110 protein-coding genes (2 of these 110 cut by a window edge) are annotated in these 114,342 nt (G+C 57.8%); 69 read left to right on the top strand and 41 right to left on the bottom strand.

Annotated elements, in window-relative coordinates; translation table 11 throughout:
* Nucleotides 1–51, top strand: the end of a protein-coding gene (gene crl / locus FJW00_RS06940) for a sigma factor-binding protein Crl (protein ID WP_009091890.1). The gene continues 351 nt to the left of window position 1, outside the view; the window shows 51 of its 402 coding nt (coding positions 352–402); its start codon lies beyond the left edge, outside the window; its stop codon occupies nt 49–51.
* A gap of 301 nt (nt 52–352) precedes the next feature.
* Here the strand turns inward: crl and ompC are convergent, their stop codons facing one another.
* Nucleotides 353–1,465: a porin OmpC gene (gene ompC / locus FJW00_RS06935; RefSeq protein WP_009091888.1), complete on the bottom strand. Its 1,113-nt coding sequence runs from the start codon at nt 1,463–1,465 to the stop codon at nt 353–355.
* Between the two features lie 249 nt (nt 1,466–1,714).
* On the opposite strand from ompC, the gene proB reads away from it, so the two are divergent.
* From proB to ymcF, 11 genes are all read left to right on the top strand, one after another.
* Nucleotides 1,715–2,818 carry a glutamate 5-kinase gene (proB, locus tag FJW00_RS06930; RefSeq protein ID WP_009091886.1) on the top strand — a complete coding sequence of 368 codons (1,104 nt, stop codon included), beginning with the start codon at nt 1,715–1,717 and terminating at the stop codon, nt 2,816–2,818.
* Between the two features lie 10 nt (nt 2,819–2,828).
* On the top strand, nt 2,829–4,082 hold the full coding sequence (gene proA, locus FJW00_RS06925) for a glutamate-5-semialdehyde dehydrogenase (RefSeq protein WP_140923338.1): 1,254 nt from the start codon (nt 2,829–2,831) through the stop codon (nt 4,080–4,082).
* Between the two features lie 361 nt (nt 4,083–4,443).
* A complete protein-coding gene (locus tag FJW00_RS06920; RefSeq protein WP_009091882.1) occupies nt 4,444–5,175 on the top strand; it encodes a S24 family peptidase in 732 nt (243 codons plus the stop codon).
* A 423-nt stretch (nt 5,176–5,598) separates the two neighbouring features.
* Nucleotides 5,599–5,877: a transcriptional antitermination N peptide gene (locus FJW00_RS06915; protein ID WP_046101312.1), complete on the top strand. Its 279-nt coding sequence runs from the start codon at nt 5,599–5,601 to the stop codon at nt 5,875–5,877.
* A 203-nt stretch (nt 5,878–6,080) separates the two neighbouring features.
* Nucleotides 6,081–6,548: a glycoside hydrolase family protein gene (locus FJW00_RS06910; RefSeq protein ID WP_009091877.1), complete on the top strand. Its 468-nt coding sequence runs from the start codon at nt 6,081–6,083 to the stop codon at nt 6,546–6,548.
* On the top strand, nt 6,545–6,892 hold the full coding sequence (locus FJW00_RS06905; RefSeq protein WP_046101313.1) for a DUF7940 domain-containing protein: 348 nt from the start codon (nt 6,545–6,547) through the stop codon (nt 6,890–6,892). Before FJW00_RS06910 ends, FJW00_RS06905 begins: the two co-directional genes overlap by 4 nt.
* Entirely contained in the window at nt 6,889–7,182 is a 294-nt protein-coding gene (locus tag FJW00_RS06900) for a hypothetical protein (protein WP_140923337.1), read from the top strand. Before FJW00_RS06905 ends, FJW00_RS06900 begins: the two co-directional genes overlap by 4 nt.
* A 204-nt stretch (nt 7,183–7,386) precedes the next feature.
* The gene (locus tag FJW00_RS06895) at nt 7,387–9,141 is read left to right on the top strand and encodes a putative phage tail protein (RefSeq protein WP_046101314.1); all 1,755 of its coding nucleotides are present in this window, start codon (nt 7,387–7,389) and stop codon (nt 9,139–9,141) included.
* A gap of 154 nt (nt 9,142–9,295) precedes the next feature.
* Nucleotides 9,296–9,718 carry an Ivy family c-type lysozyme inhibitor gene (locus FJW00_RS06890; RefSeq protein WP_140923336.1) on the top strand — a complete coding sequence of 141 codons (423 nt, stop codon included), beginning with the start codon at nt 9,296–9,298 and terminating at the stop codon, nt 9,716–9,718.
* 316 nt (nt 9,719–10,034) lie between these two features.
* Nucleotides 10,035–10,247, top strand: a complete 213-nt coding sequence (cspE, locus tag FJW00_RS06885; RefSeq protein ID WP_009091867.1) for a transcription antiterminator/RNA stability regulator CspE — start codon at nt 10,035–10,037, stop codon at nt 10,245–10,247.
* Between the two features lie 3 nt (nt 10,248–10,250).
* Nucleotides 10,251–10,421, top strand: coding sequence for a cold shock small protein YmcF (ymcF, locus tag FJW00_RS22545; protein ID WP_140028666.1), 171 nt, complete (start codon nt 10,251–10,253; stop codon nt 10,419–10,421).
* A 124-nt stretch (nt 10,422–10,545) separates the two neighbouring features.
* Here the strand turns inward: ymcF and FJW00_RS06875 are convergent, their stop codons facing one another.
* From FJW00_RS06875 to FJW00_RS06870, 3 genes are all read right to left on the bottom strand, one after another.
* On the bottom strand, nt 10,546–12,123 hold the full coding sequence (locus FJW00_RS06875; protein WP_046101315.1) for a methyl-accepting chemotaxis protein: 1,578 nt from the start codon (nt 12,121–12,123) through the stop codon (nt 10,546–10,548).
* A gap of 299 nt (nt 12,124–12,422) precedes the next feature.
* Nucleotides 12,423–12,557 carry a hypothetical protein gene (locus FJW00_RS22540; protein ID WP_255348909.1) on the bottom strand — a complete coding sequence of 45 codons (135 nt, stop codon included), beginning with the start codon at nt 12,555–12,557 and terminating at the stop codon, nt 12,423–12,425.
* A 54-nt stretch (nt 12,558–12,611) separates the two neighbouring features.
* Complete coding sequence (locus FJW00_RS06870; protein ID WP_009091860.1) at nt 12,612–13,574, bottom strand: chemotaxis protein; 963 nt, start codon at nt 13,572–13,574, stop codon at nt 12,612–12,614.
* Between the two features lie 167 nt (nt 13,575–13,741).
* Here FJW00_RS06870 and FJW00_RS06865 point away from each other — a divergent pair, with 167 nt between their 5' ends.
* The gene (locus tag FJW00_RS06865; protein ID WP_009091859.1) at nt 13,742–14,134 is read left to right on the top strand and encodes a YgiW/YdeI family stress tolerance OB fold protein; all 393 of its coding nucleotides are present in this window, start codon (nt 13,742–13,744) and stop codon (nt 14,132–14,134) included.
* Between the two features lie 33 nt (nt 14,135–14,167).
* Here FJW00_RS06865 and dbpA read toward each other — a convergent pair whose 3' ends face one another.
* The 3 genes from dbpA to FJW00_RS06845 all read right to left on the bottom strand — a co-directional run bounded on the left by dbpA (nt 14,168) and on the right by FJW00_RS06845 (nt 19,206).
* Complete coding sequence (dbpA, locus tag FJW00_RS06860) at nt 14,168–15,550, bottom strand: ATP-dependent RNA helicase DbpA (protein ID WP_046101317.1); 1,383 nt, start codon at nt 15,548–15,550, stop codon at nt 14,168–14,170.
* Nucleotides 15,551–16,867: 1,317 nt separating this feature from the next.
* Nucleotides 16,868–18,256: an amidohydrolase gene (locus FJW00_RS06850; protein ID WP_140923335.1), complete on the bottom strand. Its 1,389-nt coding sequence runs from the start codon at nt 18,254–18,256 to the stop codon at nt 16,868–16,870.
* Nucleotides 18,257–18,345: 89 nt separating this feature from the next.
* Complete coding sequence (locus FJW00_RS06845; RefSeq protein ID WP_009091854.1) at nt 18,346–19,206, bottom strand: LysR family transcriptional regulator; 861 nt, start codon at nt 19,204–19,206, stop codon at nt 18,346–18,348.
* 87 nt (nt 19,207–19,293) lie between these two features.
* On the opposite strand from FJW00_RS06845, the gene FJW00_RS06840 reads away from it, so the two are divergent.
* The 6 genes from FJW00_RS06840 (at nt 19,294) to yniD (ending at nt 25,001) form a co-directional block, all read left to right on the top strand.
* Complete coding sequence (locus FJW00_RS06840; RefSeq protein ID WP_140923334.1) at nt 19,294–20,463, top strand: cyanate transporter; 1,170 nt, start codon at nt 19,294–19,296, stop codon at nt 20,461–20,463.
* A gap of 208 nt (nt 20,464–20,671) precedes the next feature.
* Entirely contained in the window at nt 20,672–22,327 is a 1,656-nt protein-coding gene (gene lldP / locus FJW00_RS06835; RefSeq protein WP_140923333.1) for an L-lactate permease, read from the top strand.
* Nucleotides 22,324–23,097 (top strand): transcriptional regulator LldR, encoded by a 774-nt coding sequence (lldR, locus tag FJW00_RS06830; RefSeq protein WP_009091846.1) that lies wholly within the window; start codon nt 22,324–22,326, stop codon nt 23,095–23,097. The genes lldP and lldR overlap by 4 nt, the downstream gene beginning before the upstream one ends.
* Nucleotides 23,097–24,284: an FMN-dependent L-lactate dehydrogenase LldD gene (lldD, locus tag FJW00_RS06825; RefSeq protein ID WP_009091844.1), complete on the top strand. Its 1,188-nt coding sequence runs from the start codon at nt 23,097–23,099 to the stop codon at nt 24,282–24,284. Before lldR ends, lldD begins: the two co-directional genes overlap by 1 nt.
* Before the next feature lie 58 nt (nt 24,285–24,342).
* Complete coding sequence (locus tag FJW00_RS06820) at nt 24,343–24,771, top strand: OsmC family protein (protein ID WP_009091842.1); 429 nt, start codon at nt 24,343–24,345, stop codon at nt 24,769–24,771.
* Nucleotides 24,772–24,893: 122 nt separating this feature from the next.
* Entirely contained in the window at nt 24,894–25,001 is a 108-nt protein-coding gene (gene yniD / locus FJW00_RS22725; RefSeq protein WP_258317018.1) for a small membrane protein YniD, read from the top strand.
* A 116-nt stretch (nt 25,002–25,117) separates the two neighbouring features.
* Here yniD and FJW00_RS06815 read toward each other — a convergent pair whose 3' ends face one another.
* From FJW00_RS06815 to FJW00_RS06810, 3 genes are all read right to left on the bottom strand, one after another.
* Nucleotides 25,118–25,348: a hypothetical protein gene (locus tag FJW00_RS06815; protein ID WP_033736603.1), complete on the bottom strand. Its 231-nt coding sequence runs from the start codon at nt 25,346–25,348 to the stop codon at nt 25,118–25,120.
* A gap of 99 nt (nt 25,349–25,447) precedes the next feature.
* The gene (locus FJW00_RS22305; RefSeq protein WP_009091837.1) at nt 25,448–25,618 is read right to left on the bottom strand and encodes a hypothetical protein; all 171 of its coding nucleotides are present in this window, start codon (nt 25,616–25,618) and stop codon (nt 25,448–25,450) included.
* Nucleotides 25,619–25,778: 160 nt separating this feature from the next.
* The gene (locus tag FJW00_RS06810; RefSeq protein ID WP_009091835.1) at nt 25,779–26,429 is read right to left on the bottom strand and encodes a CPBP family intramembrane glutamic endopeptidase; all 651 of its coding nucleotides are present in this window, start codon (nt 26,427–26,429) and stop codon (nt 25,779–25,781) included.
* A gap of 207 nt (nt 26,430–26,636) precedes the next feature.
* Between FJW00_RS06810 and FJW00_RS06805 the strand changes: the two genes are divergently transcribed.
* The 3 genes from FJW00_RS06805 (at nt 26,637) to FJW00_RS06795 (ending at nt 30,284) form a co-directional block, all read left to right on the top strand.
* A complete protein-coding gene (locus tag FJW00_RS06805; RefSeq protein ID WP_140923332.1) occupies nt 26,637–29,240 on the top strand; it encodes a bifunctional diguanylate cyclase/phosphodiesterase in 2,604 nt (867 codons plus the stop codon).
* A gap of 274 nt (nt 29,241–29,514) precedes the next feature.
* Entirely contained in the window at nt 29,515–29,811 is a 297-nt protein-coding gene (locus FJW00_RS06800; protein ID WP_009091832.1) for an I78 family peptidase inhibitor, read from the top strand.
* 152 nt (nt 29,812–29,963) lie between these two features.
* A complete protein-coding gene (locus FJW00_RS06795; protein WP_140923331.1) occupies nt 29,964–30,284 on the top strand; it encodes a hypothetical protein in 321 nt (106 codons plus the stop codon).
* 9 nt (nt 30,285–30,293) lie between these two features.
* Here the strand turns inward: FJW00_RS06795 and FJW00_RS06790 are convergent, their stop codons facing one another.
* Nucleotides 30,294–30,545 carry a biofilm development regulator YmgB/AriR family protein gene (locus tag FJW00_RS06790; RefSeq protein WP_009091829.1) on the bottom strand — a complete coding sequence of 84 codons (252 nt, stop codon included), beginning with the start codon at nt 30,543–30,545 and terminating at the stop codon, nt 30,294–30,296.
* Nucleotides 30,546–30,933: 388 nt separating this feature from the next.
* Here FJW00_RS06790 and FJW00_RS06785 point away from each other — a divergent pair, with 388 nt between their 5' ends.
* The gene (locus FJW00_RS06785) at nt 30,934–32,208 is read left to right on the top strand and encodes a multidrug efflux MFS transporter (protein WP_140923330.1); all 1,275 of its coding nucleotides are present in this window, start codon (nt 30,934–30,936) and stop codon (nt 32,206–32,208) included.
* Here FJW00_RS06785 and FJW00_RS06780 read toward each other — a convergent pair.
* A complete protein-coding gene (locus FJW00_RS06780; RefSeq protein WP_140923329.1) occupies nt 32,090–35,227 on the bottom strand; it encodes a beta-galactosidase in 3,138 nt (1,045 codons plus the stop codon). The genes FJW00_RS06785 and FJW00_RS06780 overlap by 119 nt on opposite strands.
* 254 nt (nt 35,228–35,481) lie before the next feature.
* Here FJW00_RS06780 and FJW00_RS22300 point away from each other — a divergent pair, with 254 nt between their 5' ends.
* The 3 genes from FJW00_RS22300 to FJW00_RS06770 all read left to right on the top strand — a co-directional run bounded on the left by FJW00_RS22300 (nt 35,482) and on the right by FJW00_RS06770 (nt 37,778).
* Nucleotides 35,482–35,628, top strand: coding sequence for a hypothetical protein (locus FJW00_RS22300; protein ID WP_162836530.1), 147 nt, complete (start codon nt 35,482–35,484; stop codon nt 35,626–35,628).
* 120 nt (nt 35,629–35,748) lie between these two features.
* A complete protein-coding gene (locus tag FJW00_RS06775) occupies nt 35,749–36,051 on the top strand; it encodes a PsiF family protein (RefSeq protein WP_033736600.1) in 303 nt (100 codons plus the stop codon).
* Between the two features lie 200 nt (nt 36,052–36,251).
* Nucleotides 36,252–37,778, top strand: coding sequence for an FAD-dependent oxidoreductase (locus FJW00_RS06770; RefSeq protein ID WP_058956381.1), 1,527 nt, complete (start codon nt 36,252–36,254; stop codon nt 37,776–37,778).
* A gap of 47 nt (nt 37,779–37,825) precedes the next feature.
* Here FJW00_RS06770 and proC read toward each other — a convergent pair whose 3' ends face one another.
* On the bottom strand, nt 37,826–38,638 hold the full coding sequence (gene proC / locus FJW00_RS06765; RefSeq protein WP_140923328.1) for a pyrroline-5-carboxylate reductase: 813 nt from the start codon (nt 38,636–38,638) through the stop codon (nt 37,826–37,828).
* A 165-nt stretch (nt 38,639–38,803) separates the two neighbouring features.
* Here proC and FJW00_RS06760 point away from each other — a divergent pair, with 165 nt between their 5' ends.
* Complete coding sequence (locus FJW00_RS06760) at nt 38,804–39,253, top strand: YaiI/YqxD family protein (protein ID WP_140923327.1); 450 nt, start codon at nt 38,804–38,806, stop codon at nt 39,251–39,253.
* Between the two features lie 2 nt (nt 39,254–39,255).
* On the opposite strand, the gene FJW00_RS06755 is transcribed toward FJW00_RS06760, so the two are convergent.
* The gene (locus FJW00_RS06755; RefSeq protein WP_009091814.1) at nt 39,256–39,966 is read right to left on the bottom strand and encodes a DUF2076 domain-containing protein; all 711 of its coding nucleotides are present in this window, start codon (nt 39,964–39,966) and stop codon (nt 39,256–39,258) included.
* Between the two features lie 315 nt (nt 39,967–40,281).
* On the opposite strand from FJW00_RS06755, the gene aroL reads away from it, so the two are divergent.
* The 7 genes from aroL to ppnP all read left to right on the top strand — a co-directional run bounded on the left by aroL (nt 40,282) and on the right by ppnP (nt 46,049).
* The gene (gene aroL, locus FJW00_RS06750) at nt 40,282–40,806 is read left to right on the top strand and encodes a shikimate kinase AroL (protein WP_046101332.1); all 525 of its coding nucleotides are present in this window, start codon (nt 40,282–40,284) and stop codon (nt 40,804–40,806) included.
* Between the two features lie 111 nt (nt 40,807–40,917).
* Nucleotides 40,918–41,109, top strand: coding sequence for a YaiA family protein (locus FJW00_RS06745; RefSeq protein WP_009091809.1), 192 nt, complete (start codon nt 40,918–40,920; stop codon nt 41,107–41,109).
* Between the two features lie 343 nt (nt 41,110–41,452).
* Nucleotides 41,453–42,205 carry an IclR family transcriptional regulator gene (locus tag FJW00_RS06740; protein WP_140923326.1) on the top strand — a complete coding sequence of 251 codons (753 nt, stop codon included), beginning with the start codon at nt 41,453–41,455 and terminating at the stop codon, nt 42,203–42,205.
* A 276-nt stretch (nt 42,206–42,481) separates the two neighbouring features.
* Nucleotides 42,482–44,041, top strand: a complete 1,560-nt coding sequence (locus FJW00_RS06735; protein WP_058956379.1) for an OPT/YSL family transporter — start codon at nt 42,482–42,484, stop codon at nt 44,039–44,041.
* 11 nt (nt 44,042–44,052) lie between these two features.
* Nucleotides 44,053–44,985 (top strand): DUF1177 domain-containing protein, encoded by a 933-nt coding sequence (locus tag FJW00_RS06730; RefSeq protein WP_009091804.1) that lies wholly within the window; start codon nt 44,053–44,055, stop codon nt 44,983–44,985.
* Between the two features lies 1 nt (nt 44,986).
* Nucleotides 44,987–45,664 carry an AroM family protein gene (locus FJW00_RS06725; protein WP_140923325.1) on the top strand — a complete coding sequence of 226 codons (678 nt, stop codon included), beginning with the start codon at nt 44,987–44,989 and terminating at the stop codon, nt 45,662–45,664.
* A gap of 94 nt (nt 45,665–45,758) precedes the next feature.
* Nucleotides 45,759–46,049 (top strand): pyrimidine/purine nucleoside phosphorylase, encoded by a 291-nt coding sequence (gene ppnP / locus FJW00_RS06720; protein ID WP_009091800.1) that lies wholly within the window; start codon nt 45,759–45,761, stop codon nt 46,047–46,049.
* A 71-nt stretch (nt 46,050–46,120) separates the two neighbouring features.
* Here ppnP and rdgC read toward each other — a convergent pair whose 3' ends face one another.
* Complete coding sequence (gene rdgC, locus FJW00_RS06715) at nt 46,121–47,032, bottom strand: recombination-associated protein RdgC (RefSeq protein ID WP_009091797.1); 912 nt, start codon at nt 47,030–47,032, stop codon at nt 46,121–46,123.
* Between the two features lie 146 nt (nt 47,033–47,178).
* Between rdgC and mak the strand changes: the two genes are divergently transcribed.
* Entirely contained in the window at nt 47,179–48,090 is a 912-nt protein-coding gene (gene mak / locus FJW00_RS06710; RefSeq protein ID WP_046101338.1) for a fructokinase, read from the top strand.
* A 111-nt stretch (nt 48,091–48,201) separates the two neighbouring features.
* Here mak and eat read toward each other — a convergent pair whose 3' ends face one another.
* Nucleotides 48,202–49,566 carry an ethanolamine permease gene (eat, locus tag FJW00_RS06705; protein WP_140923324.1) on the bottom strand — a complete coding sequence of 455 codons (1,365 nt, stop codon included), beginning with the start codon at nt 49,564–49,566 and terminating at the stop codon, nt 48,202–48,204.
* A 250-nt stretch (nt 49,567–49,816) separates the two neighbouring features.
* Between eat and FJW00_RS06700 the strand changes: the two genes are divergently transcribed.
* Nucleotides 49,817–50,821 carry a phosphotransferase enzyme family protein gene (locus FJW00_RS06700; RefSeq protein WP_009091791.1) on the top strand — a complete coding sequence of 335 codons (1,005 nt, stop codon included), beginning with the start codon at nt 49,817–49,819 and terminating at the stop codon, nt 50,819–50,821.
* Nucleotides 50,822–51,004: 183 nt separating this feature from the next.
* Entirely contained in the window at nt 51,005–52,072 is a 1,068-nt protein-coding gene (gene qhpR, locus FJW00_RS06695; RefSeq protein WP_046101340.1) for an AraC-like transcriptional regulator QhpR, read from the top strand.
* On the opposite strand, the gene FJW00_RS06690 is transcribed toward qhpR, so the two are convergent.
* From FJW00_RS06690 to sbcD, 3 genes are all read right to left on the bottom strand, one after another.
* Nucleotides 52,069–52,458, bottom strand: a complete 390-nt coding sequence (locus tag FJW00_RS06690) for a cell envelope integrity TolA C-terminal domain-containing protein (RefSeq protein ID WP_140923323.1) — start codon at nt 52,456–52,458, stop codon at nt 52,069–52,071. The genes qhpR and FJW00_RS06690 overlap by 4 nt on opposite strands.
* A gap of 309 nt (nt 52,459–52,767) precedes the next feature.
* Complete coding sequence (locus tag FJW00_RS06680) at nt 52,768–56,442, bottom strand: AAA family ATPase (protein WP_140923322.1); 3,675 nt, start codon at nt 56,440–56,442, stop codon at nt 52,768–52,770.
* Complete coding sequence (sbcD, locus tag FJW00_RS06675) at nt 56,439–57,635, bottom strand: exonuclease subunit SbcD (RefSeq protein WP_140923321.1); 1,197 nt, start codon at nt 57,633–57,635, stop codon at nt 56,439–56,441. The genes FJW00_RS06680 and sbcD overlap by 4 nt, the downstream gene beginning before the upstream one ends.
* A 197-nt stretch (nt 57,636–57,832) precedes the next feature.
* Here sbcD and phoB point away from each other — a divergent pair, with 197 nt between their 5' ends.
* The 6 genes from phoB to proY all read left to right on the top strand — a co-directional run bounded on the left by phoB (nt 57,833) and on the right by proY (nt 65,196).
* Complete coding sequence (phoB, locus tag FJW00_RS06670) at nt 57,833–58,522, top strand: phosphate response regulator transcription factor PhoB (RefSeq protein WP_009091780.1); 690 nt, start codon at nt 57,833–57,835, stop codon at nt 58,520–58,522.
* Nucleotides 58,523–58,536: 14 nt separating this feature from the next.
* The gene (gene phoR, locus FJW00_RS06665) at nt 58,537–59,850 is read left to right on the top strand and encodes a phosphate regulon sensor histidine kinase PhoR (RefSeq protein WP_009091779.1); all 1,314 of its coding nucleotides are present in this window, start codon (nt 58,537–58,539) and stop codon (nt 59,848–59,850) included.
* Nucleotides 59,851–59,869: 19 nt separating this feature from the next.
* Nucleotides 59,870–60,790 carry a PstS family phosphate ABC transporter substrate-binding protein gene (locus FJW00_RS06660; RefSeq protein ID WP_140923320.1) on the top strand — a complete coding sequence of 307 codons (921 nt, stop codon included), beginning with the start codon at nt 59,870–59,872 and terminating at the stop codon, nt 60,788–60,790.
* 164 nt (nt 60,791–60,954) lie between these two features.
* Nucleotides 60,955–62,061 (top strand): cobalamin-independent methionine synthase II family protein, encoded by a 1,107-nt coding sequence (locus FJW00_RS06655; RefSeq protein WP_140923319.1) that lies wholly within the window; start codon nt 60,955–60,957, stop codon nt 62,059–62,061.
* Nucleotides 62,062–62,453: 392 nt separating this feature from the next.
* The gene (gene brnQ, locus FJW00_RS06650) at nt 62,454–63,773 is read left to right on the top strand and encodes a branched-chain amino acid transporter carrier protein BrnQ (RefSeq protein ID WP_009091772.1); all 1,320 of its coding nucleotides are present in this window, start codon (nt 62,454–62,456) and stop codon (nt 63,771–63,773) included.
* A gap of 70 nt (nt 63,774–63,843) precedes the next feature.
* Nucleotides 63,844–65,196: a proline-specific permease ProY gene (gene proY, locus FJW00_RS06645; protein WP_009091770.1), complete on the top strand. Its 1,353-nt coding sequence runs from the start codon at nt 63,844–63,846 to the stop codon at nt 65,194–65,196.
* Between the two features lie 392 nt (nt 65,197–65,588).
* Here the strand turns inward: proY and FJW00_RS06640 are convergent, their stop codons facing one another.
* The 3 genes from FJW00_RS06640 to FJW00_RS06630 all read right to left on the bottom strand — a co-directional run bounded on the left by FJW00_RS06640 (nt 65,589) and on the right by FJW00_RS06630 (nt 68,447).
* Complete coding sequence (locus tag FJW00_RS06640) at nt 65,589–66,845, bottom strand: histidine-type phosphatase (protein ID WP_140923318.1); 1,257 nt, start codon at nt 66,843–66,845, stop codon at nt 65,589–65,591.
* A complete protein-coding gene (locus FJW00_RS06635; protein WP_140923317.1) occupies nt 66,846–67,658 on the bottom strand; it encodes an inositol monophosphatase family protein in 813 nt (270 codons plus the stop codon).
* A 207-nt stretch (nt 67,659–67,865) separates the two neighbouring features.
* Nucleotides 67,866–68,447: an acyl carrier protein phosphodiesterase gene (locus FJW00_RS06630; protein WP_111208103.1), complete on the bottom strand. Its 582-nt coding sequence runs from the start codon at nt 68,445–68,447 to the stop codon at nt 67,866–67,868.
* Between the two features lie 103 nt (nt 68,448–68,550).
* On the opposite strand from FJW00_RS06630, the gene queA reads away from it, so the two are divergent.
* The 5 genes from queA (at nt 68,551) to secF (ending at nt 74,033) form a co-directional block, all read left to right on the top strand.
* A complete protein-coding gene (gene queA, locus FJW00_RS06625; protein WP_009091763.1) occupies nt 68,551–69,621 on the top strand; it encodes a tRNA preQ1(34) S-adenosylmethionine ribosyltransferase-isomerase QueA in 1,071 nt (356 codons plus the stop codon).
* Nucleotides 69,622–69,700: 79 nt separating this feature from the next.
* Nucleotides 69,701–70,849: a tRNA guanosine(34) transglycosylase Tgt gene (tgt, locus tag FJW00_RS06620; RefSeq protein ID WP_046101348.1), complete on the top strand. Its 1,149-nt coding sequence runs from the start codon at nt 69,701–69,703 to the stop codon at nt 70,847–70,849.
* Complete coding sequence (gene yajC, locus FJW00_RS06615; protein ID WP_009091760.1) at nt 70,849–71,181, top strand: preprotein translocase subunit YajC; 333 nt, start codon at nt 70,849–70,851, stop codon at nt 71,179–71,181. The genes tgt and yajC overlap by 1 nt, the downstream gene beginning before the upstream one ends.
* 25 nt (nt 71,182–71,206) lie before the next feature.
* Nucleotides 71,207–73,054, top strand: coding sequence for a protein translocase subunit SecD (secD, locus tag FJW00_RS06610; RefSeq protein WP_009091758.1), 1,848 nt, complete (start codon nt 71,207–71,209; stop codon nt 73,052–73,054).
* 10 nt (nt 73,055–73,064) lie between these two features.
* Complete coding sequence (gene secF, locus FJW00_RS06605; protein WP_009091756.1) at nt 73,065–74,033, top strand: protein translocase subunit SecF; 969 nt, start codon at nt 73,065–73,067, stop codon at nt 74,031–74,033.
* A gap of 60 nt (nt 74,034–74,093) precedes the next feature.
* On the opposite strand, the gene FJW00_RS06600 is transcribed toward secF, so the two are convergent.
* Nucleotides 74,094–74,672 carry a SadB/YajI family lipoprotein gene (locus FJW00_RS06600; protein WP_046101349.1) on the bottom strand — a complete coding sequence of 193 codons (579 nt, stop codon included), beginning with the start codon at nt 74,670–74,672 and terminating at the stop codon, nt 74,094–74,096.
* A gap of 16 nt (nt 74,673–74,688) precedes the next feature.
* Nucleotides 74,689–75,126: a peptidoglycan-binding protein LysM gene (gene lysM / locus FJW00_RS06595; RefSeq protein ID WP_009091752.1), complete on the bottom strand. Its 438-nt coding sequence runs from the start codon at nt 75,124–75,126 to the stop codon at nt 74,689–74,691.
* 185 nt (nt 75,127–75,311) lie between these two features.
* On the opposite strand from lysM, the gene nrdR reads away from it, so the two are divergent.
* From nrdR to pgpA, 6 genes are all read left to right on the top strand, one after another.
* Complete coding sequence (gene nrdR, locus FJW00_RS06590) at nt 75,312–75,761, top strand: transcriptional regulator NrdR (protein ID WP_009091750.1); 450 nt, start codon at nt 75,312–75,314, stop codon at nt 75,759–75,761.
* Between the two features lie 3 nt (nt 75,762–75,764).
* Nucleotides 75,765–76,865: a bifunctional diaminohydroxyphosphoribosylaminopyrimidine deaminase/5-amino-6-(5-phosphoribosylamino)uracil reductase RibD gene (gene ribD, locus FJW00_RS06585; RefSeq protein ID WP_140923316.1), complete on the top strand. Its 1,101-nt coding sequence runs from the start codon at nt 75,765–75,767 to the stop codon at nt 76,863–76,865.
* Nucleotides 76,866–76,955: 90 nt separating this feature from the next.
* On the top strand, nt 76,956–77,426 hold the full coding sequence (gene ribH, locus FJW00_RS06580) for a 6,7-dimethyl-8-ribityllumazine synthase (RefSeq protein ID WP_009091746.1): 471 nt from the start codon (nt 76,956–76,958) through the stop codon (nt 77,424–77,426).
* Between the two features lie 19 nt (nt 77,427–77,445).
* Nucleotides 77,446–77,865 carry a transcription antitermination factor NusB gene (nusB, locus tag FJW00_RS06575; RefSeq protein WP_009091744.1) on the top strand — a complete coding sequence of 140 codons (420 nt, stop codon included), beginning with the start codon at nt 77,446–77,448 and terminating at the stop codon, nt 77,863–77,865.
* 55 nt (nt 77,866–77,920) lie between these two features.
* Complete coding sequence (thiL, locus tag FJW00_RS06570; RefSeq protein ID WP_046101351.1) at nt 77,921–78,898, top strand: thiamine-phosphate kinase; 978 nt, start codon at nt 77,921–77,923, stop codon at nt 78,896–78,898.
* On the top strand, nt 78,843–79,382 hold the full coding sequence (gene pgpA / locus FJW00_RS06565; RefSeq protein ID WP_072052699.1) for a phosphatidylglycerophosphatase A: 540 nt from the start codon (nt 78,843–78,845) through the stop codon (nt 79,380–79,382). Before thiL ends, pgpA begins: the two co-directional genes overlap by 56 nt.
* Nucleotides 79,383–79,433: 51 nt before the next feature.
* Here the strand turns inward: pgpA and FJW00_RS06560 are convergent, their stop codons facing one another.
* The 4 genes from FJW00_RS06560 to xseB form a co-directional block, all read right to left on the bottom strand.
* On the bottom strand, nt 79,434–80,408 hold the full coding sequence (locus tag FJW00_RS06560) for an aldo/keto reductase (RefSeq protein ID WP_009091739.1): 975 nt from the start codon (nt 80,406–80,408) through the stop codon (nt 79,434–79,436).
* 80 nt (nt 80,409–80,488) lie between these two features.
* Complete coding sequence (dxs, locus tag FJW00_RS06555; RefSeq protein ID WP_140923315.1) at nt 80,489–82,354, bottom strand: 1-deoxy-D-xylulose-5-phosphate synthase; 1,866 nt, start codon at nt 82,352–82,354, stop codon at nt 80,489–80,491.
* Nucleotides 82,355–82,373: 19 nt separating this feature from the next.
* Nucleotides 82,374–83,273 carry a (2E,6E)-farnesyl diphosphate synthase gene (gene ispA, locus FJW00_RS06550; protein WP_140028171.1) on the bottom strand — a complete coding sequence of 300 codons (900 nt, stop codon included), beginning with the start codon at nt 83,271–83,273 and terminating at the stop codon, nt 82,374–82,376.
* Nucleotides 83,273–83,515: an exodeoxyribonuclease VII small subunit gene (gene xseB / locus FJW00_RS06545; protein ID WP_009091735.1), complete on the bottom strand. Its 243-nt coding sequence runs from the start codon at nt 83,513–83,515 to the stop codon at nt 83,273–83,275. The genes ispA and xseB overlap by 1 nt, the downstream gene beginning before the upstream one ends.
* Nucleotides 83,516–83,747: 232 nt before the next feature.
* On the opposite strand from xseB, the gene thiI reads away from it, so the two are divergent.
* On the top strand, nt 83,748–85,196 hold the full coding sequence (thiI, locus tag FJW00_RS06540; RefSeq protein WP_140923314.1) for a tRNA uracil 4-sulfurtransferase ThiI: 1,449 nt from the start codon (nt 83,748–83,750) through the stop codon (nt 85,194–85,196).
* Nucleotides 85,197–85,247: 51 nt separating this feature from the next.
* Here thiI and yajL read toward each other — a convergent pair whose 3' ends face one another.
* Together yajL and panE are read right to left on the bottom strand one after the other, a co-directional pair.
* Nucleotides 85,248–85,844, bottom strand: coding sequence for a protein deglycase YajL (gene yajL, locus FJW00_RS06535; RefSeq protein WP_009091730.1), 597 nt, complete (start codon nt 85,842–85,844; stop codon nt 85,248–85,250).
* Nucleotides 85,798–86,718: a 2-dehydropantoate 2-reductase gene (gene panE, locus FJW00_RS06530; RefSeq protein ID WP_009091728.1), complete on the bottom strand. Its 921-nt coding sequence runs from the start codon at nt 86,716–86,718 to the stop codon at nt 85,798–85,800. Before panE ends, yajL begins: the two co-directional genes overlap by 47 nt.
* 135 nt (nt 86,719–86,853) lie before the next feature.
* Between panE and FJW00_RS06525 the strand changes: the two genes are divergently transcribed.
* Nucleotides 86,854–87,345: a YajQ family cyclic di-GMP-binding protein gene (locus tag FJW00_RS06525; RefSeq protein WP_009091726.1), complete on the top strand. Its 492-nt coding sequence runs from the start codon at nt 86,854–86,856 to the stop codon at nt 87,343–87,345.
* 240 nt (nt 87,346–87,585) lie between these two features.
* On the opposite strand, the gene FJW00_RS06520 is transcribed toward FJW00_RS06525, so the two are convergent.
* From FJW00_RS06520 to FJW00_RS06485, 8 genes are all read right to left on the bottom strand, one after another.
* On the bottom strand, nt 87,586–88,950 hold the full coding sequence (locus FJW00_RS06520) for an MFS transporter (protein ID WP_140923313.1): 1,365 nt from the start codon (nt 88,948–88,950) through the stop codon (nt 87,586–87,588).
* A gap of 132 nt (nt 88,951–89,082) precedes the next feature.
* The gene (cyoE, locus tag FJW00_RS06515; RefSeq protein WP_009091722.1) at nt 89,083–89,970 is read right to left on the bottom strand and encodes a heme o synthase; all 888 of its coding nucleotides are present in this window, start codon (nt 89,968–89,970) and stop codon (nt 89,083–89,085) included.
* Nucleotides 89,971–89,983: 13 nt separating this feature from the next.
* Nucleotides 89,984–90,313 (bottom strand): cytochrome o ubiquinol oxidase subunit IV, encoded by a 330-nt coding sequence (locus FJW00_RS06510; protein ID WP_008924889.1) that lies wholly within the window; start codon nt 90,311–90,313, stop codon nt 89,984–89,986.
* On the bottom strand, nt 90,313–90,930 hold the full coding sequence (locus FJW00_RS06505; RefSeq protein ID WP_009091720.1) for a cytochrome o ubiquinol oxidase subunit III: 618 nt from the start codon (nt 90,928–90,930) through the stop codon (nt 90,313–90,315). The genes FJW00_RS06510 and FJW00_RS06505 overlap by 1 nt, the downstream gene beginning before the upstream one ends.
* Nucleotides 90,930–92,912, bottom strand: a complete 1,983-nt coding sequence (gene cyoB, locus FJW00_RS06500; RefSeq protein ID WP_009091717.1) for a cytochrome o ubiquinol oxidase subunit I — start codon at nt 92,910–92,912, stop codon at nt 90,930–90,932. Before cyoB ends, FJW00_RS06505 begins: the two co-directional genes overlap by 1 nt.
* A 4-nt stretch (nt 92,913–92,916) precedes the next feature.
* Complete coding sequence (gene cyoA / locus FJW00_RS06495) at nt 92,917–93,843, bottom strand: cytochrome o ubiquinol oxidase subunit II (RefSeq protein ID WP_046101354.1); 927 nt, start codon at nt 93,841–93,843, stop codon at nt 92,917–92,919.
* 444 nt (nt 93,844–94,287) lie between these two features.
* On the bottom strand, nt 94,288–95,778 hold the full coding sequence (ampG, locus tag FJW00_RS06490; protein WP_140923312.1) for a muropeptide MFS transporter AmpG: 1,491 nt from the start codon (nt 95,776–95,778) through the stop codon (nt 94,288–94,290).
* A 61-nt stretch (nt 95,779–95,839) separates the two neighbouring features.
* On the bottom strand, nt 95,840–96,418 hold the full coding sequence (locus FJW00_RS06485; RefSeq protein WP_009091711.1) for a lipoprotein: 579 nt from the start codon (nt 96,416–96,418) through the stop codon (nt 95,840–95,842).
* 286 nt (nt 96,419–96,704) lie between these two features.
* Between FJW00_RS06485 and bolA the strand changes: the two genes are divergently transcribed.
* The 9 genes from bolA (at nt 96,705) to FJW00_RS06440 (ending at nt 107,117) form a co-directional block, all read left to right on the top strand.
* Entirely contained in the window at nt 96,705–97,019 is a 315-nt protein-coding gene (gene bolA / locus FJW00_RS06480) for a transcriptional regulator BolA (RefSeq protein WP_008924895.1), read from the top strand.
* 293 nt (nt 97,020–97,312) lie between these two features.
* Nucleotides 97,313–98,617, top strand: coding sequence for a trigger factor (gene tig / locus FJW00_RS06475; RefSeq protein ID WP_009091709.1), 1,305 nt, complete (start codon nt 97,313–97,315; stop codon nt 98,615–98,617).
* Between the two features lie 335 nt (nt 98,618–98,952).
* On the top strand, nt 98,953–99,576 hold the full coding sequence (gene clpP / locus FJW00_RS06470; protein WP_009091707.1) for an ATP-dependent Clp endopeptidase proteolytic subunit ClpP: 624 nt from the start codon (nt 98,953–98,955) through the stop codon (nt 99,574–99,576).
* 134 nt (nt 99,577–99,710) lie between these two features.
* Nucleotides 99,711–100,982 carry an ATP-dependent protease ATP-binding subunit ClpX gene (clpX, locus tag FJW00_RS06465; protein WP_009091705.1) on the top strand — a complete coding sequence of 424 codons (1,272 nt, stop codon included), beginning with the start codon at nt 99,711–99,713 and terminating at the stop codon, nt 100,980–100,982.
* Nucleotides 100,983–101,168: 186 nt separating this feature from the next.
* A complete protein-coding gene (gene lon / locus FJW00_RS06460) occupies nt 101,169–103,523 on the top strand; it encodes an endopeptidase La (RefSeq protein WP_046101355.1) in 2,355 nt (784 codons plus the stop codon).
* Between the two features lie 215 nt (nt 103,524–103,738).
* A complete protein-coding gene (gene hupB / locus FJW00_RS06455; RefSeq protein ID WP_009091701.1) occupies nt 103,739–104,011 on the top strand; it encodes a nucleoid-associated protein HU-beta in 273 nt (90 codons plus the stop codon).
* 247 nt (nt 104,012–104,258) lie between these two features.
* On the top strand, nt 104,259–106,127 hold the full coding sequence (gene ppiD / locus FJW00_RS06450) for a peptidylprolyl isomerase (protein ID WP_140923311.1): 1,869 nt from the start codon (nt 104,259–104,261) through the stop codon (nt 106,125–106,127).
* A gap of 140 nt (nt 106,128–106,267) precedes the next feature.
* The gene (locus tag FJW00_RS06445) at nt 106,268–106,621 is read left to right on the top strand and encodes a helix-hairpin-helix domain-containing protein (protein ID WP_033736593.1); all 354 of its coding nucleotides are present in this window, start codon (nt 106,268–106,270) and stop codon (nt 106,619–106,621) included.
* A 97-nt stretch (nt 106,622–106,718) separates the two neighbouring features.
* Nucleotides 106,719–107,117, top strand: a complete 399-nt coding sequence (locus FJW00_RS06440; protein ID WP_140923310.1) for an acyl-CoA thioesterase — start codon at nt 106,719–106,721, stop codon at nt 107,115–107,117.
* Between the two features lie 46 nt (nt 107,118–107,163).
* Here FJW00_RS06440 and queC read toward each other — a convergent pair whose 3' ends face one another.
* Together queC and FJW00_RS06430 are read right to left on the bottom strand one after the other, a co-directional pair.
* On the bottom strand, nt 107,164–107,859 hold the full coding sequence (gene queC / locus FJW00_RS06435) for a 7-cyano-7-deazaguanine synthase QueC (RefSeq protein WP_009091692.1): 696 nt from the start codon (nt 107,857–107,859) through the stop codon (nt 107,164–107,166).
* 41 nt (nt 107,860–107,900) lie between these two features.
* Nucleotides 107,901–109,619: an SgrR family transcriptional regulator gene (locus FJW00_RS06430; protein ID WP_140923309.1), complete on the bottom strand. Its 1,719-nt coding sequence runs from the start codon at nt 109,617–109,619 to the stop codon at nt 107,901–107,903.
* A gap of 93 nt (nt 109,620–109,712) precedes the next feature.
* Here FJW00_RS06430 and cof point away from each other — a divergent pair, with 93 nt between their 5' ends.
* The gene (gene cof / locus FJW00_RS06425; RefSeq protein ID WP_140923308.1) at nt 109,713–110,534 is read left to right on the top strand and encodes an HMP-PP phosphatase; all 822 of its coding nucleotides are present in this window, start codon (nt 109,713–109,715) and stop codon (nt 110,532–110,534) included.
* Between the two features lie 34 nt (nt 110,535–110,568).
* On the opposite strand, the gene FJW00_RS06420 is transcribed toward cof, so the two are convergent.
* On the bottom strand, nt 110,569–111,603 hold the full coding sequence (locus tag FJW00_RS06420; protein ID WP_009091687.1) for a PLP-dependent cysteine synthase family protein: 1,035 nt from the start codon (nt 111,601–111,603) through the stop codon (nt 110,569–110,571).
* 116 nt (nt 111,604–111,719) lie between these two features.
* Here FJW00_RS06420 and FJW00_RS06415 point away from each other — a divergent pair, with 116 nt between their 5' ends.
* The 3 genes in view from FJW00_RS06415 to FJW00_RS06405 are tightly spaced (at most 16 nt apart) and all read left to right on the top strand, a layout consistent with a single transcriptional unit that may run on beyond the window.
* Nucleotides 111,720–112,190, top strand: a complete 471-nt coding sequence (locus FJW00_RS06415) for an Lrp/AsnC family transcriptional regulator (protein ID WP_046101361.1) — start codon at nt 111,720–111,722, stop codon at nt 112,188–112,190.
* Between the two features lie 16 nt (nt 112,191–112,206).
* The gene (locus FJW00_RS06410; RefSeq protein ID WP_046102021.1) at nt 112,207–113,976 is read left to right on the top strand and encodes a SmdA family multidrug ABC transporter permease/ATP-binding protein; all 1,770 of its coding nucleotides are present in this window, start codon (nt 112,207–112,209) and stop codon (nt 113,974–113,976) included.
* Nucleotides 113,969–114,342: the 5' end (the start) of a SmdB family multidrug efflux ABC transporter permease/ATP-binding protein gene (locus tag FJW00_RS06405; RefSeq protein ID WP_140923307.1), read on the top strand. It continues 1,402 nt past the right edge of the window; only the first 374 of its 1,776 coding nucleotides appear in the window; its start codon is at nt 113,969–113,971; its stop codon lies beyond the right edge, outside the window. The genes FJW00_RS06410 and FJW00_RS06405 overlap by 8 nt, the downstream gene beginning before the upstream one ends.

The following is a 114,342-nucleotide window of genomic DNA, read 5'->3' as shown; positions in this document are numbered from 1 at the left end:
CTTATTCCGGCCAGCGACTTCGATGAGAAACCGGTGAAGCTGAGCGCCTGAGTCAGCGGAAAAGGGCGGCCTGACCTCGTCGTCAGCGTGCTGAGAAGCCTGAAGCAGAGTGAAACTGGCCGCGATAACGAAACCTGATGCGCAGGGAACCGGGTCAGAAAAGGAAAGCGTCCCGCGCCAGGGACGGCGCGGGCCGAGCGGCCAGGGATTGGCTTAAGCGACTTTCCGTTCTGACCCGGTTCCCTGAGCGGGCTCGATCTCACCGCAGCCTGAGTCAGATTGATTAACAACAAAAGGGCGAGTGAAAACTCGCCCTTTTTTATGCTGTGACCGGCGTGCCGCAACCGCCACATCAGAACTGGTAAGTCATCCCCACCGCGACGATGTCATCGTTGTTGAGCGACAGCGCGTTGTCATCATCCAGCTGGTTGATTTTGTAATCCACGAAGGCCGACATATTTTTGTTGAAGTAATAGGTCGCACCGACGTCGATATATTTCACCAGATCCACATCGCCGATACCGTTTTCGATATCTTTGCCTTTGGTCTGCACATAGCCAATAGACGGACGCAGGCCGAAATCGAACTGATACTGCGCCACCAGTTCGATGTTCTGCGCTTTGTTGGCTGCGCCCGCAACGGAGGCACCCGTGTTGCGGTTGGTGCCGCTGATGGGCGTCATGTTGCGGGTGTCGGTGTAGATCGCCGCCAGGTAGACGCTGTTGGCATCATACTTCACGCCTGCGCCCCAGGAGTCGGCACGGTCACCGCCGCCATAGGCGCGCGCCTGCTGCTGGTTAGTACGGTCGGAGGAGGTGATGGCACTCATCAGGCTCACGCCGCTATCACCCAGCGCATAGCCCAGTGAGGCGCCGTAACCGTCGCCGTTCTGACGGTTAATATCGGTGCGGCTGTTGGCGCTGGTGGCGTCGTTTTTGCCCTGATACTGCAGCGCAAATTTCAGTCCATCCACCAGACCAAAGAAGTTGTTATTACGGTAAGTGGCGACGCCGGTGGCGCGCTGAGTCATGAAGTTATCTGAACGGGCCGTGCCGTCACCGCCAAATTCCGGGAATACGTCGGTCCAGGCCTCAACGTCATACAGCACACCGTAGTTGCGGCCATAGTCCACCGAACCGTACTGCGAAAATTTCAGACCGGCAAAACCGAGGCGGGTTTTGTTGCCATTGTTGGCGTCGCTGCCTTCGGAGTTATTGACGTTGTACTGATATTCCCACTGACCATAACCGGTCATCAGGTCATTAATCTGTGTCTGACCTTTAAAGCCGATACGGGTATAGGACTTGTCACCATCTGCGCTGGCGTTATCGCTGAAGTAATGTTCCGCTTTCACTTTGCCGTATAGGTCCAGCTTGTTGCCATCTTTGTTATAGATTTCGGCAGCCTGCGCGGCAGAAGCCAGCATCAGCGTAGAGAGGAGCATGGCCAGTGTGCTTTTCTTCATTTGCTATCAATCCCAATGTGAGCGCCGTGTGAACGCCGTAAAAAAATGAAAGTTTTTGTAAAGCACCGACTTTTTACCCGTCCGAGATGAACTTTTTATGACGTTTTTCCTGATTTCTTGTTAACGGTGAACTTTTGGTCTACGCCCCTGTCCGCGTAATTTCGTGCTTTTCCCCCGCTGGCTGTTGGCTTCCTTATCGACTCCTGTTAAAACGTCCTTTCGTAAAAATTTTTCACTACGGCAGGAAATATGAGTGGCAGTCAGACCTTAGTGGTCAAGTTGGGTACCAGCGTTCTTACCGGCGGATCGCGCCGGTTAAATCGGGCGCACATGGTGGAACTGGTTCGGCAGTGTGCGCAGCAGCACGCCGCAGGCCACCGCATTGTGATCGTCACCTCCGGCGCAATGGCCGCCGGACGCGAACATCTGGGTTACCCCGAACTGCCGCCGACCATCGCCTCAAAGCAGCTGCTGGCTGCGGTGGGGCAGAGCCGTCTGATTCAGCTGTGGGAACAGCTTTTCTCTATCTACGGAATCCATATCGGCCAGATGCTTCTGACCCGCGCCGACATGGAAGATCGCGAACGCTTCCTCAATGCCCGCGACACGCTGCGTGCGCTGCTGGACAACCACATTGTGCCGGTCATCAACGAGAACGACGCCGTCGCCACCGCGGAAATCAAAGTGGGTGACAACGACAACCTCTCGGCGCTGGCGGCGATGCTTGGCGGAGCCGACAAGCTGCTGCTGCTGACCGATCAGCAGGGACTGTTCACCGCCGATCCGCGCAATAATCCCGACGCTGAGCTGATCAGTGATGTCCATGTGATTGATGACGCGTTACGTTCCTTAGCAGGCGGCAGCGTCTCCGGGCTGGGCACCGGCGGAATGTCAACCAAGCTTCAGGCCGCGGATGTGGCCTGTCGCGCCGGCATCGACGTCATCATCGCGTCAGGCAGCCGCACCGGCGTGATCAGCGATGTGATTGAGGGGAAACCGGTGGGCACGCGCTTCCATGCGCAGCAATCGCCGCTGGAAAACCGCAAGCGCTGGATTTTCGGGGCACCCCCGGCCGGTGAGCTGACCGTCGATGATGGTGCGCTGGCGGCCATCATCGAACGCGGCAGCTCGCTGCTGCCGAAAGGGATCCGCGCCATCCAGGGAAATTTCTCGCGCGGTGAAGTGATCCGCATTCGCAGCCTGCAGGGCAGGGACATCGCCCACGGGGTTTCACGCTACAACAGCGACGCAATGCGGATGATCGCCGGGCATCACAGCCAGCAGATCAGCGACATTCTGGGTTATGAATATGGCCCGGTGGCGGTTCACCGCGACGACATGATCGTCAGTTAAGGAGCGGACAATGCTTGAAGAGATGGGAAAAGCGGCGCGTGCCGCAGCGTATACCGTGGCCGATCTGTCGACGGCGGAAAAGAACCAGGTGCTGATGACCATTGCCGACTACCTGGAGGCGGAAAGCGCCGAGATTCTGGCGGCTAACGCGCTGGACTTAGCCGATGCGCGTCAGAATGGCATGAGCGCCGCGCTGATGGATCGGCTGACGCTCAATCCGGAGCGGCTGAGCAGCATTGCCAGCGATGTGCGCAAAGTCTGCCAGCTCGCCGATCCGGTCGGCCAGCTCATTGATGGCGGGCAGCTCGACAGCGGGTTGCGCATCGAACGTCGTCGTGTGCCGCTGGGTGTGGTGGCCGTGATTTATGAGGCGCGGCCAAACGTCACCGTGGATGTTGCCAGCCTCTGCCTGAAAACCGGTAACGCCGCGATTCTGCGCGGCGGAAAAGAGACCTGGCGCACCAATGCGGCCACCGTGCGGGTGATCCAGAAGGCGCTGCAACAGCACGGACTACCGGCGGCAATTGTTCAGGCCATTGAGAACCCCGATCGTGAACTGGTGAATCAGCTGCTGAAGCTGGATCGCTACGTCGATATGCTGATCCCGCGCGGCGGAGCTGGCCTGCACAAGCTGTGCCGGGAAAACTCCACCATTCCGGTGATCACCGGCGGCATCGGCGTCTGCCATATCTACATTGATGAGACGATGGCGATCGAACCGGCGCTTGATCTGATCGTCAACGCCAAGAAACAGCGTCCCAGCGCCTGTAACTCGCTGGAGACTCTGCTGGTGGATCAGGCTATGGCCGATCGTTTCCTGCCCGCTTTCAGCGCGCGTATGGCGCAGGAGGCGATCGCGCTGCATGCTGACAGCAACGTGCTGGCGCAGCTGCAGCAGGGGCCGGCATCGGTCTCGCTGGTCAATCCGCAGCAGTATGACGACGAGTGGCTGTCGCTGGATCTCAACGTCCGGTTAGTGGCGAATATGGATGAGGCGATTGATCACATCCGCACGCACGGCACGCAGCACTCGGATGCCATTCTGACCCGCGACACCCGCAAGGCAATGCGCTTTGTACGCCAGGTTGACTCGTCAGCCGTCTATGTCAACGCCAGCACCCGCTTCACCGATGGCGGGCAGTTCGGTCTGGGGGCTGAAGTGGCAGTGAGTACGCAGAAACTGCATGCGCGCGGTCCGATGGGATTAGAGGCGCTGACCACCTATAAATGGATAGCCTGGGGCGACGATACGCTCCGCTCATAATTGCGATAATTTTTAACAAAACGGGAGTCTTTTACAGGCTCCCGTTTTTTTTAGCGTCTCTTTTTCGGGCCAGTGAAAGATAGGATTTTCTGCGCTTCAGTTTCAATTCCGTTCCGGTCACCTTATCGCAGGCCAGATTGCTGGCTGAATTTCACGCAATTTCTTACGGAACATTCCTGAAACACAAGGCGCTATGCGGCCTGAGGCAATATTTTTTGTCCCGTCGCAGGCTGAAGCGGATAATGATAATCAGGAACGCTTGATAAAGCGGTTAGGTAGTAAACGAGCGGTAATATAAAATGAACTGGTAGCAATAATGAAAATAACATCCAGTATCTCTTCTATGGCTGATTATTAACTAATGGTTAAAAAAGAAAGTACAAAACAAGCTTTCACCGCCAGGCTGATAGCGGCCTGTGAGAGTGCCGGCATTGCCGGACATGGACGGAACAAACAGGTTGCCAGCGCCCTGCAGAAGCAGGGCTGTAAAATTTCAACGCCGGGAGTGTGGAAGTGGTTTAACGCGCAGTCAGTGCCTGATGATGGCAACTTACTGGCGCTCAGCGAGCTGCTGGGCGTCCGGGTGGAGTGGCTGCAATATGGGATGGATCAACCCGCAGAGCCGGTGACGCTGAACACGTTTGCCGCCCGGAAAAATGTGTTCCGGGTGGACAGTCTGGACATTGGTCAGCGCAGTGCGGCGGGCCTGCCCGCGCGGGACGAGTTTGTCGAAACCATCCAGGCGATTGAATATGGCCCGGATGAGGCGCGGGTGCTGTTCAACGGTCGCCCGGCGGAAAACATCCGGTTAATCGCGATTAACAGCGACTCGATGGCGGACACCTTTGCGCCGCGCGATCAGCTGTTTGTCGATATCAGCGTGCGGATGTTTGATGGCGACGGCATCTACATCTTTACCCTTGACGAGCAGCTCTACCTCAAGCGTCTGCAACTTCAGCATAAGAAAATTGCTGTGATATCAGACAATAAACGTTATGAGACCTGGTATCTCAATCATGATGACGTCACCAGCCTGAAGGTTCTGGCAAAAGTGATCATGAGCCAGGCGCGACAGTATCAAATCCTCGGCTGAGCCCGCCTTTATGGCGTTTCTCAGGCGGGCCGCAAAAAAATAATCGGCATAAATTCATAAATTTAACCAGTGGTAAATAAAAAATTAACCAACAGTGTTTGATAATGCATAAGAACCTGTTAATAATTTGGATATGGATGAACAACGCCGTTCTTTCAGGGATGAGCCGCTCTTAAACAATTGAGGCGCTGCACAAGCGCGAATCATACCACCCAAAAGTCAGTGAACTTTGGGATGGGGTGGATGCGCAAAATGCAGCGTCGTCAGATGCCGTTTATTTCCCCTTCGCTTACTTTCCACCTGGCTGCTAACGCAGCCGGGGGGCGAGCGTGCGATCGTGAATCGCGACATTCGGGCCCGTTCGGTTCGCCGAAAGCTCGCGCCTGCCACCCCATCGCCAAAGACTCATTCACAGGAGGAGTTATGGCGATAATTCACTATGGCAAAAGCGTTTTTGTGGGCAACGCACGTACTCGTCGCCATCGGCGGCGCCAACCTCTCAGCAGCCTGAAACAGAGTATCGACCAGGCCCTGAACTCTCCAGCTGAAACACCTGGCCTGCGGCGCGCAGAACAAATCTGCCAGCGTCAGGTTATCCCGCGCGTGGATCGCGCGATTACTGCACCCCGCATCATCAGCAAAGAAACTCCCGCTTTCGACAACTGCTGTCTGCCTCACGTCCATCTCTACGCCGTGAGCTGAAGCGCAAAAAAACACACCTTTTCGTTCCGGATAACGCTTTGCGTTCTCCAGCTTTCGCTGGGCGTAATCTGCTGAATTACTGTTCAGTTTTGCTGCAGGGTGAGCAGGGCATTCTGCTGCGCCGGACAGGGTAATGATCAGTGGGCGTTATGTATTTCTGTTCACAGGGCTGAATGGGTTTAACCCGCCATTGAGGAGTCGTTATGAGCCAGATAATCGCAGTACTGAACTTTGAAGAAGGGTATGTCGACGCGCCTTACCTCGACACGCTGGGGTTCCCCACGGTGGCCGGTGGCATCCGCATCGGACCCAAGGGCGCTTCGCTGAACAACTATGCGTTCCGGGTGCCACGGCGCGTCGGGGATGTCTGGAAGCAGTGCATTCTCGAAAACAAAATTCAGGAGATGCAGAGCCGGGAACTGCTGCGTAACGCGCTGGCAAAGTGCAATGACGCCCGCACCGATGTGTTGCTGAGCATGGCGTATCAGCTGGGCGTCGACGGGGTCATGCAGTTTAAAAACATGCTCAGCGCCATTGTGGCTGAGAAGTTTGATGAGGCGGCGGACGCGATGATGAACAGCCTGTGGGCCCGTCAGACACCGGGCCGGGCCAGACGTCACGCCGAGATGATGCGCAGCGGAACCTATGCGGTTTACAGGGGGTTGCTATGAGATGGCTCATGTTTCTGGTCGCCGTGCTGACGGCGATCATCATCCTGCTGCTGTTGCAGCGTTTCACCACCCTCCAGTTTGTCTCGCACGCCCGCCTGCTCTTCAGAACCTGGTCAGTCTGGCTGGCGTCGCTGGGATCGATGCTCAGCGCCTGGGCGCAATCCTTTCCTTCTGCCGCCGTTGATGCCTGGAGCGTGCTGCCGGAGGACGTCAAAACGATTCTGCCGCACAACTATCTGGGGCTGGTCGGCGCCTTCATGGTGGCGATGGGCGTCATCGCCCAGTTTGTTCGTCAGAAAAACCTGCTGAACGAGAAGCAGAAGGCCGGAGGAACGCAGCCATGACGCTGATTACAACATTACTGGGCGGCGGCTGGCGCTGGCTTGCCGCGCTGGCCGCCGTTATTGCGGCACTGGGGGCTACTTATTTTGGTGGCAGGAAAGTGGGCAAAGTGCAGCAAAAAGCGCGGAACGACGTCGATAACGCGCAACAGGAGGCGGCCCGCGTGACTGCGGTGGCGCAACAGCAACAACATAACCGCGAGGAGGCTAACCGTGTGGCGACTGATAACCACAGCCTTGATGACGCTGCTGCTCGCGACAAGCTGCAGCAGTCGAAATACCACAAACCCTGAGCCGGTGGCGATCACCGACTCTGCCTGCGTTCTTTTTTCCCCTCTTTATACCTACGGCGATGACGCGCAAAAAATGGACGTTCGTACGGTGCGCGCCATCAACACCCACAACGACATGTGGGACACCCTTTGCGGCCATCCGGCTGCGGCGAAGTAGTGCGCTGATGGTCAGCGCGATATCCCAGTAATCCTGAGGAGGATTCTATGATCGAAGTTAACTCTTTTGCTGAACTGCGTACCACAGTCCCACCAAAATCAGGTGAAGTGGCGAGCCTGAAACGTTATTACGACAAAGATTCCAGCTTCCGTGGCGGCGCTGATTTTGTCGGCTTCCTCAGCACCACCCCGCTGAAGGATGATGGGGGTACGGTGGCGGTGGGGAACGGTTTCTACTGGAAGCGCACCATCAACGATCCCACTGAAGTGAATATCCTGCACTTCGGTGCGAAAGGGGATGGTGTTACCGATGATACCGACGCCTTTATGCGGATGCTGGCATGGACACAGAGCTATAACACCTACGTGAAATCGCTGCCGGTGCGTTTTCCGGGTGGCCGCTTCCTGATTTCACCCATCGATCTCAGCGCGACGGAGACGGCGTTTTTTGGTATCCAGGGTGATGACAGCGATCTCGGATCGTCACCGCGTACCACCATCATTTCCGACAAAAGCGCCAATACGGTATTTAAAGTTAATGCGCGCCGAATCGTTATCAAAGGCATCTGCTGGCATGGACAGGCTAATGCCGGAACCGTCGACACCACTGCTAAAGTCACCGTCACGCCAGAGCAGTGCAGCAACGTTCAGCCGTTCTTTGAAAACACGATTGTGGGCGGCCAGATCGTCAATATCTACTGCTTCAAGGCGCAAAGCACCGGCGGGACCGTCTTTAAGCTGCAGGATACGCTCGACAGTAAGTTTGATCAGGTCTACAGCTCAAGCACCTTCTCACGCGTGTTTGATGTTGGCTGGTCAAACACACCGAAGGGGAACTGGGACCACTCAACTGCGATTGAGTTGTGCAACGCCAACTTCCAGTCGGGCTATGGTGACGCCACGCTCTATATGCCGCGCGTGACCCAGGGGATCATGCGCAACGTCTGGATTGAGCACACCACCAACCCGGGGGATCTGTCGGACGGCGGCTGGACCATCGATACGCTCAACATTGAAGATTGCGGCACGCCGCTCAATCTCAACAATGCGCGCGTTCTGATGCGTCATATCAACCTGCAGGCCGGGGCGAAAATCACCAATGACGTGGCCGGCAATAAGTGGCTGTCGACCTTTGAATATGGCTATCGTCGGGATGAAAACTACGGCTCCTTCCTGACCGGTTCACTGCGCGCTGGCTATTACAGCGGCTATAAAGTGGTGAACAACACCGACACCGATAACTGGTATCGGCTGGGTCAGCTCTATTTCCCGGCGCCTAACCAGCAGTGGGTGATGGAGTTAATCGGGAAAGCGGACGCCACCACGCCCTCCGGCACCGCCGGTTCGCCGGTTAACGTCGTCGGTACGGGTAAGACGCTGATCAACCTGCAGCGTCTGGAGACGGTCTGGGCCGATGCGTACCACATGGGGCAGCCGTCGGTGCTGGACATCCGCTATGGCCGGGTAGGGACTACCTATGCCGTTATCTGGGTCAAGCTGAAAGCCAACAGCGGCGAGACGATGTTCAACCTGAAGACCACCGGGCCGACCCGTTTCGACACCGGCTCCTGTTCGCTGTTCCAGTCCGACATGTCCGTGGTGACAGACGTCACCAAAGTCGGCTCCCTGAAACCCGCGGCACGCTTCGGCATGCACAACGGACTGGCGGGCATCGGGGCCAACGAAAAAGGCGTGGTTACACTCGCTACCGCAGCGGGAACACCCGCCAACAAGACCGCGCCAACGGGGTTTGTGCTGATCAATATCAACGGCGTTGACCGCAAGGTCCCTTACTACGATTGATGATCGGCATGTTTTGGGCGAGGCTCCGGCCTCGCCCTTTTTTGATCGGCCGTCAGAAACCGCAACGGCACCCCGGCGATACTGACAGCGCGCGGTAAAACCGATAAGGTCATGGTCAGCGCAGATAAAACCCAGATATGAGGAGAAAAAGAGGATGAAAAGAGGTGTTATCGCGGCGGTGCTGGCTGCCGTTCCGCTGTTCGCGAGTGCCGCGGCCCCAACCTATCTGTATGATTTTATCCAGAACAAACAGACCGGCCAGGCGTATCACAAGCTCATCGCGGCACACGCTTTTCCGGCATGGGTTAAGCAGGGCGGCACCAGTACCCCGGCCACGGAGGTCACCATTAAGGGGGTGAAGTATCAGGCGCTGTCGGGATGTAAGCCACACAACTGCCCGGCGCAGACGATTGCCATCCTCTACTCGCCGGAGAAGGGCGATATTCATGGCGTCTACTCCGATTATGATGAGAAAAGTCGGCGTCAGACGCTGACCTGGCTGAACCTCGATCCCACTGATGAGGGTGGGATGCGCAATAGCCTGCTGAGCGAGCTGAATGGCGACCTGGCACCCTGAGTCACGCTGGCAGACAGAGCAGAAGAGTGGCATGCGGGACGCATCGCTGAGACGTTTCCCCGCATGCCGGCCCGCTGAAACGGGCGGCCGCACAATTTGAGATTAATTTCAATTGCGGCTTGCGCCACCTGGTTAAGTGTGGCTTAATGAATCGTCGGTTTGATTAACAGACACTATCAAAGTAAGTAACCAAAGCAGTTCTCATCTCTAAGTTTGTCGCGAGACATCCCTTCTTTTTGAGTCTTCTCTTACGTTCTGATTAAAATCTGTTCTCAGGCCATTATGCCGGAAGGCTCGATATATTAAGGATTTAAGCATGTCTAACAAAATTCGCGGTACCGTTAAATGGTTTAACGCAGAGAAAGGCTTCGGTTTCATCTCTCCTCAGGACGGCAGCAAAGATGTATTCGTACACTTCTCTGCAATCCAGGGCACCGATTTCCGTTCATTAGACGAAGGTCAGCAAGTTGAATTCACAGTAGAAAATGGCGCCAAAGGCCCAGCTGCTGCGAACGTTGTTGGTCTCTAAGGACTGAAAATTACTTTTAAATGTCCACACTGTCATGGCTCACAGTTTCGTACATCACATTTTGATGTCACAAGAGCCAACCCGCATGGAGCGAAATGCATTTTCTGCAAATCTGTTGTTGTTCAGGTGAACACGGCAAGGATTGCGATTCAGAGCCAGCCTCGCGCACTCTGACAGGCTAGTGAGCTATATAGCGTTGTTGCATTTACAGTAATAAAAGGCTGCCTCTGGCAGCCTTTTTTGTTTCTGCTGTTGCCCGATTCGGAAACAGGCCCGCCGCAGCAGGCCGCTTCGGGCGTTAACGCAGTACCGGCTGCAGGGAGAGTTTACCGGTGTTAAACACGCTCATGGCCTGTGCCATCCGCTCTGCCTGATCCTGCAGCGCCTGTGACGCGGCTGAGGCTTCCTGTACCAGCGCGGCGTTCTGCTGGGTCACCGCTTCCATCTGGGTAATCGCCTGGTTGATTTCACTGATGCCGCTGCTCTGTTCGCTGCTGGCGATAGTGATTTCGCTCATGATGTTCGCCACGCTCTGCACGCTGTTCACCACCTCCCCGATAGTAGAACCCGCATGCGTGACCAGCTTGCTGCCCTCATCGACTTTCGCGACAGAGTCCTCAATCAGCACTTTGATCTCTTTTGCCGCTGACGCTGAACGCTGCGCCAGATTGCGCACTTCCGTCGCAACCACTGCAAAACCGCGACCCTGTTCGCCCGCACGTGCCGCTTCAACCGCCGCGTTCAGAGAGAGAATGTTCGTCTGGAAAGCGATGGAGTCGATAACGCTGATGATATCGACAATTTTCCGTGAGGAGAGCGCGATCGCTTCCATTTTCTCAATCACCTGCTCCATCACCACGCCGCCTTCACGCGCCACGCTGGAGGTTGCCGACACCAGATGATTGGCTTCACGCGCATTATCGGCGTTGTGCTTCACCGTCGAAGTCATCTGCTCCATGGCCGATGCGGTCTCTTCCAGCGAGCTGGCCTGCTGTTCGGTACGGGTAGAGAGATCGAGGTTGCCGCTGGAGATCTGATTCGAGGCCACCGCGATCGTGTCAGAGCCGGTGCGCACTTCGGTCACAATAGAGAGCAGGTTGTCGTTCATCCGCTGCAGCGCCTGCATCAGAATGCCGGTCTCATCACGCGAGGTGACCTGCATCTGCGAACTCAGATCGCCTGCGGCAACACGTTCAGCCACGTCAACCGCCGCCACCAGCGGACGCACGATAGAGCGTGTCAGGAAGTAGCCCAGCACAATGGAAGCCAGAATCGCCAGGGCGGAGAAAATCAGCGTGACCGTAATAGCCGACTGACCATTATCCATAATGCCCTGACCCTCACTGCGCAGCTGCGCGTCCTGGGAGTTGGCAAAATTAATGGCGTCCTGCAGGAATTTATTCTGTGTGGCGGTCATGGATTGCAGCACATAGGTGCTGGCAGCATCAAAATTACCCGCCTGTACCAGCGCCATCAGCTCGGCTTTCACCTTTTCGAAGGCCAGCGATGACGCGAGAAGACCGGCGATCTTTTTCTTACCCACCGGCGTGACCTGAATGGCCTCGATCTTCTTCATGGCGTTGTTAGTGCGTTGTGTCGCCTCTTCCAGCTGACCAAAGCGTTTCGCATTCTTTTCCGGGTGCAGCGTGTCGATCACCATGCCGCGCAGATATTTAATCTGATCGTTAACGCCGTCGCGCACATCAAAGGCCAGCCGGACCTTCACATAACGATCGTCAACGATCGAGGCGATCGCCGTATTAATACTGTTAATCCTCGTTATCGAGGTTACGCCGATGACGATCAGTAGCGTTACAATAATACCAAAGGCTGCAGCGAGCCGTATTCCCACCTTCATATTACTGATAATGAACATAATCTCTTCCCGTCTTAATTTTAATCAATGAGTTATCAACAATCAGGTGCCTTGCCGTTGTGCGCAGTGCCTTGCTGATGCCTGAGGCCAGGACCGCAGACAAAAAGGGGGTCTCGCGCATACAGTTATCGGAGTGCGCAGATGTACCTTTAATATTTTTTAAGTAATAACGTTGCGTGAATAAATAATCGGGTCTAAGCATCAGAAAAAATGAACAATGATTGAGCGGCGAAATTAAGACAAAAAAAAGGGCTGTCAGCAGAAACACTGACAGCCCGGTTTAAGCAATGGCTTAAACGTCAGAAAATCAAAAAGTAGAGGCCAGCCCAGAATGCGAGGCTCAGGGTGACGGCAGTAATCCATGCCAGCTGGCGTAAACGGCCACGCAGCAGCTTCTGGCGAGCAGGGGTAACGGGTAAGGTTTCAATGTGCATAGTCGGTTCCTTGTCAGGTGAGCCGTAAACGCGGGCGAATGTGCCCGCGTTCGCTTAGCGGGCCGCGTCGAGAACGTTGAAAATCACGTCTGACAGTTCGTTCAGCTCAAACTTCGCCACGTAGCCATCGGCACCGACTTTGCGCACGTGATCTTCGTTGGCGCTGCCGGAGAGGGAGGAGTGAATCACCACCGGCAGATACTTCAGAATCGGGTCACGCTTGATGTTGCGGGTCAGCGTAAAGCCATCCATTTCCGGCATCTCCAGATCGGTCAGCACCAGAGCGATTTTGTCATGGATCGACTCGCCTGCTGCCTGCGCGTCCTGGCTCATCTGCTTAATTTTTTCCCAGGCTTCCAGGCCGGTGTTATACATCAGCGCCGGGATGCCCATACTCTTCAGGCCCTGTTCCAGCAGCTGACGCGCCACTTTGGAATCCTCTGCCACAATCGCAACGGCGCCGGGGCGATAGTTGAACGTGCGTGGTCGCGCCGCTTCCGGCTCAACGCCGCGCACCGACGGAATGATGTCATACAGGATTTGCTCAACGTCCAGCACCATCGCCAGCTCATTGCTCTGCTTGTCACTGTCCAGACAGGCGATACTGGTGATGTTGCGACCGCCGATACCCGCTTCCGCGGTGTGAACCTGACTCCAGTCGAGACGCACGATGTTCTCAACGGACTCAACGGCAAACGCCTGAGTGTTGCGGGCATACTCGGTCACCAGCAGCAGGTTAAGGCCGGTTTCCGGCACACAACCGGCCACAGCAGGCAGGTCGATGACCGGAATGAACTGACCCCGAATACTCGCCATCCCCAGCAGCGGCGACCGCATGCCAGCGGCTTTGGTGATGGCCGGCATCGGCACAATTTCACGCAGCTTGAAGACGTTAATGCCAAACAGCTCGGACTTACCTTTCAGCTGATCGGAACCTAAGCGAAAAAGCAGCAGCTCAAACTTGTTCGATAACGCGAGGTTCGCTCTTTCATCAATCTCTTTTTGAAAATTATCCATGGTTGCCTCTGCGTTAACGCAGCTGGTGAAATAGGGTGTGTAAAGGTTATCGGCAGCAAACGGAAAAAGGTGAGAAGAGAAGGGTGAAATAAAACGATCGCCAATTAATGTGCCAGGCTTAACCCTGAAGGTTCAACATGGACACCTTTCCAATAAAGGAGTGTGAAATGAAAAAAGTGATTTTAGCGTCATTGCTGGTGATGGTGAGCGCGGGCGTTGCAGCGGAAGAGGGTGGATACAAAGCGGGCGAAACGCCACCGCCACAGCACAAGCAGGATGCGGGCTATAAAGGCTCTGAGGATACCGGTCAGACGCATATCGATCAGATCCGCGACTTCCGTCAGGGTGGTTACGTGACGCTGGAAGGCTACATCGTGAAGAAAGAGCAGGGTGAACGTTATCAGTTCCGCGACAACACCGGGACGTTACCGATTATCGCGCCGAAGAAAACCTTTGATGGTAAGACCTACACTGCGGAAGACAAAGTGCGGGTCAGCGGCAAGGTGCAGGGGAAAGGGGATAAGACCACGCTGCACGTGACCCAAATCGAAGAGCCGTAATAAAAACGGGCGAGGTTATCCTCGCCCGTTTTTTCAATCCTTCAGCAGAATCGCCCGGCAGGTTTTGCCTTTGATTTTGCCCTGCTTGAGTTTCACCAGCGCGCCTTTTGCCTGACTGGCTTCAATGGCCACATAGGCATGGGTCGGCGTCAGCACAATCTTCCCAATCTGCTCCGCGCGATACCCCGCCTCACCGGTCAGTGCCCCCAGAATGTCGCCCGGACGAATCTTGGCTTTACGACCGCCATCAATGCAGAGCGTCATCATGGCCGCAGGCAGCGGTTTGCTGCTGCCTTTTTTCAGCGTGCTGGCCGCGATCCACGGCAGTTTCTGCTGCAGGAAATCTTCCAGCGCATGGGCGCGAGCCATCTCATCGGGTGCCACCAGGCTGACCGCAACGCCATGCTCACCGGCGCGTGCCGTGCGCCCGATGCGATGCAGGTGGACTTCAGGGTCCCAGGCGAGCTGATAGTTGACGACCATCGCCAGTGATTTGATGTCGAGTCCGCGTGCGGCGACGTCGGTGGCGACCAGGACGCGGCCGCTGCCGTTAGCGAAGCGGATCAGGACGCGTTCGCGGTCGCGCTGTTCGAGATCGCCATGCAGCGGCAGGGCGCTGATGTCGCGTGCGTTGAGAGCCGCGGCAACATCGTCGCATTCACGTTTGGTGTTACAGAAGACCACACAGGAAGCGGGCTGATGATCGCTGAGCAGGGCAATCAGTAAGCCCAGTTTTTCATTGTGGCTCGCTTCAAAGAACTGCTGGTCAATAGCGGGCAGTTCGCTGACATCTTCCGTCACCACGCTGAGCGCGTCGCGCTGGAAGCGGGTGCTGATAGCCGTGATGCCGTCAGGCCAGGTCGCGGAGAAGAGCAGGGTCTGGCGTGACGCGGGGGTGGCTTCAATGATCGTTTCCATATCATTCAGGAAGCCCATCTCCAGCATCCGATCTGCCTCATCGAGCACCAGCGTGTTGAGCTGGTCGAGCTTGAGGTTTTCACGATGGATGTGATCGAGGATACGGCCTGGCGTGCCGACCACGATATGCGGCGGATGCACCAGGGAGTCGCGCTGTGCGCTCATCGGCTGTCCGCCACACAGGGTGAGGACTTTGATGTTGCGGGTAAAGCGCGCCAGCTGGCGCAGCACGTTGCCTACCTGATCCGCCAGTTCACGGGTCGGACAGAGGATCAGGGCCTGAGTCTGAAAGCGGGTGCTGTCGATATGGTGCAGTAAGCCGATACCAAACGCAGCCGTTTTACCGCTGCCGGTTTTTGCCTGCGCGCGCACGTCGCGTCCCTGCAGAATGGCGGGCAGCGTGGCGGCCTGGACCGGCGTCATGCTGGTGTAGCCCATCTCGCGCAGGTTATCGAGCTGGCTGTCGGGAAGCGAATTGAGGGTAGAAAAAGCGGTCACGGGCGCGGCCTCTGAGGCTGAAAGTGTAGGGCATGATTGCGGGGCAAGTCTGGCAGAAAGCACGCCAGACGGCAACGGGAACCTCGATGGTTAGCAGGGTGAATCTATCCCTGCCGTATCGCTTAGGAATAGACTGAAGTTTGCCTGAAAATGGTGGTTTTTTTTAATTAATTGGCCGGTGCCGAAGGCGACTAATCAAAAAAGGGTATTTCATGAGGCCAGTCATAGGTTTATAAGCTGCCGTTTTTAAAAATTTATTTCATTGTTAATCAGATAAATCCTTTGTCATGACTCCAGTAATAGAATTAATCATTAAAAAATATCACTCCTGGTGCCGATAAAAATCCTGAGCTAATTGCTTTATATTTAGCGCGCCATATTCCTGGTACAACGACCGGTAGAGGGTATTTGCATTGAGTAATAGCATCCAGGGACCACATGAAAATGTGCTTAAAATAGTAGGCCGCGCCGTACTGACACTTCACGTTCATGGAGAGAGCTTATCTGCGGATAAGATCGCTTCGATGATCGGGTGTTATGCGGAAGATGAGCCCTGTGATCAGGAAGATCGTCGCTTATACGCGCTGGCAATGGAATTAATGTCGAATCAACAATGGGCCAAAAGCGCGTAACACGCACTCCGCTCAGGTAAATGCAGAGCCTCCCCTGTGGAGGCTCTGTCGTTTCTGGGAAGCGTATGTCCGGCAGTCGTTTCCCTGAGCAGGCGCGATCCATTTCGAGATACCACTCAGCTTCCTGTCAGAGCAGGCTTCAGGGAGCATACGCCCTCCGCAAAGACGCAAAACCGCCATCCCTGGCAGGCTCAGCGCGGGCCATCCCTGGCCCGCTATGCTTTGCTACAGGCGTATGCTCCCTTCGCTTTATGTCCGGCAGTCGCTTCCCGTTTCAGGACTGTCGCTGCTAATAAACCGTGGGCACCGGAAATCTATCAGCGATAAATAACCTTAAAGCGCAGGGAAGCCAGTCAGAAGAGGAAAGCGTCCCGCGCCAGGGACAAAAACGCCGGGAGCGTTTTTGAACAACGCAATGCGTTGGCCCGTTTACGGGCGCACCTCATGGATGAGGTGCGTAATCGCGCGGGCCGAGCGGCCAGGGATTGGCTTAAGCGCCTTTCCGATCTGACTGGCTTCCCTGAGCAGGCTCGATCCATTTCACGATACCACTCAGCTTCCACTCAGAGCAGGCTTCAGGGAGCATACGCCCTCCGCAAAGACGCAAAACCGCCATCCCTGGCAGGCTCGCTCTCTCCGCTATGACTAAGCAGGCTCAGCGCGAGCCATCCGTAGCCCTAAGATTTCAGGCCGATGACAGCGCAAACACGGGTTTACCGCGCGAGAAGGTCGCGACTACCGGTGAAATCCGTGCCACGGCTTCGGCGGAGCAGCTGGCGGCTACCAGCATCATGCTCGCCTCATCGCCCGGTTGCGGCCACTGTCTCTCACCCTGAGCCGAAAGCGGGAGCCGATCGTCTGTGGCAATCCCCAGCGCCCGCGACAGCGAAAACTCATCCGATCCGCGATAGAGCTGGGCATAGAGATTCGCTTTTTCCAGCATGCTGCCGGTGCCAAAGGGTGACCAGTGATCGATAACGCTGTCGGTGCCGGTCATGACTTTTACGCCCGCCGCCTGCAGCTGCGGAATCGGCATGGTCAGTTTGCCGAGGGGAAGCGTTGAGGCCACGCTGAACTGCTGCTCTGCCAGCCCTTCAATCATTTTGTTCAGGGCGCTCCCCTCCAGCGTCGCCAGCGCAAAACCGTGGCTCAGCGTCACATTGCCTTTCAGCGCCGGGTTCCTGGCGACGGTGTCGATCATGTACTGGATCGCGGCCACGCCAGCCGGGGAGGTTTCATGCAGATGGATGTCAACGCCGCGCTGATAATCGAGTGCAATCCGGAACATCGCATCCAGTGACTTCTCCATCGCGCCATCCACGCTGGTGGGGTCCAGCCCGCCCACCTTTGCGACGCCGTGCTGCATCGCCTCGCGCATCAGGCCATCGACCTGCGAGTGCAGCAGGCCGTGCTGTGGAAACGCCACGATCTCGCAGTGAAAGGCGGGGTGCCGCGCCAGCGCCGCCTGCAGATGTTCCAGACTCTGCAGGCCACTGACCGGATCGATATTGCAGTGGCTGCGGGCGCGGGTGGTGCCTTTGGCGTTCAGCAGGGCGATTAACGCTTCGGCGCGCGCCTGTGAATGCGGCAGCAGTTGCGGAATCAGCACCTGCTCGCGGGCAATCATATCCATGATGGTTTTGCCCTGACGGGGACGGGGCGCCTGCCACGGGCCGCCGTAAAAGGTCTTATCAAGATGGATATGCATATCCCGGGTGGCGGGCAGCAGCAGCGCATCCTGCGCATCCCATGACGGCAGAGTCGTATCGCCCTGACCGGCGGGCGTCAGGCGATCAATGCTGCCGTCGCGCACGCTGATATCGTAACGGCCGGTGCGGGTGGCGACGATCTCATCCTCCTTACGAATAAACCCCTCCTCCAGCCGCACATTACGCAGCAGATAGCGATCCTGCTGAGGCAGCGGGGCGGGGGTGTCAGGATGGGAGACGGAGGGGGCGGAGGTCGTCGCGGCACTGGCCGGGCCGAGACCCGCAGCGAGCAGGCCGCCTGCGGCGGTCCAGCGGACACCGTGTCCGAGAAAGTCACGGCGGCTCGATGAAGAGGAAACAGGCATAAAAACTCCAGTCAGGTGAACAGACCGTTAATCTGACAAAGGCGGGCTTACCCTGCTGCGCTATTTCTCACTGGTGACTATTCGATATTTCACTGCCAGCGCAGCTGACCGAACGCCGCCAGTGATTCCGCCAGCGCGCGCTGCAACGGATCCTGTGGATGACGGCAGAAAAGCGCCAGTTCAAAAGTATCAATCACCGGCAGCCCCTGCTCACGGCCCAGCACCCGATGTCCGGGCAGGCGACAGCTGGCGGGCAGCAACGTCAGCCCCAGCCCCTGCGCACTGGCGGCGGCCAGCGCCACCAGACTGGCGCTGCTGTAACTGATGCGCCAGCTTCGGCCCAGCGCATCGAGCGTCTGACACACCTCATCGCGATAAAGCCCCTGCTGGGGAAAAAGCACCAGCGGTACCGGCGTCTGTTCGAAGCAGGGCCACTCCGCGCTGTCGAGCCATAGCAGCGGTTCCGGCCGCGATGCCAGCGGACGATCGCCATAGGGCTGCTTAATCAGCATGATATCCAGCTCTTCACGCTGCCAGGCGCGCCTCAGCTCCACCTGCATGCCGCTCATCACATCCAGCCGCAGCTGAGGGTGGGCGCGACTGAAGTGCGCCAGCAGACCGGCGGTGGGGGCGGCAAAATCTTCCGGCACTCCCAGCCGCAGCACGCCGTCGCGCCACTGATCGCTCAGGACATCGTGGGCTTCCCCATTCAGCGCAATAATCCGTCGCGCATAGCCTAAAAGTTTTTCGCCCTCTTCGGTGATCTGCACCTGATGCGAGGAGCGGACCAGCAGCGCCTTTCCCACCATCTCCTCAAGCCGCCGCACCTGCTGGCTGACGGTGGACTGCGACAGGTGCACCCGGTCGGCCGCCCGGGTGAAGCTGGTGGTTTCGCACACGGCCACAAAACTGAGCAACTGCTGCGGGGTAAACATCGGCTGACGATTCATTTTTTCACTACCTGGCAGAGTAATATTTCATTTCCCAATAGTATCGGCTGCTGTCAGGCTGACAACTTTTAAACGTATGGATTGCCGATGAAGAGAGATAACGTTCTGCTGCTGGCGGCACTGGTACTGGCCGGGCTGAATATGCGGCCGCTGATGACCTCCGTCAGCCCGCTGCTCGGCCAGTTACGCCAGAGCATTGGCCTGTCACCGCTGGCGGCATCGCTGCTGCCAGCGCTGCCGATGATGATGATGGGCGCGATTGCCCTCGTCAGTGCGCCACTGATGCAGCGCTTTTCCGTGCGCAAACTGCTGCTGGGCGGGCTGCTGCTGTTGCTGCTGGCCCTGGCGAGCCGGCTGTTTGTGACGGAGGGGCGAGGACTGGTGCTGACGACCCTGCCGGGCGGTGCGGGCATCGGCATCGTGCAGATGGCGATGCCGGGAGTGATCCGTCAGCGCTTTGGCCAGCGCAGTGCCGGGGTCACCGGCCTGTGGGCCGCGGCGCTGATGGGCGGCGGCGGCATCGGTGCGGCAATCTCGCCGTGGCTGACCGGGCAGCTTGGCTGGCAGGGCGCGCTGAGCAGCTGGGCGCTGCCGGTGGTGCTGGCTATGCTGCTCTGGTTGTTTATCGCCAGCAGACCGGTCGCCCGCCAGGAGAGGGCAGCGCTGCCTTCCCTCTGGCGTAAACCGCGCGCCTGGACACTGGCGCTGAGTTTCGGCCTGGTGAACGGCGGTTACGCCATCTGTGTCGCCTGGCTGCCCGACTTCTATCATCAGCTCGGCTGGCCTGCGCAGGCGGGCGGCTCACTGCTCGGCATGATGATCGGCTGTCAGGTGACCGGGGCGCTGCTGCTGCCTCTGCTGGCGCGGGGGCGCGATCGCCGTCCGCTGCTGCTGCTGACGCTGGCGATGCAGCTCAGCGGCATGCTTGGCTTCCTGTTTGCCCCGCAGCTGGCTCCCTGGCTCTGGGCGGGAATCGCGGGCGCAGGACTGGGCGGGGCGTTTCCGCTGGCGCTGGTTCTGGCCCTGGATCATCTGGCGCAGCCGCAGGCGGGTGCACGGCTGGTCGCCTTTATGCAGGGCGTCGGCTTTATAATCGCGGGCAGTATGCCGTTTATCGCCGGTCAGTTGCACACGCTTACCGGCCACTTCACCAGCGTGTGGGTTCTGCAGGCGGCGGTTACGCTGCTGCTGATTGCGCTGAATCTGCGTTTCCATCCGCGCAGTTATCCGCACGCCTTTCCCGAAGGAAATTCCTGATTTTGGTCAGACCAATCGGCGCAATATTTTTCCCTGGTTCACACAACCAGAAAAATCGCGCAACTTTTGTTGCCACAAGTTAACAATGCATTAACTATCTCCAGCCATAAGGCCCCGAATGCCGGATGTGGTCTGACCAATCCGGCGGGCTGAGGGAATGCAGCACAGCGACTGTGTTCCACCTCATCTTTCCTCTGGAGATAACGGCATGCAGATCTGGCAACAAAACTACGATCCGCTGGGCAACATCTGGCTTTCGAGCCTGGTCGCACTGATACCGATTCTGTTTTTCTTCTTTGCACTGATTAAACTCAAGATGAAGGGCTATCTGGCGGCCACCCTGACTGTGGTGCTGGCGCTGCTGGTGGCGCTGTTCCTCTATCGGATGCCCGTGGCACAGGCGCTGGCCGCCGTGGTGTATGGTTTTCTCTACGGTCTGTGGCCGATAGCCTGGATCATTGTCGCCGCCGTTTTCGTCTACAAAATTTCGGTTAAAACCGGCCAGTTCGATATTATCCGCGCCTCAATCCTGTCGATTACGCCCGATCAGCGCCTGCAGATGCTGATTGTCGGCTTCTCGTTCGGCGCCTTTCTGGAAGGGGCGGCGGGCTTTGGTGCACCCGTCGCGATTACCGCCGCGCTGCTGGTGGGGCTGGGCTTCAACCCGCTCTATGCCGCCGGGCTCTGCCTGATCGTGAATACCGCGCCGGTCGCCTTTGGCGCGATGGGCATTCCGATTATCGTGGCGGGGCAGGTCACCGGGCTGGATAGCTTCGCCATTGGCCAGATGGCCGGACGTCAGCTGCCGCTGCTGACCCTGATTGTGCTGTTCTGGATTATGGCAATTATGGATGGCTGGCGTGGGGTAAAAGAGACCTGGCCGGCAGTCATGGTGGCGGGCGGTTCCTTTGCTGTCGCCCAGTTTCTCAGCTCCAACTTTCTGGGGCCGGAGCTGCCTGACATTATCTCGTCGCTCGCCTCGCTGATCTCTCTGACGCTGTTTCTGCGGGTCTGGAAGCCGGTGCGCATCTTCCGCTTTGCTGATGCCGGGGCGAAGCAGGGTGACGCCCTGACGCCGCCGCAGACGTACCGGCTGGGCCAGATCGTTCGCGCCTGGATGCCGTTCCTGTTTCTCACCGCCACCGTAACGCTCTGGAGTATTCCGCCATTTAAGGCGCTGTTCACCCAGGGCGGCGCGCTCTATGAGTGGGTACTGAACATACCGGTTCCGCTGCTGAATGGACTGGTGGCGCGGATGCCGCCGGTGGTCAGCAGCGCCACGCCTTATCCGGCCCTCTATAAGCTCGATCTGATCTCCGCCACCGGCACCGCAATTCTGATCGCGGCGATTGCGGCGATGATCTTCCTGCGCATGAAACCCAGGGCCGGATTGCAGACCTTCGCGGCCACGCTGAAGGAGCTGGCGCTGCCCATCTACTCTATCGGGATGGTGCTTGCCTTTGCCTTTATCTCCAACTACTCCGGCCTCTCCGCCACGCTGGCGCTGGCGCTCGCGCACACCGGTCACGCGTTTACCTTCTTCTCGCCGTTTCTGGGCTGGCTGGGCGTCTTCCTGACCGGATCGGACACCTCATCCAATGCGCTCTTCGCCGCCCTGCAGGCCACCACCGCGCAGCAGATTGGCGTCTCCGATGTCCTGCTGGTAGCGGCCAACACCACCGGCGGCGTGACCGGCAAGATGATCTCACCGCAGTCGATCGCCATCGCCTGTGCGGCGGTCGGGCTGGTGGGCAGAGAGTCTGACCTGTTCCGCTTTACCGTGAAACACAGCCTGATTTTCACCTGTATGGTCGGTCTCATTACCACGCTTCAGGCCTACGTTTTCCCCTGGATGATCCCATGACAAACCCGGCAGACCCGCTGGTGACGCGCCTGCGGGCGTACATCACCGACCATCAACTTGAGCCAGGCATGCGCCTGCCCGCCGAGCGACAGCTGTCGGCTGAACTCGGCGTTTCACGCTCCTCGCTGCGTGAGGCGATTCAGCAGCTGATCAGCAGCGGGATGCTGATCAGCCGGCGCGGCGGCGGAACCTGGCTCCGGCAGCAGCTGGCCCCCTGGTCGGAACAGCGCATCGTGGAGCCGATTCGCCAGCTGCTGCATGACGATCCCGACTACCGCTATGACATTCTGGAGGCGCGTCACGCCATTGAGGCCAGCACCGCCTGGCATGCGGCACTGCGCGCCACCGATGCCGACAGAGAGCGGCTGCAATACGCCTTTGATGCCACGCTGAAGCTGAAGGAGAGTGACGATCCCGATCTCGCCGCCCAGGCCGATGTGCGCTTCCATCTGGCGATTGCCGAGGCGTCGCACAACCTGGTGCTGCTGCAGACCATGCGGGGCTTTTTTGAACTGCTGCAATCCTCGGTCATGCAGAGCCGACAGCGGATGTATACCCAGCCTGCGATTTTTGCCCGCCTCACGGAACAGCATCAGGCGCTGCTCGACGCCATTCTCGCGGGCGACGCCGACGCCGCCCGGCAGGCAGCGATGCAGCACCTGGGGTTTGTTCACACCACCATGAAAAGCCTGCATGAAGATGAAGCGCGTCAGGCGCGCATCACCCGCTTACCGGATAACGACACACGCAACCCTAAGGAATCTGACTGATGATTATCTCAGCTGCCAGTGACTATCGCGCCGCCGCGCAACGTATCCTGCCGCCGTTCCTGTTCCACTATCTTGACGGCGGGGCCTATGCCGAACATACCCTGCGTCGCAATGTGGAGGATTTGTCGGACGTGGCGCTGCGCCAGCGTATTCTGAAGAACATGTCAGAACTGAGCCTGGAAACGACCCTTTTTAAGGAAACCCTGTCGATGCCGGTTGCGCTGGCGCCGGTAGGACTGTGTGGCATGTATGCCCGTCGGGGAGAGGTGCAGGCGGCGCGTGCGGCTGCCCTGAAAGGGATTCCGTTTACCCTCTCCACGGTTTCGGTCTGCCCGATTGAAGAGGTGGCACCGGCGATTAACCGCCCGATGTGGTTCCAGCTCTATGTGTTGCGCGACCGCGGCTTTATGCGCAACGCCCTGGAGCGCGCCAAAGCCGCGGGCTGCTCGACTCTGGTCTTTACCGTCGATATGCCGACGCCGGGTGCCCGCTATCGCGATGCGCACTCCGGCATGAGCGGTAAACACGCCGCGCTGCGGCGCTACTGGCAGGCGGTCACGCATCCGCAGTGGGCGCTGGATGTCGGCCTGCAGGGGCGTCCACACGATCTGGGCAATATCTCTGCCTATCTCGGCAAGCCGACCGGACTGGAAGATTATATCGGCTGGCTGGCGAACAACTTCGATCCCTCTATCTCCTGGCGCGATCTGGAGTGGATCCGTGAGTTCTGGGACGGGCCCATGGTGATCAAAGGGATTCTGGACCCGGAAGATGCGCGCGATGCGGTGCGCTTCGGGGCCGACGGGATTGTGGTGTCTAACCACGGCGGCCGTCAGCTGGATGGTGTGCTGTCGTCTGCGCGGGCGTTACCGGCGATTGCCGATGCCGTCAAAGGGGATCTTGCCATTCTGGCAGACAGCGGTATCCGCAACGGGCTGGATGTGGTGCGCATGATTGCGCTGGGCGCAGACAGCGTGCTGCTGGGACGCGCCTTTATCTATGCGCTGGCGACCCACGGTCAGCGCGGCGTGGAAAACCTGCTGAACCTGATTGAGAAGGAGATGCGCGTTGCCATGACCCTGACCGGCGCGAAGTCCATCGCGGATATCACGCGCGATTCGCTGGTGCAGGCCGGGGCGCTGCTGGAACCGCAGAGCGCCTCACCCCGTCCGCGCGCGGTGAGTTAAGCCTGCGAAAATGAATGCATTGTCTATACTTAGCTTCTTTACCCACAGGAGGAATGAGATGACCATTCATAAGAAAGGTTCGGCGCATTGGGAAGGCGATATCAAAGGCAAAGGCACCGTCAGCACTGAGAGCGGCGTACTGAGCCAGCAGCCCTATGGCTTTAACACCCGTTTTGAAGGCGGCAAAGGCACCAACCCGGAAGAGCTGATTGGTGCAGCGCACGCGGCCTGTTTCTCCATGGCCCTGTCGCTGATGCTGGGCAATGCGGGTCACAAGCCGGAAAGCATTGATACCACGGCCGATGTGTCGCTGGACAAGAAAGGCGACGGCTTTGCCATCACCAAAGTGGCGCTGACCAGCACCGTCTCTCTGCCAGGCATTGATGAGTCAGCGTTTGATGAAATCATCAACAATGCCAAGGCGGGCTGCCCGGTTTCTCAGTTACTGAATGCGGAAATCACACTGGATTACACGCTGAATAACTGATGCCGGTAACGGGTCGCCCTCTGGCGACCCTGGCGCGACGCTATGCACAACCGGTCCTGCTGTTGACCGAAACAGATGCGCCTTCAGGCGCATCTTTGCTTTCTGACAGAGAGGAAACCGCGATGGTGAGAGTCCGGGCGGCCAGAAAACAGTGGAAGATGGTGCTGGTGCTGTTATGCATCTGTGGTGCACTGCTGCTGATACGCTGGGCTGCGATGATCTGGGCCTGAACCGATGAAGGGAACAGGTCGCCACACGCTGGGCATCTTACTGATGGTGATTATCGTGCTGGAGGCGATTTACTTCCTGCTGACAGCCTCATGGCTGCCGTGGCGGTAGATTTCGCTCAGACAAAGGCATCTTCGCGCCGTCTGACCCGCACGTCGCTGCGCGCAATGCGATAAGCCTTGCGCGGATCGCCCACCACAAACTCAAAGGTAGGCGTGTAGTAAAACGGCAGCCAGCCGCCATAACTGCTCTCCCACTCCCAGCGGACAGGGCAGGGCCACAGAATGCCATCATACAAAAGATAGTAAACCCAGCGTCCGGCAGGACGACGGGGACGTGATGTTTTCATGGGATTCACAACGATAATGGTGAACAACAGCTTATATTTTGTACGCTAAATCGCCAGCTTGCAATGTTGCAGCGCGGCTTTATTGCGACTGGCCCTGAATCAGCGATGAACCTCACCGCAAAGCAGGACCACGTTCGGTCTGACTTTGTGAATACGGTGCGCCATCGTTTCACAGTCGGCTTTGGTCGGATAGATACGCTCCGAGACGGGTAACGCCTCACAGGCATCATATCCACACGCGCTCACTAACAACACAAATCCTATCAACATCGCTCTTCTCCTTTACACGGTCTGCTGGTCCGGACTGTGACGTTTTTTTTCCCTTTTTATCCACCAGTATAGACAAACGTGCCGGGGCAGCATTGTCAGTGTGAGCGGTGGCCCGCAACACGGCCGGAAAACGGTGCGTCAGCAGAGAGGCGATGAGGCGTCAGCCCGCGAAATACCAGGCGGGCAGCAACGCAATCAGGTTGTTCAGGGTGTGCAGAAAGATAGGCAGGGCAAGACTGTTACTCCGCAGCCGGGCGTAGCAGAGCAGCAGCGAAAAGAGCGTCAGGGCGATCAGGGTCTGCCAGTGAACATACTGCGTGTGCATCACCGCAAACAGCAGCGAGGTCAGCAGCATACAGGCGAAGCGGCTGCGCGGCGCCCACAGCAGAAAGCCCTGCAACAGGAATCCGCGGAACAGCACCTCTTCAAACACCGGAGCCAGCAGCACGGCGGTGAGCAGCAGAATCAGCAGCGAATTGCGTCCCTGCTGGGCCTGCATCACCAGCCAGCCTTCCGGCTGCATAAACTGCATCTGGGCCGCCATCAGGACAAACAGCGCGCCGGTAAAGAGCAGGGTTTGCAGCATGCCGAGTTCACCCAGCGGCAGATCGGCGCGGCGCTGGCAGTAGAAGCGATACAGCGGGTAGATGACCGCAAATTCAAACAGGCAGAGCACCGGCACCAGCAGTCCGTCATTGCGCAGCACGCTGTAGTTGGGAAACAGCGTGATCAGCATGGTAACCAGGTAATAAACCACAAAGCTGCCGACGTAGAACAGCGTCAGGGTCACTCTGTCGGAATTGGTGTTCATAGGCGACTCTGCCAGCGAAGGTTAGCGCATAGTAGCAATGCGCCTGATCGCTGTCGAGTCAGCCCTTGAGACAATATTGCATGCTTATTTTTGCCGCAGACTAAACACCGGAGCTGGCGGGCCGATAACTGAGGAAACTATCTGGTCAGCCCCCGTATTACAGGGCTGACCCGTGACTAAAACCTGGTTGTGTAGTGAGCACTTTCAATGAATTTTAACCCCCCGGCACCGCCCTCACCGCCATTCAGACAGGCTGCTGAAGACCGCACTGTGCGCTTTACGCGCCGCAGTCTGCGTACGCTTTCGCTGCTGCTGTTTGGCGTGCTGCTGCTCTCAATGGTGATGGTGCTGACTATCGCCCAGCGGCAGAACAGCACATCGGCTGAGCACGATCTGCTGCTGGTGCAGCAGGCATGGAAGAGTCGTCAGGAGGCGATGGCCACTGATATCCGGGATTATGCCTTCTGGGGCGAAGCGTGGCGTAATCTTCACGTCAGCGTGAACAAAGCCTGGGCGTATGACGAAGAGAACTTTGGTCCGGGTCTTTATGAAGAGTATCACTATGAAGGCGTGTTCGTGGTGGATGGCAAAGGTCACACCACCTACACGGTGATTGATGGTCAGCTGACGGACACGCCGCTGGAGGCGTGGCTGGGTCAGCAGACGCCCGGCCTGATTGCGGCCGCGCGTCAGCTGAACAACAGGGCCATGACGCAGGATGCAGAGATCAATCATCTGCCCGCTATCGTGGTGGCCGCCCCTATCAGCAGCGGCAGAGTGGATAACATGCCGTCAAAGGCGGGGCCGCCATCCGTGATGGTGTTTGTGAATCTGTTTACCCCCGCCAAACTTCAGGCGCTGGGCGCCTCGCTGGATGTGCGTGAGCTGCGTCTGCCCGACAGTGAAGAGGATGCGCTGCGCGAGCCGCGCATGGTGCAGCCGTTGCCGCACGGCGAACCGATTGTCCTGCGCTGGACACCGAAGATGCCGGGAATGGGCCTGATCCTGTTTCTGCTGCCCCTGCTGACGCTGATGGCGATCATCATTGGTCTGATCACCCGCCGTGTCAGCCGCCATGCGCTTTCGAATGCGATCCTCTCAGACCGGCGCTTCGCCATGCTGGCGATCAGCCAGCAGGAGCTGGCCAGCAGTGAAGCGCGGTTTCGCGATCTCGCTGAGGCGGCGTCAGACTGGATCTGGGAGACGGATGAGAAGGGCCGCCTGATCTACCTGTCCGCGCGCTTTGAAAATGTCACCGGCCACGACATGTCACACTGGCTGGGGCGACACATCGATCAGCTGCTGACCCATCCCAGCCATTCGCTGGTCGCCTGGCTGCTGCGCCAGGAGGAGGAGGGGCAGCAGATGCCGTTGCGCTGCCAGTTTATGTCGGCGCAGGGCAACCGCCGTATTGGTCAGCTGGTGGCGAAAACGATCTGGCATGACACGCGGCGTATCGGATTCCGCGGCACGGTTTCAGACATCACGCAGAGTATGGAAGCGGAGGCGCGTATCCAGTTCCTGTCGCGTCATGACGTCTTAACCGGCCTGTCGAACCGCGTGCAGCTGCAGGAGTTTCTGACACAGCATCTTGAGCAGCCGGAAGGGATCGTGCCGCTGACGCTGATTACGCTCGACCTCGATCAGTTCAGGCCGATCAACGAAACCTGGGGCCATGCGACGGGCGATGAGGTGCTGAGCCAGATCGCGCAGCGTCTGAAGCGCGCCACGGGGCCTCAGGAGCTGGTGGCACGACTGGGCGGGGATGAGTTTGTGCTGGTCCTGCGTGAAACGAACCGCGAGCGGGTCGATCAGCGCTGTGCTCAGCTGGTGCATGAGGTTCAGCAGCCGATCAGCACCGGCCAGCATGTCCACTATCTGACGGTCAGCATGGGCATTGCCTGCGTCCCGCAGGATGCCAGTCACCCGGAAACGCTGCTGCGTATGGCCGATATCGCGCTCACCGAAGCGCGTGAAGCAGGGCGCAATCAGTGGGTCTGGTATGCCAGCGAGATGGCCAGCCAGCGCGAGGATAAGCGTGAAATGGCACGCCGCATTGAGAAAGCGCTGAGGAACAATGAATTTCGCCTGCACTATCAGCCCCGCTATCAGCTGCTGAGCGGCCAGCTGGCGGGAGCCGAGGCGTTGCTTCGCTGGCAGGTTGCGCCGGATCAGTGGATGACACCCGATCACTTTATTCCGCTGGCGGAAGAGAGCGGACTGATTGCCACCATCAGTGACTGGGTGCTGATGCGCGCCTGTGAAGATGCGCTGGGGTGGGGAGGCGACCGCTACGTCTCGGTGAATATCTCGCCGATGGAGTTTCGCACCAGCGACCTGGTGCAGCGGGTGGCGGATGCGCTGGCCCGAAGCGGCCTGCCGGCAACGCGCCTGGAGCTGGAGATCACAGAGAATGTCACCTTTGAACATCCGCAGCGTGCGCTGGAGATGATGCAGGGCTTACGGGCGCTGGGGGTCAGGTTAACCGTGGATGATTTCGGCACCGGTTATGCCGCGCTGGGTTACCTGAAAACCTACCCCTTTAACGGCCTCAAGATCGATCGCTCATGGATGAAAGATTTTCCGGAGTCGGAGCAGGCGCAGTCAGTGGTAGCGGGCATCATTGCGCTGGCACGCGCGTTTGCGCTGACCATTACGGCAGAGGGGATTGAGACAGAAGCGCAGCTGAACCAGTTAAAACAGCTCTCGTGCGAAGAGGGGCAAGGCTACTTCCTCGGTCGTCCGATGCCGCTGGCTGCGTTCAGTACGCTTCTGGAAAGAACGGCGCAGAATCAGGCTGGGTCCGCTTAACGGACTTTGACCGCCACGGCGGTCATCAGCATGGCGCAGACAACAAAAATAATCAGTTCCATTATGGACTCCCAGAGCTAAGAATAATCTTAGTTAATTGTAGCCACCGGGCGTTTCTTTTTTAAGCAGTGCGTGCGATTAATCCTAAATTGTGATCGCCACCGCTTACGGTTTTCGGCGGCTGTAACAACTTTACTTTTTTAGAGTTCAGCCTGGCCGGCACGCTTTGCTACTCTTGGGGACAGGGTTTTACACGTCCAACAGGAGATCAAACGTGAAATTTTATGGAAAAGGGCTGCTGGTAGCGGGTCTGTTTGCCTTAACCGCCTGTCAATCCGCCTCCCACTCTGACACGGCCAGCGTGAAGCCGGATCCTGAGAATGATCGCTGTGGTGCCTCACAGTTTCAGCACTATGTCGGCAAACCGTTAACCGCGTTGCAGGGACAGCATTTCGATCAGCTGGTGCGTCCTATCCCTTATAACTCTGCCGTCACCATGGACTTTAACCTCAACCGGCTTAACTTCCTGGCGGATAAAAACGGCAACATCAGCTCTGTTTATTGCGGCTGACGGCCTGGGTGTCACAGCCTTGTCATAACGGCGGGCGAGAATGGTGCTGCATTTCGATGCGCTTCTCGTCACGCGATTGACAATGCTCGTCTTGTTTATTCCCGCCCCGGCGGGAATTTTTTTAGCGCCTGCGGGCGGTAACAGGAGCGAACATGAAACGGATGAAAGGCGCGCTACTCTCTGTAGCCTTACTCAGCAGCGCAGCGGCGCAGGCCTCCAGTGCCGAAGCCTGGCAACAGAGCCGTCAGGTAATGACCCAGGCCTGCATTAACGCCAGTCACCTGAGCAAAGTCAGGGTGCTGGGCGAGCCGATTGAGTATGACGACAGCACAGGATACAGCGCTCTGTTGCTGGAGGGGCGCTATCCTCAGCGTCATATGAACAATAAGCGTGGACGGGAGCTCTGCCTGTTTCAGCGCAGCAGCGGGCGGGCCAGCATCAGCGAAGCGGATAAGCTGCGCTGGGTGAAATAAGCCACAGCTTCAGGCCCGGGGTGGCGCGTCGATTAACTGAGCCAGCAGGGTACGATAACGTTGCAGCTGCGTTTCGTCCCCTTCGACTTCCAGTTTCTCAATCACCCGCGCAATAATCGCTTTATTGGTGGCGGGCTGACCTGCCTCCATCATCTCGCGCATAATCACCGCCAGCAGATCGGACTCGGGCGGCGTCCGCCAGTTCGGGCCATTGAAATAGTCGGTGATAGCGCGGCTGGCGCTGTTCGGTTGCACTCTCATTTCCCACCTCCGCTAAACCCCAGACCTCTCCCTTACACCCGGGTGCAGGGGCGTTTATCTACTCAATATGCGGGTTCGCCTCAGCATAGCCGGACGGTCTGCACCGTTGTTTGCGGAGGGCGTCACACCGATCGGAACGATCGCCATACCGCCGTGGCTGGCGGTTTTTTAAACATAGAAGCGAAGCAAACGGTTGTCAGTAACACAATGACATATTTTTCCATCCTGCTGAGGGGAGGATGGAGATCGGCAGGCGACAGATCCGCGACCTGTCCGGCGGCGTAAATTGCGCAGAATCAAGATGCTTGCCGTTTTTGCCATGTTCTGGCGGTCACGCGCAGCGGGCCTGGGTTAAACTCAGCCCTCTTTCTCTTCACGCCCTCTGCCCATGCCACGCATCATTGAACCCTGGAAGATAAACCTGATCTCGGTCTGGTTTGGCTGTTTTTTTACCGGACTGGCGATCAGCCAGATTATTCCTTTCCTGCCACTCTATCTTGAGCAACTGGGCGTCACCGGCGGCACCTCACTGAGCCTCTGGTCGGGACTCACGTTCAGCATCACCTTTGTGATCTCAGCGGCCGTTGCGCCACTGTGGGGCAGCCTGGCCGATCGCAAAGGGCGGAAACTGATGCTGCTGCGCGCCGCTGCTGGCATGGGGATCGTGATCCTGCTGCAGGCTTTCGTCACCGAAGCCTGGCAGTTGCTGCTGCTGCGCGCCCTGATGGGGCTGACCTCCGGCTATATCCCCAACGCCATGGCGCTGGTGGCCGCTCAGGTGCCGCGTGAACGCAGCGGCTGGGCGCTGAGCTGTGTCTCCACCGGCCAGATTGGCGGGGTGATTCTGGGACCGGTGCTGGGCGGGCTGCTGGCTGACGGGGTGGGGCTGCGCATGGTCTTCATGGTCACCGCAGCTCTGCTGCTGGTCAGTTTTCTGGTCACACTCTTCCTGATCAAAGAAACCGGCTACACCCCGGTGAGTAAAAAGGAGAAGCTCAGCGGACGCGAGGTGTTCCGCTCGCTGGATAACCCCAGACTGGTGCTCTGCCTGTTCTTTACCACCCTGGTGATTCAGATGTGTAACGGGTCGGTTAACCCCATCCTGACGCTGTTTGTGCGGGAGCTGGCGCCCCATGCGGAGAACATCGCGTTTCTCAGCGGGGTGATCGCCGCGCTGCCCGGCGTGTCCGCTCTGCTGGCCGCACCCCGGCTGGGGCGACTCGGCGATCGCATTGGTACACAGCGTATTCTGCTGGCGACGATGGCGATCTCGCTGCTGCTGTTTATCGCCATGTCGTTTGTGACCAGCGCAACGCAGCTGGGCGTGCTGCGCTTTCTGCTGGGCTTCGCCGATGGTGCGATGATGCCTGCGGTGCAGACCCTGCTGGTGCGCCATTCACGCGACAACATTACGGGGCGGATCTTCGGCTACAACCAGTCGTTTATGTATCTCGGCAACGTTGCCGGTCCGCTGCTGGGCGGGGCGGTGTCGGCGATGGCAGGCTTCCGCTGGGTCTTTTTTGCCACCGCCGTGGTGGTGCTGATTAATGTGCTGTTTCTGAAGCGCGTTTACCGTCGTCCGAAGACCGTGCTGCCCGCGTCGGCTGGCAAATCGTCAGTTCCGTCTGCCAGCGCTGCTGAGTCAGCAGAAACTCAGGACTGACGCTGGGACTCCAGGAGTCATCGCCGCCCACGCCCATGTGGTACGCATCCAGATGCAGCCAGCAGCCCGCTTCCGGGCGCAGGAGGTGGCAGTGTGACGTCTCCCGCAGCTGCTCCAGGCTGAAGCGGCTCAGCGAGAAAGCGAAATCCCCGCTGACCTGCCAGCTGCCGGTATCAAGCTCACGGGTGCCGCCGCGCAGGCCGTTCTCACCCGGGAAAACATAGGGCGTAAAGAGCCGATCCAGCGGTAACTGCCAGCGGGAAAACTGTGCGGCCAGCTGGCGGTCAGGGTAGTTTTCGTGCGGGCCGAGGCCGAGCCAGTTCACCTGCTGCGGGATCGTCGCCAGCGCGCAGCGTAGCCCGATGCGCGCGGGCGGTGGCAAACCGCGGGACTGCTCAACGGAAAGCTGCAGCGTCAGCTCCCCCTGTGCATTGATCAGAAAACGTATCCGGCTGATAAAGGCGAGCTGGCCCCTGGCGTGCCAGCTGTGCAGCGTCTCAATCTGCACCGCCTGGGTCAGCGTTTCGGCCGCAATCGCTATCCGCTGGCTTTGCATCTGGTCATAGCCTGCCGCTTTCCAGCGCTCCGACCAGGCGTTGGGATCGATCCGTTCCGCTTCGCTGGTGCCGATGTCATTATCCAGCGGCGCGCGGATAAAGCACGCCTGAAGCGGCGTCAGCAGCGTCGGCGCGTCATCCACCCACCACTGTTCCAGTTCGCCGCTGTGACGGGAAAATTGCCAGCGCTGCTGCCGGTGGGTGACGACAATCTCACGGCCGTTATCGTGCAGCTGAGGTGCCTCACCGGTTTCCGGCAGGGAAGGCAGTGCCAGCGCGGAGGGGAGCGCCCACTGATCCCAGGCGACACGCCAGCCAGCTTCGCTCCAGCGGGTCGGCTGCACCTGATGCACGGCAACATTCAGCCAGCATTCGCCCTGCAACGGAGGCGGGGAGGGCAGGGTGATCCGCTGCTGGCCCTGCGCGGGGATATCAAGCGGGATATCACCCTGCGCCACGACCTGGCCGGCCTGCTCTATGCACCAGCGCAACACTTCGTTATCACTGTGGCGGAACAGATAGTCGCTGCTGACCGTAAAGCTCAGCGGATCGTCGGGATCGACCGTGAAGTGCCAGAACTGCTGGGCACGCTGCGCCTCATAGAGCGCCGGATGAGGTGTACGGTCGGCAAACACCAGCCCGTTCATACAGAACTGACGATCGTTGGGTGTATCGCCAAAGTCGCCGCCATAGGCCTGCCAGGGCTCTCCCTGATCGTCATAGCGGGTCAGGCTCTGATCCACCCAGTCCCAGACGAAGCCGCCCTGCAGGCGCGGAAACTGACGGAAAGCCTGCCAGTATTTCGCAAAGCCGCCAAAGCTGTTGCCCATCGCATGAGCATATTCACAGAGGATCAGCGGGCGCGTTTCGCCCGGCAGTCCAATCCACTTTTTCAGTGACCATTTCGGCACCGCCGGGAAGGGCTGATCCTGATCCACCCTGGCGTACATCGGGCAGATGATATCGGTCGCGGCGGTATCCGCACCGCCGCCTTCATACTGAACCGGACGGGTCGGATCGCTGCTTTTCACCCAGCGGTAAAGCGCGTCGTGCGTTGCGCCATGGCCGGATTCGTTGCCCAGCGACCAGATAATAATGCAGCAGTGGTTACGGTCACGCTGCACCATGCGCGTGACCCGCTCGCTGTAGGCGGCAAACCAGCGCGGATTGTCAGAGAGCCGGTTCATGGGCTGCATGCCGTGGGTCTCAATGTTGGCCTCATCCACCACATAAAGCCCGTACCGATCGCACAGCCGGTACCAGAGCGGATGATTGGGGTAGTGCGAGCAGCGCACCGCATTAAAATTGTGCTGCTTCATCAGCATGATGTCGCGGCGCATCATCGCCTCATCCACTACCTGACCCCGTTCAGGGTGGTGCTCGTGACGGTTAGTGCCGCGGATCAGTAGCGGTTTACCGTTCAGGCACAGCAGGCCATTGTCGATAGTGACCTGGCGGAAACCGACATCCCAGGCTTCCACTTCGATTAACTGCTGCTGCTCATCCAGCAGGGCCAGCGTGGCGCGGTAGAGGTGAGGCGTCTCCGCGCTCCAGAGGTCAGGCCGCTCCACCGGCAGGCTGAGCAGGGCGCGTTCGGGATAGTGGCCGCGTTCATCGATGATGGCGCTGCCCAGCGGCTGCTGACACTGTGCAATCTGCTGCTCGCCCTGCCACAGCGTCAGACGCAGCTGATAGCGTGAGGTAACGGCGGAAGGCAGCGCGACACGCACCTGCGCGCGCAGATCCGCACGGCAAAATTCCGGGCTGAGTCGGGTTTCCAGCTGAACGTCAGCCAGATGAACCCGGGGTTTATGCAATAGGGTGACGTCGCGAAAAATACCGCTCATGCGCCACATGTCCTGATCTTCCAGATAGCTGCCATCGCTCCAGCGCAGCACCATCACGGCCAGCCGGTTGTTACCGGGACGCAGCACCTCGCTCAGGTCAAATTCGGCGGGCAGGCGACTGTCCTGGGAGTAGCCAATCCAGTGACCGTTGCACCAGAGGTGAAAGGCAGAGTTAACGCCGTCAAAAATAATGCGCGTCTGTCCCGTCTCCAGCCAGTCAGCTTCAATGCTGAATGTGAGCGAGTAACATCCGGTCGGATTTGCTGCCGGTACCCGCGGCGGATCGACCGGGATCGGATACTGCACGTTGGTATAAATGGGCGCGTCATAGCCGTGCATCTGCCAGTTGGCCGGCACCGGAAGCGTACCGGCATCCGGCAGATCCTGCAGTAACCAGCTGGCGGGAATCGCTTCAGGCTGCGCAAAGTAACTGAATCCCCACTCACCGTTGAGACTGCGCAGTGAGGCGGACGGGGCGTCATCACGCGCAGCTTCTTCATCGCGCCAGCTGGCAAAGGGCGGGTGGGCATCCAGCCGATGCAGCGAGGTCACTACCGGGTTTTCCCAGTCACGCCGGGAGAGGATGTCGCTGAGAGCAGCCTGAGAGAGAGTCATGTCGGTATCCTGTAAATGTGATGCGCTCACAATGCGCAAAAAATGCCAGGCTGTAAAGCGTTCGCCCTCCCGTTTTGCACAAATAGTTTCGTCTGCAAATCGGTCGGGATGTTGAGAAGAGAGCAGATTACTGACTGTAAAATGTTAAGTCTGGTCAGCAAAGATGAATAGCGGCAGGATGCAGAGAAATCTCACTTGTCAGTCCCGCTGATGGCTTCATACACTCAGCCCGATTTTTACACCCTGAGGTTGATATGAAACGAATCGTTAAGCTGGCTGCTGTTGTGGCATTAGGTTTTATCCTGAGCGGATGTCTTTTCCCGCCTCCTGGCGGCGGCGGTGGAGGGGGCTGGGGCGGGCCGGGTGGCGGGCCAGGCCATGGATTTGTTGATCCGCGCTAAACGTGCAGTACAGTCCCACTCTGGAATGGGATCTTTCCATCACGCTGACCGGAAACATTTCCCGCTTTGCTTATTCGCTGCCAGAATAAGAAAGAACACATCCACATGGGAGATAACACGATGAAAGTCGGTTTTTTGGCAATGATGATGGCGGGCCTGCTGGTCAGCGGGCTGGCAAATGCGGCGGAGAAGACCCCGCAGCAGGAGAAAATGACGATCTGTAACCAGCATGCCAAATCACAGGATCTCAAGGGAGATGCGCGCAAATCCTTTATGAGTGAATGCCTGAAAAAAGAGAGCAAGCTGTCACAGATGTCTCCGCAGCAGATGAAAATGAAAAGCTGCAATGGCGAAGCTGGCGATAAAAAGCTGGCGGGTGATGCACGTAAAACCTTTATGAGCCAGTGCCTGAAAAAAAGCTGATGTTTCTCCCGGCCACGCAGGTGGCCGTTTCCCTTCCGGCCTGTGTTTAAATTCCCTGCTGTAACAGCCCGTTACGCTTCTGACAAACATTCCGCGTCAGGCTTTTAATTTCCTTTGCCACACTTACTGTTTGTGGGGATTTGCGCTGCGCAGGGTCTGACGGCGCGGCGCCCAACCGGAACAGTCAAAGGAGCCACGTTGTGAACTATCAATTTACCGTCGATCTGAAAGACCTGCCGCAGCGTCAGCCGGTTAAAAAAACGCTGGGTGAGGTGGAAGTGTTACTGATCCGCGAGGGGGAGAGCGTTCGTGCTTACCAGGCGAAATGCCCGCATGCTGGCGCGCCGCTGGAGCAGGGCGCGATCTGTGGCGACCGGCTGGTCTGCCCGTGGCACAAAGCCGCATTTAATCTGGCCGACGGCAAAATGTGTGAACCGCTGGCGCTGGCCGATCTCAAACAGTATCCGCTGCGGATTGAAGAGGGGCGTGTGCTGGTCAATCCTGAGGCGATGTCGCCCGCCGCGCCTATTGGCAGCGGTGCAGACGCACCGGTTTTCGTGGTGCTGGGTGGCGGCGCGGCGGGAAGTGCTGCGCTGTGGCGGTTACGGCATGAGGGCTATAAAGGGCGTCTGGTGCTGGTGGAGCGGGAAGCGGACGCACCCTACGACCGCACTGCACTGACCAAATTTGTGCCATCAGGCAAGATGGATATCAGCGAGGTACCGCAGCTGCTGAAAGCGGATGTGATGGATCACGTCGAGCGCATTCAGGCCAGTGTGAGCCGCCTTGACGCTCAGCAGCAACGGCTGATCTTTGAGGATGGTGAAAGCCTCGCCTTCGACAAACTCCTGATCGCCAGCGGCGCGGCACCTGTTCGTCCCGATATACCCGGCAGCGATCTGGAGGGGGTGCATCTGCTGCGCAGCAAAGCCCAGACCGACCAGCTGCTTCAGGCGGTAGATGCCAGCCATAAAATTGTGATTATCGGCAACAGCTTTATCGGCACCGAACTGGCGTCGGCGCTGCGTAACCGTGACATTGACGTGACGGTGATTGCCCGCCAGACGCTGCCCTTTGCGAAACAGTTTGGCGATCAGATTGGCCGCTATTTCTATCAGCTGCATCAGAAAAATGGCGTGAAATGGGAGCAGGGCGAAATTGAATCCCTGCAGGGCGATCAGCAGGTGAGCAGTGTGCAGCTTAAAGGGGGGCGGCAGTTGCCCGCCACCGTCGTCCTGTTTGCCACCGGCGTGAAACCGGCCACCGACTTTATCCACGATCTGCCGCTGGCAGAGGATGGCAGCCTGCAGGCTGATGCAGAGCTGAAGGTCGCTGAGAACATCTGGGTCGCGGGTGACATCGCGACGTATCCGTCGGCGCAGGGGCCGCTGCGCATCGAGCACTATCGTGTTGCGCATCAGCAGGGACAGACCGTCGCCAGAAATATGCTGGACCAGCACGTCGCCTTTGAACGTGTGCCCTTTTTCTGGACGACCCAGTATGGCACCCGTTATGAGTATCTGGGCCACGCCAGAGAGTGGGATAATTTCCAGCTGCTCGGCTCGCTGGAGGAGAAAAAGTTTATCGCGTGTTATGGACAGCAGGGTGAACTGGCGGCGATCTGCTCGTGCGGGATGTATACGCTGACCGCTGAGCTGGTGGAACGGATGCAGCAACCCATGACCTTTGCCGACGCCGTGGCGTACTGCAAGGCAGCGATGGAGTAGGCCGAACGCAGGGCGGGCCGACGGGCCGCCCTGCTCATCGTGGCTTGCTAGCTGCGGCTCAGTTTCTCTGACTTCGCCATGCACTGCTGCATCGCTTCAATCACCGCCGAACGCATCCCTTTCTCTTCCAGCACCTTCACCGCTTCAATGGTGGTGCCGCCGGGAGAGCAGACCATATCTTTGAGCTCCGCCGGATGTTTGCCGGTGGTCAGCACCATCTGCGCCGCCCCTTTCACCGTCTGCGCGGCAAACTGATAGGCCTGCGCGCGCGGCATGCCGCCAGCGACAGCCGCATCCGCCATTGCTTCGATAAACATGAAGACGTAGGCCGGGGCGGACCCGCTGACGCCCACGACCGAGTGAATCAGATACTCATCCACTACCGCCGCCTTGCCGAAGCTCTCAAAAATCGCGACCACTTCGTCGGTTTCTGCGGACTCCACCAGCGCATTAGGCGTGACCGAGGTCATGCCTTCACTCACCAGCGAGGGGGTATTAGGCATCGCCCGGACAATTTTACGGTCATAACCCAGCACCGAAGAGAGTGAATCAAGCGTCACACCCGCCGCGATTGATACCACCAGCGCCTCTTTCTTCAGGCTGCCTGCCAGCTCTTTTAACACTTTCAGGATGACATTGGGTTTGACCGCGCCAAACAGAATGTCCACCTCGCGCGCCAGCGCGTCAGCACTCTCTGCGGCGTTGATGCCATACTGCTCTGCCAGCGCCTGGTTGGTGTCTGCTTTGCGGTCATAAACGAAAATATCAGACGGGGCGATTTTGCCACTGTTGACCAGTCCGCCGATAATGGCTTTCGCCATATTTCCCCCGCCGATAAACCCGATTTTCTTAGCCAGCATCGCCATCTCCTTAGGACATTATGCGTTTTCTTCCGGCTAGCTTACTTCAGTCAGCCCGAATAACAAGTCAGCCGCGTGCAGCCTGGAAAGCGTGCCGCAAATTAAATTTGCCATTTAAAGGGAACCCGGCAAGATCGCAGACTTCTCTGACTGTAAGGAGTGATGATGTCTATCTGGGTCGATGCCGATGCCTGTCCGAATGTGATCAAAGAGGTGCTGTACCGCGCGGCCGATCGCACCGCCACCACGGTCACCTTTGTGGCAAACCAGTTTCTGCGTGTGCCGCCTTCGCCCTATCTGCGCACCCTGCAGGTGCCTGCCGGGTTTGATGTCGCGGACAATGAAATTGTTAAACGTGTTGAGCCAGGGGATCTGGTGATTACCGCCGATATTCCGCTGGCGGCCGAGGTGATTGATAAGGGGGCGGCGGCGCTGAATCCGCGTGGCGAGCGCTACTCACCGGCGACGATACGGGAACGGCTGACGATGCGCGACTTTATGGATACCCTGCGGTCAAGCGGTGTGCAGACCGGCGGCCCCGCGGCAATGAGTCCGCGTGACCGCCAGCAGTTTGCAAATGAACTGGATAGCTGGCTCAGACAGCAGAAACGCTGACGTTAAACGAAGCTGTCGTCGTCGTAGTCGTCGCCGCCAAAATCGTTGAGGTCGCCGTTGTCGGCAAAATTGTTATCCCAGCCGCTGTTTTGATCCAGGAAGGCGTTGTCATTACCCTCGTTGAAGGTGTTAAGGTTGTCATCGCCGCCGTTAAAGGTGTTGAGATTATCGTTCACCTCCGGCAGCGGTGGCTCATTGATGATGTTCACAATCTCTTCCGGCTGTGAGTGGTGGAACATGCTGGTCAGCATATCGGCCATCACCACACCACCGGCGACACCCACCGCCGTCTGCAGTGCGCCGCCGAGGAAGCCGGTGCCGCGTGACGCCGGGGCTGGCGCATATTGCGGCTGAGCCGGCTGCTGAGGCGCACTGTTCCAGGGTGACGGTTGCTGCTGTTGCTGAGCAGGCTGCTGCTGACGTGAACCGCCGCCAAACAGTCCTGACAGGAATCCGCCACTGCTCTGCGCGGGCTGCTGTTGCTGCTGCTGTGCCAGCTGACTTTCCAGCGCCGATACCCGCTCATTGAGTTTTTTCAGCGCCGCTTCCTGAATCAGGATCGCCTGCGCCATGTAGTAAGGTGCGCCAGGCTGCGCCTGCAGGTGCTGGTTAATCAGTTGTTCGGCAGCGGCATCACGTGCCGCGGTCTGGCTTTCGGCCTGTTTCAGGCGGGTAAACAGCCCTTCGATCAGTTGTTGTTCTTCGCGTTGCATGATGACTCTCCTGTGGCGATGGTGATCAGTATATGTGGGCGGCTGAGAGAAAAGTAAATCTGTGGCGGTAAGCAAATATTGCCAGACCCGTTTTGCCACGCTTTTTCGCCCTTTCTGCCGGGCAGCGCAGACCCTGATGCACAAATCGTGCATGCATTTCCCCTTGAAAAGATAAGACTTATCGCCATTCAGGGCAGTAAAGTGCGTAAAACCTGCCTGACAGGTGGAGGCCATAATAATTTCCAGTTATGATGCGTCGCATTAATCAGCTAACCATGCAGCCGCATCGCGCGGTCAGGCGGAGGAACGGCCCTGATGTCACTACCCATCTTTTTGATTGGCGCTCGCGGTTGCGGCAAAACCACAGTCGGCGTGGCGTTGTCGCAGGCGCTGGGCTACGCCTTCACCGACACCGATCACCATCTGCAACTCAGCACGCAGCGCAGCGTGGCCGAGATTGTGGCGGCAGAAGGGTGGGAGGGATTCCGCGCCCGTGAAACCGAATCACTGCGGGCCGTGACGGCGCCGCGCACCGTGATAGCCACCGGCGGTGGCATGATTCTGGCCGAGGAGAACTGCCGCTTTATGCGGGAGCAGGGACAGGTGATCTGGCTCAGCGCCTCTCCGGAGGTGCTGGCAGAGCGGCTGCAAAGCGAACCAGAGGCGGCCCAGCGTCCGACCTTAACCGGCCGTCCGATTGCCGATGAGATGAGCGATGTCCTGCGCGAACGCGCGCATCTCTATCAGGCCGCCGCCCATCATCAGGTGAATGCCATGCAGTCCCCCGAGCGTGTGGTCGAGGAGATCCTGCTCTCCCTCTCCCTGGCGCGCGCCAGCTAACCCTCAGATTTTTCCCGCTTTGATCCCGCTTCAGTGGGTGTTGTCTATACTTACCTCATGACAGGCAGCGGCCTGTCCTGTGGAATGTTATTGAGAGAAGAGGGACACAGTATGCCGACCAGACCACCGTATCCACGTGAAGCGAAAGTTGTGCCTGTAGAAAAGGGTCCTGAGGGTAAAAAAGTCACGTCCTATGAGTTACGTGCCGACCACCCTAAACCAAATTCCTTAATCAGCGAGCACGAAACGGAAGAAGAAGCGCATGATGCCAAAGCGCGCTATGAAGATGTCGAAAAAGAGTAATTCGTTGCTGCTGGCAGGGACGCCAGCCTGTTCCATCCTGTCATAGCTGGCAACATCCTCTTCTGTCGCCCCTGCGCGATAAAGTTTCCCCTCTCCCCGACCGCATCCGGTCAATTAACACGCAAAATTTACGCAGATTTACTGCGACTGGCTTTTTGTCCGGGCGTCTGTTCTGCGCACTCCCGGTGTCGCCCTATAAAGCCCCGCTAATCAATTTTATCGCCGTATTTTCTCTGCTGCCGATCCTGTCGGCGACAAAATTGTCGCTTGACCCATTCAGCGTCACGTTTTATTTTCGTCGCAACTGCAGAGGAACTTTGTTCCATATAGTGGAACCCGTGACATGACCACACTCGAAAATGCCGCCGCCGTACTCCGGTTATTTCAGCACAAGGGCGTGACGCAGGGGCATGTCGGTCTCTCCTTCAGTGAGGTGGTTGAGGCGCTGGGCCTGCCCAAGAGCACGGTATCGCGTCTGCTCGCCACGATGGAAAGTCAGGGGATGCTGGAGCGCGATGCCGACACGCGCGGTTATCATATTGGCCGCGTTTTGTTAGCCGCCGCCGGACATTATCTGTCCGCACCGCTGGTGGACAGCGTCTCAGCCGCGATGGTCAGGCTGGCCGCAAAAACGGGCTGCATGGGCTACGTGTCAAAGCTGGATGGCCGGGAAATATTAGTGATGCGCATGTTTCATGGCCGTCACTTTACCCAGATGGTCACCCCACCCGGCAGCCGGATGCCGGCTGACGCCACCTCAACCGGCAGGGTACTGCTGGCGCAGTTAAGCGATGACGAGGTGCTGGCGCGCTTTCGTGACCACTGGCAGGCTGGCCCGGCAAACTCGCCGCAAAGCCCGGAGGCGCTTCTTGCCAGTCTGGCGGAAATTCGGCAGCAGGGCTGGTCACTGGCCCGGAATGAGTCTCTGCCTGGCATCAGTTCACTGTCAGTCATCGTGCACAACAAACATCATGGCGAAACGGTCGCGCTCTGCCTGTCGTTTCTGTCGCAGGAGTCGGAACCGGGATACCCGCCCGCGCTCCTTGACGCATTACGCGCAACGGCCACAGAGATGGCCGAAAAGTTTGGCGCGTAACGTCACCACGATTTTATCGGCGTAATACTTTCGCCACACCAGGGAAAACCAGGGCCTTCGGGCCTTTTTCTTTCAATCTGATCGCCATGCTTTACGCAGCAGCCTGGCTGCCTGTGTGCGTCCCTCTCGCGTGTTTGTGCACTATCCGGGTGACGTTCCTGGCAGGAGGGCAGCGCCTGCGCGCATCAGAACCGTAAAAAAGACAAGCGGCGTCAACCCGTCAGCAGGCGGGCAGACATTCTTCTATTTCTTCTGGACAAGGACTGGCGGGGACATATGGAACGGGTAAATCCGATCAGGCACGCTGGCGTGGCACTGGTTTTAATTTTGCTTTCTATCGCGGGTGCCATTATTGGTATCCAGCTGATCACCACCCTTGGCGTAACGCCTAACACGTCGATTATTGGTGCGCTGTTTGCCATGCTGCTGGCACGTATTCCGCTGCAGGCTTTCCGCCGCTATCGTTCGATTGAAATCCAGAATCTGGCGCAGACCGCTATCTCCTCAGCCACCTTCGGGGCAGCCAACAGTCTGCTGATGCCGATTGCGGTGCCTTGGGCGCTGGGAGAGCCACAGCTGGTCCTGCCACTCTTCTGTGGCGTCAGTGCCGCAATGCTGCTTGATGCCTGGCTGCTCTATCGTCTGTTTGATACCCGCGTCTTTCCGGCCAGCAATGCCTGGCCTCCGGGCGTGGCGGCGGCTGAAGCGATCAAAGCAGGGGATAAAGGGGGGCGCCAGGCCTGGCTGCTGGTGGCGGGTATTGTCGGTGGCGTTGTCGGCGCGATGCTGAAGATCCCGATGTCCGCCTTTGGCACCGCGTTTATCGGCAATATCTGGGCGCTGTCGATGCTCGGCATCGGTTTTCTGCTGCGGGCCTACGCGCAGCCGGTGGCCGGTATTGATATCAATGCACTCTACATTCCGCATGGCGTGATGGTCGGTGCCGGCCTGGTGGCGCTGATTCAGGTCATGATGGTGATCCGCAGTCGCAAAAATGATGCGCAGGGGGTGAGCCGCAACGGCAATGAGGTACAGCGGGCACTGGGCTTCGGCAGCGTGGGCTACATCGTGATTTCGGCGCTGCTGGCGCTGGCGGGCGGCCTGTGGAGTGAGATGGGCATCGCGATGCTGCTGCTGTTTGTCCTCTACGCCGCCTTTGCTGCCTTTGCCCATGAACTGATTGTCGGGATTGCCGCGATGCACTCCGGCTGGTTCCCGGCCTTTGCCGTGGCGCTGATTACGCTGATTATCGGCATCCTGCTCGGCTTTCCGCCGCTGGCGCTCTGTCTGCTGTGCGGCTTTACCGCCGCCACCGGGCCGGCGTTCGCCGATATGGGCTATGACCTGAAGGCGGGCTTTATCCTGCGCGGCAACGGTGCCGACCTGCAACAGGAGCTGTGGGGACGGCGCATTCAGTTGATCGCCGCCATGATCGCCTTTGTGGTGTCGATTCCGCTGGTCTGGTACGCCCACACCCTGTTCTTTACCGATAACCTGCTGCCGCCGGTGGCGCGGGTCTATGCCAAAACTATTCAGGCGGGCGCGGAGCCGGGTATTGCCGGAAACCTGCTGCTGTGGGCAATTCCTGGCGCGATGATTCAGCTGATCGGCGGACCGAAACGGCAGCTGGGCGTGCTGCTGGCCACCGGTCTGTTAATCAATAACGCGATGGCGGGCTGGGCTGTGATGGTCGGGATTGCCCTGCGCATCGTCATTATTCGCGTCTGGGGCGAGCGGGGCCGGTCGCCTATGGAAGTCATGGCGGCAGGGTTTATTGCCGGTGATGCCCTCTACAGCTTCTTCCATTCGCTGTTTGCCAGCAGCAGCAAGAAATAAAAGGATTAACGATGAGTTTGCAGCAGACCCTGACGGTTTTTGAATTACTGGACAGCGCCCATATCGACGGGCAGCAGGTGGTGGATCTGTTTGCGCCCTGGCCGGAGATCACGGCCCGTTTCAACCGGGTGACGGGTCCCAAAGGCCGGACCGACTTTGTGCGCATCGATATCCCGGGCGTGCAGGGCAAAGCCGCGGGAGGCCGTGCGCCAACGCTGGGCATTATTGGCCGGCTTGGCGGCATCGGTGCCCGCCCTGGCCGGATCGGGATGGTCTCTGATGCCGATGGCGCCGTCGCGGCGATCGCCTGTGCGCTGAAGCTGGCGCAGATGCAGGGTAAAGGCGACAGGCTGACGGGGGATGTGATCATCACCACCCATATCTGTCCCGATGCGCCCACGCGGCCGCATCTGCCGGTCGATTTTATGGATTCACCGATTGATGATGTCACGATGAATGACAATGAGGTGGTGGCGGGGGTGGATGCGATTCTGTCGATCGACACCACCAAAGGCAATCGCATCATCAACCACAAAGGTTTTGCCCTGTCGCCGACGGTAAAAGAGGGCTACATCCTGCGGGTGTCGGAGGATCTGCTGCGCATCATGGAGATGACAAGCGGTCGTCCGGCGGTGACCTTCCCGATCACGACTCAGGATATTACGCCGTACGGTAACGGGATTTATCACCTCAACAGTATTCTGCAGCCTTCCACCGCCACCGATGTCCCGGTAGTAGGCGTGGCGATCACGGCAGAGTCGGTGGTGCCGGGCTGCGGAACCGGGGCCAGTCATGAAGTGGACATTGCAGCCGCAGCGAAGTTTGCCATTGAGGTCGCCAAGGAGTTTGGTCGTGAAACCTGTCACTTCTACGACGCCGACGAATATGCGCGGCTGATCGCGCTCTATGGCAGCCTGGCGCATCTGCGTCACCGGAACCACTAAGATGACGGCCTCCCTGGTGACGCTGACCATCGGTCAGTCGCCGCGCAGCGACATACTGCCGCTGCTGCGTCAGCATCTGCCGGATGCGCAGACCGATCACGCCGGACTGCTGGATGGGCTGAGCCGCACCGAGATCCAGGCGCATTTTGCGCCGGATGCAGGCGATGCGGTGCTGGTGTCACGGCTGCAAAGCGGCGAACAGGTGCGGCTGGCGGCGTCAAAGGTGGAGCAGGGATTGCAGCGCAAAATCAGTGCGCTGGAACTTGCAGGCTATCAGACCATCCTGCTGCTCTGCACCGGTGAATTCAGCCAGCTTCGCACCCGACAGGCGCTTCTGCTGGAGCCGGACCGTATTATCCCGCCGCTGATCGGCGCCATGGTGCAGCAGCAGCAGATCGGGATCGTGGTGCCGGTTACGGAGCAGATTGTCGAGCAGGCGGGTAAGTGGCAGCATCTGCCCGTTCCCCCCTGTTATGCGGTTGCCAGCCCCTATGAGGGCGATCAGGCGACCTTCACCAGTGCGGCGCGCACGCTGCAAGCGCAGGGGGCGGCGCTGGTGGTAATGGACTGTATGGGGTATCACCAGCAGCATCGGGCTGCGTTACAGCAGCAGCTGGGCGTGCCGGTTCTCCTCTCTAATGAGCTGGTGGCCCGGCTGGCGGCCGCGCTGCTTCCCTGACGAAGGCGATCACAAACGCCTGTGATTTCGCGTGACAGATCAGCGGGTTCCCTTCTACACTGCCAGACACACAACATGTGCTCTGGAGACTATTATGCTCAACGTAAGTGAGTATTTTGACGGAAAAGTTAAATCTATCGGTTTTGACAGTGCGAGCACCGGCCGTGCCAGCGTGGGCGTGATGGCTGAAGGTGAATACACATTCGGTACCGGTCAGCCGGAAGAGATGACCGTGGTCAGCGGCTCGCTGAAGGTGTTACTGCCGGGTGAGACGGAGTGGAAATGGTTTGAAGCGGGTTCGGTGTTTAACGTGCCGGGTCACAGCGAATTTCATCTGCAGGTGGGCGAGCCGAGCTCCTATCTCTGCCGTTACCTGAAAGATTAAAAAAGGGCCGCTTAGCGGCCCTTTTTTTATGGTCAGACACCCCCTGTCAGCATGGGGCTGCCTGCCGATGATTAACGCTGGGCTTCGCCGCCGAGCGCTTCCACCAGATTGCTGGTCAGCGCGGCCAGTTCGCTGGTCATCAGAATAAAGTCAGCATCAAAACGCTGGGCAAAATCTTCGCGGTCAATATCGTCGTTCTGGTCGCGCAGCGTGTCGCTGAACTTCAGACGTTTCACTGAACCATCATCGGCCAGCACAAACTGAATACGCTCCTGCCAGTCGAGCGCCAGTTTGGTCACCAGCTTGCCCGCTTCAATGTGGTTCGCGATCTCATCGCACACCAGATCCTGCTTTTTACAACGGATGACGCCGCCATCTTCCAGCAGCGCTTTCAGCTCCGCTTCATCCATCAGTGCAAAACCGGCCGGCAGATCGCCTGAGCGCACCCATTCGGTCAGCGTCAGCTCAATCGGGCTTTCCAGCGTCAGGGGCACCACCGGCAGTGAACCCAGACTTTTACGCAGCAGCGCCAGCGTATCTTCCGCTTTCTTAGCGCTGGCACAGTCCACCATAATCAGATTGTTAACCGTGTCGATCCAGAGGTAAGTCTGGCTGAAACGGCTGAAGGCGCGCGGCAGCAGGCTGTGCAGCACTTCATCCTTCAGCGAATCTTTTTCAGTCTTCTTCAGCTTGCGGCTCTGCTCAGATTCCAGCTTGTCGATTTTGGCTTCCAGCGCCTGTTTCACCACCGGTGCGGGCAGAATTTTCTCTTCTTTACGGGCGCAAATCACGATCTGGCCGTTGTTCTCGTGGGTCAGCGCATCACTGCGGTTGCCCATCGGCGAGACCCAGCCGGTTTTGCTCAAATCCTGACTGCCACACGGCGAAAACGTGAAGGCGTCGAGCTGTTTTTCCATCTCATCTGCGGACAGCGGAATGTCACGATTCAGACGATAAACCATCATATTTTTAAACCACAACATCGGGATTCCTTACCGTGGCGCGATCGGGCGCACAAGTCTGCTAGAGTCAGCGCGCATGATAGCGAAACATCGGAGTGGTTTCATTGCCTTTCCGGCTGGCGGCTTCTACTGTATCTCTCATCTGAACGAATAATGAGGAATAAACCGTGCGCATAGGTATCGATCTGGGTGGCACCAAGACAGAAGTGATTGCATTGTCGGATGAAGGGCAGGCGCTGTTCCGCCACCGGGTAAATACCCCTCGTGATGACTATCAGGCGACGGTACAGGCAATTGTCGATCTGGTGACGCTGGCTGAAGAGAAAACCGGCCAGAGCGGCACGGTCGGGATTGGTATTCCTGGCTCACTGTCGCCTTACAGCAGGCGGGTGAAGAATGCTAACTCCACCTGGCTCAACGGCCAGCCGCTGGATAAAGATCTGGCACAGGCGCTGAACCGCGAAGTGCGTATCGCCAACGATGCCAACTGTCTGGCGGTGTCGGAAGCGATCGACGGCGCCGGGGCCGGACAGGCGCTGGTGTTTGCGGTGATCATCGGCACCGGCTCGGGAGCAGGCGTGGCGATCAACGGTGAGTCGCGCATTGGCGGCAACGGCAATGCCGGTGAGTGGGGGCACAATCCACTGCCCTGGATGGATGAGGATGAGCTGCGCTACCGCCAGGAAGTGCCCTGCTACTGCGGCCAGCAGGGCTGCATTGAGACGTTTGTCTCTGGCACCGGCTTTGGTATCGACTATCAGCGGCTGAGCGGCGTGCATCGCAAAGGGGCGGAAATCGTCTCGCTGCTGGCGCAGCAGGATCCGATCGCCGAACTGGCGATGAGCCGTTATGAGCTGCGGCTGGCAAAATCGCTGGCACAGGTGGTGAATCTGATCGATCCCGATGTGATCGTGCTGGGCGGCGGGATGAGCAACGTGGATCGCCTCTATCAGACCGTGCCGCTGCTGATGAAGAAGTGGGTGTTTGGCGGCGAGTGTGAAACGCCGGTGCTGAAAGCGCAGCATGGCGACTCCAGCGGCGTGCGCGGTGCGGCGTGGCTCTGGCCGCTGCAGAGCTGATGCGGCATGCCGGTGAGAGCTGGCTCTGTCATGCGCTTGCCGGACCGCGGCGGCTCAGCCCCTGAAGTACCAGGCGCTGAGCCGTTGATCCGTCAGCATTGTTACACCGGTTTACTCGCCCACCAGCATACTGTCCTGCGGGGCGCGTCCGCGCTGCGCTTTGGTCGCAAGGAAATAGAGATAGCCCACCACCATAATGGCGACAAACAGCGCGCCAATCACCGGGTTGAACCACAGCATGGCCAGCAGGCAGATGACAGACAGCAGCAGGGCGATGCCCGGCACAATCGGATAGCCCGGCGCACGGAAACTGCGTGCCATCTCTGGCGCGCTGCGGCGCAGCCGGAAGAGGCTGAGCATGCTCATGATGTACATCACGATGGCACCAAACACCGCCATGGTGATCATCGCCGCCGTCAGTGTCATCCCCTGCAGATTGATCACGCCATCGCTGTAGATGGCCGCAATGCCCAGCACGCCGCCGGTAATGATGGCGCGATGCGGGGTCTGAAAACGCGACAGTTTTGCTAGGGCAGGAGGCAGATAACCCGCGCGGGCCAGCGCAAAGAACTGCCGTGAGTAGCCGAGAATAATGCCGTGGAAGCTGGCAATCAGGCCAAACAGGCCGATCCAGACCAGCATGTGCATCCAGTTTGAGTGCTCCCCGACGATCATTTTCATCGCCTGCGGCAGCGGATCGTTAATGTCAGCCAGTTTGCGCCAGTCGCCCGCACCGCCCGCCATCAGCATCACGCCAATCGCCAGCACCACCAGCGTCAGAATGCCGCTGATGTAGGCGCGGGGAATGGTTCGCGTGGGATCTTTTGCCTCTTCCGCCGCCATTGCCGCGCCTTCAATCGCGAGGAAAAACCAGATGGCAAAAGGAATCGCGGCGAAAATGCCGGAGAAGGCGGGCAGTCCGAAGCTGTCGCTGCCCGCCCAGCCGTGTGCGGCGAAGTTCGCCAGGCTGAAACCGGGAGAGACCACGCCCATAAACACCAGCAGTTCGATCACCGCCAGCACCGTCACCACCAGTTCGAACATTGCGGCCAGTTTTACGCCGAGGATATTCAGCGTCATAAACAGCAGGTAGGCGCCGACGGCGGCGGTTTTCGGGTTGAGGTCGGGATACTGCACGTTAAGATAGGCCCCAATCGCCATGGCAATCGCCGGTGGCGCAAAGACAAACTCAATCAGCGTCGCCAGACCGGCAATCAGCCCGCCGGTTTCGCCAAAGGCGCGGCGACTGTAGGCAAACGGCCCGCCCGCATGGGGGATCGCGGTGGTCAGTTCGGTGAAGCTGAAGATAAAACAGGTGTAAAGCGTGGCGATCAGCGCGGTGGTGACCAGGAATCCCAGCGTGCCCGCCACCGCCCAGCCATAACTCCAGCCAAAATATTCGCCTGAGATCACCAGGCCAACCGCAATCCCCCACAGATGCAGGGTGCCCAGCGTGGGCTTGAGTCTGTTTGTCATAACTGCCATCCCCGTCGTTGTTGGTCTTATGCGGCGTTACACCGCCATTACGCTACAGTAGAAGGATGATGCCGCTGCCTTGCGCGCCACGACTTGACGCCAGCGCAGTGACTTCTGTTCTCCAGAGTCAACTCACACGCAACAACCGGGCCAGTTGCACGCTGCGGTCAACTTTGTCTCCTCTGAAGTCAAGCAGCACACACGCTGGCCACGCATGCTGAAATGACGCAAGTGACCAGGAGCCGGACTGATGAGCGCGAAACAATATGACAACCTGACTGATTCCCAACTCACCCTGATGGCGCAGCAGGCGCTGGCCTGTTATCCCGATCCACTGCAGGGTCAGCTCAGCCTGCTGTGCCGATCGGAGAACGCCACATTTCTGCTCAGGGCGGCCGGGCAGCGTTATGCGCTGCGGCTGCATCGTGGCGATTACCATCAGAAAGCGGATATCGTCAGTGAATTGCAGTGGCTCGATGCGCTGCGTGAAACCGGCATCATGGTGCCGGAAGCGGTGCCGGATAAAGAGGGTGAACAGGTGCTGACGCTGCGGCTGCCGGATGGCAGCGAGCGTTATGTGGTGCTGTTTCACTGGATCGAGGGCGAGATGCCGACCACCGACGTCGATCCCCGCGCCTTTCAGCAGCTGGGGCAGATCACCGCCCGGCTGCACCAGCAGAGTAAGCAGTGGCAAAAGCCAGCGGGCTTTCAGCGCATTATCTGGGACCACCACACCATGACCAGCGCGGAGAGTCACTGGGGACGCTGGCAGGATGCGCCAAACCTCAACCCTGCCGATCACGGCGTGGTCGAACAGGCGATTGCGCAGGTGGGCGCGGCGATGGCGCAGTTCGGGAAGGGATCGGATCGTTACGGCCTGATCCACGCCGATCTTCGCCTGACCAACCTGCTGCTGCACAAAGGGGAAACGCGGGTGATCGACTTTGATGACTGCGGGCTGGGCTGGTATCTGCACGATCTGGCGGCGGCGATCAGTTTTGTTGAGCACCATCCGCGCGCCCCGGAGTGGATCGATCACTGGATCCGCGGTTATGAGCAGGTGGCGCACATCAGCGATGCGGAGATGGCTATGCTGCCTGCGCTGCTGGTTCAGCGTCGTATTCAGCTCACCGCGTGGGTCGGTTCGCATGCCGAAACGGAAATGGCGCGCAGCCTGGGACCCGAGTGGGCGAGCCATTCAGTGCGTCTCTGCCGCCGTTATCTGGAGGGGGAGCGACTGCCGGTGGGGGTCTGATGCACCAGCGACGGGCGTCGCTGCGCCGCCACAGTGCCCGACAGCCGGGTGGCGCAGCGGAAGAGGCGGCCGGGAGGCGGGATGCGGTTGCGCCCGTGCCGCCTGCGGCTGGCTTCGGGAAACTGGTATGGAAATTGCTGTCAGTAACAGGGGTGATCCACCTTTCTACTCACAGAGGCGACCATGAATCCGACACTGATCAAGCCCGATGCGTTTGCTGCCTGCTCGGCAGCCGCAGAAGCTGGCAATCACGGCGTACTGGCTGCGGCAGCGACTGGCCTGAGCGACTTTATTCATACTCAGGGCGGCGACGCGGACCGCATCTTCGGTATCAGCGGCATCGATCCGGAGCGCCTTGCCAGCCCGACGCTGAGCCTCGGGCTGGTTAACTACTGTCGGGTACTGGAAGAGGCGGCCCGACACTCCGGTTCTGATAACTTCGGTTTGCACTACGGCAGGCAGTTTAAACCGCAGTCATTAGGCCTGATTGGCTACATCGGTCTCTGTTCCACCACGCTGGAACAGGCGCTGCACAATGTGGTCAACGCGTTTCCCTGGCATCAGCACGACACGCTGACGCGTCTGGTGGATAAGGGGGAGTGCTGGCGGCTCGACTATCAGGTGCGCCACGGGGCGATTCTGTCGCGCCGTCAGGATGCGGAGCTGACGCTGGGCATGTTTATGAATCTGATCCGCCACGTGGCGGGCAAACACTGGGCGCCGCGCGAAGTGCACTTTGAACATCCGCGCCCCGGCCAGTGGCACGATCACTGCAAAGTCTTTGATGCGCCGGTCTGGTTCGATCAGCCCTTCAATTCACTGGTGATCCCGAAGCGCGATCTGCTGCGCGCCATGCCGGAGAGCGATCCGATCCTGCTGACGGTGATGCAGGATGCGATCCGGCGGCTTAATCGTGGCACGTCGCAGCAGAGCATGATTGAGCAGGCGCGTTCGCAGGTCAATCTGTCGCTGATGCAGGGGGAGCCGGTGCTGGAAGAGGTGGCGGATAAGCTGGGGCTGTCGAGCTGGTCACTGCAGCGGCGGCTGCGCGAAGAGGGCAGCAGCTTCACCGCGCTGGTGGATCAGGTGCGCTGCGAAATGGCGACACACTACCTGCAACAGAAGCAGCTGCCGATTTCAGAAATGGCGCTGCTGCTGGGCTACTCGGAAGTCAGTGCTTTTTCGCGCGCGTTCCGTCGCTGGTTCGGTATCAGTCCGCGTCAGTGGCGTCAGGAGGGACTGGCCAGCTAACCGCGCGGCGCAAAGCCGAACCACGCGGGTTGTCCGGGCTCCGGCGGTGGCGGAAGGCCGCGGGTCTGCGCCACCAGCTGCCATGCGCGCAGGCAGAGCGCTTCATCACCCTGGGTCTGGGTCACCGCATAACGTCCACTCCGTTGCCACTCCATTCGTACCAGACATTGCTGGCCCGCATAACGGGCTGCATCCCGGAAGTCCCGGTTCAGCACCGGCTGCATTTGATGCGTCCAGTGACAGGATTTGCTGTCAGGATCTTTCTCCGGCTGACAGAGGTTTGCCACGCTATCCCGTTGCTTTATTACAGGTTGCTGGCAGGCGCTGAGCGAGATGGCAACAATCACACCCGGCAACATCCGCCTCACTACATTAATCAAATTCATTTAACTGGCCCATCTCCCCTTAAAGATCTTCCGGTCTGCTGCCGACAGTCTACAGACCGGCCTGCTGAATGCTATGGCATTCCTCCGACTGTCAGCAGAACCAGAATTTACCGCCCCGGTGCGGACGATCTCCCTTTCACGTTTTGGATGAGAAAGGCAGAAAAACAGGCCTTTGCGGCACTCTCCCGGTTGACGGCGGGCGGTGCCTTCCATGCCAGCAAACCCGCCTTGATTCTGGTGCTGCCTGCGGATAACGGCTCGCCGGATGTCAGCGCCGCGCATCGCTTAACCTCCCGGCTGACGCGCCCGTTATCCCTGGGGCAGCTCCAGCTGGCTGTATCCCAGCCCGTTCATCTTGCGCACTTTAATCTGCACCGGGATACGCTCCTTCATCGCCTCGACGTGGCTGATCACCCCGATGGTTTTGCCGCTGGCGTTGAGCGCATCCAGGGCATCCAGCGCGGTGTCGAGCGTCTGGGCATCCAGCGTGCCGAATCCTTCATCCAGAAACAGCGATTCGATGCGCGTTTTGTGGCTCACCAGATCGGATAACGCCAGGGCCAGCGCCAGACTGACCAGGAAGCTCTCCCCGCCCGACAGGGTGCGGGTATCGCGCGCGGCGTCAGCCTGCCAGGTGTCAACCACATCCAGCTCCAGCTGATCCTGCGCCCGCCGCTGCAGCAGATAGCGGCCATGCAGCCGGTCGAGCTGACGGTTAGCGAGCGCGACCAGATGATCCAGCGTCAGCCCCTGGGCGAAACGCCGGAATTTATCGCCGCTGGCGGAGCCGATCAGGTCGTTGAGCAGGCTCCACTGCGCCAGCGCCACCCCATCCTGTTCTATCTGTGTCATCAGACTCTGCTGCCGGGCACGCAGGCTGGCGTCGCTGTGCAGCTGCTGCTGAATCTGACCCTGCTGGCTGGCGTTGTCGCGCAGCGCCAGCCGTAACTGCTCCAGCTGCTGCGCCAGCGCCTCGGCAGATTCCGGCATCGCATCGGGCTTTGCCTGCTGATGGGCGCTGAGCCGCTGACGCAGATCCGCCCGTCGCGCCTGCTGCTGCTGGCACTGCTGATCGAGCTGCTGCAGCTGCTGGCGCAGTTGCAGCGCACTCTGCTCATCCAGCAGCGCCGCGCGCAGGCTGGCTTCATCGGCAAATCCGGCGCGCGCCAGTGACTGCTGCAGTGTGCTTTCCGCCTCTGCCAGTTTGCTGCTGAGGGTCTGACGCTGATTTTCCAGCCCCGCCAGCTCACCCTGCAGGCGACTGACCTCGGCCTGCGCCTGTTGCAGGGCGGTGAGCTGCTGTGCCAGCTGTTCATCGGCGTGCTGAACGCGGGCCTGCAGCTGCTGACGGGCGAGGGTGACCTCGCGATCGCCAAACAGCGCCAGACGCTGCTGACGCATTTCGCTGAGCTGCGCCTGGCTCTGCTGCTGCTGCTGCTGACGAATCGTGAGCTGCTGCTGTTCCTGTTCAGCCTGCTGCTGCAGGGCAGTGAGCTGGGTTTCCCCTTTTAACAGCTGCGGCTGCAGGTTAGCGAGCAACTGCTCACTCTCCTGCCAGCGCTGCCAGCGCCGCTGTTGCTCCGCCAGCCACGCAGCGCGATCGGTGGCAGCGGGCAGGGCAAGATGGTGGGCGCTGAACTGCTGCTCCAGACGGCTCTGCAACTGCTCCCAGGCCTGCTGTTCCTGCTGCTGACGCTGTTGCAGCACATCCAGCGCCTGTAGCTGGCTGGTCAGGGACTGCTGCGCCAGCTGTTCGGCCTGCTGCTGCTGCTGCCAGGCCTGTAGCTGCTGAAGATGGTGATCTTTCGCAGCCTGACGCGCCTGTTCAGCGGCTTCCTGAGCCTGTCGCTGCTGCTCAAGCTGACTTTCACGGTCGCTTTGCTGCTGCTGCCACCTGGCTAAGGCCTCGCGATCGGCAAGCGGGAAAGTAAGTGCCAGCTCACCGCTCAGAACCTGCCATTGCTGCTCAAGCTGCTCAAGCTGTTGCTGCATCCCGGCGATTTCCTCGCGCAGCGTCTGCTGCTGTACCGCAGACTGCTTCAGCTGTTCGTTTTTTGCCGTGCCCGCTTCGCGCAGTGCCTCGGTTTGTTGTTGCAGCGCAGCCCGGCGCTGCTGGTTAGCACTGACTTCCAGTGTGCTGTAGGCCCCGACGGCGGGATGGGTGCAGGAGCCGCACAGCGGGCAGGGCTGATCGGCGGTGAGCCGGGCGCGGTAGTCGCTGAGATCGACAATCTGCTGCTCCAGCGCGCAGATTTTTTCCACATCGTCCAGCTGCTGTTTTTCGCGTTTCCACGTCTCACGCAGCGTCTGCAATTCCGCTTCACTCTGCTGATGCGCTTTTTCCAGCGCGTGTAGCCTTTGCTGGCGCTGGTCCAGCTGCTGGTGCAGCGGCTGCCACTGCGTTGAGAGCAGCAGCAGTTGCTGACGCGCCGGACGGCTGCTCTGCAACTGGCTTAACGCCTGACGCAGTGCAGCAGGCGGATGCTGCTCCTGAAGCGAAGTTAGTGCTTGCTCCGCCTGCGACAGCGCCTCGCGGGCCTGTTGCTCCGCCTGCTGGCGCGGCAGTGCCTGTCGGGCCTGCTGCTGCTGTTCCGCCTGCTGGGTGGCGATCTGCTGTTGCTGCTGATTGCGCTGTTGCGTCAGTCCCGCCAGCGTCGCCTCACGCTGTGCCAGCAGGGCAAAGTTCTCCTGCCACAGCGGCAGCGAAGCCCCCCAGTGCGCCAGATCGGTCAACTGCTCACGTAACTGATGCTGTTCAGCCATCGCCTGCTTCAGGCGGGTCACCTGACGGGTCTGCTCCGCCAGGGTAGCCTGAGTCTGATCAAGATGCTGTTGCTGACGGGCGTTTTCCTGCTGCTGCTCCTCATTGTGCTGCTGCAGGGCGCTGATGCGCTGATCCAGCGGCAACACCTGTTCCGTCAGCAGGGTCTCCTGCTGCTGCTGTTCCTGCTGTGCCTGCTGGCGGGCAAGCTGGGTGGCCGCATAGCGCTGCTGATGCTGCTGATGCTGGCTCTGCGCCTGCTGCTGCTGATCCGTCAGCTGCTGACAGCGATGCGAGACCTGCTGCTGCTCGGTACGCAGGGCGTCGCGCTGCTGCAGCGCGCCCCGCAGTTTTTCAGCCGGTTCACTGCGTGCCAGCCGCTGGCGATCTGGCTCAGCGGCCTGTAAGGCCGCGCTGGCCTGCTGCACCGCCGCCTCGGCCTGCTCACTCTCCCGCTGCAGCTGCTGCGCCTGTTGCTGCCACTGCTGTTGCTGCTGCGCCTGCTGATAGTGGCTGCTGAGCTGCTCTTCCGCCTGGGTCAGCCCGGTCAGCTGCTGTTGCAGCGCCTCGCGCGCCTCACTCTCCAGCAGGGTCATCGCGCCCGCCTGGCTGCGCAGCAGGTCCAGCTGGGTTTTCGCCTCTTTGTGGCGCTCATAAATGGCGGCTGAGATCAGGCCGTAAATTTCGGTGCCGGTCAGCTCTTCGAGAAGTTCGGCGCGTTCACTGGCTCTGGCATTGAGAAACGCGGCGAACTGGCCCTGAGAGAGCATCATCGAGCGGGTGAAGCGTTCAAAATCGAGCCCGGAGAGGGTTTCCGTCAGCTTCAGCTTGTCACCCACCTTATCGGCCACGATGGTGTTGTCGGCGCAGCGTGCCAGCTCAACGCGCGGGGCCTGCAGCTTGCCGTCGGCGGCACCGCGCGCGCGGTTCTGACTCCAGAAGGCGCGCCAGGCTTCACCCTTAATCTCAAACTCCACCTCAGCCAGACACTCCGCGCAGTCGCGGGTCATCAGCGGGTTCTGGCTCTGGGAGATCGCGCCCAGGCGCGGCGTCTGGTGGTAGAGCGCCAGGCAGATGGCATCCAGCAGGGTGGTTTTTCCGGCACCGGTGGCACCGGTAATGGCGAACAGGCCGTTGCTGGCAAAAGGTTCGGCGCGGAAATCGATAAACCATTCACCGCGCAGGGCATTCAGATTTTTAAAACGTAGCGTAAGGATCTTCATTGGGTCTCTTCCATGGCGGCCAGCGTCTGACGAAACAGGGTGGTCATCTGATCGATCTGCTCCGCCTCTAAGCCCTCATCCAGCGCCAGCCGGCGGGCGAAGACCTCTTCCACCTTCAGCTCGCTCAGGGTTTCATTGTCAAGCCGCGCCAGGCTCTGCTGCCGCTGTTCACGGCTGCGGCGCAACAGCAGCACCTCGACGGGCAGCGTGGCGGTCAGCGTTTCCACCTGCCGTTGCAGATCGCTGAGGTACTCCTGGGTTGTGACTTCGATATCGAGCCAGATCGGTTTCTCCGGCTGCTGCCCGCTGAAGGCGTTTAACTGTTCAGCAATCTGCGCCAGCGATCCTTTCAGCGCCTGCATCGGCTGAGTCTGCGGCACCACCAGCGGGGTGACCGCCTGCAGGCCGCTGGCCGTCAGCTCCAGCAGGAAGACGCTTTTTTCACTGCTCAGCTCATCAAAACTCAGCGGGATCGGTGAGCCGCTGTAGCGGATATGCTCGCTGCCGGCGACGCGCTGCGCGCGATGAATATGGCCCAGCGCAATATAGTCGGCGGCGGGAAAGGCGCTGGCCGGGAAGGCGTCCAGCGTGCCGATATAGATGTCACGCACCGAATCGCTCTGGCTGACGCCGACGGTGGTGAGATGGCCGGTGGCGATCACCGGCAGCGCATGGCCCAGAGCCTGCGCTGCGGCGAAACGCTGCTGATAGTGGTGAGCGATCGCCTCCAGCAGCGAGGTCTGCTTGTCGCGTCCCGACTGACCCGCCCGGCTGCGCAGGATGTCGCGCGGCCGCAGGTAGGGAATCGCACAGAGCAGCGCCCCCGGTTCACCCTGACGGGTGTTGAGCAGCAGCACATCATCGTCCTGCGGGGTGGCGATTACCCGGGTATTGAGACAGGCGAGCAGCTCGCGCGACTCATTCAGCGTCGCCACGGAGTCGTGGTTGCCCGCCAGCACAATCAGCTGACAGCCGCTGGGCTGCACCGCCACCACAAAACGGTTGAACATTTCGCGCGCGTAGCTGGGCGGCGTGCCGGTATCAAACAGATCGCCCGCGATAATCAGCACATCCACCTGATGCTGTTCAATCTGGATCAACAGCCAGTCGAGAAACGCCTGATGTTCGGCCGCCCGGCTTTTGTTGTAGAAGAACTGCCCCAGATGCCAGTCCGCAGTGTGAATAATGCGCATGATGAGTCCCTGCCGTTGTGATTCGCCCGGCGATTATACTGGCTCTGCGGCCAAAGCAAAAAAGAGTCGCTGCACTGTCATAATTGATTACCTATGTGGTTACAGGCAGGTTATGTTTTTCATAAAAGTGTCACAAATCTGACGCATAATGGCGCCGCGAATCTCAGTGACAGCCGTCATAATCAGCAGGAGAAATAATGGCTAAGCGCATTTTGGTTGTGGAGGATGAAGCCCCCATCCGTGAAATGTTGTGTTTTGTTCTGGAGCAGAACGACTATCAGCCAATCGAGGCGGAAGATTATGACAGCGCCGTGGCCAGGCTGATCGAACCCTGGCCCGATCTGATTCTGCTGGACTGGATGTTACCGGGCGGCAGCGGCATTCAGTTTATCAAACACCTGAAGCGTGAGGCGATGACGCGCGACATTCCGGTCATGATGCTGACCGCCCGTGGCGAAGAGGAAGATCGGGTGCGCGGGCTGGAAGTGGGCGCGGATGACTACATTACCAAGCCTTTTTCCCCTAAAGAGCTGATGGCGCGCATTAAAGCGGTGATGCGCCGTATTTCACCAATGGCGGTGGAAGAGGTGATCGAGATGCAGGGGCTGAGTCTGGACCCCTCGTCGCATCGCGTGATGTCCGAAACCACGCCGCTGGAGATGGGCCCGACCGAATATAAACTGCTGCACTTCTTTATGACGCACCCGGAGCGCGTTTACAGCCGCGAACAGCTGCTGAACCACGTCTGGGGCACCAATGTGTATGTGGAAGATCGCACCGTTGATGTTCACATCCGCCGTTTACGTAAAGCGCTGGAGATCTCCGGCCACGATCGCATGGTACAAACCGTTCGCGGAACAGGGTATCGTTTCTCTGCCCGCTACTGAACGGAGCCTTTACCGTGCTGGAACGCCTCTCCTGGAAGAGATTACTGACAGAACTGCTGCTGGCCTGTCTGCCCGCGCTGCTGCCTGGCCTGCTGTTTGGCGGGCTGGCATGGTGGCTGCTGCTGAGCGTGCTGCTGGTGCTGCTGTGGCATTTTCATAATCTGATGCGGCTGTCACACTGGCTGTGGCTCGACCGCACCATGACGCCCCCTGCCGGGCGTGCCAGCTGGGAGCCGCTCTTCTATGGGCTTTACCAGATGCAGCTGCGCAACCGGCGGCGGCGGCGCGAACTGGGCAATCTGATCAAGCGTTTCCGCAGCGGTGCCGAATCGCTGCCGGATGCGGTGATCCTCACCACCGAAGAGGGCACCATTTTCTGGTGCAACGGACTGGCGCAGCAGCACCTTGGCCTGCGCTGGCCGGAAGATAATGGCCAGAACATCCTCAACCTGCTGCGTTACCCCGAATTCTCCCGCTATCTTCGCCAGCGCGATTTTGATAAACCCCTGACGCTGGTGCTGAACAATAAACTGCACATGGAATTTCGCGTCATGCCCTACAGTGAAGGGCAGTGGCTGCTGGTGGCGCGCGATGTGACGCAGATGCATCAGCTGGAAGGGGCGCGCCGCAACTTCTTTGCCAATGTCAGCCATGAGCTGCGCACCCCGCTTACGGTGCTGCAGGGCTATCTGGAGATGATGAACGACTCGGTGATGAGCGAACCTTCGCGCAGCAAAGCGCTGCACACCATGTCGGAGCAGACGCGCCGCATGGACAGCCTGGTTAAGCAGCTGCTGACGCTGTCGCGCATCGAAGCGGCCCCGGCGATCGACCTGAAAGAGAAGGTCGATGTGCCGGTGATGCTGAAACTGCTGCAGCATGAAGCCGCGACGCTGAGCGGCGGCCGCCACGACATCCATTTCCACACCGATCCCCATCTGAAAGTGTTCGGCAACGATGAACAGCTGCGCAGCGCCATCTCCAATCTGGTTTACAACGCGGTGAACCACACGCCAGAGGGCACGCGGATCGATATCAGCTGGCTGCGCGGCAAACAGGGCGCGATTTTCCGGGTCTGTGACAACGGGCCGGGGATCGCGCCGGAACACATCCCGCGGCTGACCGAGCGTTTCTACCGGGTCGACAAGGCGCGCTCACGCGCCACCGGTGGCAGCGGGCTGGGGCTGGCGATTGTGAAACATGCCCTGAGCCACCACAACGCGCGGCTCGATATCACCAGCGTGCCGCATAAGGAGACCTGCTTTACCTTTACGCTGCCGGCAAGGTTGATTGTCAGCAGTGTGATGCAGGAGAATGCCGTTCATTAACCGCTGCCGGAACTCTGCCATGCGCCTGCTTCTTCTCTTCCTCATTACGCTGCTGCCGGGACTGGCGCTTGCTCAGCCCGGCACGCTCGCCGGCAATCTCAGCAGTGTCGGGTCTGATACGCTGGGCTATCTGATGACCCTCTGGAGCGAGGATTTCAGCCGCCAGGCTCCGGGCGTCAACGTGCAGGTGCAGGCCTCAGGCTCTTCTACGGCCCCGACCGCGCTGGCGGCGGGGGCGGCGCAACTCGGCCCGATGAGCCGCCCGATGCAGGCAGATGAACGCCAGGCGTTTGAAGCGCGCTACGGCTACCCGCCGCTGGCGGTACCGGTGGCCATGGATGCGCTGGTCGTCGTGGTCAACCAGCGCAATCCGCTGCAACAGATTGCGCCCTCGCAGCTTGATGCCCTCTTTTCAGTCACCCGCCTGTGCGGTGCACACAGTGTGCCGCGGTTCTGGGGCGATCTTGGCTTAACCGGCGCTGAGTGGCGTAAACGGCCGATTCAGCGCTATGGCCGCAACTCCGCCTCCGGTACCTGGGGTTTCTTCAAGCAGCAGGCGCTCTGCAAGGGCGATTTTCGCCGCGACGTGGCGGAGTTTCCCGGCTCGGCTGCGGTGGTGCAGGCGGTGGCCGGGAACCCGTGCAGCATTGGCTACGCCAGTTTTGGCTTTCATCTCAGCGGGGTCAAAATGCTGGCGGTGAAGAACGATCAGGGGCAGGCGATTGCCCCGGATGCGGAGGCTATCCGCAGTGGCCGCTATCCCTGGGCGCGTCCGCTCTATCTCTATGTCAATAAAGCACCCGGAAAGCCGCTGCCGCCGCTGGTGGCCGCGTTTCTGCAGCAGGTGCTTTCCGCGCAGGGACAGCGTCGGGTCAGTGAGGCGGGCTACCTGCCGCTCTCTGACACGCAGATGGCGCAGGCGCGTGCAGCCCTGCAGTAATCCTCTAAGTTGAATTTTTTTCATCATCGCTGAATTTTCTTCAGTTGCAGACTGAGGCCACTCATGTCACTCTGCATTCAGACATATAGCCATCCAGATGGCTATTTATATCAGAATGCAATTATTTCCTGCCGCAATGATTGGCAGGAGAGACAGGAGTGATCATGCAAAGAGAAACCGCCCCGTTCCGTGCCGATACCGTTGGCAGCTTCCTCCGTCCCGCCGCGATTAAACAGGCGCGCGAACAGTTTGCGGCCGGCGAGATTGATGCGGCAGCGCTGCGTCAGGTGGAAGATGCGGCCATCCGCGATGTGGTGGCTAAGCAGCGTGAGAACGGCCTGAAAGTCGTGACTGACGGTGAGTTTCGTCGCGGCTGGTGGCACTTCGATTTCTTCTACGGCCTGGACGGCGTCGAGAGCTATGAAGCGGAGCAGGGCATTCAGTTCAATGGCGTGCAGACCAAAGCGCACGGTGTGAAAGTGGTAAGCAAGCTCGGCTTTCCGGCCGATCACCCGATGCTGGACCATTTCCGCTTCCTGCAGGGCGTTGCCGGTGATGCGGTGCCGAAGATGACCATTCCCAGCCCCAGCGTGCTGCACTTCCGTGGCGGTCGCAAAGTGATCGACGCGGAGGTCTATCCCGATCTGGCGGACTATTTCGACGATCTGGCGCAGACTTACAAACAGGCGATTCAGGCGTTTTACGCGGCGGGCTGTCGCTATCTGCAGCTGGATGACACCGTCTGGGCTTACCTCTGCTCGGAAGATCAGAAGCGGGATATCCGGGCGCGTGGTGACGATCCGGCGCAGCTGGCGCAGACCTATGCCCGGGTGCTGAACAAAGCGCTGGAGGATAAACCGGCCGATCTGACCGTGGGTCTGCATGTCTGTCGCGGTAATTTCCGCTCAACCTGGATCTCAGAGGGCGGTTACGGACCGGTCGCTGAAATCCTGTTCGGCAGCGTCAACGTAGATGCTTTCTTCCTGGAGTATGACAATGCCCGTTCCGGCGGCTTCGAGCCCCTGCGCTTCATTAAGCCCGGTCATCAGCAGGTGGTGCTGGGGCTGATCACCACGAAAGTGGGAGAGCTGGAAGATCCGGCGCAGGTGAAATCCCGGCTGGAAGAGGCGGCGCAGTTTGTGAGTCTGGAGCAGATCTGCCTCAGTCCGCAGTGCGGCTTTGCGTCGACCGAAGAGGGCAACAGCCTCAGCGAAGCCGAGCAGTGGCAGAAGATTCGACTGGTTGTCGATATCGCGAAACAGGTCTGGTAAGGCTGTAACGTTGTGCAGACAGGCGCGTAAAACGCGCCTTTTGTGTATCTGCCGGTGCGTTTATGCGGATATTTCCCACCGTCTGTCTGTTTTTCAGGCACATCATCTTGTGTGCCTGTGCCAAAAATCAACGCTATCCTCTGTCATTTGAAAAAATGGCGGGATAAGCTTCTGGTTTTCCGATCCCGTATTGCCTTTCTCCGCTATAAACGTTTTACTTAGCGCCGTTGTCGATCCATCCCTCTGTGAACAGAATAAAAGCAGCTCAAATCACCTGCACTTTTCCCTGCGACGAGCATAATGCGCTGAGACACTCAGTCAGGTCGCGGCTTATATGCAGCGAGGGGGACAACACAAACCCAACTTCCACCGCAACATCAGTGACAGGCCGTATGACACATCGTTTAACTTCGAAGGACATTCTCGCGCTGGGCTTTATGACATTCGCCCTGTTTGTTGGCGCGGGCAACATCATTTTCCCTCCTATGGTGGGTATTCAGTCTGGCGAACACGTCTGGACTGCCGCTATCGGATTTCTGCTTACCGCTGTGGGTCTGCCCGTGATGACCGTGATCGCGCTGGCCCGTGTCGGCGGCGGCGTGGATGCGCTCAGCAGCCCGATCGGCAAGGTGGCGGGCATCGTGCTGGCCACCGTCTGCTATCTGGCGGTCGGGCCCCTGTTTGCCACCCCGCGAACGGCGACGGTCTCATTTGAGATGGGCATCGCCCCCCTGACCGGTGAAGGCGCGCTGCCGCTGTTTATCTACAGCCTGATCTACTTTGTGCTGGTGATTGGCGTGTCGCTCTATCCCGGCAAACTGCTCGACACGGTAGGGCACTTCCTGGCACCCCTGAAAATCGTTGCGCTGACCATACTGGGCGTCGCCGCGCTGTTGTGGCCGGCAGGCGGGACGATCACCGCTACGGCTGATTATCAGCGAGCGGCCTTCTCCAGCGGTTTCGTCAACGGTTACCTGACCATGGATACCCTGGGCGCGCTGGTGTTTGGCATCGTGATTGTTAACGCCGCCCGTTCGCGTGGCGTGGACAATGCTGCACTGCTGACCCGCTATACCGTACTGGCAGGACTGATTGCCGGTCTGGGCCTGACGCTGGTCTACCTCTGCCTGTTTAAACTGGGGGCGGGCAGCGGCGCGCTGGTGGATCAAAACGCTAACGGCGCAGCGATTCTGCACGCCTATGTTCAGCACACCTTTGGCAACATGGGCAGCTTCTTCCTGGCCGCTCTGATCTTCGTCGCCTGCATGGTGACCGCGGTGGGCCTGACCTGTGCCTGTGCGGAATTTTTTGCGCAATACCTGCCGTTATCGTATAAAACGCTGGTGTTTATTCTGGGTCTGTTCTCTATGGTGGTGTCGAATCTCGGCCTGAGCCACCTGATTCAGATCTCCATCCCGGTACTGACGGCGATCTATCCGCCCTGTATCGTGCTGGTGGTGCTGAGTTTCACCCTCAACTGGTGGAACAAGAGCAGCCGGATTATCGCGCCTGCAATGCTGGTAAGCCTGCTGTTTGGTATTGTCGATGCGATTAAAACGACCGGGTTTAAAGATTTGCTGCCGGCTTTCAGCCAGCATCTGCCGCTGGCCGACCAGGGTCTCGCCTGGCTGCCGCCGTCGCTGGTGATGCTGTTGATTGCCGCTGTGGTTGATCGGGTGAAAGGGCCTGAACAGGTGACGGCTCACTCGTAACAGTCAGCACGGTTTTTTCTTTAACCACGGGCTTGCCCGTGGTTTTTTCATTTCACAGGTACAGGTTGTTATGCAAGAAACCAATAAGCTCAAACGCGGACTGAGCACGCGCCACATCCGCTTTATGGCGCTGGGATCGGCGATTGGCACCGGGCTCTTTTACGGTTCCGCTGACGCGATTAAAATGGCCGGGCCGAGCGTGCTGCTCGCCTATATCATCGGCGGGGCAGTGGCTTACATCATCATGCGCGCGCTGGGTGAGATGTCGGTCAATAATCCTCAGGCCAGCTCCTTCTCCCGTTACGCCCAGGACTATCTGGGGCCGATGGCCGGATACATCACCGGCTGGACCTACTGTTTTGAAATCCTGATTGTGGCGATTGCCGATGTGACGGCGTTTGGCATCTATATGGGCGTCTGGTTCCCGGAGGTGCCGCACTGGATTTGGGTGCTGAGCGTGGTGCTGATCATCGGGGCGGTTAACCTGATGAGTGTCAGGGTGTTTGGCGAAGTGGAGTTCTGGTTCTCCTTCTTCAAGGTCGCCACCATTATCGTGATGATTCTGGCCGGTTTCGGCATGATTATCTGGGGGATCGGCAACGGCGGGCAGCCAACCGGTATCCATAACCTCTGGACCAACGGCGGCTTCTTCGCTCACGGCGTGGTCGGCATGCTGCTGTCGCTGCAGATGGTGATGTTCGCCTATGGCGGCATCGAAATCATCGGCATCACCGCCGGGGAAGCGAAAGAGCCGGAGAAGTCGATTCCGCGCGCGATCAACTCGGTGCCATGGCGCATTCTGGTCTTTTATGTCGGCACGCTGTTTGTGATTATGTCGATCTACCCGTGGAACCAGGTGGGGACGTCGGGCAGCCCGTTTGTGCTGACCTTCCAGCATCTGGGGATCGCTGCGGCCGCCTCGATTCTCAACTTCGTGGTGCTGACCGCGTCACTTTCGGCGATTAACAGCGATGTCTTTGGCGTGGGCCGTATGCTGCACGGCATGGCGCAGCAGGGCCATGCGCCGAAGGTCTTCATGAAGGTTTCCGCACGCGGCATTCCGTGGGTGACGGTCGTGGTGATGATGTTCGCCATGCTGATCGCGGTCTATCTCAACTACCTGATGCCTGAGAAAGTCTTCCTGGTGATCGCCTCGCTGGCGACCTTTGCTACGGTGTGGGTCTGGATCATGATCCTGCTGTCGCAGATCGCGTTCCGCCGCAAAATTGGCAAAGAGGCGGCCGGTAAGCTGCTGTTCGCCTTGCCGGGCGGCAGCTGGACCGCTGGCGTCGGCGTCGCCTTCCTCTGCTTTATTATCGGCCTGATTGGTTATTTCCCCGATACCCGCATTTCACTCTACGTGGGTATGGTGTGGATTGTACTGTTGCTGCTGGGCTATAAGCTGGTGCGCAAGCCACGCTAATCTTCCGTTCTGCTCTCCCGATTCACGGGGGAGCGGAACCGGCAATCTCCCGCCTTCATTCTCTTTTCCTCCCGCCTTAATTTCTCAAAGGACGCGCAGTCAGCGCAGAATAAAAGTATTTCCCGGCAGACGGCGTCAGACAGGCCTGAATGGCCAGACAAGGGGAGGGTAAAAGGAAATAAAAAACGGCGAAACCAGTCGCCGAAAGAATCTAAATATTACAGGAAAAAATGTATAAAGGGATGATTGACGGGGCTATCGTAAAACAAAACGCGGGGCGCTGAAAGCCAGCCGGATTTAATTAAGAAAAGGGCGGAATAGCGCTAATTAACAGGGATTAACATTATTCAGACCGCGTTTTTATTGCGGCCTGAATATGATTAGCCACAGACTCAGGGCAATATAACGGAAACCGGCAGCGTAGCGCTGTTGTCGATGTTTTTCTGCAGTTGTGTCAGCGTGGATTGATAAGGGCAGAGCAGGCCCACACTGGTATCCCTGCAGCCAGGCTGATGCCACGCCTGATGTAATAACGGGTGTTTTTCATCAACCGGTTGCAGCCGGCGGAGATCATCCAGGCTTTGCGCCTGAAAGTAGATCTGTAAAAAACGTTCCCCGCTTCGCGTGTCGCGCCAGCGCTCCAGCACCAGACTGCCGCCCGGCGGAATATTCCCGCGTGAATAACCTGGCAACGCCCAGTCAAAGCCCATCAGCGTGCGCACCATGGCAATATTGGTGTCGTGCGCCACCAGAATTAACCAGCGGGTCGGCGACGTGTCGGAACCAATCGCCTGCAGCATTGTGCTGAGGAGGATCGAGCCACGCCGCTGGGCCAGATAGAGGATATCGTTACTGAGGTCGTAGTTTGCGGTCAGCAGTGGCAGCAGCGAGGTGATCTGCGCCGCCGAGGTGATGTGTCCCCAGGCGAGTTGATCAGACGGCAGATTTTCGCTGTAGCCCAGGCGCAGCGTCTCCACCATGCTGGCCATCGCGCTCAGCCCCTCAACGTAACTGCCGCCGTCGCGGGTCTGTCTGAACTGCCAAGGGCGATCGAAGAACGTGCAGCGGGACGCAGGCGGGCAGACCGCCGCTCTGAGCTGCTGAATTGCCGGTTGCAGCTGCTTTTGCCGCTGTGCCAGATCGCCTGCCTTCTGCTGCTTAGCCGCCAGCGCCCGGGCGGGATCGATGTGGGTGAGGGGCAGTTTGTCGCTCTGAAACAGGGGATCGACCTCGCCCGCGACGTGATGCACCGGCACGCCGCAGCCGGGAAAGGCGCCGTCAGTCAGTGCCGCCGCGGTGGCGCGGGTGCGCTGCAACGGACTGGCCCGCACGTAGACCTGCGCCGCATCGGGGCAGCCCGCCGCCAGCAGGCCGAGCTGGCGATAGTGTTCGCCCTGCCAGCGCCCCTTATTCACGACCGCGCTGTAGCCATGTCCGGTCAGCTCCCCATCGGCGGTGGTCCACACCGTCCAGGATTGCTCACTGGCCGCCTCAATCTCTTTGCGGTTTCCCGGCGTCGGTGGCCGCACGCCGTGGCGGCTCAGCTCGACCACCTTCTCCAGCTGATACTCAGCCGCCTGTGACGTCGTGCTCAGCAGACAGAGAGCGGCAAGAATAAGGGCGCACCGACGCAGCCGTAACCGGATCATCTACTCATCCAGAGCGGGATTACCCGCCAGCGCTTTAATCTGTGGATAGAGGGCCGCATTGGCCAGCAGAACCGGATTACCGTTTTTCAGCCCGTCGTTACGCAGGTAGTCGTTGGTGACGCCGCCCGCTTCGCGCATCAGGACAATGCCCGGCAGACTATCCCAGGGATGCATGTGCGCTTCGTAATAGCCAATCAGGCGTCCAGCAGCAGCCCAGGCGCTGGTCAGCGCGCCGGACCCCACCCGAATAAACATGCCACCCTGCTCAATCAGGCCGGTGATGAGGCGCGAGACGCTTTCGCCGCCGGTGCGGCTGGAGTTGCTGATACCCAGCAGCCCCTCGTTAAGCCGCTCTGCCGCATGGACCTGCAGGCGGCTTTCGTTAAGCCACGCCCCGTGGTTTTTGCGGGCATGAAACAGCTCCTGATGATTGGGGTCGCAGATCACGCCGATCACCGGTTCGCCCTCGCAGACCACCGCCAGCGACACGCACCAGTTAGGCAGGCCGTTGACGAAGCAGGCGGTGCCGTCGATGGGATCGATGACCCAGACAAAAGGGGCGCCCTGAACCTCGCCACCGCTCTCTTCGCCATAGACGGCATCGTCAGGAAAACGTTCAGCGATTAATGTTTTAAGCAGCGCTTCCACGTTGCGGTCAGCCTCGCTCACCACATCCTGTAAATCCCTTTTGTGTTCCACCACCAGTGTCTGACGCTGCTGATACCATGACAGGGCCCGGCTGCCCGCCGCACGGGCGATGTCGCAGGCGTAACGGTAACGCGCGTCAATTTCAGATTGCGAAGCGGATGACATCTTTTCCTCTTATGATTTTGTGCCATAACGAACGGAAGGCGCGCCTGAACAGGCGGTCTGGCTGTGCTGTTAACGTAACTATTGTTAAGAAAGGCTTCATTAAGCCGCAGTTAGCGGGCAATGGCAAGATGGCGCAGGGGCGGACGACGGGCTTTTTCAGCGGGCAGGCGCCTGCGCCCGCCCGGCGCGGCAGCAGAGGATCGGGTTTTACAGGGTGCGGCTGGTCGCCAGCGCCATTAAACGCGGATAAAAAACAAAAAACAGCGCTTCCAGCTGATCGTAGTGTTCAGTGAAATCCTGATAGGAGTCGCGCAGTGCTGCCAGACGCGGACGGCGGCTGGCCATGCCGTGCAGGACCCGCTCAAGCCGCGCGGGCTGGGCATAATGCTCAAACCAGCGCTCGCGCCACATCACCGCGTTAAGTTCCTGAAAATCGACCGGCGTCTCCGCCAGGTGCGGCACGATTTCGCGCTCGGCGGCGGCAGAAAACTGCGCCAGCGTCTGACCGGGCATGAACTGCTGCCAGTGACGGGCCAGAAAATGGTCCCAGATGACGTCCAGCGTAATCGGGGCCACGCGATAGGTTTCAGCACGGAACAGCTGACGGGCGCTGCGCACTTCCGGCAGCGTGTCGGTCATGACGTCAAGACGCCGGTGCATGAGAATGCCGTCTGCGACAGGCGCAGACCAGTGCTGGTGCGGGTTACCCCGCACAAAGTCAGCCATTAGATTGCCGAGCAGGGAGCTGTCGGCCAGCTGAGCCAGATGGAGATGAGCAAGAAAGTTCATGCCGCATTATAGGCTGAACTGCCTTTGCGCAGCCAGCTGTTCAGAATTGGTCGATTTTCCGCTAAACTGTGCCGCCTGTTTTTGCCTGAGAAAGAACACTTCAATGCGTGTCGCCGATTTTGCTTTTGAATTGCCCGAATCCCTGATTGCTCACTATCCCCAGGCGCAGCGCAGCGGCTGCCGTCTGCTGTCGCTCGACGGTCCCAGCGGCGCACTGACGCACGGGGTCTTTACCGACGTGCTGGATAAGCTGAATCCAGGCGATCTGCTGGTGTTCAACAATACCCGTGTGATCCCGGCGCGCGTCTTTGGCCGCAAAGCCAGCGGCGGCAAAATCGAGATGCTGGTCGAGCGGATGCTCGACGACAAGCGTGTGCTGGCACATGTGCGCGCCTCAAAAGCGCCGAAGCCGGGTGCAGCGCTGCTGCTGGGCGAAGATGAGAGTGTGAAAGCGACCATGGTGGCCCGCCACGATGCGCTGTTTGAGATTGAATTTGATGATGAGCGCGCGGTGCTCGATATCCTGAATAGCGTGGGCCATATGCCCCTGCCGCCCTATATCGATCGGCCGGACGAAGAGGCCGACCGCGAGCTTTATCAGACCGTCTACAGCGCCCGTCCGGGGGCCGTCGCGGCACCCACAGCCGGTCTGCATTTTGATGAGCCGCTGTTGCAGGCGCTGAAAGAGAAGGGCATTGAGATGGCGTTTGTGACGCTGCATGTCGGGGCGGGAACCTTCCAGCCGGTGCGTGTCGAAACCATCGAAGAGCATCACATGCACGCGGAATATGCCGAAGTACCGCAGGAGGTGGTTGATGCGGTGCTGGCCTGCAAGGCGCGCGGCAATAAGGTGGTTGCGGTGGGCACCACCTCCGTCCGGTCGCTGGAGAGCGCAGCCAAAGCGAGCCAGGATGCCCTGATCGCGCCATTCTTCGACGATACCCAGATTTTTATCTATCCGGGCTATGAGTATCAGGTGATCGACGCGCTCATCACCAACTTCCATCTGCCTGAATCGACCCTGATTATGCTGGTCTCGGCCTTCGCCGGGTATCAGCACACCATGGCCGCGTACCGCGCAGCCGTGGCTGAGCAATATCGTTTCTTCAGTTATGGCGACGCGATGTTTATCAGCAAAAATCCGCAGGCGCCGCTGGAAAAAGTGGGCGACTGATTTATCAACCGATAGCCGGAATCGCGCTCTGCGTGACAGAAGGCTATCTGCATCGGACTGTTTCTCCGATGGAGGCTTTGTGAAATTTGAACTTGATACCACAGACGGGCGCGCACGCCGTGGCCGTCTGATTTTTGATCGCGGCGTGGTGGAAACCCCGGCGTTTATGCCCGTTGGCACCTATGGCACCGTCAAAGGCATGACGCCGGAAGAGGTAGAGGATACCGGCGCGCAGATCATTCTGGGGAATACCTTCCATCTCTGGCTGCGTCCGGGTCAGGAGATCATGAAACTGCACGGCGATCTGCATGACTTTATGCAGTGGAAAGGGCCGATTCTGACCGACTCCGGTGGCTTCCAGGTCTTCAGCCTGGGCGACATCCGTAAAATCACCGAAGCGGGCGTGCATTTCCGTAACCCGATCAACGGCGATCCGATCTTCCTCGATCCGGAAAAATCGATGGAGATTCAGTATGACCTCGGTTCCGACATCGTGATGATTTTCGATGAGTGTACGCCTTATCCGGCGGACTGGGACTATGCCAAACGTTCAATGGAGATGTCGCTGCGCTGGGCACGACGCAGCCGTGACCGTTTTGACAGCCTCGGCAACAAAAATGCGCTGTTTGGCATTATCCAGGGCTCGGTTTACGAAGATTTACGAGATGTCTCGGTTAAAGGTCTGGTAGAGATTGGCTTTGATGGTTACGCTGTGGGCGGCCTGGCGGTGGGTGAACCTAAGCAGGACATGCACCGTATTCTTGAGCACGTCTGTCCGCAGCTTCCGCAGGATAAACCCCGTTATCTGATGGGCGTTGGCAAACCTGAAGATCTGGTTGAGGGCGTCCGTCGCGGCGTTGATATGTTCGACTGCGTGATGCCAACCCGTAATGCGCGCAATGGTCATCTGTTTGTGACCGAGGGCGTGGTGAAGATCCGCAACGCCCGCTACAAAGATGACACTGCGCCACTGGATGCGGAGTGTGACTGTTACACCTGTCGCAATTATAGCCGGGCCTACTTGTATCATCTCGACCGTTGTAACGAAATACTGGGCGCGCGTCTGAATACTATCCACAATTTGCGCTACTACCAGCGTCTGATGGCTGGTTTACGTCAGGCTATCGAAGAGGGTAGATTAGAGCGCTTTGTAACTGAGTTTTACCAACGGACGGGTAAAGAAGTTCCGCCTTTAACGTCTGACAATTCATCAATGAGGGAAATTTAATGAGCTTATTCATTTCTGACGCCGTGGCCGCAGCAGGCGCACCGTCTCAGGGAAGTCCGTATTCTCTGGTGATCATGCTGGTGGTGTTTGGTCTGATTTTCTATTTCATGATCCTGCGTCCGCAGCAGAAACGTGCGAAAGAGCACAAGAAGCTGATGGATTCCATCTCAAAGGGCGATGAAGTGTTAACCAGCGGTGGCCTGGTCGGTCGCGTCACAAAAGTCTCTGACACGGGCTACGTCGCTATCGCGCTGAATGACACCAACGAAGTGGTCATTAAACGTGATTTCGTTGCCGCCGTGCTGCCTAAAGGCACCATTAAGGCGCTGTAATTCTTTCTTCCCTAAGGGAACTGCCGTGTTAAACCGTTATCCTTTGTGGAAGTATGTGATGCTGGTCGTCGTGATTATCGTCGGCCTGCTCTATGCGCTTCCCAACCTCTATGGTGAGGATCCGGCCGTTCAAATCACTGGTGCGCGCGGAAGCGCCGCCAGTGAGCAGACGCTGGATCAGATTCAGTCCGCATTAAAACAGGACAATATCCAGAGCAAATCTGTTGCGCTGGAAAATGGTGCGATTACCGCGCGCTTCGCCAATACGGATGTGCAGTTACGCGCCCGTGAAGCGATCATGAAAGCGCTGGGTGAAGACTACGTCGTGGCGCTGAACCTCGCGCCTGCCACGCCCCGCTGGCTGACCATGCTGTCAGCAGAACCGATGAAACTCGGTCTCGACCTGCGTGGCGGCGTGCACTTCCTGATGGAAGTGGACATGGACACCGCACTCAGCAAACTGCAGGAGCAGAATGCTGATACGCTGCGTAGCGACCTGCGCGCCAAAAATATCCCCTATACCAACGTCAATAAAATCGCGAACTACGGCGTGGAAATTCGTTTCCGTGACGCCGCCAGCCGCGATGCGGCGATTTCCTGGCTCTCTTCCCGTCATCAGGATCTGGTGATCAACAGCAGCGGCAGCGATGCGCTGCGTGCCACCATGAGCGATGCCCGTCTCAGCGAAGCGCGTGAATATGCGGTTCAGCAGAACATCACGATTCTGCGTAACCGTGTAAACCAGCTGGGCGTGGCGGAACCGCTGGTTCAGCGTCAGGGTTCCGATCGCATCGTGGTGGAACTGCCAGGGATTCAGGACACGGCGCGCGCCAAAGAGATTCTGGGTGCGACCGCAACCCTGGAATTCCGTCTGGTGAACACCACCGTGGATCCGAGCGCAGCCGCCAGTGGCCGTGTGCCGGGTGACTCCGAAGTCAAAAAGATGCGTGACGGCCAGCCGGTCGTGCTCTACAAGCGGGTGATTCTGACCGGTGACCACATCACCGACTCGACCTCCAGCATGGATGAGTACAACCAGCCACAGGTGAACATTTCACTGGATGGCGCAGGCGGAAACATCATGTCGAACTTCACCAAGGACAACATCGGTAAACCGATGGCGACCCTGTTTGTGGAGTACAAAGACAGCGGTAAGAAAGATGCCAATGGCCGTTCCATTCTGGTGAAGCAGGAAGAGGTGATTAACGTCGCCAATATCCAGTCTCGCCTGGGGAACAGCTTCCGCATTACCGGTATCAACAATCCGAACGAAGCGCGTCAGCTGTCGCTGCTGCTGCGTGCCGGTGCGTTGATTGCGCCAATCCAGATCGTGGAAGAGCGCACTATCGGACCGACCATGGGTCAGCAGAACATTACTCAGGGTCTGGAAGCCTGCCTCTGGGGTCTGCTCGCGTCGATCCTGTTCATGGTGGTGTTCTACAAGAAGTTTGGTCTGATTGCGACCAGTGCGCTGCTGGTAAACCTGGTGCTGATTGTCGGCATCATGTCCCTGCTGCCGGGCGCGACCCTGACCATGCCGGGTATTGCCGGTATCGTGTTAACCCTGGCGGTGGCAGTGGATGCCAACGTACTGATTAACGAACGTATTAAAGAAGAGCTGCGCAACGGGCGCTCGGTTCAGCAGGCAATCCATGAGGGCTACAAAGGCGCCTTCTCCAGTATTGTCGATGCGAACGTGACCACCCTGATCAAAGTGATCATTCTTTACGCGGTCGGCACCGGTTCGATCAAAGGCTTTGCGATTACCACCGCTATCGGTATCGCGACCTCAATGTTCACCGCGATTATCGGTACCCGTGCCATTGTTAACCTGGTTTACGGTGGCAAACGCATCAACAAGCTGTCTATCTGAGGAGTGCGTTGTGGCACAGGAATATAACATTGAGCAGTTGAACCACGGGCGTAAAGTCGTCGACTTTATGCGCTGGGATACGCTGGCCTTCATCATTTCGGGACTGCTGATCGTCGCTGCGATTGCGATCGTGGGCGTGCGCGGTTTTAACTGGGGCCTCGATTTCACCGGCGGTACCGTGATTGAGATTGCGCTGGAAAAACCTGCCGACCTCGACACGCTGCGCAGCGATCTGGTAAAAGCGGGCTTTGACGAGCCGCTGGTGCAGAACTTTGGCAGCAGCCGTGACGTCATGGTGCGTATGGCACCGGTTACCGGTCCGGCAGGCACCGAAATAGGCAATAAAGTGGTGTCGGTGATTAACCAGACCACCCAGCAGAACGCGACCGTTAAGCGCATTGAGTTCGTAGGCCCGAGCGTGGGCAGCGACCTGGCGCAGGCGGGGGCGATGGCGCTGTTGTCTGCACTGATTGCGATTCTGATCTATATCGGTTTCCGCTTTGAGTGGCGTCTGGCACTGGGCACCGTGCTGGCGCTGGCGCATGACGTTATCATCACCTGCGGTCTGCTGGCGCTGTTCCGTATTGAAATCGACCTGACGATTGTTGCCTCACTGATGTCAGTGATTGGCTACTCGCTTAACGATAAAATCGTGGTCTCTGACCGTATTCGTGAAAACTTCCGCAAGATCCGTCGCGGCAGCGCTTACGATATTACCAACGTGTCCCTGACCCAGACCTTAAGCCGTACGCTGATTACCTCGCTGACCACACTGGCGATGATCCTCATCCTCTTCATCTTTGGTGGTGCGCTGCTGAAAGGCTTCTCACTGACCATGCTGATTGGTGTGACGATCGGTACGATTTCATCCATTTATGTCTCTTCGGCGCTGGCGCTGAAGCTGGGCATGAAGCGTGAACATATGCTGGTGCAGAAGGTTGAGAAAGAGGGCGCAGATCAGCCTTCTATCCTGCCGTAATCGCATGACAGAAATGAAAACGGGCAGCCCTGGGGCTGCCCGTTTTTTTTGCGCCGGCCGTCAGGGTAATGCCGGTGCAGCAGGTGGGGTCTGGGTCGGCACGTTGCCGGTCACGTTATGCACGCGGACGTAGCCGATCTGCTCCGGTGTCAGACCGCTGAGGCGCAGCGGGACGGTGACCGAATGCTGCGGCAGCAGGGAGGCAGGCACGGTGATGGTCTGACTCAGCGTGTCATTGCCGAGCGGCTTGCCGCTGGCGGGATCGAGTTCACCCCAGATCACCGTGGCGTTCAGCGCAGGCAACGGCTGTTCATCCATCGAACGCACCGTGAGGGTTGCCCGCGAGCCGCTCGCTTCAGCCGTGACGGGCGACAGCGTCAGTCGCAGCGTACCGAGCCGGGTCTGCAACGCCACGGGCGTATTGGCCTGTGGCAGCAGCCATGCTCCCTGCTGCGACTGGCTGTTCAGCTGTCCCTGAATCTCCAGCGCACTGGCTTGCGAGGTCAGGTGCTGCATCTGCTGATTAAGCTGACTGACTTCCTGATGCAGCTCTCTGACCTGCGGTGTGCTGGCGGTGCTGCTGCATCCGCTCAGCGTCACCAGAGAGAGCGCCACCGGAACCCAAACCATCCTGTTCATAAGTTATCCTTGTCCGTTATTTCGGGATGCGCAACACCTGACCAGGGTAGATCTTATCAGGGTGTGACAGCATCGGTTTGTTCGCTTCGAAAATCTTATTGTACTCATTGGCGTTGCCGTAGACCTGTTTCGAGATGGCGCTGAGCGTATCGCCTTTTTTCACCGTGTAGAGTTCGGACTCCGCTGCGCTGTCGGTGACGGTAACCTTGTCTTCCACTTTGGTAATGCCCGCGACGTTGCCCGCAGCGATCAGAATCTTCTCTTTCAGCTCCTGAGAGAGGCCATCGCCGGTCACCGTGACGGTATCGCCATTCACTTTGACATCAACCTTGTCGCTGTCGGGTAATCCGAGTTTGTTGATGTGCTCCTGCAGCTTTTTATTCTGGTCATCACCGCCATGCACGGCATCCCACAATTTCTCACCCGCTTCTTTCACAAAGTTAAACAGACCCATACAACCTCCAGTGTGTTAGTGGAAAATTTCAATTGCAGCCCTTAAAGCGTAGTCCCTTTTGCTGCAGACGAAATTTAGCATCGTTTATCCTGAGAGGTGAATCCTCTGAAAGGCACGAAGAGATTTTGTTGATTCGCAGTTCGCGCTACACTGTCTGACCCATCACTCTCGCGTCAGGAAACGTCATGCATTGCCCATTCTGCTCCGCTGTGGACACCAAAGTGATTGATTCTCGTCTGGTTAGTGAAGGCTCTTCGGTGCGCCGCCGCCGCCAGTGTCTGATGTGCCATGAGCGCTTTACCACCTTTGAGGTGGCAGAACTGGTGATGCCTCGCGTGGTGAAAAGCAATGACGTGCGCGAACCCTTCAATGAAGACAAAATGGCCAGCGGGATGATGAAGGCGCTGGAAAAGCGTCCGGTCAGCGCCGACGCGGTGGAAAGCGCCGTTAACCATATCAAAACCCAGTTGCGTGCCACGGGTGAACGGGAGATCCCCAGTAAGCTGATTGGCAACCTGGTGATGGATGAGCTGAAAAAACTCGATAAGGTGGCCTACATCCGCTTCGCCTCGGTTTACCGCAGCTTTGAAGATATCCGGGATTTTGGCGAAGAGATCGCCCGTTTACAGGATTAAAGTATGGATGAACGCTATATGGCGCGCGCGCTGGAGCTGGCGCGACGCGGCCGTTTTACCACCATGCCCAACCCCAACGTCGGCTGCGTTATCGTACGCGATGGTGAGGTCGTGGGGGAGGGGTGGCACCAGCGCGCCGGAGAACCCCATGCGGAAGTCCACGCGCTGCGTATGGCAGGCGAAAAAGCGCGCGGTGCTACCGCCTATGTGACGCTGGAGCCGTGCAGTCATCATGGCCGTACGCCTCCCTGCTGTGATGCCCTGATCGCCGCCGGTGTGAAGCGGGTCGTGGCCGCGATGCAGGACCCGAATCCGCAGGTCGCCGGTCGCGGGCTGCACCGCCTGCAGCAGGCGGGCATTGAGGTCAGCCACGGTCTGATGATGCCGGAAGCGGAGGCACTCAATCGCGGCTTCCTCAAGCGGATGCGCACCGGGTTTCCCTGGATTCAGCTTAAACTGGGCGCGTCACTGGATGGCCGGACCGCCATGGCCAGCGGCGAAAGTCAGTGGATTACCTCTGCGGCTGCGCGTCGTGATGTGCAGCGTCTGCGGGCGCAAAGTGCGGCTATCCTGAGCAGCAGCGCAACCGTGCTGGCGGACGATCCCTCCCTGACGGTGCGCTGGTCCGAACTCAGTGCGGACACCCAGGCGCTGCTGGATGAGCAGCAGCTGCGTCAGCCGGTGCGGGTGATTATCGACAGCCAGAATCGCGTTACGTCCGGGCATCGCCTGATTTCGCAGCCGGGAGAAACCTGGCTGATGCGCCATCAGCCGGATCAGCAGAGCTGGCCCGCAGGCGTGACGCAAATTGCCGTTCCGCAGCGCGAGCATCAGCTGGATCTGGTGGCGATGATGATGCTGCTGGGCCAGCGCCAGATCAACAGCGTCTGGGTTGAAGCGGGCGCCACACTGGCGGGTGCGCTGCTGCAGGCGGGACTGGCCGATGAGCTGATCGTCTACGTGGCGCCTAAGCTGTTAGGTGATGAAGGCCGCGGCCTGTGTCACCTGCCCGGACTCAGTCAGCTGGCTGACGCGCCTGCCTTTCGTTTCAGCGATGTCCGTCAGGTCGGTGACGATTTACGCCTGACCCTGACGCCGCAATAACACGGGCGGAAAAGCGAGAGCACGCCGCCGAAGAGTATGATAGAATCCGCCCCCCTGCGCGGGGCTAAATAAACCCCTGAAAGGATAAGTATGAAAGTTATCGAAGCTGCTGTTGCAACGCCTGAGGCCAGTGTTGCCATCGTTATCGCGCGTTTTAACAACTTCATTAATGACAGCCTGCTGGAGGGTGCAATTGATGCCCTGAAACGTATCGGCCAGGTCAAAGATGACAATATCACCGTAGTCTGGGTTCCCGGCGCCTACGAACTGCCTCTGGCAGCTCGCGCGCTGGCTAACGCCGGCAAATATGATGCGATTATCGCTCTCGGCACCGTGATTCGTGGTGGCACAGCCCACTTCGAATATGTGGCGGGTGAAGCCAGCTCCGGTATCGCCAGCGTCGCCATTAACAGCGACATTCCTGTCGCGTTTGGCGTGCTGACGACCGAAAGCATCGAGCAGGCCATTGAACGTGCCGGTACCAAAGCCGGTAACAAAGGTGCGGAAGCCGCACTGACCGCGCTCGAAATGATCAACGTATTGAAAGCCATTAAAGCCTGATTTTTGTAAGGGGAATTTTGTGAAACCTGCTGCTCGTCGTCGCGCCCGTGAGTGCGCTGTTCAGGCGCTTTACTCCTGGCAGTTGTCGAATAACGACATTGCCGATGTGGAATACCAGTTTCTGGCGGAACAGGACGTCAAAGACGTCGACATTACCTATTTCCGCGAACTGCTGTCCGGTGTGGCGACCAACAGTGCGTATCTGGATGGACTGATGAAGCCCTACCTGTCGCGTCAGCTTGAAGAGCTGGGCCAGGTAGAAAAAGCGATCCTGCGCATCTCACTGTATGAGCTGAGCAAACGTGATGATGTGCCCTATAAAGTGGCCATCAACGAAGGGATTGAGCTGGCGAAAGTCTTCGGCGCTGAAGACAGTCATAAATTTGTTAACGGCGTGCTGGATAAAGCCGGTCCACAGATTCGACCCCATCGCAAATAAACAAAAAGGCCGGCTTGCCGGCCTTTTTTCATAGAGGGTTAAGCGGAACGTAATTATGTCTTGTGGTGAATTTGAACTCATCGCACGCTACTTCAACCGCAGAACACGCAGCCGCCGTGATGTCGAACTCGGCATCGGTGACGATTGTGCGTTACTGAGCGTGCCGGAAAAACAGACGCTGGCGATCAGCACCGATACCCTGGTTGCCGGTGTGCACTTCTTACGGGATATCCATCCCGCCGATCTCGGCTACAAAGCCCTGGCTGTTAATCTCAGCGACCTCGCCGCTATGGGCGCCGATCCCGCGTGGCTGACGCTGGCCCTGACGCTGCCGCAGGTCGATGAGAGCTGGCTGTCGGCGTTCAGTGAGAGCCTGTTTGAGCTGCTGGAGTATTACGATATGCAGCTGGTGGGCGGTGACACCACGCGCGGCCCGCTGAGCCTGACGCTGGCGATTCACGGTCTGGTGCCGCAGGGCCGGGCCCTGAAACGCTCCGGCGCGAAGCCTGGTGACTGGATCTACGTGACCGGCACGCTGGGTGACAGTGCGGCGGGCCTGGCGCTGCTGCAGCATCACTGCCGCATCAGCGATCCGGCGGTGCATGAGGCGCTGATCAAACGCCATCTGCGCCCCATGCCGCGCATTCTGCAGGGACAGGCCCTGCGTGCGCTGGCCTCCTCTGCGGTAGACCTCTCTGACGGCCTGATTTCCGATCTCGGTCACGTGCTGAAAGCCAGCGGCTGTGGCGCACGGCTTAATCTTGATGCTCTGCCGCTTTCTGGCGCGCTGCGTGACCATTTCGACCCTGAGCAGGTTCTGCGCTGGGCGCTGAGTGGGGGAGAGGATTATGAGCTCTGCTTCACCGTGCCGGAAGTGAATCGCGGCGCGCTGGATGTGGCGCTGGGTCATCTGGGCGTGCCCTACACCTGCATCGGTCAGATAGCACCGGAGTCGGAAGGCTTAACGCTGCTGGATAATGGCAAGCCCGCCACCTTCCGCCATAAAGGATTTGATCACTTTGATACGAAATAACGATGTGGCCAAAGGCCGCCTGCGGATGAGCAATCCCTGGCATCTGCTGGCGACCGGTTTTGGCAGCGGGTTAAGCCCGGTGGTGCCTGGCACCATGGGATCGCTGGCGGCGATCCCGTTCTGGTGGCTGATGACGTTTCTGCCGCAGGACCTCTATTCGCTGGTCGTGCTGGTCGGCATCTGCGTCGGCGTTTACCTCTGTCATCGCACCGCCAAAGATATGGGCGTTCACGATCATGGCAGTATTGTCTGGGATGAGTTTATCGGCATGTGGATTACGCTGATGGCGATTCCGGTCAACAGCTGGCAGTGGGTGCTCGGGGGATTTGTGCTGTTCCGTATTCTGGATATGTGGAAACCTTGGCCGATTCGCTGGTTTGATCGCAACGTGCACGGTGGCATGGGCATTATGGTTGATGACATCATTGCCGGGGTCATTTCGGCTGCCATGCTGTATGGCATCGGGGTCTGGCTGGCGGGCTGATCCGCTCACCCGCGATAAGATGACGCCCGGCAAGGGCGTCATCTGACGGCGTTACTCGAATCCCACCGCCTGATGCGGCTGATAGACCTCTTCCAGCAGGGTAATCTCGTCGTCACTCAGTGTGACATCCACCGCCTTCACCAGATCCGCAAACTGCTCAGCACGCGACGCGCCAATGATTGGCGCCGTGACGGCAGGTTTACTCAGCAGCCAGGCCAGGGCGACCTGTGCCCGCGTCACGCCTTTACTCTCTGCTACCTGCGCCAGACGCTGCGCAATGGCGGCATCATTCTCTTCGGTGGTGGCGTAGAGCTTCGCCATGACCTGATCAGAGGTGGAGCGAGCGGTGTTTTCACCCCAGGGGCGGGTCAGCTTACCGCGCGCCAGCGGACTCCAGGGCAGCACGGCGATCTGCTCTTTCTGACAGAGCGGATGCATTTCACGCTCCTCTTCACGCTGAATCAGATTGTACTGATCCTGCATGCTGACAAAGCGATGCCAGCCCTGTTGCGACTGCATCTGCAACGCCTGTGCAAACTGGCTGGCGTGCATGGATGAAGCCCCGATGTAGCGCGCTTTGCCCGACTGTACGACATCATGCAGCGCTTCCAGCGTCTCTTCCAGCGGCGTTTCGTAATCCCAGCGGTGAATCTGCAGCAGATCGACATACTCCATGCCGAGGCGCTGCAGGCTGTCATCAATGGATTGCAGGATATTTTTGCGCGACAGACCCTGTGAGAGGTTGCTCAGGGGGAAATAGACTTTGGTGGCGACCACAATCTCTTCACGGCGCGCAAAATCTTTCAGCGCCCGTCCCAGGATCTCTTCACTGCTGCCGTCTGAATAGCTGTTGGCCGTGTCGAAGAAGTTGATCCCTGCGTTCAGCGCCTGCTGGATCAGCGGACGGCTGCTCGCTTCAGGCAGCGTCCAGGCGTGGTTGCCGCGCGTCGGCTCGCCATAGGTCATGCAGCCCAGACAGAGGCGCGAAACCTGAAGGTCGGTGGTTCCCAGTTGAATCAGTTTCATGGTAGAGGCTCCTGCGAAAGTGCAAAGGTTTCAGCATAGCAGGGCGTTGCGCTCCCCGGAGGGAGCGCAGAGAGGAGAGGTTACTGCGCCAGCCAGCGGGTGATCTGCTGCTGGATACCTTCGGCGTCCAGCAGGTAGTCATGGCGCACTTCTTCCTGTGTGCCCTGCGGGATAAATTCATCGGGCAGACCGATATTGAGAACCGGCACAGCCAGGCGTTTCGCCATGACGAACTCATTGACGCCGCTGCCTGCACCGCCCTTGATTGCGCCTTCTTCCAGTGTAATCAGTGACGTGTGGGTGGCGGCCAGTTCAGAAATCAGCGCCTCATCCAGCGGCTTCACAAAGCGCATATCGACCAGGGTCGCATTCAGCGCTTCCGCCGCAGCGGCCGCTTCCGGCAGCAGCGTACCGAAGTTCAGAATCGCCAGTTCTTCACCCTGACGTTTCACCACGCCTTTGCCCAGCGGCAGGCTGTGTAACGGTGCCAGTGGGGTGCCAACGCCGGTGCCGCGCGGATAACGCACGGCGCTCGGCCCGTCCTGATAGTGATAGCCGGTGTAGAGCATCTGACGGCACTCATTTTCGTCGCTGGGGGTCATGATCACCATCTCCGGCACACAGCGCAGATAGGCGAGATCAAATGCGCCCTGGTGAGTCTGACCGTCCGCGCCAACAATACCACCGCGATCGATAGCAAACAGGACCGGCAGTTTCTGGATGGCGACGTCATGGATTAGCTGATCGTAGGCGCGCTGCAGGAAGGTGGAATAGATGGCCACGATCGGCTTATAACCGCCAATCGCCATACCGGCAGCGAAGGTCACCGCGTGCTGCTCGGCGATCGCCACATCAAAATATTGCTGCGGGAACTCACGCGAGAAGGCCACCATGCCGGAGCCTTCACGCATCGCCGGGGTAATCGCCATCAGCTTCGGATCGTCGGCGGCCATTTCGCACAGCCAGTTGCCGAAGATTTTAGAGTAGCTCGGCAGACCTTCGGCACTTTTCGGCAGTTCGCCAATGGCCGGATCGAATTTAGGGACGGCGTGCCAGGCAATCGGATCTTCCTCTGCCGGGGCGTAGCCTTTCCCTTTCTTCGTCATGATATGCAGGAACTGCGGCCCTTTCAGGTTGCGCATGTTACTCAGCGTATTGACCAGCGTCAGGACATCGTGGCCATCAACCGGACCGATGTAGTTGAAGCCTAACTCTTCAAACAGCGTTCCCGGCACCACCATGCCTTTGAGGTGCTCTTCCGTGCGCTTAACCAGCTCTTTAATCGGGGGCAGGTTAGTCAGTACGCGCTTACTGCCTTCACGCAGTCGCGCGTAGGTTTTACCTGACAGGATCTGCGCCAGACGGTTATTCAGCGCGCCGACGTTTTCGGAGATCGACATCTCATTGTCGTTGAGGATCACCAGCATGTCCGGTTTAATATCACCGGCATGGTTCATCGCTTCAAACGCCATGCCTGCGGTGATAGCCCCATCGCCGATAATACAGGCGGTGCGACGCCCCTGACCTTCGCGTTCTGCCGCCGCGGCCATGCCCAGACCGGCACTGATGGAGGTCGACGAGTGACCGACGCTCAGCACGTCATATTCACTTTCGCCGCGCCACGGGAACGGATGCACGCCGTTTTTCTGACGGATGGTGCCGATGCGATCGCGGCGACCGGTCAGAATTTTATGCGGATAAGCCTGATGACCCACATCCCACACCAGATGGTCAAAAGGAGTGTTGTAGACATAATGCAGCGCGACAGTCAGTTCGACAACGCCCAGACCCGATGCAAAATGGCCGCTGGAGCGGCTCACGCTGTCTAACAGATACTGACGCAGTTCATCACACAGTGCAGGCAGCTTCTCTTTCGGCAGGGCACGCAGCTCCTGAACCGTGTTTGCCAGCGCCAGTGTCGGGTATTTAGCAATATCAAAACTCATCAGAGACTCATTATGGAAGTTATTTGTCGCGTTCAATTATGAAGCTCGCCAGCGCCTGCAGTGCTGTGGTGTTATAGGAGTGCGCGGCGAGCAATTCCAGAGCATCAAGGGCTTCCTGATACAAATCCCGCGCTTTGGCACGGGCATTTTCTAAGCCTAACAGTGAAGGATAGGTGCTTTTGCCCAGTTGCTGATCGGCACCCTGACGTTTTCCGATAACGGCGGTGTCACCCACCACGTCCAGGATGTCGTCCTGCACCTGAAACGCGAGACCGATAGCCTCAGCATAGCGGTCGAGCAGCGGCAGGGCTTCACGGCCCGCATCGCCTGCGGTAAAAGCACCTAAGCGGACGGCTGAGCGGATCAGCGCGCCCGTTTTGTGGCGATGGATCTGCTCCAGCTGATCAAGATCCACCGATTTACCCTCTGCCGCCAGATCAAGCGCCTGACCGCCGCACATGCCGGCCACGCCGCTGGCGTTTGCCAGTTCAGAGATCATCCGCAGCCGGTATTCCGCGCTGACACCCGGCATGGCTGCGTCTGTCAGAATTGAGAAGGCCAGCGTCTGCAGGGCATCGCCTGCCAGTATCGCCGTATCTTCGCCATATTTAATGTGACAGGTCGGCTGCCCGCGACGCAGTGCATCGTCATCCATCGCAGGGAGATCGTCATGAATCAGAGAGTACGCATGAATGCATTCAACCGCGGCGGCGGGCGCATCCAGACTCGCCGGGTCGGCGCGGAGCATCTCACCGGTCGCGTAGACCAGAAAAGGGCGCAGGCGTTTACCGCCCAATAATGCCCCATAATGCATGGCATTAACCAGAGGAGAACTCTGAAAAGGAAGTGGCGCTATAAAACGCGTCAGCGCGGCGTTGACCTGCTGCTGATACGCGTCGAGTAATCGGACAAAATCCATTAGTCATTTTCCGGCGTGAAAGCAGTGAGGTCGGCGTTTTTATCGTCGTTCAGCAGAATACGGACACGCTGTTCAGCCTGCTGCAGCGTCTGCTGGCCTGTCCGCGCCAGCTGCACGCCGCGCTCAAACTCGTTGAGGGCTTCTTCCAGCGGCAGTTCACCACTTTCCAGACGGCTGACAATCTGCTCCAGCTGCTGCAATGACGTTTCGAAGCTGGCTGGCTGTTCGGCTTTTTTCGGCATATTTCGTGTCGACTCACGGTTGGGACATTATCTCGCAATCGGTCATGGTAGCTGAGACCCTATGATTAGCAAAATAATCAATGCGGCAGCTGATGAAGAAGCAGTCACCTGACAAAGGTGATATACTCCCGCGCCTCGGATGCGGTTGCGCCTTGCAGCCCGCAATTTTGTGATTTTACCAGCTAAGTGCTGCCTCTTTTAGCACTTATTTGCCCAACGAAGCTGTGTCGCCATGAAGTTTATCATCAAGTTATTTCCTGAAATCACCATCAAGAGTCAGTCGGTGCGTTTGCGCTTTATCAAGATTCTTGCCAGCAATATCCGTAACGTCCTGAAAACCGTCAGCGACGACATCGCCGTTGTGCGTTACTGGGATCACATTGAAGTGCGCTCAAAAAACGACGCGCTGCGGGACATTATTCCCGATGAACTGACGCGCATTCCGGGGATTCATCACGTTTTAGCGGTTGAAGATCGCGAGTACACCGATATTCATCACATCTTCGAACAGACCTTAGCGCAGTATCGCGACAGCCTCGAAGGAAAGAGCTTCTGCGTTCGGGTTAAACGTCGTGGTAAGCATAGCTTCAGTTCGCAGGATGTGGAGCGCTATGTGGGCGGCGGGCTGAACCAGCACATCGAAAGCGCCCGTGTGCAGCTTAAAAACCCGGAGGTAACGGTTAATCTCGAAGTGGACGAGAATCAGCTGACGCTGGTGACCGCACGCTATGAGGGGCTGGGCGGTTTCCCAATCGGCACACAGGAAGATGTGCTGTCGCTGATTTCCGGTGGCTTTGACTCCGGCGTCTCCAGCTACATGCTGCTGCGTCGCGGCAGCCGCGTACACTACTGCTTCTTTAATCTTGGCGGTGCCGCTCATGAGATTGGCGTCCGTCAGGTCGCGCACTATCTCTGGAACCGCTTTGGCCGTTCGCACCGGGTGCGCTTTGTGGCGATCAATTTTGAGCCGGTCGTCGGTGAGATTCTGGAAAAAGTGGATGACGGTCAGATGGGCGTGGTGCTGAAGCGCATGATGGTGCGTGCCGCTTCCCGCGTGGCTGAGCGTTACGGCGTACAGGCGCTGGTCACCGGTGAAGCGGTCGGGCAGGTATCGAGCCAGACGCTGACCAACCTGCGTCTGATTGATAACGCCTCCGATACGCTGATTCTGCGTCCGCTGATCTCTCACGACAAAGAGCACATCATCAAAGTCGCCCGGGAGATCGGCACCGAAGATTTTGCCAGCACCATGCCGGAATATTGTGGGGTGATTTCCAAAAGCCCGACAGTGAAGGCGGTGAAAGCGAAGATCGAGGCAGAAGAGCAGAATTTCGACTTCACGATTCTGGATCGCGTGGTGGAAGAGGCGACCAATGTCGATATCCGCACCATCGCTGAGCAGACAGAAGAGGAGGTGGTGGAAGTTGAAACCGTCGCGCTGCTGAGTGAAAACGACGTAGTGCTGGATATCCGCGCCATCGACGAGCAGGAAGAGAATCCGCTTGATCTGAAGGCAACGGAGGTGAAATCACTGCCGTTCTACAAACTCAGCACGCAGTTTGGCGATCTCGATCAGAACCGCACCTGGCTGCTTTACTGCGATCGCGGCGTGATGAGCCGTCTGCAGGCCCTCTATCTGCATGAGCAGGGCTTTAAGAACGTGAAAGTCTACCGCCCGTAGTGCTGGCTTACGGTCAGTCAGACCCTGTCGGGGTCTGACTGATGAGCCTGATCACGCCTGATAGTCATAAATGCCGGGTGCCAGCACCAGCTGGGCGGCAACGTCGCGCGCCATTTCTTTTCCCACCAGCAGATCGATCAGCTTCAGCGCAAAATCCATGGCCGTGCCGGGTGCCTGGCTGGTGAGCAGTTTTACCCGCGGGTCCCAGACGACGCGGCGCTCCATCCATTTCTCCGCCGGAATGGTCTCTTTTAAGCCGGGAAAGCCGGTCATGTTTCCGACAGGGAACAGATCGTGGGGAACCAGCACCGTACCTGCCGCCGCGCAAATCGCCGCAACGATTTTATCACTGAGATGAAACTGACGCACCGTTTCGACCAGCAGCGGGCTGTCACGGAAGGTCTCCGCGCCTTTCAGGCCACCGGGCAGGACAATGGCGGCGAAATCATTGTCGGCGACCTCGACCAGCGGAGCGTCAGCCAGCAGGCGGACACCGCGTGAGCAGACGATCTCCCGGCTGCCATCGCTTTCGACGCTGGCGGTGACGACATTCAGCCCGGCACGAACCAGCAGGTCGATGGTGGTGACGGCTTCGGTCTCTTCACTGCCATGTGCCAGGCAAACCAGCACCGATGCGTTCGCGGTCATAATGGGACTCCTTGCGTTTTACAATGTCATACAGACGGGTGTTCTCCGACAGCACCAGGCCGTGCGTCCGGGCGCGGCGCAGTAAAAAGCCGCTGATGTAGTCGATTTCGGTGAGCCGCTGCGCGCGGATATCCTGCAGCATGGAAGAGGTGTTCGCCGCCGTGCTTTCAATCACGTCGAAGATAATATCCTGCAGGCTTTCGCTGGCTACGTTCTGGCCTTCGCGCTCCATGACCCAGCTGATCTCTTCGCATAACTGCGCAATCTGTTCCGGATACGCACGCAGCGCGCCGTTCTGGCACTCATATTCCACGCTGAGCGGGTTGATCACGCAGTTCACCGCCAGCTTGCGCCAGCAGGCCGCACGGATGTTGTCATGCCAGGCGACATCGGGCAGGGCATGGTGCAGGATGTCGGCCAGATCGCTGTAAGCGGCGCTTTTACGGTTTCCGGGACCGATGTGGGTGATGCCGCTGGCGATGTGTTTGATGACGGTGCCATCACGCATCGCGGCGTGCGTCGTGACGCCGCGCAGTAGCGGCTGGGTTAACCCTTTAAGCTCCTCCAGCGTGCCCATGCCGTTATGCAGCAGCAGCACCGGGCAGTTTTCCGGCAGAACGCTTTCCAGATTTTTCACGGCGGGCGACACCTGTGGCGCTTTTAGCGTAACCAGCAGCAGCTGGCTTTCCGCCAGAAACAGCGGATCGTTAGCGATGAAGGTGCGGTTGGCTATGTTGCCTTCCGGGTCGACGACATTGGCCGAGCAATAGGGCTGCGGCACCCGCAACCATCCCTGCACCTCGTGTCCCTGACGGGCGAGCGCTGTCAGCCAGACCTGACCCAGAGCACCGCACCCTAACACGGTAATTTTCATACTGCCTCCCGCTGGCGGGCTATCCATTTATTATTTACTGTCACACCATGAGTATAGCGTCGTGCACAGCCTGATTTTATTTAGCACCGTAAGACGCGTATTATGCATGTCACTTTAGCGTCAGGAGAAGAAGAGATGCCATCTTTCGATATCGTTTCAGAAGTCGATCTGCAGGAAATTCGCAATGCGGTGGAGAATGCCAACCGTGAGGTGTCTACCCGCTTCGATTTCCGCAACGTGAGCGCCGAGTTTGAGCTCAACGAAAAGAATGAAACCATTAAAATCACCAGCGAGTCTGATTTCCAGGTTAAACAGCTGGTCGATATTTTGCGTGAGAAGTTACTGAAGCGCGGGATTGAAGGCGGTGCCTTAGAGGTGCCGGAAGAGATTGAGCACAGCGGTAAAAGCTGGGCGGTCGATGCCAAACTGAAAAAGGGCATTGAGAGCGACGTAGCGAAGAAGCTGGTGAAGCTGATCAAAGACAGTAAGCTGAAAGTGCAGACCCAGATTCAGGGTGAAGCGTTACGAGTGACCGGCAAAGCGCGCGATGATCTGCAGAGCGCAATGGCGATTGTGCGCGGCAGCAATCTGGGGCAGCCGTTCCAGTTTAAAAACTTCCGCGATTAAGCGGGGCAGGCTGTTTTTTTGGCCTGAAGGCAGTTATGAAAAACCCGGCTCAGGCCGGGTTTTTTGTTGTTGAACCGGATGTCGTCTGTATGATTACGTTCTGGTTCCCTAAGCCTTTGAATTTATGAGTCATCTGTAAGAAGGGTGCGGCTTTTGCGACTTTCCGAACTGGCCGTGTTCCCTGAGCCAGCTCGATCCTGAAGCGAAACGAGCGGAAGTCGTCGCGAAAATTTTCTTAAACTAGCAACTCCCCAGCAGCGCTTCCAGCTCTGGCCGACTGGTGACCTTGCTATCAATTTTGATATACGCGCTTTTCTCTTCCGGCACGATAAACACGGAGTTCACCCCTTTCTGCGCTTTCAGGCGCTGCTCCAGATTCGGCAAAGCCAGTGCCGCGTCACTCAGCACAATGCGCAGGCTGCTCACATAAGGGGGCTCCTGCATCGTCATACTGATAAACAGCCAGGCCGCAGCAACCATTGCGCCGACCATGAACACGGTCTGTGCATCGAAATGACCAAACACCCAGCCGCCCATGCTGCCGCCAACGGCTACGCCAAGGAACTGACTGGTGGAGTAAATGCCCATCGCCGTTCCTTTGTAACCGGCAGGCGACTCTTTACTGATCAGCGAAGGGAGAATGGCTTCCATCAGATTGAAAGCGAAGAAGAAGAGCTGAACCCCAACGACCAGCGTCCAGAAATGCCCTTCCGCACCCCACAGCACGATCTCGGCAATAACGATCATCCCGACGCAGCCCACAAAGACGCGCTTCATGCGACGCTTCACTTCGGCATAAATGATGAACGGCACCACGCCCGCAAAGGCGATCAGCATGGTAGAGAGATAGACTTTCCAGTGTTCCGGGGCCGGGAAACCCGCCTGCTCAAACTGCCCCGGTAAGGCGACAAAGCTCGACATCAGCAGGATATGCAGACAGAAAATACCGATATTCAGCTTCACCAGGCGCGGATTCGCCAGCACCTTGCGAAAGCTGCCTTTGACCATCCCCGATTCACGGTTCAGCACATGATGCGGGGTGGATGGCACCACCAGCAGCGTGATGACGATACCCAGCGAGGCCAGGATCGCAATCATCCAGAACAGCGCCTGCAGCCCTAACGCGTGCGTAACGACCGGACCGACGACCATCGCAATCGCGAAGGTGACACCAAAACTGATGCCGATAAAGGCCATCGCTTTGGTGCGGTTCTGCTCTCGCGTCAAATCGGAGAGCAGCGCCATCACGGCAGCGGCAATTGCGCCGGAGCCCTGCAGCGCACGGCCCAGAATAATGCCCCAGATAGAGTCCGTGCAGGCAGCAATAACGCTACCCACAACAAACAGCAGCAGTCCGCCCACGATCAACGGCTTTCGCCCGATGCGATCGGAAAGCAGACCAAAAGGAATCTGAAAAATCGCCTGGGCCAGGCCATAGATACCAATCGCCAGGCCGATCAGCGTTTCACTCGCGCCCTGTAATGCCATGCCATAAGTGGTCAGTACCGGCAGGACCATAAACATTCCCAGCATGCGCAGGGAAAAGACCGTACCGAGGCCCCATGTGGCGCGCAGCTCCACCGGAGTCATTTTATTATCGTTCATTCCAACCTCTGTTAATGTGCTGCATTTATTCTAGGGGGCGGGGCAGGGCGGGTAAAACAATAGTTTTTAAGCAGTCGTAACAAAAAGAAAGGGCGCGAAAATCGCGCCCTTTTCATGCTCTTACGGTGTCCGTTACCAGACGTAAGTCAGCAGGTCCTTTGAGGCCGGAGCCATCGAATCTACCGACATCATCACGCTCAGCGCGGTAATCGTCACGATAGAGAAGACAAACAGTTTACGCGCCCAGACACGATCGTCAGCGGTTTTATAACCGGATAACGCCATGCCCAGCCACCAGACGCTGACCGCAGCGGCCACCACCAGATATTTGTAGCCGGCATAGCCACCCAGCGTCAGCATCAGCGTGGCAATCATAAACGCCAGGATATAGAGCGTAATATGATTTTTTGCTACGGAGATCCCTTTCACCACCGGCAGTACCGGGATGTTCGCCGCCTGGTAATCTTTGAAGCGGAAGATGGCAATCGCGTACGAATGCGGCATCTGCCACAGGCTGAAGATCGCCAGCAGGATTAAGGCACCGGCATCAAACTCATTGGATACCGCACAGTAGCCGATAACCGGCGGTGCAGCACCCGACAGACTGCCAATCAGCGTACCGTAAACGGAATGACGCTTCATGTAGAGACTGTAGATGCCCACGTAAACCACGAAGCCCATCACCGCCAGCCACATGGCCAGCGGATTTGCACCGAAGTAGAGCAACGCAAAGCCAGCAATACCCAGCACAGTGGCATAAACCAGGCTTACTTTCGCGGAGATAAGGCCTTTTACCAGCACCCGATTCCTGGTTCTCTCCATCTTGATGTCGATGTCGCGGTCGATCACGTTGTTGAAAACACAACCCGATGCAACCACCAGTGACACTCCCACCAGGGTGATGAGAAACAGGGCGTAATCCGTGTTGCCTTTAGAGGCCAGCAGGAATCCGCCGATCACAGAAATTAAATTCCCGAAAATAATTCCTGGTTTTGTAACTTGCAGGTATTGCTTAAACATTACGCGTGACTCTTTAGTGAGGCATCATGTTGTAGTTGAGGTTCCACATGATCCACAGTGAGCCTACTACGACAATCAGGATGATGATGGCCGAGAAAACAATGGCTACCATGTTCCAGCCACCCTCAGATTTGCTGTCTAAGTGCAGGAAGTAAACCAGGTGAACCAGCACCTGGATAACCGCACAGACCAGAACAACACCGAGGATAGTACCGTGAGATGCACTGCCATCCATGACCATCCAGAACGGGATCGCCGTCAGGATGATAGAGAGGATGAAGCCGATCATGTAGGACTTCACGCTACCGTGTGAAGCGCCATGTTCGTTAACAGAATGACTCATTACATGGCTCCCATCAGGTAAACAACGGTGAAGACGCAAATCCAGACCACGTCCAGGAAGTGCCAGAACAGGCTCAGACACATGATACGGGTGCGGTTAGTCGCGTTCAGGCCACGTTTGGAAATCTGGAACATCAGCACCAGCATCCAGATCAGACCCGAGGTCACGTGCAGACCGTGGGTACCGACCAGCGTAAAGAAGCCAGACAGGAAGCCACTGCGATCCGGACCAAAGCCTTCCGCAATCAGGTGATGGAATTCATAGATTTCCATGCCGATGAAGCCCAGACCAAACAGGAAGGTCAGCGCCAGCCAGCCGATAACGGCACCTTTTTGCTCCTTGTTCATGGAGATAACAGCCATGCCGTACGTGATGGAGCTCAGCAGCAGCAGGGCGGTTTCTACCAGAACAAACGGCAGCTCAAAGATATCTTTACCTGCCGGGCCACCGGCAGTGTTGTTGACCATGACGGCATAGGTCGCAAACAGGGTTGCGAAGATAATGCAGTCACTCATCAGGTAGATCCAGAAGCCAAAGACTTTATTGGCTCCTGCATCGTGATGCCCATGCTCCGCATGGGCGTCGTGGTGATGTTTAATCAGAGTTTCAGTTGACATTATTTCAGACCTGCTTTGCTGATTTCGTCAAAGTGCTGGTTTTCAATCTTCTGAACTTCAGCAACCGGAACGTAGTAATCCACGTCTTCGTCGAAGCTCTTCACGATCCAGGTAACGATCATGCCGAGGAATGAAAGACCTGCCAGCCACCAGATATGCCAGATCAGCGCGAAGCCCATTACCGTCGCGAACGCACAGATAACCAGTGCAGCACCGCTGTTTTTCGGCATATGAATCTCTTCATACGACTCCGGCTGCTTGTACGCTTCGCCTTTCTCTTTCATTTCCCAGAAAGCGTCACGCTCATGCACATGCGGGATCACAGCAAAGTTATAGAACGGTGGTGGTGAAGAGGTTGCCCACTCCAGCGTACGACCGCCCCACGGGTCACCGGTCAGATCACGGTTCTGGTCGCGGTCACGGACCGAAACATAGAACATGGTCAGCTGACACAGGATACCCATTGCAATCAGACCTGCACCGACCGCAGCGACCACCAGCAGAGGGTGGAACTGTGGATCGATATCCTGGCTCAGACGACGGGTCATACCCATGAAGCCCAGTGCGTACAGCGGCATAAAGGCAACGAAGAAGCCAATGATCCAGAACCAGAAGGCGCGTTTGCCCCAGGTTTCGTTCAGGGTGAAGCCAAAGGCTTTCGGGAACCAGTAGGTCACGCCCGCCATACAACCGAAGACAACACCACCGATGATAACGTTATGGAAGTGTGCAATCAGGAACAGGCTGTTGTGCAGAATGAAGTCAGCACCCGGAACGGCCAGCAGTACGCCGGTCATACCCCCTACAGAGAAGGTTACCAGGAAGCCAACGGTCCACAGCATCGCAGAGTGCATCTGGATGCGACCCTGGTACATGGTGAACAGCCAGTTAAAGATTTTAACCCCGGTCGGAATCGCGATGATCATCGTCATGATACCGAAGAAGGCGTTAACGTTCGCACCCGCACCCATGGTGAAGAAGTGGTGGAGCCAGACGATGAACGACAGCACGGTGATCGCGATGGTCGCCCACACCAGTGAGGTGTAGCCAAACAGACGTTTTTTGGAGAAGGTCGCGGTAATTTCTGCGAACACACCAAAGACCGGCAGAACCAGAATATACACTTCCGGATGACCCCAGACCCAGATCAGGTTGACGTACATCATCATGTTCCCGCCCATTTCATTGGTGAAGAAATGGAAGCCGAGATAACGATCAAGGGTCAACAGCGCCAGGGTCACGGTCAGAACCGGGAACGCAGCGATGATCAGGACGTTGGTGCACAGCGCAGTCCAGGTAAAGACAGGCATTTTGAACAGGCTCATGCCCGGTGCACGCATCTTCAGGATGGTCACGAAGAAGTTAATACCGGTTAAGGTCGTACCGATACCGGAGAGCTGAAGACTCCAGATCCAGTAGTCGACCCCGACGCCGGGACTGTACTCCGCGCCGGACAGTGGCGGATAAGCCAGCCAGCCGGTCTGCGCGAACTCGCCCACACCCAGCGACAGGTTAACCAGGATCACACCGACCGCGGTAAACCAGAAGCTCAGGTTGTTCAGGAACGGGAACGCAACGTCACGTGCACCAATCTGCAGCGGAACGGCGATGTTCATCAGGCCAACCACGAAAGGCATCGCCACGAAGAAGATCATAATGACGCCGTGCGCCGTAAAGATCTGGTCGTAGTGATGTGGTGGCAGAATGCCCGCTTCACCAGCCGACGCCATCACCTGTTGGGTACGCATCATGATCGCATCAGCAAAACCACGCAGCAGCATGACGAATGCCATGATGACGTACATGATACCCAGTTTTTTATGGTCGACAGACGTTAGCCATTCAGACCACAGATATTGCCATTTACCAAAATAGGTGATGGCAGCAATCAGTGCCAGACCACCTAAAATGATACCGGCGACCGTGACCATGATAATCGGCTCATGGTACGGCACTGCATCCAGTGTTAATTTTCCGAACATCGTATTATTCCTCGGCTCCCGCGGAAGCGGCGTGACTCATGTCCATACCTTCATGTTCAGGCATGTCCATCTTCCCGTGGCTGGTCATGAACTTAGCGATAACTTGCTTGAACAGTTCAGGATTCGCTGAAGAGAAATATTCCACCGGGTGGTTTTCGCTTGGTACAGCAACTTTCTCGAAATCTTCCATGGTGGTCAGCGTGTTAGGTGCTGCTTTAACTTTTGCTACCCACTGCTGGAATTCCGCATCGTCTTTGGTTGCAATGGCTTTGAACTTCATGCCAGAGAAACCGCGACCACTGAAGTTCGCAGAGATACCGTCGAAAGTCCCTGGCTCATTCGCAATCAGATGCAGCTTGGTCTGCATACCGGCCATCGCATAAATCTGGCTGCCGAGCGTTGGAATGAAGAAAGAGTTCATGACGGAGTTAGACGTGATTTTGAAGTTCACTGGTGTGTTTGCCGGGAAGGCAATCTGGTTCACGGTTGCAATACCCTGTTCCGGGTAAATGAACAGCCATTTCCAGTCCAGTGCAACCACATCGATCTCAACCGGTTTTACATCAGATTGCAGCGGTTTGCTGGGCTCCAGTGCATGGGTCGATTTCCAGGTCAGCACGCTGAGGAAGAGAATGATCAGGATCGGAATGGTCCAGACCACGGCTTCCACTTTGTTAGAGTGTGACCAGTTAGGGCTGTACTTCGCATTCGTGTTGGATGCCCGATATTTCCAGGCAAACACCACGGCCATCAGGACTGCGGGGATAACGACGATCAACATCAGGCCAAAGGCAGTCAGTATCAGCGAACGTTGCTCCAGTGCAATCTGTCCTTTGGGATTTAACAATGCACTATCGCAGCCACTCATTAATAAAGTGCCTGCAATTAATGACAAAATCCCCAAACTTTTATTGTATTTACTGAGTCTCATTTAACGACCTCAATGACAAAGGGCTCTATTGTCGTTTAAGTGTGCGCGCATTTTACGGGAAGGTTTATGCAGTGTAAACCAGCTTAAGGATGTGTCAGATGCGTGTTGACACCTTTTGCTAAGGGTGTCACAGATGTTGCGTCAGGTGACAAATAGTTAACGCAGACAAGCAGTTGGCACCAATATAACAAAAACCAATGGAAGTAACCGCAAAAAAATCAGGGAAAGGAATAACCCTTACTTTTAACGCCCAAATATTTAACAAGTCTGCATCATTTATGTGATGAAATTTAACTAAAGTAATTGCTCACCGGTTTTTAGTATTTCCGCTCCCCCTCCTCAGGCCATATTCTTATTTTCAAAAAATAACAGGCGATGATAAATGACGGCGGCCTGGTCCGTTGACAAAAAAATAAGCCGCAGCCGTTAACCCATCGATTTCACTTAAGCATCTGACGCGGGCAGGGCAGGCGCTCGTTTCAGTGCCCGGTAGTCGAGCAGCAGACCCGACAATACGGCTAGCAACGCGAGTACCATGCCAGTACCAAACAGAGGTGACAGCAGGGCAGCCAGCACAGTGAGCCCCAGCGCATCCAGCGCCAGCGCCACCAGCCAGAGTCCCAGCACGCCACAGCCTGCTGCAAACAGACGATTCGTCCAGCGATAGCCAAGAGGATAGTAGCTTCGTGTCAGGAATTTGCCACTCTGCTCGACCTGATTTAGCGTCTGACGGCAAAATGCCAGCAGCAACAGACCCGGCACGCCCGCCACGACGGTGAAGGCATAAAAGGCTGGCCAGCCCCAGAGTTCAACCAGCCAGCCCGCAGCCGGACCGACGTAAACCCGGCCCACCGCAGAAAGCGCTGACAGCAGGGCAAACTGGGTCGCGGAGAACGATTTGTTGCAGAGGGTCATCAACAGCGCCACAAAGGCGGCGGTGCCCATGCCGCCACAGAGGTTTTCCACAAAGACCGCGCTGGCCATGCTCCACAGCTGTTTATCCGTCACCGCCAGCAGCCAGTAACCGAAGTTTGAGACAGCCTGCAGCAGGCCGAAAATCATCAGTGCCCGGAACAGACTCAGGCGCTGCATGACGACACCTCCATAGAGCGCACCAATGATGGTCGCCAGCAGGCCCAGCGTCTTGTTAACCAGACCGACATCGCCAGCATTAAAGCCGACGCCGCGAATCAGAAAGGTGGTGGTCAGTGAGGCGGCAAAAGCATCGCCCAGCTTGTAGAGAATAATCAGGGTAATCAGCAGCCAGGCGTTATTGCGCTGAAAGAAATCTTTCAGCGGGTCGACGACAGCCTGACGCAGAGAGTGGGGCGTGGAAATATGGGTGTCCGGCTCGCTCGCCATCAGCGTGGCGATAATGCCTGGCACCATCATCAGCGCCATCAGCCAGTAGGTCGCCTGCCAGCCGAGATAGCGGTCAGCCAGCCACAGCGCCAGCCCGCCTGAAATCAGCATCGCCAGCCGGTAACCCAGCACGGTAATCGCCGCGCCGCTGCCGCGCTCTTCAGGCGGCAGAATATCGGTTTTCCAGGCGTCAAAGACAATGTCCTGTGAGGCGGAGCAGAAGGCAATCAGCACCGCCAGAGCTGCCATCAGGGTCAGATCCCGGCTGGGTTGCAGAAACCCCATCGCCGCAATGCCCCCGACCAGCGCCAGCTGGCTGAGCAGCAACCAGCCACGACGCCGGCCCAGAAATGGCGGCGTGTAGCGGTCCATCATCGGCGACCAGAGAAACTTAAAGACATAGGCCTGGCCGACCAGCGAAAAGAAACCGATGGTTTTCAGATCGACATTGTCCACCGTCATCCACGCCTGCAACGTGCCGGATGTCAGGGCCAGCGGCAGGCCGGAGGCGAAACCGAGCAGCAGCAGTACGGCGGCATTTTTCTGGCTGAAGAGGCGAAGATAGTGGTTCATGCGGATCCTGCCGGTAACAAACACGATGCCCGGCATCATGCCGGGCAGAGGAGAGGCGAAATTAACGCGCGTTCTGTTTGATGAAGTCGTTGACGCTGGTGTCCTGTGCCATGTCTGCGATGACATCGCTCATGGTGGCGTTGACCGCGTTAGTAATCTTCTGGTTCGTTGCGCTGAACGCGCCTTCTACGCTGTAAGTCTGGCGGTAATTTTTAACCTGTTTGCTGCCGTTTTTGGCGGTAGCAATGATAGAGATGTCCGCTTTGGTGGTGATGCTGTAGCGCACGTTGCCCTGGGTAACGTCAGCATAGAGGTTGTTCACTACGATCTGCAGATCGACCGCGCCATTCGGTCCCACCATGTAGCCACGTGCCGTCATCTGTTTCTCCAGCACTTCCTGCAGCAGGAAACGCAGGTCGCGCGATGGTGTCAGGGTCACCAGCTGACCGTCACGGTTCACTTTTGCCAGCGCCTGATCCTGACGCTGATCGGCTCCGTTGATGCTGACGGTGACCGCCATCAGGCCCGGATCGCGCTGTGGCAGCTCAATCTTAGGCTGAATGGTGAGGGTATTATTGCTGGTTGCACAGCCGGCTAAAATGAACGCAGCCAACAGGGGGAATAACAGTTTTTTCAACATACTTTTTCTCGTTGGTGTCAGGGGGTTGGTTTGCAAAAATGGCGTTCATCATAGCATTGCCCGGCAGTGAAAAAAGCCCTGCGCCAGGGGAAATTGTCTCTGAAGATGTTTTGCGCGGGGTCACTGGCGGGTCTGTTTGCTGTTCGTTTCAGCTGCGTTATGATGCGCGCCGGAAGCTGGCCGACGCCTGAACGAATATTTCGTGTCGGCTGACGGGTAAGCGCAGTAAAAGCGACTAAGATTGAATGAGATGGGGCACCGCGCTCGCCATTGAGGAGTAATAGCCATGATCCGCGAACAAATAGAAGAAAAGCTGCGTGTGGCATTTCAGCCAGCTCATCTGGAAGTGCATGATGAAAGTTACCGGCATAATGTGCCTGCCGGTTCCGAAAGTCACTTCAAAGTGGTTATTGTCAGCGACTGCTTTGCAGGCCAGCGCTTTCTGGCGCGTCACCGTCTGATTTATGGCGAACTGGCGGCAGAACTCGCCGGCAGCGTCCATGCCTTAGCCCTGCACACCTACACACTGAAAGAGTGGGAAGGATTGCAGGATACCGTGCTGGCTTCGCCGAACTGTCGTGGGGCCGGAACCCTCGCCTGATCTCCCTTCTCTGAAACGGCCTGCGGGCCGTTTTTTCGTTTATTTAGCGAAAAACGCGATCCCTGGCTCAAAAAAGCAGCAAAGCTGCTGAAAAGTGGTGAGTTACCATCCTCGACTCATTCCAGCGATGCCGCTATAATGCTGCGTCTATTTTTCCGGAATGTCTTCGGGACGCTTCTGGTAACAGGGATCAGGTTCTCTTCACGGAAGCCGTCCCGGTTGTTGGATACGGCGCATTTCACGATGTGTGGTGTCTGAAGTTGACCGAGCACGTGATTTTTTGAGGTAACAAGATGCAAGTTTCTGTAGAAACCACTCAGGGCCTGGGCCGTCGCATTACGATTACTGTCGCTGCTGACAGCATCGAAAGCGCAGTAAAAAAAGAACTGGTTGACGTTGCCAGGAAAGTTCGCATCGATGGTTTCCGTAAAGGCAAAGTGCCGATGAACATCGTCGCACAGCGTTACGGCGCTTCTGTCCGCCAGGACGTGCTGGGCGAGCTGATGACGCGCAACTTCGTTGACGCCATCATCAAAGAAAAAATCAACCCGGCTGGCGCACCTAACTACGTGCCAGGCGAGTACAAAGAAGGTCAGGATTTCACCTACGCGGTTGAGTTCGAAGTGTATCCGGAAGTTGAGCTGAAAGGCCTGGAAAACATCGAAGTCGAAAAACCTCTGGTTGAAGTTACCGATGCTGACGTTGACACCATGCTGGATACCCTGCGCAAGCAGCAGGCTAACTGGATTGAAAGCGACGCAGCGGCCGGTGCAGAAGATCGCGCGACCCTCGACTTCAACGGTTCCGTTGACGGCGAAGAGTTCGAAGGCGGCAAAGCCTCTGATTTCGTTCTGGCCATGGGCCAGGGCCGCATGATCCCGGGCTTTGAAGAAGGCATCGTGGGTCACAAAGCGGGCGAGACGTTCACCATTGACGTGAAATTCCCGGACGACTACCACGCAGAAACCCTGAAAGGGAAAGACGCGAAGTTCGAGATCGTGCTGAAGAAAGTTGAAACGCGCGAGCTGCCAGAACTGACTGAAGAGTTCATCAAACGTTTCGGCGTTGAAGATGGTTCTGTTGCCGGTCTGCGCACTGAAGTCCGTAAGAACATGGATCGTGAGCTGAAAGGCGCTATCCGTAACCGCATCAAATCACAGGCGATCGACGGTCTGGTTGCGGCTAACGAAATCGACGTTCCTGCTGCGCTGGTTGATAGCGAAATCGACGTTCTGCGTCGTCAGGCTGCACAGCGTTTTGGTGGCAACGAGCAGCAGGCGCTGGAACTGCCTCGCGAACTGTTCGAAGAGCAGGCGAAACGCCGTGTTGTTGTCGGCCTGCTTCTGGGCGAAGTGATTCGTACCCATGAGCTGAAAGCGGATGAAGCACGCGTTAACACCATGATCGAAGAGATGGCTTCTGCGTATGAAGATCCGCAGGAAGTGATCGAGTTCTACAGCAAGAATAACGAGCTGATGAACAACATGCGCAACGTTGCGCTGGAAGAGCAGGCGGTTGAAGCGGTCCTGGCGAAAGCGAAAGTGACCGAGAAAGAGACCAACTTCCAGGATCTGATGAACCAGACCGCTCAGGCCTGATCAGACCTTTAACGGTATGTGCTAAGCCCGCGACTGAAAAGTCGCGGGCTTTTTTGTTTTGACGCGCAGCACGCGATTCTTCCCCTCTATTTGCTTAATTAACCAGCAAATTATTCACGCATCGCTTTTTCCGGGTTAGCGAACAGGGAAAAGATTGTTATGCTTGAAACAGGCGTGCACTATCCCCAGATATAGGGAGTATGCAGGAAGAAGAGTGAGGCTGGCTGATTAACCGTCCTGAAGGTGTCGGAAAGAGACGTGGCGTGGAGTTTCCCGCGCGTCTTTCGTAGAATCGGTACAGAATGTTGCCAATGAAATTTATCCAGGAGACGGTAATGTCATACAGTGGCGATCGTGAATATACTGCACCGCACAATGCGCTGGTGCCAATGGTTGTTGAACAGACTTCGCGTGGTGAGCGTTCTTACGACATTTACTCCCGTCTGCTGAAAGAGCGTGTGATCTTCCTGACCGGCCAGGTCGAAGACCATATGGCGAATCTGATCGTCGCGCAGATGCTGTTTCTGGAAGCGGAAAACCCGGAAAAAGATATCTATCTCTACATTAACTCACCGGGCGGCGTGATCACGGCTGGCATGTCGATTTACGACACCATGAAGTTCATCAAGCCGGACGTCAGCACTATCTGTATGGGTCAGGCCTGTTCCATGGGCGCTTTCCTGCTGACCGCGGGGACCAAAGGTAAACGTTTCTGCCTGCCAAACTCACGCGTCATGATCCACCAGCCGCTGGGCGGCTATCAGGGCCAGGCGTCAGACATCGAAATCCATGCGCGCGAGATCCTGAAGGTGAAACAGCGTATGAATGAGCTGATGGCTGAGCACACCGGTAAATCGCTGGAAGAAATTGAGCGCGACACCGAGCGTGACCGTTTCCTCTCTGCCAGTGAAGCGGTAGAGTATGGCTTAGTCGATTCAATTCTGACGCATCGCCAATAAGACCCGACTTACCCTTGTCCCTGGTCTATAGTTAACAGGACAACGGTACTATTACGGGTTGAATGAATTTCGGCCGTCACTGCACGGCCTGCGCCGTACGCAGGTACGGCCTGAGAACAAGAAGAGGTTAACTGATGACAGATAAGCGCAAAGACGGTTCAGGAAAGTTGCTGTACTGCTCTTTTTGCGGCAAAAGCCAGCATGAAGTGCGAAAGCTGATTGCCGGGCCGTCAGTGTATATCTGCGATGAGTGTGTTGACCTGTGCAACGACATCATTCGCGAAGAGATCAAAGAAGTTGCCCCGCATCGTGAACGCAGTGCGTTGCCAACCCCACATGAAATTCGCCATCATCTTGATGATTATGTCATCGGTCAGGAGAGAGCGAAGAAAGTGTTGGCGGTTGCGGTTTACAACCACTACAAACGTCTGCGCAATGGCGATACCAGCAACGGTATTGAGCTGGGCAAAAGTAACATTCTGCTGATTGGTCCGACCGGGAGCGGTAAAACGCTGCTGGCTGAGACGCTGGCGCGCCTGCTGGATGTGCCGTTCACCATGGCTGACGCAACCACGCTGACTGAAGCGGGTTACGTGGGTGAAGATGTCGAAAACATCATCCAGAAGCTGCTGCAGAAGTGTGACTATGACGTGCAGAAAGCGCAGCGCGGCATCGTCTACATTGATGAAATCGACAAAATTTCACGTAAGTCTGACAACCCGTCGATCACCCGTGACGTGTCAGGCGAAGGTGTTCAGCAGGCGCTGCTGAAGCTGATTGAAGGTACTGTAGCCGCGGTTCCACCGCAGGGCGGACGTAAGCATCCTCAGCAGGAATTTTTGCAGGTTGACACCTCTAAAATTCTCTTTATCTGTGGCGGCGCATTCGCCGGTCTGGACAAAGTGATCTCGCAGCGTGTTGAAACCGGATCCGGTATCGGCTTCGGCGCAACCGTGAAAGGGAAATCGCAGAAAGCCAGCGAAGGCGAACTGCTTTCACAGTGTGAACCTGAAGATTTAATCAAATTTGGTCTGATCCCTGAGTTTATCGGCCGTCTGCCTGTTGTGGCGACCCTGAGCGAGCTGAGTGAAGAAGCCCTGATTCAGATTCTGCGTGAGCCGAAGAATGCCCTGACCAAACAGTACCAGGCGCTGTTCAACCTGGAAGGCGTCGAGCTGGAGTTCCGTGACGAGGCGTTAACCGCTATTGCGAAAAAAGCGATGTCACGTAAAACCGGTGCACGTGGTCTGCGTTCGATTGTTGAAGGCGCGTTACTGGAAACGATGTATGACCTGCCTTCTATGGATGACGTCGAAAAAGTAGTGATTGATGAGTCAGTTATTGACGGTCAGTCTGAACCGATGCTGATTTACGGTAAGCACGAAGCGCAGGCATCTGGCGAATAATTAAACAGATCGTCCACATTGTTATCTTAAAAAAGGGGAAAATGTTTCCCCTTTTGCTTTTCTCGCCTCTGTGACGTTGAATGTCAGACAATCATCCCCATATACTCAGATACCTGTGGGTTTAACTGCATACCTGCCTGATGCGGTTCCCATCACCTGGCGGACATTAAACAAAGAGAGAGCTCTATGAATCCTGAGCGTTCTGAACGCATTGAAATCCCCGTGTTGCCGCTGCGCGACGTGGTGGTTTATCCGCACATGGTAATTCCGTTGTTTGTTGGCCGGGAAAAATCAATTCGGTGCCTTGAAGCCGCAATGGATCATGATAAAAAAATCATGCTGGTCGCACAGAAAGAGGCTTCAACGGATGAACCTGGCATTAACGATCTCTTTTCAGTAGGGACCGTGGCATCAGTATTGCAAATGCTGAAACTGCCGGATGGCACCGTCAAAGTTCTAGTCGAAGGTTTACAGCGCGCCCATATCACGACGCTGGCCGATAACGGTGACCATTTTGTGGCACAAGCTGAATACCTGGTTTCGCCGGAAATTGAAGAGCGCGAGCAGGAAGTGCTGGTGCGCACGGCGATCAACCAGTTTGAAGGCTACATCAAACTGAATAAAAAGATCCCACCTGAGGTCCTGACCTCACTGAACAATATTGACGATGCGGCGCGCCTTGCCGACACCGTTGCTGCACATATGCCACTGAAACTGGCAGACAAACAGTCTGTGCTGGAGATGTCCGACGTTAACGAACGTCTGGAATATCTGATGGCGATGATGGAATCTGAAATCGATCTGCTGCAGGTTGAGAAGCGTATTCGCAACCGTGTTAAAAAGCAGATGGAGAAGAGCCAGCGCGAGTACTATCTGAATGAGCAGATGAAGGCGATTCAGAAAGAGCTGGGCGAGATGGATGACGCGCCGGACGAATATGAAGCGTTAAAACGCAAAATCGATGCGGCAAAAATGCCGGAAGAGGCGCGTGAGAAAGCCGAAGCTGAGCTGCAGAAGCTGAAAATGATGTCTCCGATGTCGGCGGAAGCGACCGTAGTGCGTGGCTACATCGACTGGATGGTACAGGTTCCGTGGAACGCGCGCAGCAAAGTGAAGAAAGATCTGCGTAAAGCGCAGGAGACACTGGATACCGATCACTACGGTCTGGAGCGCGTGAAGGATCGTATTCTCGAGTATCTTGCGGTTCAGAGTCGCGTCAGCAAAATCAAAGGGCCGATTCTCTGCCTGGTCGGACCGCCAGGGGTAGGTAAAACGTCCCTCGGTCAGTCGATCGCCAAAGCGACCGGACGTAAATATGTGCGTATGGCTCTGGGTGGCGTGCGTGACGAAGCGGAAATCCGTGGTCACCGTCGGACTTACATCGGCTCAATGCCGGGTAAACTCATTCAGAAAATGGCAAAAGTCGGGGTGAAAAACCCGCTGTTCCTGCTGGATGAAATCGACAAGATGTCCTCTGACATGCGTGGCGATCCGGCGTCGGCGCTGCTGGAAGTCCTCGATCCGGAACAGAACATTGCGTTCAACGATCACTATCTGGAAGTCGACTATGACCTCTCAGATGTGATGTTCGTGGCCACGTCAAACTCCATGAACATTCCGGCTCCGCTGCTTGACCGTATGGAAGTGATTCGTCTGTCGGGTTACACCGAAGATGAAAAACTGAACATCGCTAAGCAGCATCTGCTGCCGAAGCAGATTGAGCGTAACGCCCTGAAAGCCAGTGAGATTACGGTTGAAGACAGCGCCATCATCGGCATCATTCGCTACTACACCCGCGAAGCCGGGGTGCGTAGTCTTGAGCGTGAGCTGTCGAAATTGTGCCGTAAAGCGGTGAAGTCACTGCTGATGGACAAGACGAAAAAGCACATCACCATCGATGGCGAGAACCTCAAGGATTTCCTGGGCGTTCAGCGCTTCGACTATGGCCGTGCTGACAGCGAAAACCGTGTCGGTCAGGTGACCGGACTGGCGTGGACCGAAGTGGGCGGCGATCTGCTGACCATCGAAACCGCCTGTGTGCCGGGTAAAGGCAAGCTGACTTATACGGGGTCGCTGGGTGAAGTGATGCAGGAGTCGATTCAGGCTGCGCTGACCGTGGTGCGTGCCCGTGCCGAGAAGCTGGGTATCAATGGTGACTTCTACGAAAAACGTGATATTCACGTTCACGTTCCGGAAGGCGCGACGCCAAAAGATGGCCCAAGTGCCGGTATCGCGATGTGCACCGCGCTGGTCTCCTGTCTGACCGGTAACCCGGTGCGCGCCGATGTGGCGATGACCGGTGAGATCACCCTGCGTGGTCAGGTGCTGCCGATTGGCGGCCTGAAAGAGAAACTGCTGGCCGCACACCGTGGTGGCATCAAAACCGTACTGATCCCGGACGACAACAAGCGTGATCTGGAAGATATTCCTCAGAACGTGATTGCCGATCTGGCGATTCATCCGGTGAAACGCATTGAAGAGGTGCTGAATCTGGCACTGGAAAATGCGCCATACGGTATGCAGGTCGCAACAGCAAAATAGTGATTAGCGGCATAAACCGTTAAAAAGCGAAGCTGGCAAGGCAATTGACGCTTGCCAGCTTTTTTTTGTGCCGCTAATTTAGGTGGCTGCCGGCATGACGTTCTCAGAGAAATTCCGTTGTTTCGGCTCCACAGGCTTGATATAACTTGCTGCGCGTTCGTACCCGGCGGGAAGCCGGGGTACGATGTGAAATAATAAAAGAGGGGATGAAGAGAGTGAATAAGTCACAATTGATCGACAAAATTGCTGCTGATGCTGACATTTCTAAAGCGGCAGCGGGACGTGTTTTAGATGCATTTATGGGCTCTGTTTCTGATGCGCTGAAAGACGGTGATGAAGTGGCTCTGGTCGGTTTCGGTACTTTCTCTGTACGTGACCGTGCTGCGCGTACTGGCCGTAACCCGCAAACCGGTAAAGAGATCACGATCCCGGCCGGTAAAGTGCCAGGTTTCCGTGCCGGTAAAGCCTTGAAAGACGCAGTCAATTAAGAATAACGAACAGATTCATTGACGCATTTTCTTCAGTGGATGAGAGGACGATGAACGCGTTCTCATGTAACATACGGGCACATCAATGAGATGTGCCTTTTTTGTTTTAATCGGTGAAAATCGGGCCGTTAGATGGACCTGGACCGGATTGAGACTGCCAGCTAAGCCAGCAGTTGCGTGAGTCGCCAGCCAGAGGCGAAGGGCGACCGGGCTTTACATTCACACTACAGCGGAGTGTTGCCATACCATGATGGACAATTTACGCGCGGCGTCGAACCATGTCGTGCTCAAGATTATTTTGGGGCTGATTATCCTCTCCTTTGTGCTGACGGGCGTTGGCAACTATCTGATTGGCGGCAATAACGACTATGCGGCCAAAGTAAACGGTCAGGAGATTAGCCGCGCGCAGCTGGAGCAGGCGTTCAACAGCGAACGCAGCCGTCAGCAGCAGATGCTGGGTGACCAGTTCTCGCAGCTGGCCAGCAACGACGGTTACATGCAGCAGATGCGTCAGCAGGCGCTGTCTCAGTTAATCGACCGGGCGCTACTTGACAGCTATATCAAAGATCTCCACCTCAGCATCAGTGACGATCAGGTCAAACAGGCTATCTTCAACCAGCAGGCTTTTCAGACCAACGGTAAATTCGATAATGCGAAATACCTCAATCTGATCGGCAGCATGGGTTTCAGTGCTGACCAGTATGCTGAAGCGCTGCGTAAACAGCTCTCCAATCAACAGCTGATCAATGCCGTTGCCAATACCGACTTCACGCTGAAAGGCGAAGCGAGCCGGCTGGTGGACCTGGTGTCCCAGCAGCGTGATATCCGTCAGGCGACGCTGGATGTGAACGCGCTGGCGGCGAAACAGACCGTCACCGATGACGAAATCAGCCAGTATTATCAGCAGCATAAAAGCAGCTTTATGGCACCAGAGCAGTTCCGCGTCAGCTATATCCTGATGGATGCCGCCAGCATGCAGCAGGATGCCAGCGAGGCGGATATTCAGGCCTGGTACGATCAGCATAAAGCGGACTACACGCAGCCACAGCGTACCCGCTACAGCGTTATCCAGACCAAAACGGAAGCGGATGCTAATGCCGTTCTGGCTCAGCTGAAAGCGGGCGCCTCTTTCGCGGACGTGGCAAAAGCCAAATCCATTGACCCTATCTCCGCGCGTAAGGGCGGCGACATGGGCTGGCTGGAACCGTCTACCACACCGGATGAGCTGAAAAATGCGGGCCTGACAGAGAAAGGCCAGATGTCGGGCGTGATCAAGTCGTCAGTAGGCTTCCTGGTCGTGCGTCTTGACGATATCCAGGCAGAGCAGGTTAAGCCGCTGGCTGACGTTCACAGTGCGATTGCCGCGAAAGTGAAGCAGGAAAAGGGCGTTGATGCCTTCTACAAACTGCAGCAGAAAGTCAGCGAAGCGGCGAGCAACGATAATGAGTCACTGGCGGGGGCCGAGCAGGCTTCCGGTCTGAAGGCGCAGGAGACCGGCTGGTTCAGTCAGGATTCACTGCCAGACGCGCTTAATTTTGATCCGGTGAAGCAGGCTATCTTCAACGGTGGCCTGGTGGGACAGAACGGTGCGCCGGGTAATAACTCCGATATCATCAGCGTGGATGGCGACCGCGCCTTTGTGCTGCGTATCAGCGATCACAAACCGGAAGCGGTAAAACCGCTGGATCAGGTTAAAGCGCAGATCACCGACACGCTGAAGCATGATAAAGCGACGCAGCAGGCGAAAGCCCAGGCGGACAAACTGCTGGATGCGCTTAAAGCCGGTAAGCAGGATGCGCTGACCGCAGCAGGCCTGACGCTGAGCGCCAGTAAAACGGTCGATCGCAACGTGCAGGATCCGGTGGCACAGGCTGCCTTTAATCTGCCTCAGCCTGCGGATAACAAACCGTCGTGGGGCGTGAGCGAAGATATGCAGGGCAACGTGGTGCTGGTGGCAGTGGATAAGGTGAAAACCGGCACCATGCCACAGGCGCAGATTGATGAAATGGTCAAAGGTGTCACGCAGAACAATGCCCAGCTGACCTTTGAAGCGTTACTGCAAAATCTGCGCAAAGAGGCAAAAATCAAGTACGGCGCAGCCGCACAAATGCAGTAAGCCTCGCAGAAACCGCGAAACCACTGTAATAACCCAAGGCCGCATTCGCGGCCTTTTCCATTTCTGAAATCCCGCTTTTGTGCCTTGTGCACCGTCGTGACACGCTGTCGCTGCTGTTTACACACAAGGAGAAACACAGCATGGCTAAACATGAAGTCGTTGCCCTCTATCTCTCACTCGCGCTGGGCGGCGCGTTCTGCCACAGCAGCGTCGCTGCGGCCCCCGATCCTGCCAGCACGTCCATCAGCCAGAACGCATTGCCTGCGCCGGAAAAAGCGATCAGCGACGTTGCTCAGCCGGGTCAGGTCAGCATCAACGATGCGACGGCGGAACAGCTCTCTGCCGTGATGAACGGTGTGGGGCTGAAAAAGGCCCAGGCCATTGTCAGTTATCGCGAACAGTACGGACCGTTCAGCGCGATCCAGCAACTCAGCGAAGTGCCGGGGATCGGGAATGCGCTGATAGAACGTAATGCAGGCCGGCTGAAATTGTGAGGCAGTACGCATCTGTGATGCATAACCCGCGCTGAACCGGCCGCTCTGCTAAAGTGAACAGGTCCAACCAGTTCACCCAAAGCAGGAGAGCATGACCATGCAGACCACCATAAAAGTGCGCGGCTACCATCTGGATGTCTATCAGCACGTCAACAATGCGCGTTATCTTGAATTTCTTGAGGAGGCGCGCTGGCAATGGCTGGAAGAGGCTGAAGCATTCCACTGGCTGCAGGAGCAGAAACTGGCGTTTGTGGTGGTCAATATTAACATCAACTACCGTCGCCCGGCCGTACTGGGCGACGTACTCACCATCGTCAGTGAGATTACGCAGTTAAATGGCAGGAGTGGCGTCATCGCGCAGCGGGTGCTGCTGGCAGGCCAGGAGACAGTGGTTGCCGATGCTGCGCTGACCTTTGTCTGCATCGATTTGCGCACCCAGAAGGCGGTCACCCTGGAAGGGGCGTTGCGGGAGCGACTGATGCGTCTGATGGCATGAGAAAAAAAGGCGGCAAACCCGATCGCTGCCGCCATCGCTGCTGGCCTCAGTTAAGGCCGCTCTTTGCTTTCATTGCGGCCATCACGCCCGCACGATCGCTGAGATAACCCTGCAAGCCGTTGGCCCGTAAATGACAGGCTGCACACTCACCGCAGCCGTCACCTTTCACGCCGTTATAGCAGGTCAGCGTCTCTTCGCGAATCAGCGGCAGTTGCTGCCAGTAGTCCGCCAGCGCCCAGGTTTCCGCCTTATTGAGCCACATCAGCGGCGTCTCGAAGCGGAGAGTGCGCGCCATGCCCAGCGTGACCGCCTGGTTCATGGCTTTAACAAACTCATCGCGGCAATCGGGATAGCCGGAAAAATCGGTTTCGCAGACGCCCGTGATCACCGCTTCGGCCTCTACCTGATAGGCATAAACCGAGGCCAGCGTCAGAAAGAGAATATTGCGACCCGGCACAAAAGTACTCGGTAATCCGGTGGCGTCAGGATTGTAGGCGGGTACCGGAATGCTATCGCGCGTCAGGCTGCTGACGGCGAGTTCGTTCAGCATAGTGACATCCAGCACTTTGTGCGCGCGCGCACCCAGCCTGATAGCCAGTTCCCGGGCCACCTCAATCTCTTCCCGATGGCGTTGTCCGTAATCGAAGGTGACGCAGTGCACCTCATCATAAAGTGCTAAAGCCTGAACCAGGCAGGTTGTGGAATCTTGTCCACCGCTGAAAACAACAACAGCGCGTTTCATGGCATTTCCCTGATAAGTAATTTTGCGCTTATGGTAATGCCTCATTCCGCCGCTGAACAGCTGCACGGCGGATCAATCGGCGGCGGAATCCATGCGCGGCTGAAATCGAACCAGCCCAGCGTATTGAGTTCAATCCCTTCGACGCCGGGCGGCGCGTAGATTTGGTAGCGATAGTTGAACAGCGGCAGCAGAACGCCGTCCGCCATCAGCTGATGATAAAGCTGATGCAGCGCGCGGGAGCGGGCCTGACCGTCAGCAATCTGCTGGATAGCCAGCAGCTGTCTCTGTACCGCTTTGCCCTGCGGGGTCGCTGACAGAGGCCGCCACAGCGGATCCAGTGCCAGCCAGGTCGCCAGTGTAAATACCGGGGCATCGCCAATCAGTCGATCGCCCATCACCAGGTCGGCCTCATCAAGCTGATGAATGGTTTGCCAGCTTTTGACCGGATGAAAAATCACCCTGAGATGACAGCCGTGCTGCCTGAGTAATTCACATAACGCCTGCGCCATCTGATGCAGCTCAACCGGCAGCTGATAGTGGAGTGTCAGCGTGGCGGGCAGGGGGCCAGGCACCGCCTCGATCGGCGGCACCGGCCAGCCAGGCAACAGCTCGTTGCTGGGCGTAATTAAGCCTTCATCAAGAGGCAGCCGGCTGACGATGCCGCTTTGCTGGATCAGATGGAAAACGCTGCGCGCCTGTTCGGCAGTAAATCCGTCACGCGGGCGGCAGAGCAGATAGCAGAAACCGAGACTGATGCTGTTGCTGACCGGTTGCAGCGTCTTAAGCTCGGCGGCATCGCCGATGGCGATCTGCACCGGATGACGACAGCTGCTGCCCAGGCGGGGGTCGAACAGTTGTGGCGTAATCCAGTACTCCACCGCCTGCAACAGTGGACGCTGCAGATGCCACTGCGCATGACTCTCCATCCTGACCAGTTCAGGGCTGAAGTGAAGCAGTTTCCACGGACCGCTGCCGATGGCGGGACGATCGGGATGGGGCAGCAGGCACAGCAGATGCGCCAGCCGGTGCGGTAGCCAGAAATCAGGTTGCCGCAGCACAAAACGCAGGGCCAGCGGATGCGGCGCTTCCACGCTCTCCACGTCGGCCAGCAGCAGTGCGACGCGCGGTTCCTGCAACAGCTGACGAAACTGCGACACCAGTTGCTCCGCCTGAACCGGCTCGTCGTTGTGCCACCTCAGCTGAGGCCGTAACCAGAATAGCCAGTGACATCCCGTTTCATCGTGCTGCCAGTGATGAGCCAGATCGCCGACCGGTGCATCCTGCTCAAAGCGGGTCAGGCCGGAGTAGATCTGGCGCACCAGATGCTGTTCAGCCCGACCGGTAATCTGGTGCGGCGCTGTGCTCTCCATCGGGCGATAGTAGGGGATGCGCAGCACCGGCGTATCGTTCTGCCACTGTCCCCCCATCATCGGCCGCAGCAGAGTCATCAGCCGCTCCGGCGGCAGATCCAGCAGCTGCAAGGCGTCTGCCGCCGCGCCGGTATCGAGCTGCCGTTGCAGCAGCTGCTGACGTAACGCTTCAGGCGTGCGCAGAAAAGTGACCAGGCCCTGTTTACCCCGGCCCGCTTCACCCCGCCAGCTGAGCCAGCCCGACTGCTGCCAGTGTGACAGCAGCGTGCGCAGATGACGCTCGCTGCAGATGCAGTGACAGGCCATCTCCGCCACGCAGGTCTGCTGAGGCGCCCCCTGACTCTGCTGCCACAGGCGCTGAAACTGATGAATACGGTGAAGTTCGCGCATCGTAAACCCGGAACAATTTTTTAAAAGTATTCACTATTAGTTCCGTAATTAACAGGCAATAGTGGGACTCAACTTTTCAGCAGGAGGAGAGTCATGATGCGTTTAGCCGCGTTCGATATGGATGGCACATTGCTGTTGCCGGATCACCAGCTGGGACAGCAGACACTGGAGAGTCTTCAGGCGTTACATTCACGGGGTCTTCATCTCGCGCTGGCGACGGGCCGCCACCTGCTGGAGATGCAGACTCTGCGGGAAAAAATGATTCTGCCCGCCTGGCTTATCACGGGGAATGGCACCCGCATACATGACCGGCAGGGTACGCGGCTGTTTGGATGCGATCTGCCTTCTGCCGTCGCCGAAGAGGTAATCCATCGTCACTGGGAGACGACTGCCACGATGCACATCTTTAACGACCAGGGCTGGTTTACCGACCGGCCGCAGCCTGAACTGCTGGTGGCGCATCAGATGAGCGGATTTGGCTATCAGCTGTGCGACCTTAAAACGCTGCCCGCGCATCAGGTAACAAAAATCTGCTTCATCGATCGGCATCAGCACCTGTGTCAGCTTAAAACGCAGCTGGATGCCGTGCTGGGCAATCAGGTCAACATCTGTTTCTCTGCGGAGGATTGTCTGGAAGTGTTGCCCGCAAACTGCAACAAGGGCAGCGCGCTGGCGCTGCTGTGTGACCACCTCTCCCTGACCATGGCGGAGTGTATGGCATTCGGGGATGCGATGAACGATCGCGAGATGCTGGCTCAGGCCGGGCAGGGTTTCATCATGGGTAATGCGATGGCGCAGTTAAAGAGGGCGCTTCCGCATCTGCCGGTGTTAGGGCATTGCGGGACACAGGCGGTGTCCCATTATTTAAATCACTGGCTGGCGACACCCCACCTCGCGTATTCCCCCGAATGCTGAGGATTGCCGTGAACCGGACTGGAAGTCCGGTTTTTTACGCCAGCTCGCGCTGCCACGGCGTGATATCACCGATATGTTTTGCCACCCATTCCGGCTGATAGTAGCTGTCGGGATAGCGTTCGCCACTGTCACATAACAGCGTGACCAGCGCGCCCGACTGATTTGCCGCCCGTAAGCGTTTCGCCACCTGCATCATGCCCCAGAAGTTGGTGCCGGTAGAGGCACCCGGCTTGCGTCCCAGAATCTTTTCCAGTTTCAGCATCGCGGCCAGCGTTGCGCCGTCCGGCACTTTGATCATTTCGTCGATCACATCGGGCATAAATGACGGCTCGACCCGCGGACGGCCAATCCCCTCGATCAGGCTGCCACGGGTGCTGGTCAGGGTGGCATCACGCTGCTGCCAGTAATCGAAAAACACCGAGTGCTGGGGATCGACCACCAGCAGTTTCGTTTCGAGTCCCTGATAGCGGATATAGCGCCCCAGTGTGGCGGAGGTGCCGCCGGTGCCCGCACTCATAATCACCGTATGAGGGATCGGATAGGGTTCATGCTGCATCTGACGGAAAATGCTCTCCGCGATGTTGTTATTGCCGCGCCAGTCGGTTGCACGCTCAGCATAGGTAAACTGATCCATAAAGTGGCCGTTCAGTTCACGCGCCAGCCGCTCAGATTCCGCGTAGAGCTGGCAGGGATCCTCGACAAAATGACACCGCCCGCCATAAAAGGCGATCTGCTCAATTTTCCGTTTTGCCGTACTGGCTGGCATCACCGCAATGAAGGGCAGTCCCAGCAGCCGTGCGAAGTAGGCCTCAGAAACAGCCGTGCTGCCTGACGAGGCTTCAATAATCGGCGTATCCTGTTTAATCCAGCCGTTAGAGAGGCCATAAAGAAACAGGGAGCGCGCCAGGCGATGCTTCAGGCTGCCGCTGGGATGGGTACTCTCATCTTTCAGGTAGAACCAGATGCCGGGAAAATCCGCCAGATCGAAACGGATCAGATGCGTCTCGGCCGATCGCTGAAAATCGGCGTTGATTTCGTTGATAGCGTGGCGAATCCAGCAGGTCTGCATCTCAGTCATCCGGTTATAAACAGTCCGGCTATTTTATGGCACGTGCAGGAAAAAGAGATTGCAAAATTACCGCTAAAATCGCGTTAATGGAGAAAATGATTCTCCCGGAGACGCGAATGTTAGACAAAACTGACCTTAAGCTGCTTGCGCTGCTGCAGCAGGACTGCACGCTGTCGCTGCAGGCGCTGGCAGATGCCGTCAATCTCACGACCACGCCCTGCTGGAAGCGACTGAAAAAACTGGAAGATGATGGCATTATTCGCGCGCGGGTGGCGTTACTGGACGGTGACAAAATCGGCCTGTCACTGACGGCGTTTATGTTTGTTAAAACCCAGCAGCACAGCCGTGACTGGTATCAGACCTTTGTCTCGGTGGTCAATAGCATGCCGGAGGTGATGGCCTTTTACCGTATGGCAGGCGAGTATGACTACCTGCTGCGCATTCAGGTGGCCGACATGAAAAGCTATGATGCTTTCTATAAGCGATTAGTCAACGGCGTGCCCGGCCTGATCGATGTGACCTCCAGCTTCGCCATGGAAGAGATTAAATACACCACGGCTTTACCCGTTGCCCCTCTGGGGGCCTGAGATTGAGAACAGCGCTGTGCGATTATTCAGTCAGTTAAGTTGGTATTTTTTGCGGGAGTGGCGACGCTATCTGGGCGCGGTCATCCTGCTGATTGTTATTGCTGTTCTGCAGTTGCTGCCGCCGCATGTGGTGGGGATCATTGTTGACGGCGTGACAGGCGACACCATGAGTACCGGTCGCATCATGATGTGGATTGGGGTCATGCTGGCAACGGCGGTCGTGGTCTATCTGCTGCGCTATGTCTGGCGCGTGCTGCTGTTTGGCGCCTCCTACCAGCTGGCGGTCGAGCTGCGTGAAGATTTTTATCGTCAGCTGAGTCGTCAGCAACCGGCATTTTATCTGCGCCATCGCACGGGTGACCTGATTGCGCGCGCCACTAACGACGTGGATCGGGTGGTGTTTGCTGCCGGGGAAGGGGTGCTGACGCTGGTGGACTCGCTGGTTATGGGCTGTGGCGTGCTGCTGGTGATGAGCACCCAGATCAGCTGGCAGCTGACGCTGCTCTCGCTGGTGCCGATGCCGGTGATGGCGATCGTCATCCATCGTTACGGTAATCAACTGCACGATCGCTTTAAGCTGGCTCAGGCAGCCTTTTCCAGCCTTAACGACCAGACGCAGGAGAGCCTGACCAGCATCCGCATGATCAAAGCCTTTGGGCTTGAGCAGCATCAGTCACAGCAGTTTTCCGCTATCGCCCGCGACACCGGTGAGAAAAACCTGCGCGTAGCGCGGGTTGATGCCCGTTTCGATCCCACTATCTATATCGCCATCGGCTTTTCAAACCTGCTGGCGATTGGCGGCGGCAGCTGGCTGGTGTGGCATGATCAGATGACGCTGGGTCAGCTCACCAGCTTCGTGATGTATCTCGGCCTGATGATCTGGCCCATGCTGGCGCTGGCCTGGATGTTTAATATTGTCGAACGCGGCAGTGCCGCATGGAGCCGCATCGGCGCGCTGCTGGCGGAAGCACCGGCGGTGGAAGATGGTGACAAAACGCTGCCGCCTGACCCCGGAACGCTTCAGGTGGCGATTCGAGCTTTTCACTATCCGGCCAGCACGGCGCCGGTGTTAAGCGATGTCCGCTTTCAGCTGAAACCCGGTCAGATGCTGGGACTGTGCGGCCCGACCGGCAGCGGCAAAAGCACGCTGCTCAGCCTGATTCAGCGCCACTTTGACATTCAGCAGGGGGATATCCGCTACCACCAGATCCCGCTGCCGCAGCTGCGGCTCGACAGCTGGCGCAGCCGTCTGGCGGTGGTCAGCCAGACGCCGTTCCTCTTCTCTGACAGCGTGGCTAATAACATTGCGCTGGGGAAACCGGGCGCGACCCGGCAGGAGATCGAACAGGCCGCCAGGCTCGCCTGCGTGCATGACGATATCCTGCGTCTGCCACAGGGTTATGAAACGGAAGTCGGGGAGCGGGGTGTGATGCTCTCCGGGGGACAGAAGCAGCGCCTTTCCATTGCCCGGGCTCTGCTGCTGAATGCCGAAATCCTGATTCTGGATGACGCGCTTTCTGCGGTGGATGGCCGAACCGAACATGAAATTCTGCATAACCTGCGCATCTGGGGAGAGGGACGCACGCTGATTATCAGCGCGCACCGCTTATCGGCGCTGACGGAAGCCAGCGAAATTCTGGTGATGCAGCAGGGCAGCGTCGCCCAGCGCGGCGACCACGATACGCTGAGCGGAACGCCCGGCTGGTATCGGGATATGTTCCGTTATCAGCAGCTGGAAGCCGCACTGGATGATGATGAAAATGAGAAAGGAGTGCCGCATGGCTAAGTCTGCCCGCTTGTGGCCTACCCTGAAGCGCCTGCTGAGCTACGGTAAGCCCTGGCGTAAATCCCTGTCGCTGGCAGTCGGCCTGCTCTGGATCGCGGCCGCTGCTGAAGTGACCGGACCGGTGCTGGTCAGCTACTTTATCGACAATCTGGTGGCGAAACATCAGATGCCCTGGGGGCTGGTCGCTGGCCTGCTGGTCAGTTTCATTCTGCTTCAGCTACTGGCCGCCGCGCTCCACTACTGGCAGGCGCTGTTATTCAACCGGGCGGCGATCGGCGTGGTGCAGCGGTTACGCAGCGATGTGATGAATGCCGCGCTCTGTCAGCCGCTGAGCGCCTTCGATACCCAGCCGGTCGGTCAGATTAT

It is taken from the genome of Pantoea anthophila, assembly GCF_006494375.1.
GTDB lineage: Bacteria > Pseudomonadota > Gammaproteobacteria > Enterobacterales > Enterobacteriaceae > Pantoea > Pantoea anthophila.
The sequence above is the reverse complement of the archived record's forward strand: the minus strand, read 5'-3'. Positions and strand labels throughout refer to the sequence as shown.

Coding starts and splice junctions, on each gene's coding strand:
- ompC (WP_009091888.1), bottom strand. CDS start 1,465: ATGAAGAAAAGCACACTGGCCATGCTCCTCTCTACGCTGATGCTGGCT.
- proB (WP_009091886.1), top strand. CDS start 1,715: ATGAGTGGCAGTCAGACCTTAGTGGTCAAGTTGGGTACCAGCGTTCTT.
- proA (WP_140923338.1), top strand. CDS start 2,829: ATGCTTGAAGAGATGGGAAAAGCGGCGCGTGCCGCAGCGTATACCGTG.
- FJW00_RS06920 (WP_009091882.1), top strand. CDS start 4,444: ATGGTTAAAAAAGAAAGTACAAAACAAGCTTTCACCGCCAGGCTGATA.
- FJW00_RS06915 (WP_046101312.1), top strand. CDS start 5,599: ATGGCGATAATTCACTATGGCAAAAGCGTTTTTGTGGGCAACGCACGT.
- FJW00_RS06910 (WP_009091877.1), top strand. CDS start 6,081: ATGAGCCAGATAATCGCAGTACTGAACTTTGAAGAAGGGTATGTCGAC.
- FJW00_RS06905 (WP_046101313.1), top strand. CDS start 6,545: ATGAGATGGCTCATGTTTCTGGTCGCCGTGCTGACGGCGATCATCATC.
- FJW00_RS06900 (WP_140923337.1), top strand. CDS start 6,889: ATGACGCTGATTACAACATTACTGGGCGGCGGCTGGCGCTGGCTTGCC.
- FJW00_RS06895 (WP_046101314.1), top strand. CDS start 7,387: ATGATCGAAGTTAACTCTTTTGCTGAACTGCGTACCACAGTCCCACCA.
- FJW00_RS06890 (WP_140923336.1), top strand. CDS start 9,296: ATGAAAAGAGGTGTTATCGCGGCGGTGCTGGCTGCCGTTCCGCTGTTC.
- cspE (WP_009091867.1), top strand. CDS start 10,035: ATGTCTAACAAAATTCGCGGTACCGTTAAATGGTTTAACGCAGAGAAA.
- FJW00_RS06875 (WP_046101315.1), bottom strand. CDS start 12,123: ATGTTCATTATCAGTAATATGAAGGTGGGAATACGGCTCGCTGCAGCC.
- FJW00_RS22540 (WP_255348909.1), bottom strand. CDS start 12,557: ATGCACATTGAAACCTTACCCGTTACCCCTGCTCGCCAGAAGCTGCTG.
- FJW00_RS06870 (WP_009091860.1), bottom strand. CDS start 13,574: ATGGATAATTTTCAAAAAGAGATTGATGAAAGAGCGAACCTCGCGTTA.
- FJW00_RS06865 (WP_009091859.1), top strand. CDS start 13,742: ATGAAAAAAGTGATTTTAGCGTCATTGCTGGTGATGGTGAGCGCGGGC.
- FJW00_RS06850 (WP_140923335.1), bottom strand. CDS start 18,256: ATGCCTGTTTCCTCTTCATCGAGCCGCCGTGACTTTCTCGGACACGGT.
- FJW00_RS06845 (WP_009091854.1), bottom strand. CDS start 19,206: ATGAATCGTCAGCCGATGTTTACCCCGCAGCAGTTGCTCAGTTTTGTG.
- FJW00_RS06840 (WP_140923334.1), top strand. CDS start 19,294: ATGAAGAGAGATAACGTTCTGCTGCTGGCGGCACTGGTACTGGCCGGG.
- lldP (WP_140923333.1), top strand. CDS start 20,672: ATGCAGATCTGGCAACAAAACTACGATCCGCTGGGCAACATCTGGCTT.
- lldR (WP_009091846.1), top strand. CDS start 22,324: ATGACAAACCCGGCAGACCCGCTGGTGACGCGCCTGCGGGCGTACATC.
- lldD (WP_009091844.1), top strand. CDS start 23,097: ATGATTATCTCAGCTGCCAGTGACTATCGCGCCGCCGCGCAACGTATC.
- FJW00_RS06820 (WP_009091842.1), top strand. CDS start 24,343: ATGACCATTCATAAGAAAGGTTCGGCGCATTGGGAAGGCGATATCAAA.
- yniD (WP_258317018.1), top strand. CDS start 24,894: ATGGTGAGAGTCCGGGCGGCCAGAAAACAGTGGAAGATGGTGCTGGTG.
- FJW00_RS06815 (WP_033736603.1), bottom strand. CDS start 25,348: ATGAAAACATCACGTCCCCGTCGTCCTGCCGGACGCTGGGTTTACTAT.
- FJW00_RS22305 (WP_009091837.1), bottom strand. CDS start 25,618: ATGTTGATAGGATTTGTGTTGTTAGTGAGCGCGTGTGGATATGATGCC.
- FJW00_RS06810 (WP_009091835.1), bottom strand. CDS start 26,429: ATGAACACCAATTCCGACAGAGTGACCCTGACGCTGTTCTACGTCGGC.
- FJW00_RS06805 (WP_140923332.1), top strand. CDS start 26,637: ATGAATTTTAACCCCCCGGCACCGCCCTCACCGCCATTCAGACAGGCT.
- FJW00_RS06795 (WP_140923331.1), top strand. CDS start 29,964: ATGAAACGGATGAAAGGCGCGCTACTCTCTGTAGCCTTACTCAGCAGC.
- FJW00_RS06790 (WP_009091829.1), bottom strand. CDS start 30,545: ATGAGAGTGCAACCGAACAGCGCCAGCCGCGCTATCACCGACTATTTC.
- FJW00_RS06785 (WP_140923330.1), top strand. CDS start 30,934: ATGCCACGCATCATTGAACCCTGGAAGATAAACCTGATCTCGGTCTGG.
- FJW00_RS06780 (WP_140923329.1), bottom strand. CDS start 35,227: ATGACTCTCTCTCAGGCTGCTCTCAGCGACATCCTCTCCCGGCGTGAC.
- FJW00_RS22300 (WP_162836530.1), top strand. CDS start 35,482: ATGAAACGAATCGTTAAGCTGGCTGCTGTTGTGGCATTAGGTTTTATC.
- FJW00_RS06775 (WP_033736600.1), top strand. CDS start 35,749: ATGAAAGTCGGTTTTTTGGCAATGATGATGGCGGGCCTGCTGGTCAGC.
- proC (WP_140923328.1), bottom strand. CDS start 38,638: ATGCTGGCTAAGAAAATCGGGTTTATCGGCGGGGGAAATATGGCGAAA.
- FJW00_RS06760 (WP_140923327.1), top strand. CDS start 38,804: ATGTCTATCTGGGTCGATGCCGATGCCTGTCCGAATGTGATCAAAGAG.
- FJW00_RS06755 (WP_009091814.1), bottom strand. CDS start 39,966: ATGCAACGCGAAGAACAACAACTGATCGAAGGGCTGTTTACCCGCCTG.
- aroL (WP_046101332.1), top strand. CDS start 40,282: ATGTCACTACCCATCTTTTTGATTGGCGCTCGCGGTTGCGGCAAAACC.
- FJW00_RS06745 (WP_009091809.1), top strand. CDS start 40,918: ATGCCGACCAGACCACCGTATCCACGTGAAGCGAAAGTTGTGCCTGTA.
- FJW00_RS06740 (WP_140923326.1), top strand. CDS start 41,453: ATGACCACACTCGAAAATGCCGCCGCCGTACTCCGGTTATTTCAGCAC.
- FJW00_RS06735 (WP_058956379.1), top strand. CDS start 42,482: ATGGAACGGGTAAATCCGATCAGGCACGCTGGCGTGGCACTGGTTTTA.
- FJW00_RS06730 (WP_009091804.1), top strand. CDS start 44,053: ATGAGTTTGCAGCAGACCCTGACGGTTTTTGAATTACTGGACAGCGCC.
- FJW00_RS06725 (WP_140923325.1), top strand. CDS start 44,987: ATGACGGCCTCCCTGGTGACGCTGACCATCGGTCAGTCGCCGCGCAGC.
- ppnP (WP_009091800.1), top strand. CDS start 45,759: ATGCTCAACGTAAGTGAGTATTTTGACGGAAAAGTTAAATCTATCGGT.
- rdgC (WP_009091797.1), bottom strand. CDS start 47,032: ATGTTGTGGTTTAAAAATATGATGGTTTATCGTCTGAATCGTGACATT.
- eat (WP_140923324.1), bottom strand. CDS start 49,566: ATGACAAACAGACTCAAGCCCACGCTGGGCACCCTGCATCTGTGGGGG.
- FJW00_RS06700 (WP_009091791.1), top strand. CDS start 49,817: ATGAGCGCGAAACAATATGACAACCTGACTGATTCCCAACTCACCCTG.
- qhpR (WP_046101340.1), top strand. CDS start 51,005: ATGAATCCGACACTGATCAAGCCCGATGCGTTTGCTGCCTGCTCGGCA.
- FJW00_RS06690 (WP_140923323.1), bottom strand. CDS start 52,458: ATGAATTTGATTAATGTAGTGAGGCGGATGTTGCCGGGTGTGATTGTT.
- FJW00_RS06680 (WP_140923322.1), bottom strand. CDS start 56,442: ATGAAGATCCTTACGCTACGTTTTAAAAATCTGAATGCCCTGCGCGGT.
- sbcD (WP_140923321.1), bottom strand. CDS start 57,635: ATGCGCATTATTCACACTGCGGACTGGCATCTGGGGCAGTTCTTCTAC.
- phoB (WP_009091780.1), top strand. CDS start 57,833: ATGGCTAAGCGCATTTTGGTTGTGGAGGATGAAGCCCCCATCCGTGAA.
- FJW00_RS06660 (WP_140923320.1), top strand. CDS start 59,870: ATGCGCCTGCTTCTTCTCTTCCTCATTACGCTGCTGCCGGGACTGGCG.
- FJW00_RS06655 (WP_140923319.1), top strand. CDS start 60,955: ATGCAAAGAGAAACCGCCCCGTTCCGTGCCGATACCGTTGGCAGCTTC.
- brnQ (WP_009091772.1), top strand. CDS start 62,454: ATGACACATCGTTTAACTTCGAAGGACATTCTCGCGCTGGGCTTTATG.
- proY (WP_009091770.1), top strand. CDS start 63,844: ATGCAAGAAACCAATAAGCTCAAACGCGGACTGAGCACGCGCCACATC.
- FJW00_RS06640 (WP_140923318.1), bottom strand. CDS start 66,845: ATGATCCGGTTACGGCTGCGTCGGTGCGCCCTTATTCTTGCCGCTCTC.
- FJW00_RS06635 (WP_140923317.1), bottom strand. CDS start 67,658: ATGTCATCCGCTTCGCAATCTGAAATTGACGCGCGTTACCGTTACGCC.
- FJW00_RS06630 (WP_111208103.1), bottom strand. CDS start 68,447: ATGAACTTTCTTGCTCATCTCCATCTGGCTCAGCTGGCCGACAGCTCC.
- queA (WP_009091763.1), top strand. CDS start 68,551: ATGCGTGTCGCCGATTTTGCTTTTGAATTGCCCGAATCCCTGATTGCT.
- yajC (WP_009091760.1), top strand. CDS start 70,849: ATGAGCTTATTCATTTCTGACGCCGTGGCCGCAGCAGGCGCACCGTCT.
- FJW00_RS06600 (WP_046101349.1), bottom strand. CDS start 74,672: ATGAACAGGATGGTTTGGGTTCCGGTGGCGCTCTCTCTGGTGACGCTG.
- lysM (WP_009091752.1), bottom strand. CDS start 75,126: ATGGGTCTGTTTAACTTTGTGAAAGAAGCGGGTGAGAAATTGTGGGAT.
- nrdR (WP_009091750.1), top strand. CDS start 75,312: ATGCATTGCCCATTCTGCTCCGCTGTGGACACCAAAGTGATTGATTCT.
- ribD (WP_140923316.1), top strand. CDS start 75,765: ATGGATGAACGCTATATGGCGCGCGCGCTGGAGCTGGCGCGACGCGGC.
- ribH (WP_009091746.1), top strand. CDS start 76,956: ATGAAAGTTATCGAAGCTGCTGTTGCAACGCCTGAGGCCAGTGTTGCC.
- thiL (WP_046101351.1), top strand. CDS start 77,921: ATGTCTTGTGGTGAATTTGAACTCATCGCACGCTACTTCAACCGCAGA.
- pgpA (WP_072052699.1), top strand. CDS start 78,843: ATGGCAAGCCCGCCACCTTCCGCCATAAAGGATTTGATCACTTTGATA.
- FJW00_RS06560 (WP_009091739.1), bottom strand. CDS start 80,408: ATGAAACTGATTCAACTGGGAACCACCGACCTTCAGGTTTCGCGCCTC.
- dxs (WP_140923315.1), bottom strand. CDS start 82,354: ATGAGTTTTGATATTGCTAAATACCCGACACTGGCGCTGGCAAACACG.
- ispA (WP_140028171.1), bottom strand. CDS start 83,273: ATGGATTTTGTCCGATTACTCGACGCGTATCAGCAGCAGGTCAACGCC.
- xseB (WP_009091735.1), bottom strand. CDS start 83,515: ATGCCGAAAAAAGCCGAACAGCCAGCCAGCTTCGAAACGTCATTGCAG.
- thiI (WP_140923314.1), top strand. CDS start 83,748: ATGAAGTTTATCATCAAGTTATTTCCTGAAATCACCATCAAGAGTCAG.
- yajL (WP_009091730.1), bottom strand. CDS start 85,844: ATGACCGCGAACGCATCGGTGCTGGTTTGCCTGGCACATGGCAGTGAA.
- panE (WP_009091728.1), bottom strand. CDS start 86,718: ATGAAAATTACCGTGTTAGGGTGCGGTGCTCTGGGTCAGGTCTGGCTG.
- FJW00_RS06525 (WP_009091726.1), top strand. CDS start 86,854: ATGCCATCTTTCGATATCGTTTCAGAAGTCGATCTGCAGGAAATTCGC.
- FJW00_RS06520 (WP_140923313.1), bottom strand. CDS start 88,950: ATGAACGATAATAAAATGACTCCGGTGGAGCTGCGCGCCACATGGGGC.
- cyoE (WP_009091722.1), bottom strand. CDS start 89,970: ATGTTTAAGCAATACCTGCAAGTTACAAAACCAGGAATTATTTTCGGG.
- FJW00_RS06510 (WP_008924889.1), bottom strand. CDS start 90,313: ATGAGTCATTCTGTTAACGAACATGGCGCTTCACACGGTAGCGTGAAG.
- FJW00_RS06505 (WP_009091720.1), bottom strand. CDS start 90,930: ATGTCAACTGAAACTCTGATTAAACATCACCACGACGCCCATGCGGAG.
- cyoB (WP_009091717.1), bottom strand. CDS start 92,912: ATGTTCGGAAAATTAACACTGGATGCAGTGCCGTACCATGAGCCGATT.
- cyoA (WP_046101354.1), bottom strand. CDS start 93,843: ATGAGACTCAGTAAATACAATAAAAGTTTGGGGATTTTGTCATTAATT.
- ampG (WP_140923312.1), bottom strand. CDS start 95,778: ATGAACCACTATCTTCGCCTCTTCAGCCAGAAAAATGCCGCCGTACTG.
- FJW00_RS06485 (WP_009091711.1), bottom strand. CDS start 96,418: ATGTTGAAAAAACTGTTATTCCCCCTGTTGGCTGCGTTCATTTTAGCC.
- bolA (WP_008924895.1), top strand. CDS start 96,705: ATGATCCGCGAACAAATAGAAGAAAAGCTGCGTGTGGCATTTCAGCCA.
- tig (WP_009091709.1), top strand. CDS start 97,313: ATGCAAGTTTCTGTAGAAACCACTCAGGGCCTGGGCCGTCGCATTACG.
- clpP (WP_009091707.1), top strand. CDS start 98,953: ATGTCATACAGTGGCGATCGTGAATATACTGCACCGCACAATGCGCTG.
- clpX (WP_009091705.1), top strand. CDS start 99,711: ATGACAGATAAGCGCAAAGACGGTTCAGGAAAGTTGCTGTACTGCTCT.
- lon (WP_046101355.1), top strand. CDS start 101,169: ATGAATCCTGAGCGTTCTGAACGCATTGAAATCCCCGTGTTGCCGCTG.
- ppiD (WP_140923311.1), top strand. CDS start 104,259: ATGATGGACAATTTACGCGCGGCGTCGAACCATGTCGTGCTCAAGATT.
- FJW00_RS06445 (WP_033736593.1), top strand. CDS start 106,268: ATGGCTAAACATGAAGTCGTTGCCCTCTATCTCTCACTCGCGCTGGGC.
- FJW00_RS06440 (WP_140923310.1), top strand. CDS start 106,719: ATGCAGACCACCATAAAAGTGCGCGGCTACCATCTGGATGTCTATCAG.
- queC (WP_009091692.1), bottom strand. CDS start 107,859: ATGAAACGCGCTGTTGTTGTTTTCAGCGGTGGACAAGATTCCACAACC.
- FJW00_RS06430 (WP_140923309.1), bottom strand. CDS start 109,619: ATGCGCGAACTTCACCGTATTCATCAGTTTCAGCGCCTGTGGCAGCAG.
- cof (WP_140923308.1), top strand. CDS start 109,713: ATGATGCGTTTAGCCGCGTTCGATATGGATGGCACATTGCTGTTGCCG.
- FJW00_RS06420 (WP_009091687.1), bottom strand. CDS start 111,603: ATGCAGACCTGCTGGATTCGCCACGCTATCAACGAAATCAACGCCGAT.
- FJW00_RS06415 (WP_046101361.1), top strand. CDS start 111,720: ATGTTAGACAAAACTGACCTTAAGCTGCTTGCGCTGCTGCAGCAGGAC.